We start from the raw sequence: 85,458 nt of genomic DNA on the forward strand, positions 1-85,458 counted from the left end.
GCGAGCCGACGCCGTAGGCACCGATGGTGAAGGCCATGGCGCCCAGGGCACCGATTGGCGCGAGCTTCATGATCATGTTGATGATGTTGAACATGACGTGGGCGAAGCGATCGATGAAGTCCAGGATCGGCTTTCCGTAGGCACCCAGGCGATGCAGGGCGAAACCGAAGATCACCGAGAACATCAGCACTTGCAGGATATCGCCGTTGGCGAACGCGCCGACGATGGTGGTCGGGATGACGTTCAGGAGGAAACCAACGACGCTTTGATCCGCACCGGCAGCGACATAGGCCGCCACCTTGGAGGCATCCAGGGTGCTGACATCGATGTGCATGCCGTTACCTGGCTGCACGATGTTGACCACCACCAGACCCACCAGCAATGCGAGGGTCGAAACGATTTCGAAATACAGCAGCGCGTAGCCACCGGTTTTGCCAACCGACTTCATGTTCTGCATGCCCGCGATACCGCTGACGACGGTGCAGAAAATGATCGGTGCGATGATCATTTTGATCAGTTTGATGAACCCATCACCCAGCGGTTTAAGCGCCACAGCGGTCTGCGGGTAGAAATGACCGATCAGAATGCCGATAGCGATGGCAACGATCACCTGGAGATACAGGGATTTGTACAGTGGCTGACGAGTCGTCATTGCAAAGTTCCTCAAGAGCACCGCGCTGCAATCATCCATCTGACGCAGACGACACCTAAAGTGCGAACCCTCCTGCACTGGAGGGATTTGTTTTGTCGAGCTGCGCGCTGGCAGACCTCTCGCCCTTATCGCAAAGCCCGTGCCACCTTGCCAAAATCGCCCAAAAGCCTTTTGCCATCAGGGCTGCCGGATTTTCTTCACCCCTTGACCAGCCGACCGAAGTGGCGGATTCCCGCCCATCAACCGACTCTCGTCCTGCAATTTGGCGGATATCCGCCTTGTCCCGCCACCAGGCCGTGGCTAAGATCCGCCACTCAATGGACGGACAGACCCCAATGCGCGAACGTACCATCGCCAGTCATTTTGCTCGTGCGGCCCTCGGTGGCGCGCGCCGACGCGGCTATGACTATTCGGGCCTGCTGCAACAGTTGGGGATCAGCGCCGAATGGCTCGACGAGCCCCGCGCAAGGATCGCGCCTGAACAGTTCACCAGCCTGCTGCAAGGGCTCTGGCAAGCACTGGATGATGAATACCTGGGCTTTGCCCGCGGCCCAAGCAAACGCGGCACCTTCGCCATGATGTGCCATGCCTTGATTCACTGCCGCACCCTCGAGAAAGCACTCAGTCGCGGCTTATTATTTTATAGCCTATTCCCCGACGCTCCGCGCCTGACCCTGACCCGCGAGGGCGAAATGGTCCGCTTGAGCCTGGATGATTTACAGCTGTGGGACCCGGATCACTTTTTCAGCGAATGTCAGTTGGTGATCTGGCATCGACTGGGCAGTTGGCTGATCGGTCAGCGCATTCGTTTGGAACAGGCCTGTTTCAGCTACCCGAAACCCGAGCACGCTGCCGAGTACGACTTGTTGTTCCCCTGCCCGATGGTGTTCTCGGCCGAACACAGCAGCCTGCTGTTCCACAGCCGTTACCTGCATATGCCGTTGCTGCAGGACGAACGAACCCTCAAACATTTCCTCGAACGCTCACCCGCCGATCTGCTGTCGCGCCCGGATGACGGCGATAGCCTCAGCAGCCAGCTGCGGCGCCTGCTCAGTCGCGACAGTGCACGCTGGCCAGACCTGGAAGCAGTCGCTGCGCACCTGCACATCAGCCCGCAGACCTTGCGTCGGCACTTGCGTGAAGAGGGTTCGAGTTTTCAGGAATTGAAAGACCAGCTGCGCCGCGACATCGCGATTTATCACCTGAGCCGTGCCGATCTGTCGTTGCAACAGATCGCCGAACAGCTGGGCTTTTCCGAACCGTCGGCGTTTCACCGGGCGTTCAAGAAGTGGACTGGATTGACGCCAGGCGCTTATCGGGCGCAGGAGAATTAGGATCAAAAGATCGCAGCCTTCGGCAGCTCCTACGGGTGAACACAAATCCCGCGTAGGAGCTGCCGAAGGCTGCGATCTTTTCAGCCACACCGTCATTCTCAAGCTGCCGGGAAATGAATCCGGAACGCCGCACCACCCAAGGCTGAATCCCCCAGGGTCAACTGTGCGCCGTAGCTCTCTATGATGTCCTTGACCACCGCCAGGCCGATGCCCTGCCCCGGGTGCTGGCGGTCCAGACGTTCGCCGCGCTGGAGAATCCGCGCACGCTGATCCGGCGGCACGCCCGGGCCGTCATCTTCGACGCACAACTCAACGCCACTCATGGTTTGCCGCAGGCTGATGCGCACTTCACTCAGGCACAGGCGATAGGCGTTTTCCAGCAAGTTGCCGAGCATTTCCAGCAAGGCGCCCTGCTCGATCGGCACGTAACACGGGTCAGGCAGGTCGAAGGAGGTTCGTACCTGCTTGTCGCGATAGACCTTGTCCAGCGTATCGCAAAGGCTTTGCAGCACCGGCCGCAATCGCACCTGGTGGCGTACCAGACCGCTTTTACGCAAGCTCGCGCGCTGCAACTGATAGCTGATCTGCTGACTCATGCGCTCGATCTGTGATTGCAGCACCCACGCCTGCTCACGACTTTCCGGCCGCTGAGCCATGTCTTCACTGACCCCTTGCAAGACCGCCAACGGGGTTTTCAGGCTGTGGGCCAGGTCATCCAGAGAGTCGCGGTAGCGACTGCGCTGTTCACGCTCGCTGCGCAGCAAACGGTTCAGGGAGCCCGTCAGGCGCAACAGTTCGCGGGGGTGTTCCTCGCTGAGGCTTTCAAGGGCGCCGCTCTCGATCTGGTCCAGTTCCTGGCTCAAGCGTTTCAATGCCTGCAAGCCCCAGGTCAGGCCGATCCACAGCAGCGACAGCAGCACCAGCAACGCGGCGCCAAAACCCAGATAAAGTTTTTCCCGCAGGCCGTCGAGTGTCTGCTCGTACTCACGCACCGGCTGCAGCGCGACGATACTGAACGCGGCATTTTTACCGCCGAGCAGTTTGACCTCTACGTCATAGACGAAAAATTCCTGGCCGTTGGCCTCACGTATCCGTGCGAACTGATTGCCGTATCCGTCGTAACGCGGTTTGTAGTTGATGTCCTCTTCCTTAGTCGCCCGCGAGCGCCAGACCAGATGACCTTCGCGGTCATAGATGTAGCCCAGCAAGCGACTGTCGGTGAGATTGAAGCGCTCATCCGGCATCTGCGAGGGCATCACCAAGCGATTGTTTTCAACCCGCGCTGCGGAAATCAGCGTGGTGACATCCGAGGCCAGGCGCTGCTGGATCGAGTCCTGCAACGCCAGGCTGAACGCGCCCTGCATGGCCGGCAACAACGCCAGCATGAACAACACCGCCAACGTCGTAGCCGCGAGCATCAGGCGCAGGCGCAGCGAACGAATCACCGGCAGCGCTCATTGAACAGGTAGCCCAGACCACGCACAGTATCGATCGGTTTGAAACCAGCCTTGCCTTCAAGCTTGCGCCGCAGACGGCCGACCAGCACTTCGATCACGTTCGGATCGCGCTCGTCGTCATCCGGGTAGAGCTGTTCCATCAAACGGTCCTTGGCGACCACCTGTTGGTGATGACGCATCAGGTACTCGAGGATCCGATACTCATAAGCGGTCAACGCCAACGGCTGCTCGTCGAGGGTTGCTTGCTTGCGATTGAGGTCCAGCAACAAGGGGCCGGCAATGATCGTCGACTGGGTAAAACCGCTGGAACGGCGCAGCAAGGCATTCAGGCGCGCGTCCAGCTCTTCGAACTGGAACGGCTTGACCACGTAATCGTCGGCGCCGGCGGCGAGGCCTTCGACCTTGTCCTGCCAGTTGCCGCGCGCAGTCAGAATCAGAATCGGAAAGGTCTTGCCTTGCGCACGCAGCTGGCGAATCAGGTCCAGCCCACCCATGCCCGGCAGACCGAGGTCGATCACCGCCAGGTCATGGTTGAATTGCCCAGTCTGGTACAAGGCCTCTTCGGCGTTCGCCACGGACTCGACCACATGGCCATTGTCGGTCAGGCGGGTTTGCAGGTGATGACGCAGCAGCGCCTCGTCTTCGACGACCAGCAGTTTCATAACGCTCTCCCGGGCAAAATCAACGTCTCCACAGGTACCTCGCACCTCGATTGCTAATACACCAGTAACGGTAACCCGGTTCAACCAAGGTGTTTGGCGAAACCTGTTGCATCATCCTGGCCAACCCTGACGAAGTAACCGATACCACAGTTGTGGCTGTAGGTTAACCACAACCCGCTGAACTCGGACTGAACAGGATCGACTAGGCTGTCTGCACATCTTTTAAAGGAGCATCAACCATGCGCGTATTTATCGCACTCGTTTTACTGGCCTTGAGCGGCCTTAGCCAGGCCGCAATCAAGACTCAGGAGATCCCTTACAAGAGTGCCGACGGGACTGAAATGATCGGCTATTACGCCTACGACGACAGCATTCAGGGAGCTCGTCCGGGCGTGGTGGTGGTGCATGAGTTCTGGGGCCTGAACGACTACGCCAAGCGCCGGGCCCGTGACCTCGCCGGGCTGGGCTACAGCGCGCTGGCCATCGATATGTATGGCGAAGGTAAAAACACCGAGCACCCGAATGACGCCATGGCGTTCATGGAAGCGGCGCTTAAAAACAGCGCGACAGCCAGTGCCCGCTTCAATGCCGGGCTTGATCTGCTCAAAAAACAACCGCAGACCGACCCGAAAAAACTCGCGGCCATCGGCTACTGCTTCGGCGGCAAGATCGTCCTCGATGCGGCCCGCCAAGGGGCACCGCTGGCGGGTGTGGTAAGTTTCCACGGCGCATTGGCGACCAGCACTCCGGCGACACCCGGCAGCGTCAAGGCCAAGCTGCTGGTGGAACACGGCGCCCTGGACAGCATGGTCACTGCGGACCAAGTGGCAGCGTTCAAAGCCGAGATGGACAAGGCCGGCGCCGACTATAAGTTCGTCAGCCTGAAAGGTGCCAAGCATGGTTTCAGCAACCCGGACGCGGATCGCCTGAGCCACGGCGAGCACGGCGGCCCGGACATCAGCTACAACAAAGCCGCCGATCAAAGCTCGTGGGCGGATATGAAAGCATTCTTCAAGAAGATATTTGGCTGATAATTGGCCCAGACCAACGTAGGAGCTGCCGCAGGCTGCGATCTTTTCAGTAGATCAAAAGATCGCAGCCTGCGGCAGCTCCTACGATGTGTAGGGTTAATCGAGGCTATCCAGCTCTTGGTCAACCCGGCAAAATGCCGGGATGAACCCGCGCCCCGCTCTTCCCGCCTGCTGCACGCCGCTCGACGCCCACTGGCCGTTGCCTGATGTGCTGCCCGACACCGTGCTGCTCAGCACCCATTTCGATCCGTCATTGCTGGCGTTCGACGACTTCCAGCGCAGCACGATCGAACCGCCCCCCAGCATCCAGCGCTCGGTCGCCAAACGTCAGGCCGAGTTTCTCGCCGGACGGGTGTGCGCCCGGGCCGCCTTGCAACAACTGGAAGGTCTGGACTGCATTCCGGCGATTGGCGAGGATCGCGCCCCCGTATGGCCGGCGCATATCTGTGGTTCGATCACCCACAGCACCGGCCGGGCCGCCGCCATCGTTGCGCGCAAGACCCATTGGCGCGGCTTGGGCATGGACCTGGAAAACCTGCTTGACACCGAACGTGCCGAGCGTCTGGCCGGGGAGATCCTGACCCCGCCCGAGCTCGAACGCATGGCCGCTGGCCCTCGCGAGCAGCTGGCGCTGTGGGTGACCCTGACGTTCTCGGTCAAGGAAAGCCTGTTCAAGGCGCTCTACCCCATCGTGCAAAAACGCTTCTATTTCGAACATGCCGAGGTGCTGGAATGGACCGACAGCGGGCATGTGCGCCTGCGTTTGTTGACCGACCTCTCCAGCGAATGGCACTACGGCACGGAACTGGACGCGCAGTTCGGGCTGCACGATGAGCATTTGTTGAGCCTGGTCAGCATCAAGGCCTGAAGAGTTTCAGTGCCTGTTCGGCCGTCATCGCGAGCAAGCTCGCTCCCACATTATTGGATATGTGATGTGTCGCAATTGCGTGTACACATCCAGACCCTGTGGGAGCGAGCTTGCTCGCGATGAGGCCCTTACAGACAGCAAGGATCTCAAGGTTTCTCCTGATTCCTGGGCCAGCTCAGACTGAAACACGCGCCACCGAGGTTTTTACTCTTGCTGATCAACGCTCGGCCGCCATGCCAGTGAACGATCCGGCGCACGATAGACAACCCCAGACCGTGCCCGCCGGACGCTCGGGTGCGGCTGTCATCCAGACGCAAAAACGGCGTGAAGATCTTTTCCCAGGCACTTTCCGGTACGCCCGGGCCATCGTCTTCAACGTCGACACGACAACGCTGCTGCCCCACCTGATAACTGATCGACACCTGGGACTGGGCATGACGCATGGCGTTGCTCACCAGATTCTGCAACGCCCGATGCAGGTAACGTGGCTCGGCCTCGACCCAGGCGTCATCGCAATCGGCAGCCGACAGACACTGGCCGCGTTGAACCGTCACATTGGCGCGTAATGGCGCCAGTTCGCTGATCACCTGATTGACCAAGGCATCGAGGTCGACGCGCTGGAAGTTCAGCGCTGGCGAACCCTGTTCCAGCCGCGCGTACGTGAGCATTTCGTCCACCAGGCCATCGAGGTCCTGGATATCGTGATCCATGCCCTCCAGGTATTTATCCCGCGCCTGTGGCGTGCTCGCCGTGCTGATCATCTCCAGGCCAAAACGCAACCGCGCAACGGGCGTGCGCAGTTCATGGGACACCGCGCGCACCAGTTCACGCTGAATCGCCAGCAATTGCTGCAAGTGCTCGGCCATGCCGTTGAACGCCGCCGCCAACCGCCCCACCGAGTCCGCACCACGGGCCGGCACGCGGGTTTCCAGGCTGCCTTTGGCGATCCGCGTGGCGGCTGACTCCAGCCCCCTCAAGCGACGTTCCAACTGGCGCACCAGCAAATAGACGATCAACCCGATCAGGCTCAGGCCCAGCGCCGCAATCAACACCAACCACTCCGGCGGGTACGGGTTCATCTGATACAGCGGGCCGATCTCCAGCACCCAAGGCGTACCGACCATCCCGGCAAACACCCGGATCGAATCGCCGCCCTTGCCGAGCGCCATCACCGTGTCGCCTTCAGAGACCCGACGGCTCTGGTCCTCGTCCATGTCCGCCTGATCGACCGTAATCAGTTGCAGATCGAAACCGAAACCTTTGTCCTTCTTTAGCGCCTCGAGACGCTTGGGTTGCTCGGCCACCGGATAGCGCACCAGCTCATCGGCCAACAGATAAATCGTCGCCCGTGCCAGTTGCTCGCTGATCTGTTGCACTTCCCCCGTCAGAACAAGCTGTTCTTTATCGCTGACCAACCGGTAGACCTTCGCCGCGTGCGGGCCGGTCTGTTCGACCAATGCCTGGCCGTGCAGCACCCGTGTGCGCTGGCTCAGGTCGAGGTCGGTCTGGGCGAAGGTTTGCAAGGTCAAGGGAATGCCGAGCAAACGCTCCCACACCAGCAACGCACGATGACGCTCGGTCTCGTTCATCGGTTGCAGATTGTCGGCCATCAAGGAAAACGTGCCATGGGCCAGGCGTTCGCGGTATTGCTCGCTGCGCACCTGATTGAGCAGGTGCAAGGCCAGCACGCCGAGCACCGCCACCAGAATCAGCGCGGCGCACATACCGCCATAAATGCGCAGGAAGATCGAGTTCACAGGGGCTGATCTACGCAGGCTTCAGGAACGAACAGGTAACCCTTGCTGCGAATGGTCTTGATCAGCCGCGGATGGATCGGGTCATCGCCGATCTTCGGCCGGATCCGCGAAATGCGTACATCGATCGAGCGATCCTGACCGTCGTAGCCGATGCCGCGTAGCGCGGTGAAAATTTCTTCGCGGGACAGAATCCGCCCGGCGTTGGCCACCAGCAGCCAGAGCAGATCGAACTCGGCACTGGTCAACTCGATACCCGTGTCATGCAGCCAAGCCTCACGCAGGGCGTTGTCGACGACCAGCGGACCGAACTGCAAACGACGGAGTTTTTCCGGCGCAGCAGGCTCTGGTGCTTCGCTACGTCGCAGCAAGGCCTGAATTCGCGCCAGCAGCAAGCGCGGGCGCACCGGTTTACACACGTAGTCGTCGGCGCCCATGTCCAGGCCCTGGATCTGGTCCATGTCGTCAGTGCGTGCGGTGAGCATCAGGATCGGCCCGTCGTAGCGATCACGAACCTTGCGGCAAATCGTCAGGCCGTCTTCACCGGGGAGCATCAGGTCAAGGATCACCATGTCCGGTTGCTCGGTGATAATCCGCGCCGCCGCCAGCGCTCCATTACCTTCGATGGTGACCCGTAGACCGTTGCTTTCCAGGTACTCACGAGTCAACTCGGCCAGGCGCTGGTCATCCTCGACAATCAATACTTGCCAGGCTTCTTGCTCCACGGGTGACCTCTTTGCCGAACACTATTAAGGAAGGATCCACTCGTCTTTTTGTAATGATTGAAGTGGATAAGACTGCGTACACAGCAGCCGATTGTAGCAATGCCTCCCCTTGAGAACACAAGCTGGCAAATGCGCTCGGTCACTGCGTTTTTTTGTGATAGGGTTCGCGCCCGCAAAAATCCGCCCCAGGCTATTTTTCAGGGCGAAATTCTATGACAAACGGTCTACCCCAGCAGGGTCGCGGCCTACACGATGACTGGCAGTTTCATACACATTTTACGCACAGCTTTATCCACAGGTAGTACGTTGCAATCACCCCCCAAAACGCATTATCTTGTAGCTCGCGTTCAAAAAAACCCTACATGTAGGGTTTTGCACGAAAAACCAAACACAAATTAGACAAGAAACTCAAGTGCTTTTCTTGCATGTTTTTGGTTGAACCAAACACATTTTCAGAAGCCCAACCCGCACCTGCGGATGGCTACGGTTTTTCAGTCGTCAACGGCGAAAACGGTACGGGTGTTGCAGTCAATCACTGTCGCCCAAATGGAATTCGGTTTTCGGCCCCTGGCCTGAGACCAAAGACTTCGGCATGGAAGCGGCGCCCAACAGCCCCCTTCCTACTGTCCCGAAGTTGTTATGCCCGGCCCTTGCCGGTTGTAGTGCTTCAGGACGGAACGGTGGGCACCTTCAGGGTGCCCAAACAAACATAGAGAACGTGGAGACACCCATGCAAACCGACACAACTCGCGAGAACCCGCAGGGCACCGCGCCGCTGGCCGCTGATTCGATTTCGGATCTGTCCGCCACCGCGCCAGGCCAACTGCGCGTGATCAAGCGTAACGGCACTGTCGTTCCTTACACCGATGACAAAATCACCGTCGCCATCACCAAAGCGTTTCTCGCAGTTGAGGGCGGCACTGCTGCTGCCTCGTCGCGAATCCACGACACCGTTGCCCGCCTGACCGAACAAGTCACCGCGACCTTCAAACGTCGTATGCCATCGGGCGGCACCATCCACATCGAAGAAATCCAGGACCAGGTCGAACTGGCCCTGATGCGTGCCGGCGAGCAGAAAGTGGCTCGCGACTACGTGATCTACCGTGACGGCCGCTCCAAGGAACGCGCCACCCGCGCGCCTGTCGAGGAAGCGGTACAGGCTCACCCGTCGATCCGCATCACCCGCGCCGACGGCACCTTTGCGCCACTGGACATGGGCCGCCTGAACACCATCGTCACCGAGGCCTGCGAAGGTCTGGAAGAAGTCGACGGCGACCTGATCCAGCGCGAAACCCTGAAGAACCTGTACGACGGCGTGGCCCTGACCGACGTCAACACCGCGCTGGTGATGACCGCCCGTACGCTGGTCGAGCGTGAGCCGAACTACTCGTTCGTGACCGCGCGCCTGCTGATGGACACCCTGCGCGCCGAAGGCCTGAGCTTCCTGGAAGTCGCCGAGAGCGCGACTCACCACGAAATGGTCGACCTGTACGCCAAGGCCCTGCCTTCGTACATCGCCAAGGGTATCCAATTCGAATTGCTGAACCCGGTCCTGGCTACCTTTGACCTGGAAAAACTCGGCAAGGCGATCAACCACGAGCGCGACCAGCAGTTCACCTACCTGGGCCTGCAAACCCTGTACGACCGTTACTTCATCCACAAGGATGGCGTGCGTTTCGAACTGCCACAGATCTTCTTCATGCGCGTGGCCATGGGCCTGGCGATCGAGGAGAAGAACAAGGAAGACCGTGCGATCGAGTTCTACAACCTGTTGTCGTCCTTCGACTACATGTCCTCGACCCCGACCCTGTTCAACGCCGGCACCCTGCGTCCACAGCTGTCGAGCTGCTACCTGACCACCGTGCCGGATGACCTGTCGGGCATCTACCACGCGATCCACGACAACGCCATGTTGTCGAAATTCGCGGGCGGTCTGGGCAACGACTGGACTCCGGTTCGCGCATTGGGCTCGTACATCAAGGGCACCAACGGCAAATCCCAGGGCGTCGTACCGTTCCTGAAAGTGGTGAACGACACCGCTGTCGCCGTTAACCAGGGTGGCAAGCGCAAAGGCGCTGTCTGTGCTTACCTGGAAACCTGGCACATGGACATCGAGGAGTTCATCGAGCTGCGCAAGAACACCGGTGATGACCGTCGTCGTACCCACGACATGAACACCGCCAACTGGATTCCTGACCTGTTCATGAAGCGCGTCTTCGATGACGGCAAATGGACCCTGTTCTCGCCGTCCGAAGTTCCAGACCTGCACGACCTGACCGGCAAGGCCTTCGAAGAGCGTTACGAGTACTACGAAGCCCTGACCGAGTACCCAGGCAAGGTCAAGCTGTTCAAGACCATCCAGGCCAAAGACCTGTGGCGCAAAATGCTCTCCATGCTGTTTGAAACCGGCCACCCATGGCTGACCTTCAAAGACCCATGCAACCTGCGTAGCCCACAGCAGCACGTTGGCGTGGTTCACAGCTCGAACCTGTGCACCGAGATCACCTTGAACACCAACAAGGACGAGATCGCCGTTTGCAACCTGGGCTCGATCAACCTGCCGAACCACATCGTCAACGGCAAGCTGGACACCGTGAAGCTGGAGCGCACCGTGAACACCGCCGTTCGCATGCTCGATAACGTGATCGACATCAACTACTACTCGGTGCCACAAGCGAAGAACTCCAACTTCAAGCACCGTCCGGTCGGTCTGGGCATCATGGGTTTCCAGGACGCTTTGTACCTGCAGCACATCCCTTACGGTTCCGACGCTGCGGTCGAGTTCGCCGACAAGTCGATGGAAGCGGTCAGCTACTACGCAATCCAGGCGTCCTGCGACCTGGCTGACGAGCGTGGCGCTTACGAGACGTTCCAGGGTTCGCTGTGGTCCAAAGGCATCCTGCCGCTGGATTCGCAACAGATCCTGATCGAGCAGCGCGGCCAGAAGTACATCGATGTCGACCTGAACGAAACCCTGGACTGGGCTCCAGTGCGCGCCCGCGTGCAGAAAGGTATTCGTAACTCCAACATCATGGCCATCGCACCGACCGCGACCATCGCCAACATCACTGGCGTCTCGCAGTCGATCGAACCGACCTACCAGAACCTCTATGTGAAATCGAACCTGTCGGGCGAATTCACCGTGATCAACCCGTACCTGGTTCGCGACCTCAAGGCTCGCGGTCTGTGGGACTCGGTCATGATTAACGACCTGAAGTACTACGACGGTTCCGTGCAGCAGATCGAACGCATCCCGCAAGAACTCAAAGAGCTCTACGCGACCGCGTTCGAAGTAGACACCAAGTGGATCGTTGACGCGGCCAGCCGTCGTCAGAAGTGGATCGACCAGGCTCAGTCGCTGAACCTGTACATCGCCGGTGCTTCGGGCAAGAAGCTGGACGTGACCTACCGCATGGCCTGGTACCGTGGCCTGAAAACCACTTACTACCTCCGTGCCCTGGCCGCGACCAGCACCGAGAAGTCGACCATCAACACCGGCAAGCTGAACGCTGTATCCAGCGGCGGCAACCACGGCGACGACTCGGTCCTGGCCGCTCCAGCCGGTCCAGCTCCAGTGCCGAAGGCGTGCGCCATCGACGAGCCGGATTGCGAAGCTTGCCAATAAGCTGAGCCGGTAAGCGCTGCAAGGCGCTTACCTGAAACCCCCGATGAATCTTCTGGATTGATCGGGGGTTTTCTTTTGCCTCCAGGAAAGCGGTGACCGTACTGGCCCCATCGCGAGCAAGCTCGCTCCCACAGGTGATCTCTGGTGTCTACAAATAGTGCATTCACAGGAGATCCAATGTGGGAGCGAGCTTGCTCGCGATGGGGCCTACACAGACAACCAGCACCCAGCGCCTGATAAAAATCCCGACCACAAAAAAGCCCCTCTTTCGAGGGGCTCCTTGTGTAGCGCTACCCACCAACCAGCATCAGGTCATCTGAATGATGGTCTGCATGATGGTGCTTTGGGTCGAGATAGTCTTGGCGTTCGCCTGATAGTTGCTTTGCGCCTGAATCAAGCTGACCAGTTCGTTGGTCAGGTTGACGTTGGACCCTTCCAGGGAGTTGGACGAGATGGACCCCAGCGTACCCGTGGTCGGCGCGTCATAACCCGGGATACCCGAGGCGTACGTTTCTTTCCAACTGGTGCCGCCTACGGCTTGCAGACCTTGTTCATTGGTGAAGCTGGCCAACGCAACCTGGCCGATCGCCTTGTTCTGGCTGTTACTGAAGTTGGCGAACAGGGTACCGGTGCTGTCGATGGTCAGGTTAGTGATCTCGCCCGTGGCATAACCGTCCTGAGCCGGGATGGAGCGGGCCGAATCAGCGTTGAACTGTGTGGTGTTAGTCATCGAAATGGTCATGCCGCTAGCGCTTGGTGCCGCGCCGTTGGCCGCCCACACACCGTTGGTGACAGTACCCGGCACCCAGCCGGCCAACGTCAGTGCGTTGGTTGCGTTAGGTGCCGCAGGCGTCGCCGGTGGAGTTGCCACCGAGACCAGTGTGCCGGTCGAATTGAACGTCATGGTCGAAGCGATCGGGGCGGTGACGGTCGGATCACTGCCGGTAGCATCCGGGTTGCGACCGTCCACCAGGGTGTAGGTCTTCCAGGTGTTGGCGGCGGTTTTCACCATGTACTGATCCATGGTGTGCTGGTTGCCCTGGCTGTCATAGATCGGCGTACTGAACGACTTGGTGTAGGTGGCGGTGTTGTTCGGGTCGAATTTGTTGGCAGGAATCGTGTCGTCGATCACCGCAGCGGTGGAGTTCAGGTTGATCGTCGAGGACACGGTCGAGGTTGGCTTTGGTGCCAGGTTCGAGGTGTCGATCTTCAGATCGGTCAACACACCGTTGATGATCTTGCCGTTGGCGTCCGCCGCGTAACCCTGCAAACGAGAGGTGTAGTCAGTGTTGGTAACGTAGCCGCTTTTGTCGACCTTGAACGTACCGGCCCGGGTGTAGGATTCCGAGCCGTTGTTGTTCAGGGTAAAGAAGCCTGAGCCGTTGATGGCCATGTCCAGCACGTTACCGGTGTTGCTGATATCACCTTGGGTAAACTGCTGGGAAACGTTGGCCAGGCGCACGCCGCTGCCGACGACTTTACTGCCGTTACCCAGCTTGGTCGCCGAGTAGACATCCGAGAATTCTGCGCGGGAGGACTTGAAACCGGAGGTCGCGACGTTGGCGATGTTGTTGCCGGTCACGTCCAGTTGTTTGTTGGCAGCATAGAGACCGCTAAGGCCGATATTGAAAGACATATTCCACTCCTTTGTGCCGCGTTAGCCGGCTCTATATACCAATGGTTTGAACTTTGGACAGGGCGATGGAGCCCAGACCTGCAAGGTTGAGCATCAACTCGCCGCCGGTTTGACTGATGGTCACGCTGTTGACGGTTGCTGGCAGGTAGGTGGCCATATCGGTCGCCGTGCCGTTGACCGAAGCATTGGCCTTGAAGGTGTACGTGCCCGCCGGGACCAAAGTGCCGCTACTGTCCTTGCCGTCCCAACTGAAGCTGGCACTGCCCGCGGCCTGGCTGCCCAGATCGAGGGTTCTCACGACAGTTCCGCTTGAGTCGCTAATCTTCACCGTACCGTCGGAGATCGACGATGTCAGGGTTACTGTACCGGTCAGCCCCTTGCTCGCGTCGCTGATCTGGGCGGTGCCGGTTTGCGCAATCACCGAACGCCCCACCAGAGAAGAAGCCTGCAAGGCCTGGGAAGAGCTGAAATTACTGGCCAGGGAACTCACGGTCGTATTGAGGGAGGTGATCCCTTCAAGGCTGCTGAACTGCGCCAGTTGAGCAACGAATGCGCCGTTGTCCTGAGGCGAAAGCGGGTTCTGGTTCTTTAGCTGGGTCACCAGCAATTGCAGGAACGCGTCCTTGCCCAACGCCTTGCCGCCGGTCGCGCTACTGGTTGCTGCGGAAAGGCCATTCGCGGCCGTACCGGTGCTCTTGACCGAGGAGTTCGCCAGCAGATCGGTCATGCTCAGGCCGCCGGTGGAATCGGTAACGCTCATAAAAATCGCCCCTTATCACTGACCGAGGGTCAGGACCTTCTGCATCATGGTTTTGGCGGTGTTCATCATTTCCGCGTTGGTCTGGAACGAACGACTGGCAGAAATCATGTCAGCCATTTCCTCAACCACATTGACGTTGGGGTAATAGACATAACCCTTGGCGTCAGCCGCCGGATGGTTCGGCTCGTAGCGTGCTTCGAGGTTGCTTTGATCTTCGACTACACCGAGTACCTGCACGCCCTGGCCTGCGGCATCCTGGTTCTGGAACAGCGAATCGCTGCCACCGGATTGGCCGCCCTGGAACATGGTGGCAAACACCGGGTGACGGGCACGGTAGGTCTGATCGATGCTCGAAGAGACGGTCTCGGCGTTGGCGATGTTACTGGCGACGGTGTTCAAGCGAGTGGTTTGAGCACTCATGCCGCTACCGGCAATGTTGAAAACACTGGACAGAGACATGGATTACTCCCCGCGCAGGGCTGATACCAGCCCTTTGAATTTACTGTTGAGCAACGTGAAGCTGGCCTGGAAGTTGACCGCGTTTTCCGCGTAGTTCGACTGTTCCAGTTGGGCGTCCACGGTGTTTTGGTCAATCGACGGTTGCATCGGCGTGCGATACAGCAGCGACTCGTCACCACTGCTCAGACCTTGGGCTTCGATATGACGGCTATTGGTCATGTTCAAAGCGAAGGTGCCGTTCTTGTTCTTGTCGTTCTGGGCGGCCAGCACCGACGAGAAGTCCAGATCCCGAGCCTTGTAGTTCGGGGTATCGGCGTTGGCAATGTTGTTGGCCAGGACCTCGGCACGCTGAGCGCGGAAGCCCAGGGCTTGTTCGTGGATACCGAGCGCTTTATCGAAGCTGATGCTCATGTCGGAAACCTTTGGGTGACCTGATTTTTCGTAACAGGGTTATAGCAAGCCTCGTGCCAGCTTATAAAACCCTATAAACCGGGGCTTTGCGGGCGGCGGCAAAGCGGCAATGCCAGAAAAGCGGCAACGGATTTCCGTCGCCTGCCGCTTTTCTGCCGCTTGTCACGACGTGGGAGAACAACACCGGACCCTGTGGGAGCGAGCTTGCTCGCGATAACGGTGTGACAGGTTGCATTGATGTCGACTGATACGACGCTATCGCGAGCAAGCTCGCTCCCACAGTGGACCGGGCAGATCATTGGTGATTGTCGGGCATAAAAAAACGGGAGCCCCCTGAGGGCTCCCGTTTTTTATGCAGCACCGACTACCGGTCAATCACTTCGCCTGGTAGATGATCCCCGGGCTGCACTGGACCATCTGGTAGTGATCCGGCAAACCGTTCAGTGCTTCGGAAGCACCCAGGAACAGATAACCGCCTGGCTTCAGCGTGCTGTGAATGCGCATCAGGATGTCTTTCTTCACTTCGGCAGAGAAGTAGATCAACACGTTGCGACAGAACACGATGTCGAACTTGCCGAGACTGGCGTAGCTGTCCAGCAGATTGAACGAGCGGAACTCTACGCGACTTTTGATCGGCGCCTTGATTGCCCAACGCCCCGGCCCTTTCGGATCGAAATAACGTTGCAGGCGCTCCGGCGAAAGACCGCGACCAATCGCCAGGCTGTCGTACTCGCCGGTCTTGCAGTTGGTCAACATGGTCCCGGACAAGTCGGTCGCAACGATCTGCACCCCCATCTTCAACTGCCCCATATTGACCCGTTCGAACTCGTCGATCGACATCGACAGCGAATACGGTTCCTGCCCGGACGAGCAAGCCGCCGACCAGATCCGCAGACGCTGTCCGGGACTGGCCTTGATGGACTCAGGCAGCACTTTGTTTTTCAGGACTTCAAACGGATAGGTGTCACGAAACCAGAGGGTTTCGTTCGTCGTCATCGCGTCCACCACCATCTCGCGCAAACCACTGCGTGGCTGGGTCTGAATGCGCTGAACCAACTCACCCAAGGACTTGATGCCTTGCTGTTCCATCAGTTTGTTGAGACGGCTCGACACCAGATACTGCTTGTTTTCACCGAGCAAAATACCACAGGCTTTTTCCAGGAAGACCCGGAACTGTTCAAAATCCAAATTACCCGTAGACAATGATGCCGCCTCTTAAATCGTGTTGACCGCCAGGAGCGAAAGCCACTAGCTGTTGTCTGCTGCTTTGATCCGGTCGACTACCCGGGATGCCAGGTCATCAGGACGGAATTTGGCAAGAAAGTCATCAGCACCGACTTTCTTCACCATCGCCTGATTGAACACACCTGACAACGAAGTATGCAGGATGATATGAAGCTTTTGCATGTGAGGGTCGCTGCGGATCTCGCTCGTAAGGGTGTAACCGTCCATTTCAGGCATTTCGATGTCGGAAATCATCATCAAAAATTCTTCTTCCGGCTTCTTGCCCTCGTCGACCAGTTTGCGCAGATAATCCAGCGCTTGCCGACCGTCGTTCAACGAAACGACTTCAACCCCCACCGTCTGCAAGCAACGCGTGATTTGCTTGCGCGCCACCGACGAGTCATCGACCGTCAGCACGCGCAAGGAAATCGCCTTGTGCCGGGTTTCGACATCCACCACACCGAAGGAAATGCTCTCCGAGGTGGGCGCCACTTCCGCCAGGACCTTTTCCACGTCGATGATTTCAACTAACTGATTGTCGACTCGAGTCACAGCGGTCAGGTAATGATCGCGACCCGTGCCCTTGGGCGGCGGATGGATCTCTTCCCAGTTCATGTTGACGATCCGCTCGACCGACCTCACCAGAAAACCCTGAGTCTTGGTGTTGTACTCCGTAATGATGACGAAGGGATTGCTTTGATCCTGCAACCCGCCTGAGCCGGTCGCCATTGCCAGATCCAGAATCGGGATGGTTGCCCCCCGAATATTCGCCACACCGCACACGACAGGACTGGACTTGGGCATCACGGTCAGTTTGGGGCATTGCAGCACCTCCCGAACCTTGAACACGTTGATCCCGTAAAGCTGCTGGCCGTCAAGACGGAACAACAACAGCTCCAGGCGATTCTGCCCTACCAGTTGCGTGCGCTGGTTTACCGAATCCATTACACCAGCCATGCCCAGACTCCTACACCAACGCTAAGTGTGTTGCGACGCACATTCATCACTAAACGGCACGGCGCTTGCTTTTTAACTGTCATGAACGCAAAAACGACATTTTCCCGACGCCTGACATCAATGTGCCGAAAATTCCTGGGTGCTATGTCAGCCGTATGCCTGTTGAACGCTGGCAGCCCTGCCTTTGCTGACCCGGTTACCTTGCCTGATCTACTTATCGGCGTCACTCAGGGCTTTCTTGAATTCACCGTAGAAGACTATCTGGCCACCAGTCAAACCGAAGGGCGCTACGAAATCGAGGTCAACAAACTCGACCCGCGCATGCACATGCCGGCGTGCGACAAGGAATTGACAGCGACACTGGAGAGTCCGGCCAGGCCTATAGGCCGGGTTACCGTGAAGGTCCGTTGTGACGGTATCTCCCCCTGGACGGTCTTCGTACCCGCTCAAGTCCGCCTGTTTCGCGATGTCGTCACCACCACTCGCCCCCTCAATCGGGCCGGGATCATCGAGCCTTCAGACGTGATGCTGCGTGAGCGCGATATCAGCCTGATCAATCAGGGATATCTGACAAACGTCAATGAAGCCATCGGACAAAAACTTGCCCGACCAATGGTCACCGATCAAGTCATTACCCTCGTTCATCTGGAGCAGGCAGAAGTCGTGCGCAAGGGCGATCAGGTGGTCATCACCGCCCGCAGCGGCACGCTCAGCGTGCGGATGCCTGGCGAAGCCCTGTCCAATGGTGGTCTGAACGAGCAGATCCGGGTCAAAAACCTCAACTCCCAACGGGTCATCAAGGCGCAAATCATGGCCCCGGGCCAGGTGGAAGTCTCCATGTAGATAACTGGCGCACAACCGTCCTGTTCCCTAAACTGTGCCTCACGCAGGGCAAATGCTGACGCGCCCGAGCTCATCAATATTGAGCCTAAAGTTTTTCCGGGTATGGCCGAAAACATGGCAAGCGTCCAAATTCCCAGAGGTTTTTTATCATGGTCATCGATTTCAGCCGTATAAACAGCTCCCCCACGCTCGCAAGCAGCACGCGTACCAGCGCCAACAAAGAAACCGGTGATGCCGGCAAATCCGCGCCGCTGAGTACCTCGACCGAACAGGTCAGTGCCACCCAAAGCGGGGAATCGGTACACCTCAGCAATGAGGCTCAACAGTTGCAGAAGATCACTGAAAAGCTGCGCGATCAGCCTGCCGTCGACAATGCCCGCGTGGCCAAGTTGAAAGCAGCGATTGCCGATGGCAGCTATAAAGTCGACAGCAACCGTGTAGCCAGCAAACTGCTCAACTTCGAAGCCCAGCGCTAGCCAAAGGCCTGCGCCAGGCTTTTGGACGCTTAAAACCCAAGGCCAGCCATGCACGACACTAATTTACTGCAACTGATCACCGATGACTTTGCTCCAGCTCAACAGTTGCTGGAGCTGCTGAAGACCGAATCCCTCGCCTTGCACGGCCGTGACATGCCGTTGCTCGAAGACATTCTGGCGCAGAAACAGGCACTGATCATTCTGCTGGAACAGCATGGCCGCAAACGCAGCGAAATTCTCGCGAGCCTGAACCTGCCTGCCAGCCGCGCAGGTCTGGAGCAGTTCGCCGCTCACTCAAGCATTGGCGATCAGTTGCTGACCCAAAGCGACGCTCTGACCCAACTCCTTGCAGATTGCCAAGCCGCCAACGAACTCAATGGCCGCTCGATCCAGGTGCAACAAGCCACCACCGCCAATCAGCTGAAAATCCTCAACGGTGGCGAGCCTCCAGCGCTTTATGACGCCCGTGGATCAACCTCCATGCTTGCGAAGCCCCGCGCGCTCAGTCAGGCTTGAACCCATATATCAGCGCGCTCTATCAAGGCGCGAAACATGCTGGCAGAATGCTGGCTCTTGCGTGTGACCGTATTCTGTCTGGAGATTGATAAACCGTGTTCAACGCCTTAAGCGCGGAAGATGCTCCGCAGCCACCCAAGGTGCTCAGCACCCCGCTGGAAATCGCCGGCAACCTGCGAATGCTGCAAGAGAGCCATGATCCGCTGATCATCACGTTCCATGAACGCAGCCAGCGCTTTCAGAGCTACCTGGTCGACCTTGATCGCGACAGCAACATGATCGCTCTGGACGAAATGATTCCTCGCGATGGCGAACGCTTCCTGCTTGCCGGCGAACCTTTTCGGGTTGAAGGCTTTCATGATGGCGTACGCATTGCCTGGGAAAGCAACGGCACACTGACCATCGACGAGTCCAACGGCGGCCGCTGCTACCGTGGCACGCTGCCTGATGAAGTGGTTTATCACCAGCGTCGCAACGCGTTTCGCGCAGCCTTGAAACTGGCACAACTGGTGAACATCGAACTCGGTGGCGAAAAGCTCAAGACACCCATCAGCGGCAAACTGCTGGACATCTCGGCGACCGGTTGCAAGCTGCGCTTTGCAGGCGACATCACCAACGGGCTTCAGCTCGGTCAGGTCTATGAACGCTTCATCGCCGCACTCCCCTTCGGCAGCATGACGGCACCGGTCGAACTGCGTTATCTGCATCACGAAGAGAAAATCGACACCACCTTTGCCGGCGTACGCTTTCACAACATGAGCGGACTGGTGCAGCGTCAGGTCGAGCGATTCGTCTATCAATTGCAACGCGAAGCACGCCGCTTCGACAAAGACGATTTCTGATCCATACGCGTGAAAAAACGGGCAGTCCCTTTCGGTGACTGCCCGTTTTTTTGCCTCTACGGTCTGACCTCGGTAAAACTTTGCGGGTGCTCCAGCCCAGGATCATCCGGCTTTTCGTCAGAGTCGCCGGCGTCCTCGGCGTCGACCTTTGCGTCCCGCTCCGGATCCGGATCAACGCCCGCGCCATTTTGCATCTGGTCATGCACGACCTGCTCATCGACCCTCGGATCGAGAGCTGCCACCAGTGGTGAGCTCGACATGCTTTCTGGCATCGCCACGTGATGCAGCGGCGCATCATCAACCTGATGCATATTGGTCACAGCTTTCGGCCTGATGCGCCATACCAGCACCAACGCAAAGAAGCTGAAGAACGCATAGAGCATCTGACTGCCGAACAACTTCATCAGCACACCCGCCACCAGCGGCCCGATGCTCGCCCCCACACCGTAAGTCACCAGCAGCATGGCGGTCAGCGATACCCGCCGATCGCCCTCGACGTGGTCGTTGGAAAACGCTACCGCCAACGGGTACAGACAGAACTGCACCAATGAGCAGACGAAGCCCGCGATAAACAGCACTTCAAGCGGCACCTGCGGCATGATCGCCAACGGCAACGCCGCCAACGCCAGGCAAAAGGCAAAGCTGCGAATCAGCAGCGCCCGATCATACCGATCTGACAACCAGCCCAACGGCCACTGCACCACCAACCCGGCAAAAATGCAGCTACCCATGAACAGACCGACCTGTTCAGTGGAAAGCCCTTGCTGGGACGCGTACAACGGCGCCAGACCATAGAACGCACCAAGGATCAGTCCAGCGCCGAGCACCGTACTGAGGGACTGCGGAACTCGCTTCATGAAGAAGCGCGGCTCCATCGGCGCCGGATGCAAGGGGGCAGGGTGAATGCGCCGGGTCAGGGCAACTGGCACCAGACACAGGGCAAAACACAGCGCCACCAGCATCAGTAGCTCCAGCCCCAGGGACGGGTGCATGACCAGAATCAACTGACCCAGCACCAGCCCCAGGTACGAAGCGATCATGTAGCCGCTGAACACCACCCCGCGCTGCTTGGTATCGGCCTGCTCGTTCAGCCAGCTCTCGATAACCATGTACTGGCACATCATCCCCAGGCCTACGATCATCCGCAGCACCAGCCAGGCTGGCAGCCAGTCGATCAGACCGTGCCCCAGCACCGCCGCGCCGACGATCCCGGCACAGGCCGAGTAGGCCCGAATATGACCGACCCTGGCGATCAGTCGATGGCCGATTTTCCCGCCCAGCACCAGACCGAAATAGTTGGCCGCCATCAGCGCACCGACCCACAGACTGTCGACATGGTCCGCTGCCAGGCGCAACCCCAGGTAAGTACTGAGCAGGCCCGAGCCGATCAACATCATCAGGGAGGCGAAATAAAGCGCTCGAAAGGATTTCCAGATTTGGCGCATCGGCGTTCCGAGCGGCTCCTTGCAGTGAGTATCGGGCTACCTCAACGATAGCCCGATGGCGACGGATCGGTTAGGCCTGGGCTGCTAAAACACGCCGCTCCCAGGGAGTGATTTCATCAAGGAAACTGCTCAACTCCATGGTCTTCGAAGCGATGTAGCCTTCGATGAACTCCTTGCCAAACAGTTCCTTCGCCAATTGGCTACGTTTCAGACGCTCAAGAGCGGCATGCAAGGTACAAGGCAACGACAAACTTTCCGGTACTTCAAACTCGCCCTGAATGGCCGGCGTCGGCTCCAGTTCGTTTTCGATGCCATACAGCCCGGCCGCCAGGCTTGCGGCAATCGCCAGGTACGGGTTGGCATCGGCGCCCGGCAGACGGTTCTCGACTCGACGCGCCTCTGGCGAGCTGGCTGGAATCCGCAAACCCGCCGCCCGGTTATCGTGAGACCAGCAGGCGTTATTCGGGGACGCGTAAGGATGGCACAGACGCTGATAAGAGTTCACGTTCGGCGCAAACAACGCAGTGAAATCCGCCATGCCAGCCTGCTGGCCACCAATGAAATAACGGAAGAGCGCGGTCGGCTGTCCAGCGTCATCGCTGAACACATTCCGCCCCGTGCCGATCTCGACGATGCTCTGGTGAATATGCATCGAGCTGCCAGGCGTATGCGCCAGCGGCTTGGCCATGCACACCACGGTCAGGCCGTGCTTGAGTGCGACTTCCTTGAGCAGGTGCTTGAACAGGAATGTCTGGTCGGCCAGCAGCAACGGATCACCGTGCAGTAGATTGATCTCGAACTGACTGATACCCATCTCGTGCATGAAGGTATCGCGCGGCAAGCCCAGGGCCGCCATGCATTCATAGACTTCATTGAAGAACGGGCGCAAACCGTTATTGGAGCTGACGCTGAATGCCGAATGACCTTCCTCGCGACGTCCGTCCATTCCAACCGGCGGCTGGAATGGCCGGGTCGGGTCGGTGTTCGGCGCAAAAACAAAGAACTCCATCTCGGTCGCCACCACCGGCGCCAAACCGCGCGCGGCATAACGGGCGATCACCGCTTTCAACTGACCGCGCGTGGAAAGACGTGAACTTTCCCCGCTCAACTCATCGGCATCGCAAATGGCCAACGCGCGAGGCTGCTTGCTCCAGGGCAGACGGTGGATGTGTTTCGGATCGGCATTGAGCGCCAGGTCGCCGTCGTCACTGCCGTAAAACCGCGCAGGCGGATAACCACCCATGATGCATTGCAGCAGTACGCCACGGGCCATCTGCAAACGCCGCCCCTCGAGAAAACCCGCTGCGGTCATTACCTTGCCGCGTGGCACGCCGTTGAGATCCGGAGTGACACATTCAATCTCATCAATGCCCGTCAATCGCTGCGCGAGTGAACGCTGGCCATCGGTCGTCATGACTCTATCCTTGAAGTTGTGCAAGCCGCGAACGGCGACATGTACAAAATAGGCACCAGCTGTTCGGAATTTCAAGCACCGCCTTACAAAAATGTAGGAGCTGCCGAAGGCTGCGATCCTTTGATTTTTGCGCCATTGATGACGCCGGAAGATCAAAAGATCGCAGCCTTCGGCAGCTCCTACAAAAATTGGCAGATATCAGGGCAGATAAAGACTGAACAGCCCGCCGCCCAGCGGACCGCCATTGCGAATCTCGGTGCGCCCGTGCTCGCCGTTGCGTTGGTGCAGTTGTGCAATGCGTGCGGCGAAGTACAGGCCAAGGCCGGTGCTGCCACTGGCCGGGTTAATGCCCTGCACGTAATCCGCCTGACGCTCGATCATCTGGGCCGGGAACCCCTCACCGTCGTCATTGATCGCCATCACCAACTGCCCGGTTTCTTCACCCACGCTGATCAGCAGCGAATGCCGGGCGTAACGAATGGCATTGTTGATCGCGTTGGCCAGCACCGTTCCAATCAGCTCCCGATCGAAGAACCCGAGCGGGCTCAAGGGATCGACCTCGTAAGTCACCAGAATGCCGCGACTCTTGAACACGTCCTGATGAGCCGCCAGCTGTGCTTCGATGAAATCGTCCAGCTCGTGATAGTCCGGGCGCAACGGCAACTGGTTGACGCCGAGTTTGTAGAGTCCCAGCAACTGCACCAGCATGCCATTGAGATGAGCGAACTCATAGTCGATCACCCCCTGCTCGGCGGTTTGCCGCTGAGTATCAGGCAAGCGTGCAAGCCACTGTCCGTGGGCCTGCATCAGCAAAGCCAGGGAGTTCTTCATGTCGTGTACGGTGGAGGCAATCACCGTGGAAAAGTCGAGCCCCTCGCCTGCATCATTCATTCGCCAAACGCCTTGCTTCGCAGCTTCTGATAACGCGGATAACGCGCGTCGCTCTCGGGCATCATGCCCACCATTTTCAGGCACGTGCGGCACTCGTCCAGCAGCGCTGCGTCGAGGTTGGCGTCGGCCCCGTGCAACAGCGATTGCGCCATGTTGAGGGCAATACTGATGTTCTTCGGCTGCAACAACAGCGCACCGCGGAAAAGCTCCCGCGCCTCAGGCAGCGCGCCCGCCTTGTAACTGCGCACACCCTGGCGGTTGAGATCTGCCGCCGCGTTGCCGGAGTTGAGAATCGCCGGGTCGTCGGTCTGCTTGGCGATCCCCTGCATCACCACCGGGTCGTCACCGTAAATCTCTGCGCAGTTTTTCAACATCGAATTGCCGGCGTCGTTCTGCCCCAGCATCTTCAACTGCTTGGCGACCAGCAGCGCCGCTTCGGCGCTCATGAACTGCTCCATGCCATCCAGACGGGTCAGTGCCTGCTCCGTCAGTTTCTCAGCCGTTTCGGCATCGTTGAGCAACAGGCTGGTGGCTTTCATCAGCCGCGCGCGGATCTGCAGCCCCGGATCGTTGATATTTTCCTTGGCCACTGCGCTCAGGGTCTGGTTGATCTCTAGTCGAGTGCGAGTATCCAGACCTTTTTCACTGCCTTTGCTGATGAGCGCATGAGCCAGACCCAGATTGCTTTCAGGGTCCTTGAAACGTGACTGCGCCCCTTGGGAGACTGCTTGGCGATAGGCTTTCGCCGCACATTCGAAGTCTTCGTTGGTCATCGCCAACTTGCCCAGCAACGATTGGCGACGCACCGCCAATGGCGACAGGCGAACGGCCTCTTCCAGCACGTTCTGCGCAGCCTTGGTGTCGCCTTCAGCGACCAGCACTTCGGCCAGGCCGTCATACAGCGCCGGCATCATCGGGAAAGCCTTCAGCGCCTTTTCGTACACGGCTTTTGCCTGACCGACCTGGCCACGTTTAAACAACAATCGCCCCAGACCTACATAGGCCCAAGGTAAAGGACGATCCGCCAGAATGCTGTTGTACAAGCGCTCCAGCGCCTCATTCTGATTCATGTCGCGCAGCGCATCGGCACGGTAGCGCAGGCACAGTGGCGAATAGCGCGGGTCCTGCTTGCACAGCTCAATGCAGGCATTCAGGACTTCAACAGGCTTGCCGCGATCCAGCGCCTGCAGGATCGGCTTGAGCAATGTCTTGCGCTGCTCCAGTCGCTCCAGCCTCTGGGCCAGGCCAGCACGGTTGAAAGGCTTGGTCAGATAAGCATCCGGCTCGTGCTCCAGAGCACTGAGCACCATCGCCTGACTGCTCTCGGCAGTGACCATCAGAAACACGCTTTCATGGCTGATCAGCTTCTCGACCATCAGGTCCTCGAGCACCTGCTGACCATTCTTCTTGCCATCACCCAGGTGATAATCCTGCAGGATGAAGTCGTAGCGCTTCTGCGCGCACATGCGCAGCGCCACCTCGCCCGTGTCAGCAGTGTCGACATCCTTGACACCCAACTCACGCAACATCGACCTGACCGAACTACGGAAATCCGAGAAATCATCGACGATCAAAAAGCTCTTTTGGTGGTACGCCAGCATCGAAGATTCCAGGCAATTAAGAAGATGAACCCAAAGACAAATGCAGGGACCAGCTCAACTTCGCTGCCCATTGAGGCGTCGCGCAGGACAACGGCCCATCGGGTTATCGGCCGTTTGTGGCGTTCCCTTATAGTCGCGAGCAAACAATCGCCAATTTACGTAGGCAGCCTCGCAAAACGACAAAAAAGCTTAAAAAAAAACCCAAACAAACCGATCGGATGAGGCGGCACGCTCGAGCACGCCCTAGGGTGGCGCCCTATCGTTGTGTGACGCGCTCATCAGGTTCAGATGGCCAGAGGGCCGAGTATCCTGTGCTGTCATAGCCAGATAGCTCTAGCTTCTCCAGGTTCTCCGCAGAGGGCATTTTGTTGAGCTGCTGAAGAAACAGCACCAGATCCATCAAGGCATTGCCGACCAGTCGTAACCGAGTTTGGCAGAAGTTGCTGGGGGCGCCGGACATGGACGAAACAAGCAATGCCTCCAGTTGGGCCAACCCCTCGTTGCTCGAAGAGAGTGTCGGGTAATTAATTCGAAAGTCATGGAAGCTCATGCATTGGGGCTCGCCATTGTGTTCAATGCGGAGATCCTCGCCAATCTCGCATTGCATTAGTTGGAACAATGGCTTGTCGGTGGAAATCTGGGTCTGCGCGAGCTGTTGCAGGGCGGTTTCCGCCAGCATTCGTTCGACGCGTTTAAAGTGATAGTTGATCGCCTTCGTATCTCGGTCATCAGCTAACACCAAGAAGCGTATTTCGACCTTGAGGATTTCCAGCCAGCAAAAATAGCGGGCGAACAGATAGAGGGTACCGATCAAATAGTGCCGCTTGGTCATTGGCCAAGAGCCATACATCGGTGCATCTTCGTCGGCAGCCAACAATACCTTGTTCTTGGATCGTGATTGCCGTTCGCAGAGATGCCAGAGGCGGTCCTGCAGGTCACTCGCTGAGATCAGCATGACCCGCGAATATTTCTTAGCGACTGCTGTAACGGAGGCTTGCGCTTCGAGCTCAAGCTTTTTTTCTACTTCCTGAGTGCGCAGATCAGACTTGTGGACCTCAAGGCTTCTATTGATCTGACCAGCGATCAAGTCCTTCCCAATGGCCCAGGCACTCGCGGCAACGATACTTGCCCCACCGAGCGCGCCTATGAAGGTTTCTATTATTGCCATGGCTTGCTCCATGCTGGCTGCCTTCGTTCCGAGTGAACTATAGACAAGCAATCAGGGGCTGGGCGGAGCGATCATCAGCGCTGCGATCTACGCGAAGGATCAGATGTAGCAGTCACCGTGAGAGGCACGATATGCATTTTGCTCTCGCCTATCTCCTCTCTCACTCATTTCCCGCAAAAAAATACACAGCATTGAAAGCACTCAGCGAGCACTAACGCCAATACGCCGTGGAACGATTCAAACGACTAAAGAGCGGCAGGTGAAATCGGGTCTTTTTGTCCTTCCTGGGTGATATCGAAAATCTTCTGGTTGCATACCGAGAAATTCTGCAAGTCGAACTCAACCAAATATGTCTTATTGGGCTGCGCGAGGAAGGTACGAGACAGAGGACCACATTTTTCTATCCGATAAGTCGTGCCGCGGTCATTACGCCAATTTGCTTCACCTTCAACCTCGGTCAGTTGACCTGCTGGCACCAGAATTTCGCGGGTCGGCCTAGCGCCATAGATTCCCCGAGCGAGCCCCTTATACAGCCCCCTAGCAAACGCCGGCATTTGCTGTTCTTGAGCATCGTTATACACAACACCTACACCGTTCAGATTTCCGGGCTTTCCAATCCTAAAGTTCACCTGTGATTCGGTGCTGACCGCTTTGAAAATGACCTTTGAATTGTGTTCGTCCGCGGTTAGCACAATAGGCTTTTCAACAGGTTCTGCTGGAGGCGCATCCTTATGCGAAGAACAGCCGGCAAAAAAAGCGGTGACCACGATCAAAGAGACGGCCCGAGCTAACAAATTGCACATAGACAAATCTTAATTCTCCACAAAATCCACAATCCCTAGCCACAATATAGCCTAACGCCACTATCTCGAAAGCACCCAGAGTTAAACGGGTTTTTCGAGTATGCCTATCCAGATACAGGACGCCGGTCGCGCCCGCGAATCACTCGAGCAGTTCGCCACCGATTACGATAAGACGATTGCCAGTGTGTACTTGGAGAATGCCTGCGGTGCGACCGCAGACCGGCCTGAGCTGCTGCGTCTGCTCAAAAATGCGCGCATGGGTGACGTGTTGCTGGTTGAGTCGATAGACCGCCTCTCGCGCCTTCCTGTGGAGGATTGGCAGAAGCTCAAGACTGCGATTGACTTCAAGGAGCTGCGCATCGTCGCGCTAGACCTGCCAACCAGCCATCAGGGGATGCAGGACACCAAGGGCGACAAGTTCACCGGGCGGATGTTGGGAGCGATCAACTCGATGCTGGTGGAAATGATGGCTGCCATTGCTCGCAAAGATTACGAACAGCGCCGCAAGTGCCAGGCCCAGAGTATCGAGAAGGCCAAGGACGCCGGTAAGTAGCAGGGGCGCCCGGTTGACGTCGACCTGCACAAGCGCGTATCTGAACTGCTCGCCGTCGGCCTCGGCATCCGCGCAACTGCTCGGCACGCGAACTGCTCGACTACCACAGTGCTGCGCATCAGAGATCAGAGCCTACCAGCCCTAAAGGCTTGAATAGGTCGCATAGGCTACCGTTCGACTAAGAGACTGCCAAAACCCGAGCTCTGCCTGAGTAACCTCATACTCATTCAGGGAGGTGTCGGTGCTGGAATCTTTGCGGGCCCAATAAGTGATACCTGAGAAATCATCCTTGTAGGTCCAGTTTGCATGAGAAATCGCATTCCTAAAGGCCCGTATAGGGTTGTCACTCAAGAATCTCCCGCACTTTCGTGCCACTGATCCTTGAGGGCACACCTTCGCCAAAAGGCGGAAACACGCCTCGGGCAGATAAACAAAGCAGATGTAGTTCTGACACACCACCTGGGCGCGCGTGACGTATGGATCGGGTGAAAGGTGATGCGCAAGGTCCATCCACCCTTGGAATGCCAAAAGCTCATCCAAACGCTTTGCGATGGGCACTGGCGATTCGTTCAGAATGGCGAATCTTTGATCTGCGCTCAGTGCTCTCACTTCAGCAGCAATAGATGAAGCAACCTTTTCTGCTGTCTCCGGTGACAGACGAACCTGGCTGGTTAACAGGGCAGAGTAATGACCCATTTGTGAATCGACAATTTTCCAGTCCATACAGCCTCCTCCTCATTCAAGTCACGCCCGCCCCCGATCGCAGTCAAGCACCTCGATAGGCAGCCGAACATAAGAACTAAGAGTTAGCAGTAAATTGACGTGCAAGTGAAATATGGAAGATAGACGAGTCTGATTGCACCCACCCTGCACCCATGAGGTTTTTTAGGATGGGTACCAATCTGCTGGAAGCCTTGAATTATATGGTGTCCCAGGGCAGGTTCGAACTGCCAACCTTCCCCTTAGGAGGGGGATGCTCTATCCAATTGAGCTACTGAGACACATGCCGGCCGCAAGGACATGCGGCGCGATGGACGGCGTGCATGTTAACGGGCAAGCCCGGTTTTGTCATGTCGTCTGTAGGGCTTATTAAGTGTAGGCAAGCGCCGGCTTCGATGAGCGTGAGCATTGCTCCAGACAGCCAAACCTTTGAGCGCTGGATACATTGCGCCATCCGGCCTCGATCACAGGCTCAAATGCGATCCGGCTTGGCGCTGATACCCTCTCGCATCAATAGAGTCAGCAAGTTGTCGACAGCCGTTGGAAGCTCGTCAGAATTGTCCAACTGAAAAATCCCTTCCGAGTATTCCTGAGCAGCATCCGTTGAAAACAGGACATTGCGCTCGAGTCGGGCGTCGATTTCCTCAGCGCTCTCGCGCCCTCGCCGTTCAAGACGCTTGCGCAGAGCCTCTGTATTGACCGTGAGCAATATGGGTAACAGTGTAGGATAACGCGCCATAGCTTCAGGCAAATGAGCTCTTGAGCCGTTGATCAGTACATGGCGGCCTTCACTCAACCACTGATCGATCTCTGCCGGAATGCCGTAATCAAGCCCATTGGCATGCCAGCACAGTGCAAAACTGCCCTCGCGCCTCATCTGAGCAAATTGCTCCGTAGATACACCCAAAGCGTCTTCGCCGACCGATTCAGCCGACCGGGTAATCACCCTGCGCGCCACAACGCAATTGAGGTGAAGCAGAGAATCGCGGGCGGCATCGATCAGGCTGTCCTTGCCGGAGCCGGACGGCCCCATCACGTAAATAAGTCTGCCGCGCGTCCCGATATCATCTCGCATTGCTTGCTCGCCCTAGTAAATCGGCCATTTGCCACTATTCTGTATCAGGTAAGGAACGAAGATCGTATCCGCATAGCATGCACGTTCAGGGGTGTTCAAGCACCCATCTGACGGCAAAGAGGACGCGGTCAGATGTACGGCCTGGTGACTGTTTTCAAACCAGTCCGCATTTCTGATAATTGGTGCTGGCATAACGCCTGCTTCCAGTTCAATATTTGTCACAGAATTGACGCCAATGATCTGGCAACTTTGAGGCATGATGCGGGCCTCTTATCAATTCAGGTTGAACATTTGGTAACGAAGCTTGTCCTACTGACATCCTGCGGCCAATTCCGAGAACCGCTCCCCTGAACTAACCGGTTAAATATATGCGCCCATTGAAACAGGCAATTTATTCCAGCCGTACGGCTGACAAGTTCGTCGTACGTCTGCCAGACGGGATGCGTGAACGCATTGCCGAGGTGGCTCGCAATCATCACCGCAGCATGAATTCCGAGATCATCGCGCGCCTGGAGCAGAGTCTTATTCAGGAAGGCGCGCTGGGCGAAGAATTGAGCATGCGCCTGGACAGCCCAGAGCTGTCACTGCACGAACGTGAACTGCTTCAACGTTTCCGTCAACTCTCCCACCGCCAGCAAAACGCACTGGTTTCGCTGATTGCCCATGACGCCGAAATGGCCGCAGACGCCTCCTGATTACATCCCGAAAGCTCAAGCCAGCCATGTGCTGGCTTTTTTTTTCTTAACTGACAGGCATTAACCTTCGGGTCGCTTTTTTTCATTTGGCAAAACGCTGGATCTAGTTGACCCAGCCGCCCACTCGCCAGTGCCAGCCATCGTTGCGCTGTTCCCAATGCGGGTGCACATAACGATAGCCCGGGCGTACCGGCTCCCAGTGCCCGCGAACGGCGACATAACGTCCGCCGGCCCAGCGCCAGTAACCGTGCGACCAGACATAACCCGGTCGGCCCGCGGGCTCCACTTCGATCACCTGGACCGGTGGCGGCTGCGGTGCGATGACTTCGACGTACTCGCGCGGCGGCGGGCGTCGCTCATAAACCACTCGCTCTTGTACGCAACCTGACGCCGCTACGACCACCGCTACCCATGCCGCGTAACGTAACAACATGCTGCCTCCCGAGGCTTAGCCGCCTATTGAGTGAACCCGTAAAACCATGCCCCCTTTACCGCCGCGCTCCTGCTTGGCGTAGGAATATTTGTACCAGCTGAAATCTGTCTAATGCCTGAACCCGTCAGCAGATTCAAAGCCTCTGTCGCAGAAGGCGTATTCAAATGCTGTGCAGTTAATCTGATCAGCGTAAGAACTTAGGATTCCTCAATGTAGGAAATTTCATCTAACAATTCCCCCCGAAGACCCTCGCACAGACCTCGGCTATAAACGTGGCGATCGCTTCAAGATGTAACGGAGCACCGTCTACTACAACAAGAGAGTGACTACTCATCAGCTTGGGTCGTACACCGGCGCAAGGCCTGCTCAACACCATCGACGATCAGTTCGCCAGCACCCTGGAAGCGAAGCTGCCGGGATCGGTAATCGTTGCTCAATGGCACACGGTTTAGACGGAAATGGAGACTTTGGAAACGTTCTGGATCGCTGTTTCCTTATCGCCAAATCATCGGAAGCCAGAAGAAAAACGACCGCTCGTCGAACGAAGCGCCCTCTGTTTTGACAGCTTCAGATCGGCATCTATAGTGCAGACGCGGCCTGTTGGAAGGAACCCGGGCCCGTCACTTTTATAGGCAAGGAGCCAGACCAGCTCGTACCCTGTGATCGGTGGGTTCCCCGTAGTAGCGCGCTTACAACAGCCGCAAGGCAATCAAGCGTTGTTGCGTCTGGTAGATGCCAGGCGCTCACTATGAACAAGGAGCTTTACTATGTCTCGAGTCACGGATGTGCTTGTTTCGATCGACACCGAAACCATTCTGAAAAACTACCCGAACATCAGCAAAAACCCTGCCGCACCAACAATGATTGATGTCAATCACGTGTACATGGTCACCAACCGGGACAACGTGATCAATGGCCAGGCCGGTGGCGAACTGAATTTGAAAGCCTCGGTCGGTGACTTGATTCGCTGGCGCGAAACCAGCCTGTCGCAGAGCTTCGAAACCGCGGTGATTTTCTACAAGTTCATCGGCAACGCTGGTAATGAGCTGATCTCGACACCGACACCGCGCAAGGCCACCGCCTGTGTTGCCGTGCCAAACACCAGCAACCCGTCAGTGCCTAGCTGCCAGAAAGTCGATAACCATTACTGGTCTTCGGAAACCCTTTCTACCGGCAGCGTGACCTATCACTTCAACTTCCTGATTGTGAACCGGGACTGCCAGATTGTAGGTTGCTGCTCGTGGGATCCGTTCATCACCATCCATAACTGATCTGGACGGCCCCTTGGCGACAAGGGGCTTTCTCCTCTGTCTCGCGCCCCGACTGGAACTGGATGTCTTGCGTAAGCCGCAGCGGTGCGCCGCGATCCACCCACATCATGAAAGGAAGCCGTGATGTCCACAGATACCAGCGCAAGCCCGTCACCCAGCACTGAGCAGGCAACCAATGTGTTGCTTATTGTCGACGCCGAAACCCTGCTCACTCGCTACCCAAAACCGAGCCTCGATCCCCAGAACCCGACCGTGATCGAAGACGGCTTCATTTTCGCCTTTGGCATAACCCAAGGGACAACGCCAGAGGCCAAGGGCTCCTGCCTTGAGCTCGCCGCAAACTCCGCAAAAGCCTTCCATTTGCGTGGCCGAACCGTCGGCCTGCACGCCGAACACAGCGTGGTGTTTTACGCCCTGTCCGTGGGCAATGCCGGGGTGTTCTCAAAACCGCAACTGGTGGTACATAACGGCCAGACCTTGCCCGCCCCCAACCCGGAAACCCCCACCGAACCGGTCGCAGTGAAAGCCGACGACCACTACTGGCACTGCCAGCAGCTGAGCGCAGGTGTCGAGCAGTGCGAGCTGAGTTTCATGCTGGTGAACAGCAGCTGTGAGGCACTGGGGTATTTCCGTTGGACGGTTGGGGTGAAGCTGTCGGGCTAAACAAAAAACCGGCTTCAATAGCCGGTTTTCAGTTTTTCCTGCTGCAACTAATCGTAATACCCAACTGTCTTTTTCAATCGATCCGAATACTCGTAAATATCATCGACCGAATTGATCGGATGGCGGGTTTCGTTCTTCTCTTCGTCGAAGATACCAATGTACTTCTGTGACCGATTGAAGTGCAGACGGCAGATCGGTTTGCGGTTGTTGTCATCGAGCAAGATACCGAAATAGCTTTGCGTGTCGCGCTGTACGATGCGTTTTGCATCGACTACCGAACGCACCACCGCGCGAACAATGTGATAACCCTCCAGTTCTTCGAGCGTGGTCAACACCTTGTCATCCGACTCATTACGCTCATTCGGTTCAGAGGTACTTGCACCTGTTGCCGGCAATGAAGTCAGGCTAGGCTGGATGGCTCCGCTCATGGCTGATTTGAGACGATCATTGATCTGGTCGTTGAGAAACTGCACGACGGCCTTTCTCGTCAATTCCTGAAGTTGCTCCCGGACTTTTTGTGTGATCACACCGTCGTAAACCCTGGAGGCAAAGACTTTTACGAAATCGTCATCAGGTTTGCTGACTTGGGCTGCAATCACTTTTTTGATCTGGCTGACATATTTCAACTCGCCCGCTGCGCTGATGATCGAGTCGACGTCGAATGCGGACTTGGTCAGCTTCGTCAGTTCCGGAACTGAATACTCGTCAATATCGAGCAGATCGAGTTCCAGAAAAGGCTTTTCGTCCATTTTGTTGGGGGCGTCCAGGTCCGTAAAGAACTTGTAGATCTGACCGTTGGTGAGGATCGAGATTCGGGCGCTGGTGACGTGGAAGTAACGGAACAGCTGGGATGCGTGATTGACGTGCAGTGGTTCGCCAATTTTTTTGCACTCGATCAGGATCTGAACTTCCCCTTCCTTCATGATCGCGTAATCGATTTTCTCTCCCTTCTTGGTTCCAACATCACAAACGAATTCAGGGGTCACCTCTGACGGGTCAAAAACGTCGTAGCCCAGCACCGTGCTGATAAAAGGCATGACAAAAGCATTTTTGGTCGCTTCTTCCGTCTGAATTGCAGCCCCTTGCAAGCGAACTTTTGCAGCGAGACTTGCAAGCTTTTCGATAAATTCCATGAGTGGCCTCTTACCTGTTTCCGATCCGTGTATGTGCATGCTGGCAAATCGACTGCCATTGATACTAGACACAAACCGGCACAAAGAAAGAAACCGAACGAGGATCGAGGTTAGAAGAAGAGAGTTCCTACGAATACGAAAGACAGGGATGGTCATATCGCCGTTTAGGAAGATGAATGACCGCGCTCTACCAAAGAATCGCAAAACGCGACGCGGGGGGTTGGAAACGTTGCGCAGCCAATACCGCAGCATCGGTGACCGCGAAACAATTTCGCAGGAGGGTTCACCTGCTGCTGACAAGCACCAGCAGGAATTGAATCGGTGTTGATCAGCGCCTGCATCAACCATCCACCCGACCCACTTGCCGGCTGGCCTGAAGGGCTTTGGCCATTTGCAGGTGGTTTTCGAGTTTGGGCAGGGTTTCTGCGGCGAAGGCCTTGATCTCCAGCACATCGGTGGTTTGGGCTTCTCGCTGCAGTTGCTCGATGGCCTCTTGGGTAGTCTGTACCTGACTGGCGACGAAGGCTGCGTCGAACGAATCGCCCTCCTTGACCTCAGGAATCAACGCCTTGGCCTTGCTGGCCACCTCATCTCTGGGGGCAACGGGCAGATCGAGTTTTTTGGCGATTTTCGCTAAATGCTGGTTGGCCGTGGTGCGGTCATTGATCACCACAATCGCGTAATCCTTGATCTCTTTGGACTCGGTTTTCTGGTGAGCCAGGCGGCTGGCTTCGATGTCGGCCATGCCTTTGGCCCAAGCTTCGTTGATGAATTCGGCTGGCGATTGAGCAAAAGCGCTGCTGGCGCCCAAGCCCAGCAACACGGCAAAACTGATGGTCGGTAATTGGCTGGCCATACGGTTCATGGTCGCGCCCTCCTCGAACAGGCAAATGATTGCAGCGGGCATCCCCGTTTAACGTCTGAAGTTGAAACGCCACAAAGGTTTAGAAAAGTTGAACCTGCCGCGACGAACGGTGCCCTGCATGGAAGCCAAGTCAAACTCGATCCAGACGTCCGCTCAGACGCTTGGCGGCGTACATGGCCTCATCCGCGTGCTTGAACAATTGCTTTTCTTCGCTGCCATGCTCGGGGTAAAGCGCGATGCCGATACTCGGCAGAATGTTCAGGCTGTGGCTGTCCAGACGCATCGGCTGGCCAAGCACCTGACGGATTTTGATCGCCACCCGCGCCGCGTCTTCGGCGGCCTGAACACTGTCGAGCAGGACGACAAATTCATCCCCCCCAATGCGCGCCACCGTGTCGGACTCACGCACGCAGCCTTGCAGTCGATTGGCCACCGCTTGCAGCAACATGTCGCCGATGCCATGGCCGTAGGTGTCATTGACCTGCTTGAAATGGTCCAGGTCGACGTACAGCAACGCCATGCGTCCGCACTCTTTTCTAGCTTTGCCGAGGGCGGCATTCATGCGTTCACGCAACAGTTCGCGATTCGGCAAACGGGTCAATTGGTCGTGCTGCGCCATGTATTGCAGTCGACTGTGCAATTGTTTGCGTTCAATGGCCGCCGCAACCTGGGCACAAACGTATTGCAGCAGCTCCTTGTCGCGCTCGGTATAGCGTTCGCCACCCGGTACGCTTTTGACGATCAGCGCACCGATGGTGCCTTTCTGTGAGTTCAGCGGCACGCCCAGCCAGCAGGGTGAATCCTGGCCATTGGCGACATCGCAAAATCCGGGCGTCGCGACAGGGTGGTCGGGCGTCACCAGTACCGGCTGCCCTGTGCGAATCACTTCGGCGCAGAGCCGGCCGGTAACGCTGAACACCGGATCGTGCTCGTGATCGTCGACGTGGTACGGGAAATTCAATTGCTCGCAGTGCTCGTCATAGAGCGCCACCGAGAAGTTAAGCGCCGGTAACCATTCGCCGATCAGTTGATGAATGCGCTTGAACAGCGCCAGCAGATCCTCAGCGGCATGGGCGGCTTCGGAGATCGCGTACAACGCGGCCTGCCGGGACTCGGCCTGTTTGCGCTCGGTGATGTCACGGGCCACAGCAATGCGTAATTGGTCGACTTCCGACCAACGCGCCGACCAGAGCACATGCACCACCTGACCATCCTTGCGCAGGTAGCGGTTTTCGAAGTTCGGGTTGGGCTGGCCGCGCATGATTTCCCGGGCGGCGTCCAGGGTCCGCTGGCGATCGGCCGGGTGGACCATCTCGATCATCGGCTGGCCGATCAGCTCGTCCGGGGTGTAACCGAACACTTGCTCGCAGGCGGCGCTGACAAAGACGAAACGTCCCTGGCTATCGACCGCACACACGACGTCGAGCAAAAGATCGATGTAGCTCGCCAGCGGCGCGGAGTTTCTGGTGGTCATCGTGGATAGATACCGTCCAAAAGTGCAGCCGTGAGTATCAATCCCTGGACCCGGCCACCGCTAAAAACGGATGTCCCGATGCAGCTGTCGCAGCCCTGCGTGCAGCCTCAAACCTTGTTCGCCAACAACCCCTGCACCGCGTGAAGCAAGGTGTCGACGGCGAAGCCGATGAACATTACCCCGCCAATCCGGGTAATTGCCAGCTCATGACGCTGATACAGCGTGCGTACCCGACGAGTGCCCACACTGCCGATCAGAATAGCGTACGCGGCGATACCGCCCTGTTACGACGTGAAAAACTTCATCCCGGCATAAGGTTTCCGGCGACACGCCTCCAGTCGCGACGCCAGATCCCCGACATGGGCTTCAAGCTTGTGCCCATCTGGATCCAGAAAATAGAACGACGCGCCTTCGCTGCGATTGTCTCGCCACTCTAGAACTGCAGCTGCTCGCAGTCGTTCAACGAACACCGGGAAGTCGCTGGCGCCGACGCTGAACGCGTAATGCGTGTAATCGACCGCCGCCTCAGGCTCGCGCAGCGGATCGAGAGACAGACACAGCCACAACCCCGGCAACGACAGATAGGCGCCACTGTCCCACGTGGCGTCGAGATGCAGTTGCAACAAGCCCTGATAGAACGCCACGCTGCGGTCGAGGTCGGTGACCGCCAGGGTCAGGTGGTTGAGGCCTGAGAGCATCGGCTTAGAGCCCTTTTAACTCTTTCGGAACAACATACTGTTGACCGTCATAACGCAGCGTCGTCAGTACCGTTTTCCCCACCGTATCCTTGTACTCACATTCGCCGTTTTTCACGCTGTTCAGCGAGCCGGTGGTCACCGATTTGACGATCAGGTCAGCGAAGCCATGGCTGCTGGTTTTGGCTATATCCAGGGTGCGTTTGGTGCGCGAGAACTCGCCGGCGCAGTTGGTATCCCACTCGCCGCTACCGGACTCGATCACCAGTTGTTCCAGCACCGGGCGCAACGAGTTGCCTTCGCGCACATACAGCGACAGCCAGGCCTCATCGAAAGGGTTGGCCCGCGACGAGCCGGTGAAGCCTGCACGCACGCCAAACGCTCGCAGGTCGGAGGTGAGTTTGTAGCGTGCTGTGTCGATACTCAGCCCATCGAACCGGACGGCATCGGAACTGAACACCGAGGCTTTGGAATAGCGGGCCAGCGGCTTGCCGTCGGCGTTGGAAACCACAGCCAGTTTCAAGTCGTACATCCCGGTGCCGTCCGGCGCATCGTTCAGGGTTGGGTCCGGTTCAATCTGCGACAGAGCGGTGATGGTCTGGCCGTCGTAGGCCGGCCAGTCCTTGCACACCGAATAGCCCGGCACCCCCTCGGGCAACGGCGGTGTTTCGCACTCTGCGTACGCCTGGGTCGCGCCCAGCGCACCACTCATTGCCACACATCCCAACCAGCTGTATTTCAAGGTCATTCCCTGTTCCTTGCGAACGTCATCAATCAAAAAAATCAGCCATGCACTATCGCCTGCCCGATCTTCCGATTCAACCTGTTCAACACAGCACTTCAAAACGCGCTGCGAAAGATCTCCTCGATCTGCCGCTGATCCGCCGCCCTTGGGTTGGTCAGGCCGCAGGCGTCTTTCAAGGCGTTGGCGGCGAGAATCGGGATGTCTTGCAGCTTGGCGCCGAGGTCGCGCAAACCGCCGGGGATCTGCACATCCCTGGCCAACGCACGGATCGCCACGATGGCCGCTTGGGCGCCCTCTTCCGGGCTGACGCCGCACGTGTCGGCACCCAGAGCGTGCGCCACCACCGCCAGGCGCTCAGCGCAGACCGCGGCGTTGAAGCTCTGCACGTGCGGCAGCAGTACCGCGTTGCAGACGCCATGGGGCAAGTCATAGAAACCGCCCAACTGGTGAGCCATGGCATGCACGAAACCCAACGAAGCATTGTTGAACGCCATACCGGCGAGGAACTGCGCATACGCCATGTTTTCCCGGGCGATCATGTCGCTGCCGTCGCGCACGGCCAGGCGCAGGTTGCGGCTGATCAGCTCGATGGCTTTCAACGCACACGCGTCGGTGATCGGGTTGGCCGCCGTGGAAACGTAAGCTTCGATGGCGTGGGTCAAGGCATCCATGCCGGTGGCGGCTGTCAGGCCTTTGGGCATGGCGACCATCAGCGCCGGGTCGTTGACCGACAGCAACGGTGTGACGTTGCGATCGACGATGGCCATTTTCACGTGACGCGATTCGTCGGTGATGATGCAGAAACGGGTCATCTCACTGGCGGTACCGGCGGTGGTGTTGATCGCGATCAGCGGCAATTGCGGTTTGGTCGATTGGTCGACACCTTCGTAATCGGCGATCTTGCCGCCGTTGGTGGCGCACAGGGCGATGCCCTTGGCGCAGTCGTGCGGCGAGCCGCCACCCAGGGAAATCACGCAATCACACTGGCTGCGCTGGAGCAGTTCCAGGCCGCTCTCGACGTTGGCGATGGTCGGGTTCGGTTTGGCACCGTCGAAAATCACCGAGTCGATGTCCTGCATCGCCAGCTTTTCTGCAACCAACGCTGCCACGCCAGCCTTGGCCAATCCTGCGTCCGTCACAATCAAGGCCTTGCGAAAGCCATAGTTGCGAATGGCGTTCATGGCTTCGTCGAGACAACCGGTGCCCATGATGTTCACGGCGGGAATGAAAAACGTGCTGCTCATGACCGATCCTCTTCGATAGGGCCGAACCGGCAACCCCCGGTTCAGCGGATGGCCAGAGGATCGACCCATCAGTCGCCGCGCATGTTGATCTGGCTCAACACCCGGTCGTGATAAAGTCTGCGCCCTGCACCCCACCTGCTTGAGATGACCGACGCGATGACCGATTTCCAGGAATTTGATGCCCGACTAGAAGACTGGAACGCGTTGCGCGCAACCACCTCGTTCAGTGGCCTGCTGGTGGGCAACGGCGCCAGCCGTGCGGTGTGGGATGACTTCGGTTACGACTCGCTGTTCGACAACGCCCGCACCGTCGAGGAAAAGCCCTTGAGCCAGTCCGAGTTGAGTGTGTTCGACGCGATGCAAACCCGCAGTTTCGAACAGGTGCTGAGCGCGCTGAAAACCACCAGCAGGGTCAACAAGGCCCTGGCCGTCAGCTCGGCTGCGCCGCGCAATCGCTACTATGCGATCAAGGAAGCGCTGATCAACACCGTGCACGCGCTGCACATCCCGTGGCGCCTGGTGCAGGCCACAAGCCTGGCGGCGATCAATCAGGAATTGAGCACGTATCCGACGGTGTTCACCACCAACTATGACCTGCTCAACTACTGGGCGATCCAGCACAAACCCGACACCATCAGCGACCTGTTTCACGGCACCGAACCGAGCTTCGACCTGAGCGCCAGCGCCGCCGATAAAACCCGCGTGCTTTACCTGCACGGCGGCCTGCATCTGGTGCGCAATCAGGATGGCACCGCACGCAAACTGACCTCCACCGAAGGCACGCTGCTGGGCAGTTTTGCGATCAACAACACGATCAAAACCCTCGACGATGTGCCACTGTTCGTCAGCGAAGGCTCCTCTGAAGACAAGCTCAAGACCATCCGCAGTTCGGATTACCTGTCGTTCTGCTACGACCAGTTGCTCAAGCAAAGCGACGCGCTGTGCATCTTCGGCCACAGCCTCGGCAAGCAGGACACTCACATCATTCATGCGCTGCGCCAGGCGCAACCCAAAACCGTGGCGATCTCGATTTACCCGCGCAGCGCGGCGTTCATCCAGAGCCAGAAGCGGCATTACGCGAAGGTGTTTGAAGGGACTGCGGTGGAACTGCGGTTTTTTGATTCGAAGACACATGCACTCGGCAGTCCGACGTTATCGGTGCCCGTCGAGGTTTAGTGTCGGCCGATCGGCCCCTTCGCGAGCAAGCTCGCTCCCACAGGGAGTTTTCAGGGTCTTCAAAACACCGGCAAGGTCTTGTCCTTGATCACCCTGGTCGGCCCGTTGGCCTTGACGCTGGCGATGCCTTTTTCCCGGGCGGCGTCGGAGGAATAGGCCTCGCTGCTGCCGATGATCTGCTGGTTGGCAGCCTTGAGGTTGAAGTAAGGATGGCCATCCTTGGTGGACTTTTTCTCGTAGCGCTCATCCAGTGGGCTATTGGTCTGAACCGAGGCGATGCCGCTATCAGCGGCGCTGCGTGTGGTGTACAGCTCGCTGGTGAGAATGGTTTCGGCGTTGGCCGCTTTCAGCACAAAGCGGAACTGGCCATTGATGCTTTTGCTCAACTCGTACCATCCGGACATGCTCGTTCTCCTTGGCGATTGAGAGGTTGCGCGCTTCAGAGTAAAGACCAGGCGACCCTACTTCACCACCGCGCGCACCACTGACAACTCGGGAGTCTGCACCCGGCGCTGACTCAGATACCGGGTGCAACTGACCCGCAAGAACGAAGCGAAATTCACCACTTCGCCGCGGTAGTCCATCACCTCTTCATAGAGCTTGGCGATCAACTGGTTGGTGGTCATGCCATCAACTTCGGCGATCTCGCTGAGGATGTCCCAGAACTGGTTTTCCAACCGCAGCGTGGTCACCACCCCGCAGATGCGCAGCGAGCGCGAGCGTGACTCGTACAGAATCGGGTCGGCTTTGACGTACAGCTCGCACATGCGCAGGCCTCCGCTTACAGAGTGATTTTGGTGCCCAGCAGACCGAGGAAACCGGCCAGCCAGCTCGGGTGCGCCGGCCAGGCTGGGGCCGTCGCCAGATTGCCCTGAACGTGACCTTGCGTCACCGGAATATCGATAAACGTGCCACCGGCCAAACGCACTTCGGGTGCACAGGCTGGATAAGCGCTGCATTCGCGACCTTCAAGAATCCCTGCCGCCGCCAGCAATTGCGCGCCATGGCAGACCGCCGCAATCGGTTTACCGGCCTTGTCGAAGGCTTGCACCAGTTGCAGGACTTTTTCGTTCAAGCGCAGGTATTCCGGCGCCCGACCACCCGGCACCAGCAACGCGTCGTAGTCCGCCGCATCGACCTTGGCGAAGTCGAAGTTCAGCGCGAACAGGTGACCGGGTTTCTCGCTGTAGGTCTGGTCACCTTCAAAGTCATGGATCGCCGTGCGCACGGTCTGCCCGGCGGTTTTGTCCGGGCACACCGCGTGCACCGTATGACCGACCATCAGCAGCGCCTGAAACGGCACCATCACTTCGTAGTCTTCGACGTAATCGCCGACCAGCATCAGAATTTTTTTCGCGGCCATGGGGATGACTCCTCTGGTAAAGACTTAGGCAGGAAGGAGTATTCAAGGTAGTCCGAATCCGGAGGGATGGGTAATAACCGCCTACTACGCCTACGCCACGCTTTTGTAGGAGCTGCCGCAGGCTGCGATCTTTTGATCTTTTGATCTGTAGTGCTGCTGGGGGTGCTAAGGGATTGCTAAAAGATCGCAGCCTTCGGCAGCTCCTACGTTGGGGGGATTACCCCCAACTGTACGGATAACTTTGCACGCAGCTGTAAGCGCGTAAATCCGGGGTTTATGGCTAGATGAAAGCTCTCCCGCCACTTTCGAATTCTGGTTACCGTTATGTCCTCGCGCGAAAACACCGGCATGGCTCTTGGCCTGCTCGGCGTCATCATCTTCAGCCTGACCCTGCCCTTCACCCGGATCGTGGTGCAAGAAGTCCATCCGCTGCTCAATGGTCTGGGTCGAGCCTTGTTCGCGGCGATTCCAGCAGCATTGTTGTTGCTCTGGCGGCGGGAGAAATGGCCGACCTGGAAACAGGTCAAAGGCCTGACCCTGGTGATCGCTGGAGTGATTCTTGGTTTCCCGGTGCTCTCGGCCTGGGCCATGCAAACCCTGCCAGCGTCCCATGGAGCACTGGTCAACGGCTTGCAGCCACTGTGCGTGGCGCTGTATGCCGCGTGGTTGTCCCACGAACGACCGTCGAAAGCCTTCTGGGCCTGTGCCGCCTTGGGCAGCGCGTTGGTCTTGGGTTATGCGCTGATCAGCGGTGCCGGCAGCATCCAGGCCGGTGATGTGTTGATGCTCGGGGCGATTGCCATTGGTGGTCTGGGCTACGCCGAAGGTGGCCGATTGGCCAAGGAGATGGGCGGCTGGCAGGTGATCTGCTGGGCGCTGGTGCTGTCGACACCGCTATTGATCGGCCCGGTGACGTATTTGGCGCTACAGCACCAAGGCGAAATTTCGGCGAAAACCTGGTGGGCGTTCGGCTACGTTTCGCTGTTCTCGCAGTTCATCGGTTTCTTCGCCTGGTACGCCGGGCTGGCGATGGGCGGCATTGCTCGGGTCAGTCAGATCCAGCTGCTGCAGATATTCTTCACCATCGCGTTCTCGGCGCTGTTCTTTGGCGAACACATCGAACCGATTACCTGGCTGTTTGCGGTCGGGGTGATCGCCACCGTGATGCTCGGGCGCAAGACCGCCATCAAACCTAATGTGGGAGCGAGCTTGCTCGCGAAGGGGCCATAGCATTCAACATTTATGCTGAATGTAGCGCCGCCATCGCGAGCAAGCTCGCTCCCACAGGGTTAGAGGTAGCCATCAGCCCGCAGCAGGGTTTCCAGGCAATGTTCGCTGATGTGGTAGAACGCCTTGAGCTCCTGGATTTTCACCAACAGCTGGGCCGGGTCCACCGGTTCCGCGCGTTTGACCGCCAGGATCATCTTGTTCTTGTTGGTGTGGTCCAGAGAGATGAATTCGAAGACCTTGGTTTCATAACCGCAGGCTTCGAGGAACAACGCGCGCAGGCTGTCGGTGACCATTTCGGCCTGCTGTCCGAGGTGCAAACCGTATTGCAGCATCGGCTTGAGCAGCGCCGGGCTCTGGATTTGCAGGCGGATCTGCTTATGGCAGCACGGCGAGCACATGATAATCGCCGCACCGGAGCGAATACCGGTGTGGATCGCATAGTCGGTGGCGATGTCACAGGCATGCAGGGCGATCATCACGTCCAGCTCGCTCGGCGCCACACTGCGCACATCACCACATTTGAACACCAGCCCCGGATGCTCCAGGCGCGCGGCAGCGGTGTTGCACAGGGTGACCATGTCTTCACGCAACTCGACGCCGGTGACCATGCCTTCGGCGTGCAAGGTGTTGCGCAGGTAATCGTGAATGGCGAAGGTCAGGTAGCCCTTGCCTGAACCGAAGTCCGCCACCCGTACCGGTTTATCCAGCGCCAGCGGTGAAGACGTCAGCGCATGGCTGAAGACTTCGATGAACTTGTTGATCTGCTTCCACTTGCGCGACATCGCCGGGATCAGCTCGTGCTGCTTGTTGGTCACACCCAGGTCCGCGAGAAACGGCCGGGTCAGGTCCAGAAAGCGGTTCTTCTCACGGTTGTGCTCAGCGGACGGTACTTCGCGCAGTTGCTGAGGTTTGCTCTTGAACAGCGAGCTCTTGCCCTTTTTGCTGTATTCGAGCTGGGCTTCATCGGTCAGCGCCAGCAGGTGAGCGTTTTTGAATGCTTGCGGCAACAACGCAGCAATCGTCGCCACGCCCTCCTCGATCGGCAAATTCTTGGTGATATCGCGCGTCTTGTAGCGATAGACGAAGGACAGGCACGGCTGCTCCTTGACCGTCAGCTGCTTGATGATGATTCGCTGCAAGTCGACTTCAGTGCCGACGTACTTGGCCAGCACCAGTTTGATGAAGGCGTTCTGCGCCAGGCTGGTGCTCAGCAGGTCGATAAATTGTGCGTGATGATCCGGCGTGAGGCTGGCGGGAGCTGCGGTAACGGACATGTAAAAAACGCCTCGGGCGGTGCGGATCAGGGAATGGCGGGTATTTTAGGGGGGATGGCGCGTCGGGACACGCAGTTATTTACCCAACGGCACAACCTTCCCAAAAAATCAGCCCAGCACCACCAACCGATTCGGCAACTCATTGCGCACATGGGTCACGGGCACATGCACCTTGAGCAGCTCGCCACAAGCCTCGATGCAGGTGACAAAGCCTTGCAACGTCTGACCCTGTTTCACCTGTCGGGTGAAGGCTGCGACGATCGGCTCCCAGGTTGTGTTGTCCAGCCGTCTGGAAATCCCTTCGTCCACCAGAATCTCGACATAACGCTCGGCCTCGCAGACGAATATCAGCATGCCGGTGCTGCCGACGGTGTGGTGCAGGTTCTGCTCCAGAAACTGCCGACGCGCCAGGTTCGAGGCGCGCCAGTGGCGCACGGAACGCGGGATCAGGTGCGTGGTGATCGACGGAATCCGAAACACCAGGCACAGCACGATGAAGCTCGCCCACTGCACCAGCAGCAAGGTGTGCATGTTCAGCCAGCCGGAAACGTAGTGCACGATGCCCGGCACGATCAGCGCCAGCAGGCTGGCCCAGAGCAATGGGATATACGCGTAGTCGTCGGCTCGGGCCGCGAGCACGGTGACCAGTTCAGCGTCGGTGTCGCGCTCGACACGGGCAATCGCTTCGGCGACCTGACGCTGTTCGTACTCACTCAGTAATGCCATGGTGTTGAATGCTCATTCATTATTGTTATCACCCGCCGCCTCTAAAACCACTAACCCCGAGTCCTGGGGCATAATCTGCCCCCGCCACTGGATTGCATCGAGCCAATCGGCTAAAAGATGCCCAGCGCGAAAAGAGTTCAGAAGTTTGCTGCATTTATCCGAACAACAATAGACGCTCCCTAATTTTCGGCTGACCGGCGCGTAACCACGGCGTCCGTTTAGGCTTTTGAGATCACTATTCATGAAGAAGCTGTGTTTGCTGGGCCTTGCCATCAGCCTGGCCAGTCACTCGGTATGGGCCGACACCAAGCCTGCACCTATTGAGAACAAGGACGCTTTCGTCAGCAACCTGATGAAGCAGATGACCCTGGACGAAAAGATCGGCCAATTGCGTCTGATCAGCATCGGCCCGGAAATGCCCCGCGAGCAGATCCGCAAGGAAATCGCCGCCGGCAACATCGGCGGTACGTTCAACTCGATCACGCGTCCCGAAAACCGTCCGATGCAGGACGCGGCCATGCACAGCCGGTTGAAGATCCCGATGTTCTTCGCCTATGACGTGATCCACGGCCATCGGACCATTTTCCCGATCCCGCTGGCCCTGGCCTCGAGCTGGGACATGGACGCGATTGGCCGCAGCGGGCGCATCGCCGCCAAGGAAGCCGCGGCTGACGGCCTCGACCTCACCTTCGCGCCGATGGTCGACATTTCCCGCGACCCACGTTGGGGTCGCACCTCCGAAGGCTTCGGTGAAGACACCTACCTGGTCTCGCGCATCGCCAAAGTCATGGTCAAGGCCTACCAGGGCGAGACCCCGAGCGCGGCCGACAGCATCATGGCCAGCGTCAAGCACTTCGCTCTGTACGGCGCGGTCGAAGGTGGTCGTGACTACAACATCGTGGACATGAGCCCGGCGAAAATGTACCAGGACTACCTGCCACCGTACCGCGCCGCCATTGATGCCGGCGCCGGCGGGGTGATGGTTGCGCTGAACTCGATCAACGGCGTGCCGGCCACCGCCAACAAGTGGCTGATGCAGGACCTGCTGCGCAAGGAGTGGGGCTTCAAGGGCTTGGCGGTCAGTGACCATGGGGCGATTTTCGAGCTGATCAATCACGGCGTGGCCCATGACGGTCGTGAAGCGGCGAAGCTGGCGATCAAGGCCGGCATCGACATGAGCATGAACGACAAGCTCTACGGCACGGAACTGCCTGGACTGCTGAAGTCCGGCGAGATCGAACAGAGCGACATCGACAACGCCGTGCGTGAAGTGCTGGGCGCCAAGTACGACATGGGTCTGTTCAAAGACCCGTACCTGCGTATTGGCAAGGCTGAGGATGACCCGGCCGACACCTACGCCGAAAACCGCCTGCACCGCACCGAAGCCCGTGACGTTGCCCGTCGCAGCATGGTGTTGCTGAAGAACCAGGGCGAAACCCTGCCGTTGAAGAAAACCGCGAAAATCGTCCTGGTCGGCCCGCTGGCCAACGCGCCAATCGACATGATGGGCAGTTGGGCTGCCGCCGGCCGACCTGCGCAGTCGGTGACGCTGCTCGACGGCATGACCCGCGCCCTCGGCGATCAGGCCAAACTGACCTACGCCCGTGGCGCCAACATCACGTCGGACAAGAAAGTCCTCGATTACCTGAACTTCCTCAACTTCGATGCTCCGGAAGTGGTAGATGATCCGCGTTCGGCGCAGGTCATGATCGACGAAGCGGTGAAAGCCGCGCAGCAGTCCGATGTGATCGTGGCGGCGGTGGGTGAATCGCGCGGCATGTCTCACGAGTCATCGAGCCGTACCGACCTGAACATCCCGGCCAACCAGCGCGACCTGATCAAGGCCCTGAAAGCCACCGGCAAACCGCTGGTACTGGTGCTGATGAACGGCCGTCCGCTGACGATCCTCGACGAGAAGGAACAGGCTGACGCGATCCTCGAAACCTGGTTCACCGGCACCGAAGGCGGTAACGCAATTGCTGACGTACTGTTCGGTGACTACAACCCGTCCGGCAAACTGCCGATCAGCATCCCGCGTTCGGTGGGGCAAATTCCAACCTACTACAATCACCTGAGCATCGGTCGCCCGTTCACCCCTGGCAAACCGGGCAACTACACCTCGCAGTACTTCGATGACACCACAGGTCCCTTGTATCCGTTCGGCTACGGTCTGAGCTACACCAGCTTCAGCCTGTCGGGCATGGCCCTGTCCTCGACCACGCTGAACAAGACCGGCAAGATCGACGCCAGCGTGACGGTTAAAAACACCGGCAAGCGCGACGGCGAAACCGTGGTACAGCTGTATATCCAGGACGTGGCCGGTTCGATGATCCGCCCGCTCAAAGAACTGAAAAACTTCCAGAAAGTCATGCTCAAGGCCGGCGAACAGAAAGTCATCCACTTCACCATCGTAGAGAACGACCTGAAGTTCTACAACGCCCAGCTCAAATACGCGGCAGAACCTGGCAAGTTCAACGTGCAGATCGGCCTCGACTCCGAGGACGTGACGCAGCAGAGCTTCGAGTTGCTTTAACCTCGCAGGCAACACAAATCAACTGTGGGAGCGAGCTTGCTCGCGATAGCGGAGTAACAGTCAACATCAATGTTGAAGGTGAAATCGTCATCGCGAGCAAGCTCGCTCCCACATTGGCTTTCGGCGTGTAGGGGATTGTGTTCAGCCCCGCCGATCCAGCAGATTCACCACCAACCGATCCACCCATCCCCAAACCCGCTGCTTGATCCGTCGCCACAACGGCCGGCGTTGCCACTCCTCAAGACTGACCCTTTGGCTTAACGCAAAGTCTTTCTCGAAACTCGCCGCCACCGCCAGGGTCAGCGCCGGATCGAGGGCTTCCAGATTGCCTTCCAGGTTGAAACGCAAATTCCAGTGATCGAAATTGCACGAGCCGATGCTCACCCAATCATCGATCAGGACCATTTTCAGGTGCAGGAAACACGGCTGGTATTCGAAGATCTTCACCCCGGCCTTGAGCAGGCGTGGGTAATAGCGATGCCCGGCGTAGCGCACCGACGGGTGATCGGTGCGCGGCCCGGTCAACAACAGGCACACATCGATGCCCCGTGCGGCGGCCTTGCGCAGCGAGCGGCGGACTTTCCAGGTCGGCAAGAAGTAAGGCGTGGCCAGCCAGATCCGCCGCTGGCCGCTGTTCAACGCGCGAAACAGTGATTGCAGGATGTCCCGGTGTTGCCTTGCGTCGGCATACGCCACCCGGCCCATGCCCTCGCCCATCGACGGCACCCGTGGCAAGCGCGACAAACCGAAGTGAGAGGCAGGTTTCCAGGCACGGCGGTGGCGGTTGGCGATCCATTGACGGTCAAACAGCAACTGCCAGTCGAGCACCAGCGGGCCGCTGATTTCCACCATCACTTCATGCCACTCGCTGGTGTCGTGGCCGGGCGTCCAGAACTCGTCGGTGACTCCCGTGCCGCCGACCACCGCCAGCGTCTGATCGACCAACAGCAACTTGCGGTGATCGCGATAAAGATTGCGCACCCAGCGCCGCCAGCTCAAACGATTGTAGAAACGCAGCTCCACATCAGCCTCAATCAGGCGTCGCCGTAGACTCAGGGTGAACGCCAGACTGCCGTAGTCATCGAACAGGCAACGCACGCGCACACCGCGCTCGGCGGCTTGCACCAGCGCCTGAACCATCGCCTCGGCGCAGACGCCCGCCTCCACCAGGTACAGCTCCAGCTCGACCTGTTCCTGCGCCTTGGCAATCGCCGCCAGCATCCGTGGAAAAAACTGCGGCCCATCAATCAACAGCTCATAGAGATTGCCTTCGCGCCAGGGAAACACTGCCCCCTTCATGTCAGCGCGCCGTGAAAATCAGCACCGCACCCACCGGCACCGACAGACGTGAAGACTCACCGTCCCGGTACCAGTCGGCGTGGGCTGACAAGGTAACAAAAGCCAACGGCAGCAAGGCCAGGGCTGTGTAGCAAAACCGCTTGAACATAAACACTCATGGGCCAGTAAACCTGAGCCGAACCTTAGCCTGAGTGAACGCGCTTGCAAACCGCGCACGTCAAAAGACCGCCTCTATGGCGTCAACCGACAACCCTGACGAGTCCCTAGCCACGCGGCGATATGACTGCGCCCCATGCCGCTGACCGTCACGCGCTTGTTTGGAGCGTCATCGAGAAACCCGCTGATGGGCAAATACTGTTTCACATAACCCTGGCAATAGTCCGCCGGGTTGTTCTCGACATAACGGCACGAGCAATATTGCTTGGCGGTGTAAGCGCTGATGATGTCGGGGAACGCCCACAACGCAACCCGCTCCTGCCAGATCCAGCCGAGCAACACGGCGATCAACAGCAGCAGCACGCTGAGCCGTGGTCGACGGCGAATAAAAGCGAGATTCATGGCTGCCCCTTCTGCGCGAATGCCGCCAGTGCCCGTCGGAGCAATTCGTTGTGCTCGTAACTGCCATCGCGATCATCGCCATAGCGCACGATCACCAGGTTCTCGCTGGGCACCACATACAGCGCCTGCCCCCAATGGCCGAGTGCGGCGAAGGTGTCATCAGGTGCGTCCTCCCAGGGTCTCTCCGCGCCGTCGACCGCACGATTGAGCCACCAATGCCCTCCGGGGACGGCTTCATCCGAATTGGTTTTGAAGCGATTGAACGGTTGGCGGTTGAACTCGACCCAATCCTTGGGCAGCAACTGCCGCTCGCGCCAACGACCATCGCGCTGCATCAACAGGCCAATCCGCGCCAGATCGCGTGCCGTCATATAGGTATAGGACGAGGCAACAAAGGTCCCTGCGGCATCGGTTTCCCACACTGCACTGCGAATGCCCAAGGGGTCGAACAACGCGGTCCATGGATAGTCGGCGTAGCGTTGCGCACCGACCATGGCTTTCAGCGTTGCGGCCAATAGATTGCTGTCGCCGCTGGAATAACGAAACGCCTCGCCCGGCGCGCTGAATTCGTCATGGTCGGCGGCGAACGCAGCGATGTCCTGGCGTCCATGGGTGTAGAGCATCGCCACCACCGAAGAATTCAGCGGCGCATATTCATAACTTTCCTGCCAGTCCAGCCCCGAGGCCCAATGCAGCAGATCAGCGATGGAAACATTCGGATGGCTCTGCAAGGGTGGATAAAACTTCGCCGCCGGGTCCTGCATTTTGAACAAGCCTTCGCCATAGGCCACACCCAGCACCGTGGCCATCAGGCTTTTACTGACGGACCAGGTCAGGTGCGGTGTGTCGACAGTCGTGGGGCCGGCGTAGCGTTCGTAGATCAACTGCCCGTCACGAATCACCAGCAAGGCATCGGTGCGAACGCCTTTGCGGTTGACGTCGTCGCGCCGTGCAAAGGCGTAATCCTCCAACGCCTGAAGCGCCGGACCGCTGATTTTCGGACCGGGCGACCATTGCTCGGCAGGCCAGTTTTCTGCCAGAAGCGGAAGGCTGACCAGCAACATGAACAGCAGAGGCAGGCGTTTGAACACGGCAGACACTCAGAGGGATTAACCCTCTGAGCGTAGTCGAGATAAATGACAGTTCGAGAAATGCGCTGTCGGTGAGACCGTCATCGCGAGCAGGCTCGCTCCCACAATGGATCAGTGCTGACTACAAATCCTGTGACCAACCGAAATCCCTGTGGGAGCGAGCCTGCTCGCGATGAGGCCCATCAATACACCGCCAATGCCTTGGCCAACCGCTTGGCCCGCGCCCCTGCCGCCAGATCCAGCACCGTCTGATCGCGCTTCCACAACGCCGCCCACTGCGGTGGTCCGTCGGCAAAGGCTTCATTGAGCGGCGCCTTGAGCCCATCGAACTGCGCAAACAGCCCGCCCAGCAACACGTGTCCGGCGCTGCTATTCGGCGGTTGGCGGCTGGCTTCCGCGCACCCGGCCAACAGCGCCAGCAACTTCAGTTGAAGGCTTTGCGGCCAGTCGTTGTCCCGACCGACACCGAACAACCAGGCACTCATGGCGCTGAGTACATAGATGTCTTCAAGGGTGCGGAACGGTTTGACGTACGCGTCCCAGCCATCTCCGGCGAGCAACTCACACAACGCGTTCTCGAGATGCAGCCGACCGTGGCTGATATCCGGCATCAATGGGATTGCCGGGAGTTTTTCAACCCGTACACCCGGTTCGCCGGGGTACACCACCGCCAGACTCAAACGCGCCGATTCGCCCGCCTCCTCGCTGCGCGCGACAATCAGTAACCAATCCGCCGCATCGCCCGCGGTGACGAAATCCTTGCGACCGCTCAAGCGCAGATCCGCGAGGCGGGTTTGCATGTCCGCCGGGCGCAGGCTGCGCTGTTCGGTCGCACACAGCGCCCCCAGACTGTGCGGTGCGCTGGGCCACAGCATGCGCAACGCCGCCTGGTAACCCACCAGAAAGGCCAGCCCCGGCGTTGCCATCATCCGCCCGCCGCGCACCGCCAGCTCGAACGGCGTCACCGCGCCCAACACCTGCAGCAACGTCGCATAACCCTCCGCCAGATCAGGGTTTTCGGGCTGACGCTGGTCGCAGTTCAACAGGGCTTGCCATGGCATAAACGGATCCTCAAGGGCTGTCACACAAGCATCACCAAAGCTTCATGGCGATGACACCGGGGCTACATAGCCTGACTTTGCACAACAAAGTCGATCGACTGCAACCCAAGACGGGTGAGCAGCCCGTACGGAGATTCGCAATGACTCAGATCGCCCGCATCAGCGACACCGGCAATGAACGCCGCTTGCAAGCCGAACGCCTGATCGGCGCCGAGGCGTTGCAGGAAGCCCAGGCCCTGCGCTTCAACGTTTTCAGCGGCGAGTTCAACGCCAAGCTCAAGGGCGCAGAGTTGGGTCTGGACATGGATGACTATGATGTTCACTGCGCACACATTGGCGTACGTGATTTGAATACCGGACGCCTGGTGGCAACCACGCGCTTGCTCGACCATCAGGCCGCCAGCAGCCTGGGGAGCTTTTACAGCGAAGAAGAATTCAGCCTGCACGGTCTGGTGCATCTGCAAGGCCCAATCCTGGAAATCGGTCGCACCTGCGTCGACCCGGCCTACCGCAACGGCGGCACCATCGCCGTGCTCTGGGGCGAACTGGCCGAAGTGCTGAATCAGGGCGGCTACAGTTACCTGATGGGTTGCGCGAGCATCCCGATGCAGGACGGCGGGATTCAGGCCCAGGCGATCATGCAGCGCCTGCGTGAACGTTATCTGTGCACCGAACACCTGCGCGCCGAACCGAAAAAACCGCTGCCGGCCCTCGATATCCCGTCCAACGTAATTGCCGAAATGCCGCCACTGCTCAAGGCCTACATGCGTCTGGGTGCGAAGATCTGTGGCGAGCCGTGCTGGGACGAAGACTTCCAGGTCGCCGACGTGTTCATCCTGCTCAAGCGCGACGAGCTGTGCCCGCGTTACGCCAAGCATTTCAAGGCGGCAGTCTGATGAGCCGGCTGCGGGTGTACGCGCGGATCGCGCGAGTGCTGCTGGTGGTGGCGTTGGGCTTGAGCATGGCCAGCGTGTTCGGGCTGTTCGAGCGCATGGGTGTGGCCAACTCGATGGTCCGACGCCAACGCTGGTCGCGTTTTTTCATGACCCGGCTGAGCAATGCCCTGCCCTTTCGCGTGACGGTTCACGGCGAACTGCCGCAACAACCGATGCTCTGGGTCAGCAACCATGTGTCGTGGACCGACATCCCGTTGCTGGGCATGCTCACGCCGCTGTCGTTTCTGTCCAAGGCCGAAGTGCGTACCTGGCCGGTCGCCGGCTGGCTCGCGGCCAAGGCTGGCAGCCTGTTCATTCGTCGGGGGTCGGGTGACAGCCAGTTGATCCGCAAACAGATGAGCCGCCATCTGGAGCAACAACACCCGTTGCTGATGTTCCCGGAAGGCACCACCACTGATGGCCGTTCGTTGCGCACCTTTCACGGCCGCTTGCTGTCCGCCGCCATCGATGCAGACGTGGCGCTGCAACCGGTGGCCGTTCGTTATCTGCGCGACGGCCAGGTCGACCCGCTGGCACCGTTCATTGGTGATGACGACCTGCTCTCCCACTTGATGCGCTTGTTCGCCAACGATCAGGGGGACGTCGAAATCCATCTGCTCAAGCCGATTGCCTGCCACGGCCAGGAACGCGCAGCGTTGGCCTTTGCGGCGCAGCAAGCGGTGCAGAAGGCGTTGTTTGGTGATGTGGCAAAACCTGCAGAACCGCGTCGCGCTGGCGAACTGATCGCCGCCTGAAAAAGATCGCAGCCTGCGGCAGCTCCTACATTGGGATGGCGTACACCCTGTAGGAGCTGCCGCAGGCTGCGATCTTTTGACCTGATCTACCGATGCTGCGCCGAAAACTCCTGAAGCTGCGGATAGAACAACCGGAAATCATCTCTCAACGGCTCATACAACCGCTCCAACTCCTCCATCGCCGCGGCCAATTCTTCCGGCCGCGACAGGCGCCGTGAAATCCCCCGCAGCACCTGGTCCAGCACCGCAAACTCCCGATAAGAACCGAGCCAGTCATTCGCCGCCATGTGCGGGGCGATCTGCGCCAGGCGCCCTGGCAACTGCGGTTCGGCGGCCAGCACCCGATACACATCCGAGGTGAACTGCGAAAGCGGCTGGTCGGCGTAAAGCGCCCAATCCCGCGCCAGGCAATGGTCGAAAAACACATCGAGCACGATCCCGGCATAACGCCGGCGGGTGATAGAAAACCGCGACAACGCGACATCCACCAACGGATGACGGTCGGTAAACACGTCGATGCTGCGATGCAACTGAATAGCTGCTTCGATCTCCGGATTGAACTGCCCTTGCAGCCGACCTTTGACGAAGTCGCCATACAAACTGCCGAGCAATTGACCGGGACGCTGGCCACCGAGGTGAAGATGTGCGAGATAGTTCATGGGCGCAGCTTAGCACTGCCCCCTTGTATTTTTACAATCAACATATCGTTATAACTCGATATACCGATTCAGGCTGATCTCAGACCAAAATCATATTGGTATATCGCGAATTGACGATTTAAAGTTCGCCTCATCGCGATATAACGTTTTACCAAACCCGAGCACTGCCATGCCCACCATTGACCTCGACGAAATAATAAAAGCCCTGGCGCACCCAGTACGGCGAGACATCCTGCACTGGCTGAAAGACCCGACCGTCGAATTCCCCGACCAGTCCCACAGCAACGAGCACGGCGTCTGCGCCGGGCAGATCGATCAACGTTGCGGTTTGTCGCAATCCACTGTTTCCGCCCATCTGGCGACCCTGCAACGCGCCGGCCTGATCAGCAGCCGTAAAGTCGGCCAGTGGCATTTTTTCAAACGCAACGAGGAAACCATTCAGGAATTCCTCCGCACCTTCAGCAAAGAGCTCTGACCCTTTACGTCAGTACGCCGATAAGGAATCAACCATGCCCCTCTCGCTACTCATTCTGGCCCTGAGTGCCTTCGCCATCGGCACCACCGAGTTCGTCATCATGGGCTTGCTGCCCGATGTAGCGGCCGACCTTGGTGTGTCGATTCCTGGCGCCGGGTGGCTGGTGACCGGCTACGCCCTGGGCGTGGCCATCGGTGCGCCGTTCATGGCACTGGCCACCGCCAGACTGCCACGCAAGGCTGCGCTGGTCGCATTGATGGGCATTTTCATCGTCGGCAACCTGCTCTGCGCCCTGGCCAGTGATTACCAGGTGCTGATGTTCGCCCGTGTCGTCACCGCCCTGTGCCATGGCGCGTTCTTCGGTATCGGTTCGGTGGTGGCGGCAGGTCTGGTGCCCGCCAACAAGCGTGCTTCGGCCGTCGCACTGATGTTCACCGGCCTGACCCTGGCCAACGTGCTGGGCGTACCGCTGGGCACTGCGTTGGGTCAGGAAGCCGGCTGGCGTTCGACCTTCTGGGCGGTGACCGTGATCGGCGTGATTGCGCTGATCGGCCTGATCCGTTTCCTGCCGGCCAAGCGTGATGAAGAAAAGCTCGATATGCGCGCCGAACTGGCGGCCCTCAAAGGCGCCGGGATCTGGCTGTCGCTGAGCATGACCGCACTGTTCGCCGCGTCGGTCTTCACCTTGTTCACCTATGTCGCACCGCTGTTGGGCGAAGTTACCGGTGTCTCGCCACGCGGCGTGACCTGGACCCTGATGCTCATCGGATTGGGCCTGACAGTCGGCAACATCATCGGCGGCAAACTGGCTGACAAAGGCATGGCGGCGACGCTGATCGGTGTGTTCATCAGCATGGCGCTGGTCTCCACCGTACTGACCTGGACCAGCGTCGCATTGATCCCGAGCGAAATCACCCTGTTCCTTTGGGCCACCGCGTGCTTTGCCGCCGTCCCCGCCCTGCAAGTGAATGTAGTGACCTTCGGCAAGGCTGCACCGAACCTGGTGTCGACCTTGAACATCGGCGCTTTCAATGTCGGCAACGCACTCGGTGCCTGGGTTGGCGGCAGCGTCATCGCCCATGGTTTCGGCCTGACCAGCGTGCCCCTCGCCGCAGCAGCACTGGCGGTACTCGCCCTGCTGGTAACCCTGATTACTTTCCGTCAGAGCGGTAATCCCGAACTGGCCCCTGCTACCAACTGATACCTCACGAGGGTTGTATTAAATGACGACTATTTTCGATCCGATCAAGCTTGGCGACCTGCAACTGGCGAACCGCATCATCATGGCGCCACTGACCCGCTGCCGCGCCGACGAAGGCCGTGTACCCAACGCGCTGATGGCTGAATACTACGTGCAGCGCGCCTCTGCCGGCCTGATCCTCAGCGAGGCCACCTCGGTCACACCGATGGGCGTCGGCTACCCGGACACCCCGGGCATCTGGTCCAACGACCAGGTGCGTGGCTGGAGCAACGTGACCAAAGCGGTCCACGGCGCCGGCGGCAAGATCTTCCTGCAACTGTGGCATGTGGGCCGGGTTTCCCACCCCTCCTACCTGAACGGCGAAGCACCGGTTGCACCGAGCGCCATCCAGCCAAAAGGTCATGTCAGCCTGGTTCGCCCATTGGCCGACTACCCAACGCCACGCGCACTGGAAACTGCTGAAATCACCGACATCATCGACGCTTACCGCGTCGGTGCGGAAAACGCCAAAGCTGCCGGTTTCGACGGCGTGGAAATCCATGGCGCCAACGGCTACCTGCTCGACCAATTCCTGCAAAGCAGCACCAACCAGCGCACCGACAATTACGGGGGTTCCCTGGAAAACCGTGCTCGCCTGTTGCTGGAAGTGACCGACGCCGCAATCGAAGTCTGGGGCGCAGGTCGCGTCGGTGTGCACCTGGCACCCCGCGCCGACTCCCACGACATGGGCGACGACAACCTGTCCGAAACCTTCACCTACGTCGCTCGCGAACTGGGAAAACGCGGTATCGCGTTCATTTGCTCCCGCGAGAAAGAAGCCGGCGACAGCCTCGGCCCACAACTGAAAGCAGCCTTCGGCGGCCCGTACATTGCCAACGAACGCTTCACCAAGGACAGCGCCAACGCCTGGCTCTCCAGCGGCAAGGCCGATGCGGTCGCCTTCGGCGTGCCGTTCATTGCCAACCCGGATTTGCCTGCACGTTTGAAGGCCGATGCACCGCTGAATGAGGCGCGTCCGGAACTGTTCTATGCCAAGGGCCCGGTTGGTTATATCGATTACCCAATGATGTAATTTCAAAGCAAATAAAAAAGGTTCTTCCCGGTAATCCGTGAAGAACCTTTTTTTTGCCTGAAACTCAGAGCAGGAAGATTGTCGCCAGCCCGAGGAAGATGAAAAACCCGCCGCTGTCGGTCATGGCCGTGATCATGACGCTCGCGCCCATTGCAGGGTCGCGTCCAAAGCGCGCCAGGGTCATCGGAATCAAGACCCCCATCAACGCCGCCAGCAACAGGTTCAAGGTCATGGCGGCAGTCATCACCACGCCCAGCGACCAACTGCCGTACAACATGTAGGCCACCACGCCAATGACCCCACCCCAAACCAGACCGTTGATCAAACCAACTGCCAGCTCCTTGCGCATGAGGCGCGAGGTGTTACCGGTGCTGACCTGATCGAGCGCCATGGCACGAACAATCATGGTGATCGTCTGGTTGCCGGAATTACCGCCAATACCGGCAACGATCGGCATCAACGCTGCAAGCGCCACCAGCTTCTCGATAGACCCTTCAAACAGCCCGATCACTCGCGACGCAACAAACGCGGTAATCAGGTTGATCGCCAGCCAGGCCCAGCGGTTGCGCAGGGATTTCCAGACTGACGCGAAAATATCTTCCTCTTCACGCAGACCCGCCATGTTGAGCACTTCGTTTTCGCTCTCTTCACGAATCAGGTCGACCATTTCATCAATGGTCAAACGACCAATGAGCTTGTCGTTCTTGTCGACCACCGGCGCCGAAATCAAGTCATAACGCTCGAAAGCCTGCGCGGCATCGTAGGCATCTTCATCCGGGTGAAAACTCACCGGATCGCTGGCCATGACTTCCGAGACTTGCTTGTCAGGATCGTTGACCAGCAGTCGCTTGATCGGCAGCACACCTTTGAGCACACCGTCGTAGTCAACCACGAACAATTTGTCGGTATGACCCGGCAGCTCTTTGAGGCGACGCAAGTAACGCAGAACCACTTCGAGACTGACATCCTCGCGGATCGTCACCATCTCGAAGTCCATCAATGCACCGACCTGCTCCTCGTCATAGGACAACGCGGAGCGAACGCGCTCACGCTGTTGGCCATCAAGGGTTTCCATCAGCTCGTGGACGACGTCTCGCGGCAGCTCGGGGGCCAGGTCAGCAAGTTCGTCGGCATCCATCTCCTTGGCCGCAGCCAGGAGCTCCTGATCATCCATGTCGGCGATCAGGGTTTCACGAACCGAGTCGGATACTTCGAGCAGAATGTCGCCGTCGCGCTCGGCCTTGACCAACTGCCAGACAGTCAGACGCTCGGCGAGCGGCAAGGCTTCAAGGATGTAAGCAACGTCGGCGGAGTGCAGATCATCGAGTTTGCGTTGCAACTCGACGAGGTTTTGCCGGTGGACCAGGTTTTCGACCCGATTGTGATGAGGACCTTCCTGGCAATGAGTCAGGTCTTCGACCACCCGCTGGCGCTGCAGCAGCTCAACGACTTGAGCGAGGCGGTCTTGCAAGCTTTCTTGCGTTTTCTTTACTTCAACTTCAGTCATAGGCGAACTCCACTCCCAGCAGCGGGGCACGCCGGAAGGATCAATCAGTCAATTCATGATTGGTAAAATGGGGTACTGAGCAACTACTGGGTAAGTCCATGGAGGTATTCCACAAGCCCCGGCGGGGCTGACGGGCGCAATCATACACCGCTTGAGGGCTTTAAACGTTAAAAAATCCGGCCTGAAACAAGCGCTTGCGACGCAAACCTGAGCACTGTCCGCATCCGTGAACCTGCGACGAATCATCCTGAAAAGAAAACACGCCACCGCTGAAAAATGCAGTGACTACCCTTGATCGTGACCGTCATGGAGGACGCCCAATGCCCGGGAATAAACTTGCAATCCTGTTAATCGCCCTGCTCTACCTACCCCAGCAGGCCACTGCAACGACCGTACATCGATGCGAAGACGCCAAGGGCCGCATCACCTACACGACGCTGAGCTGCCCTCCCGGAGAGGCGCTGTCACGGCAGAACATTTACAACCCAAACCTTTTCAAATTCGAGGCAATACTTCCCGGCGCCAACCATCAGGAAACATCAGGTATTAAAAGCACGTCGAGAGATCCGACCGTTGTCGGCCAAATCAATGACAAATGCGGAAATATGCTCAGTGCCAAGGAACGTCGCGAAGCAATCATCAATCAGCGGATCATTCCAGGCATGAGCCAGCAGGAAGTTGAAAGCGCACTCGGTAAACCAGACAAGATCAGTATTCGGAACGCGACGACGAATTATCGCTACGACAGCAAGAAAGGTCGTAGCGCGCAAATCGCGTTCGATGAGAAGGGATGTGTAAAAGGCAAATCCCAGACAGCAAAAAGCCCGCGTTAGACGCAGGCTTTTTGGTGTTTGGTGCACTCGACAGGATTCGAACCTGTGACCGCTCGGTTCGTAGCCGAGTACTCTATCCAGCTGAGCTACGAGTGCATTTTGTGTTTTTAGACCAGATCACAACTGGTTGAAGCCAGGTTACCTGCATGACTGCAAATAACCCTTAAATGGTGCACTCGACAGGATTCGAACCTGTGACCGCTCGGTTCGTAGCCGAGTACTCTATCCAGCTGAGCTACGAGTGCCATTTGTTGCCGCGCATTATAGGCCGTTGAATCTTTTTGTAAAGCGCTTTTTTCTAGTAATTTCAACAACTTACCGAAGAAGCCAGATTACAACGTACTAAACGAATAATGGCGGAGAACGGGGGATTCGAACCCCCGACACCCTTTTGAGGTGTACTCCCTTAGCAGGGGAGCGCCTTCGGCCACTCGGCCAGCTCTCCGCAACACGGGGCGTATCTTAACCAACCTTTTCCCCGTTTGCAAACATAAAAAACGATAAAAATTAATGGCTTGGTTCGTCGTCCTTCTCTTTCTTGATCCGCAGGTAGATTTCCTCACGGTGTACAGCCACCTCTTTAGGCGCGTTAACGCCAATACGCACTTGATTTCCTTTGACGCCGAGCACGGTCACGGTGATTTCGCCATCACCAATAATCAGGCTTTCTGCGCACCGACGAGTCAGAATCAGCATACCTTTCTCCTCACGCATTTCATTTCAGGGACAACAGTCTGCAAAAAAAAGGCGTTCGACCTACAACCAGAACGATCGTAGCCCTACACGCCTAAGTATTGACCAGCACGAGCAAAAGAACAGATTTCAGTCGCGCCGCTCAAAAAAACAAAGGGCGCGGTCAGACCGCGCCCTTAGAGGAGCATCACTCGCCCTGGCGGGCCGGTGCGTCCAGTTCGAAAGCCGTGTGCAGAGCGCGCACAGCCAATTCCAGGTACTTCTCTTCGATCACTACGGAAACCTTGATTTCCGAAGTCGAGATCATCTGGATGTTGATGGTTTCTTTAGCCAGGGCTTCGAACATGCGGCTGGCAACGCCTGCGTGAGAACGCATGCCGACGCCGACGATCGATACCTTGGCAATTTTGGTGTCACCAACGACTTCACGGGCACCGATCTCGCGAGCGGTGTTTTCCAGCACGGTCTGGGCCGACTGGTAGTCGTTGCGGTGCACAGTGAAGGTGAAATCGGTGGTGTTATCGTGCGCAACGTTCTGCACGATCATGTCGACTTCGATGTTCGCGGCGCTGATCGGGCCGAGAATTTTGAAGGCCACGCCCGGGGTGTCTGGCACGCCACGGATGGTCAGCTTGGCTTCATCGCGGTTGAAAGCGATGCCGGAAATGATCGGCTGTTCCATGGATTCCTCTTCATCAATAGTAATGAGGGTGCCCGGACCCTCCTTGAAGCTGTGCAGTACGCGCAGCGGAACGTTGTACTTACCGGCGAACTCGACCGCGCGGATCTGCAACACCTTGGAACCGAGACTGGCCATTTCCAGCATCTCTTCAAAGGTGATCTTGTCCAGGCGCTGAGCCACGGACACCACGCGCGGGTCAGTGGTGTAGACACCGTCGACATCGGTGTAGATCTGGCATTCATCAGCCTTCAGGGCCGCTGCCAGCGCCACGCCGGTGGTGTCGGAACCGCCACGACCAAGGGTGGTGATGTTGCCGTGCTCGTCGACGCCCTGGAAACCGGCGACAACCACCACGCGACCGGCCTTCAGGTCACCGCGAATCTTCTGGTCATCAATCTGCAAGATACGCGCTTTATTGTGCGCGCTATCCGTCAGAATCCGTACCTGGTTGCCGGTGTACGACACCGCTGGTACGCCGCGCTTGATCAGCGCCATGGCCAGCAGTGCAATCGTCACCTGCTCACCGGTGGACACGATGACATCCAGCTCACGCGGAACCGGTTGATCGCCGCCACTGATTTGCTTGGCCAGATCGATCAGACGGTTGGTCTCGCCGCTCATTGCAGACAGCACAACCACCAGGTCATCGCCGGCTTCGCGGAATTTCTTAACCTTGTCGGCGACCTGCTCGATTCTCTCGACAGTGCCGACTGAGGTGCCTCCAAATTTCTGTACGATCAAAGCCATTTCAAAGCCGCCTCTGCCCATGAAGGGCGCCCATTAATCACTCAAACAGCTGCGAAGCCCGCCACTAGACGACGGGCTCGGCACGCAGCCTTAAATACCCTGCTCTACAAACGGCATGGTCAGGGCCAATGCAGCATCCAGTGCGCCAGCGTCGGTACCGCCGCCTTGCGCCATGTCCGGACGACCACCGCCCTTCCCGCCCACTGCTGCAGCGGCTTGCTTCATCAAATCACCGGCTTTGAATTGGCCAGTCAGGTCCTTGGTTACACCCGCAACCAACACGACCTTTTCCTCATGGACACTGCCGAGCAGGATCACTGCGCGGCCGAGTTTGTTCTTCAGTTGATCGACCAGCGCCAGCAGCGCCTTGCCGTCCTGACCGTCGAGACGCACGGCCAGTACTTTCACGCCTTTGACGTCCTGGGCAGAAGCCGACAGGTCGTCGCCCGCCGCACTGGCGGCCTTGGCTTGCAACTGCTCGAGTTGCTTTTCCAGCAGACGGTTGCGCTCAAGCACAGCCGACAGCTTGTCGATCAGGTTGTCGCGGCTGCCCTTGACCAGGTTGGCCGCTTCCTTGAGTTGCTCTTCCGCAGCGTTCAGGTAAGCCAGTGCCGCAGCGCCTGTGACTGCTTCAATACGACGTACGCCGGAAGCCACACCGCCTTCGCTGATGATTTTCAGCAGGCCGATGTCGCCAGTGCGATTGGCATGGATACCACCGCACAGCTCGACGGAAAAGTCGCCCATGCTCAGCACACGCACGCTGTCGCCGTACTTCTCGCCGAACAGCGCCATGGCGCCTTTTTGCTTGGCGGTATCGATGTCGGTTTCTTCGGTTTCAACGTCGGAGTTCTTGCGAATCTCGGCGTTGACGATTTCTTCCAGCGCTTTGAGCTGTTCAGGCTTGATCGCTTCAAAGTGACTGAAGTCAAAGCGTAGACGCTGACTGTCGACCAACGAACCTTTCTGCTGAACGTGCCCGCCCAGCACCTGGCGCAATGCCGCGTGCAGCAAGTGAGTGGCGGAGTGGTTCAGCGAAGTGGCGTGACGTACGTCGGCATCCACCTGGGCCTGAACCGGCGAGCCAACGATCAGGCTGCCCGAATCCAGCACACCGTGGTGCAGGAACGCGCCGCCGGTCTTGGTGGTGTCGCGCACGTCGAAACGCGCAGTGCCAGCCTGGAGGAAGCCGCAATCACCGATCTGACCACCCGATTCCGCATAGAACGGCGTCTGATTGAGAACGACCACGCCCTCTTCGCCTTCGCTCAGTACGTCGACCGATTGCCCGTCTTTATACAGAGCAACGATTTTTGCCGAACCGCTGTGAGCGGTGTAACCGGTGAACTCGGTGGCCACATCAACCTTGACCAGGCTGTTGTAGTCCATGCCGAAGGAGCTGGCCGAACGAGCACGGACGCGCTGGGCTTCCATTTCGCGCTCGAAGCCCGCTTCGTCGATGGTCAGGCTGCGCTCGCGAGCGATGTCGCCGGTCAGGTCCATCGGGAAGCCGTAGGTGTCGTACAACTTGAACACTACGTCGCCTGGCACCACATCGCCTTTGAGTTCGGCCAGATCCTGCTCGAGGATCTTCAGGCCTTGCTCCAGAGTCTTGGCGAACTGCTCTTCTTCGGCTTTCAGCACGCGCTCGATGTGCGCCTGCTGGGATTTCAGCTCAGGGAAGGCTTCGCCCATCTCGGCAACCAGTGCGCCAACGATCTGATAGAAGAAACTGCCCTTGGCGCCCAGCTTGTTACCGTGACGGCAAGCGCGGCGAATGATCCGACGCAACACGTAGCCGCGACCTTCGTTGGACGGCAGCACGCCATCGGCGATCAGGAAACCGCAGGAACGAATGTGGTCAGCCACGACTTTCAGCGAAGCCTGGTTGTCGTTGGTGCAACCGATGGCCTTGGCCGAAGCGCTCAGCAGGCTCTGGAACAGGTCGATTTCATAGTTCGAGTGAACGTGCTGCAGCACGGCACTGATCCGTTCCAGGCCCATGCCGGTATCCACCGATGGCGCTGGCAACGGGTGCAACACGCCATCGGCGGTGCGGTTGAACTGCATGAACACGTTGTTCCAGATTTCGATGTAACGGTCGCCGTCTTCTTCCGGCGAACCCGGTGGGCCACCCCAGATGTCGGCGCCGTGATCGTAGAAAATCTCGGTGCAAGGACCGCACGGGCCGGTATCACCCATGGTCCAGAAGTTGTCGGACGCGTACGGCGCGCCTTTGTTGTCGCCGATACGCACCATACGCTCGGCCGGAACCCCGACTTCCTTGGTCCAGATGTCGTACGCCTCGTCATCGCTGGCGTAGACCGTGACCCAGAGCTTTTCCTTCGGCAGGTTCAGCCACTTGTCGGAGGTCAGGAAATTCCAGGCGTAGGTGATCGCATCACGCTTGAAGTAGTCACCGAAGCTGAAGTTACCCAGCATTTCGAAGAAGGTGTGGTGACGAGCGGTATAACCGACGTTTTCCAGGTCGTTGTGCTTGCCACCGGCGCGAACGCACTTCTGGCTGCTGACGGCGCGGGTATAGGCGCGTTTTTCCTGGCCCAGAAAGCAGTCCTTGAACTGGTTCATCCCCGCGTTAGTGAACAGCAGGGTTGGGTCGTTGCCCGGAATCAAAGAGCTGGAGGCTACACGGGTGTGGCCTTGCTCTTCGAAGAAGCGAAGGAAGGCTTCACGGATTTCTGCGCTTTTCATTAGGTTCTTCCACGGAGGCTGCGGCCAAAGGCCTGTGCGAATCGTCAACGGACGAAGCGACGGCAAAGGGCCGCATTATATCGGCGTTAGTGACCAGGTACAGTGTGTTTGTACGATACAAACAGTCAATTGGACGGCTAACACCTTCAGTTTTGCGAAAACTCGACGAAAGACGCGATCACCTGCTCGATCTGCGCCCGGCTGACGTCCATGTGAGTGACCATGCGCAAGCGCGGGGCGGCGCTGAGCTTGATCCCGCGCTCACCGGCAAATACCTTGATCGCATCGCACTTGTCGCCCATCTGTACGTAAACCATGTTGGTCTGTACAGGTTCGACTGTATACCCCGCCGCGCGCAGGCCTTCAGCCAAAAACTGCGCGTTGTCGTGGTCATCCGCCAGGCGTTGCACGTTGTGATCCAGCGCATACAAGCCGGCCGCCGCGAGAATGCCGGCCTGGCGCATGCCGCCACCGACCATCTTGCGCAAACGTCGGGCCTTGCCGATCAACTCGACCGAACCGCAGAGTACCGAACCGATCGGCGCGCCAAGTCCTTTGGACAGGCACACCGACACCGAATCGAAGTGCTGAGTGATTTCCCGGGCATCAACACCCAGCTTGACCGCTGCGTTGTACAACCGCGCGCCGTCCAGGTGCAGCGACAAACCGTGTTCATGGGTAAAGCGGCGCGCCCGCGCCAGGTACTCCAGCGGCAACACCTTGCCTTGCATGGTGTTTTCCAGCGCCAGCAAACGGGTGCGGGCGAAGTGGAAGTCGTCCGGCTTGATCGCCGCCGCGACCTGAGCCAGGTCCAGCGAACCGTCGGCTTGAACTTCCAGCGGCTGCGGCTGGATCGAACCCAGCACCGCTGCCCCGCCACCTTCGTACTTATAGGTGTGCGCCTGCTGACCAACGATGTACTCGTCACCGCGCTCGCAGTGGGCCATCAGCCCCAGCAAGTTGCTCATGGTGCCCGTCGGCACGAACAGCGCCGCGGCGAACCCCAGACGCCTGGCCAGTTCCGCCTCAAGCTGATTGACGGTCGGATCTTCGCCGTAAACGTCATCCCCGGTGGCCGCCGTGGCCATCGCGTCGAGCATCCCTGCGGTTGGTTGGGTGACGGTGTCGCTACGAAGATCGATAACGCTCATGAATCAGGCCTCGGAATAGGACGCTAACGTCGCTGCTGATAAAGGAAATCTGTTTCGAAGAGGATTACTGCGGCCAAAGCCACGATTAATCAAGGCCGGGCCAGGAAAAGGCGAGTCAAGCCAACGGAAAAACCGATATATATCATCAGAAAGCAGCGATGCGCAGCCCACCAATATGTGTTAAAAACGCTCCGCCGCCAGAAAATCTGGCAGCAAAACGTTCTCAGGGCGGGGTGCAACTCCCCACCGGCGGTAATTGCGCGCAATGCGCATAGCCCGCGAGCGCTTGGTGTCACTGATGCTTCGGCAGCAGGTGACGGCAAGGTCAGCAGACCCGGTGTGATCCCGGGGCCGACGGTCATAGTCCGGATGAAGAGAGAACGGGATTGGCACCAAAGGGCCGTCCGTGGGCAACGCGCATGCACTGCACGTTTGACCTGCACGGACCCTTAAATCCCATTCGATTCATAACGCCCTGTTTTTCACACAAACAGGAGTCAGAACAGATGCAACCCACCGCAATCGATAGCAAAAGCAAAAACCATCAGGGCGAACGCGTAGCGTTTATCCAGGCGTGCTGGCACAAGGAAATCGTTGATCAAAGCCGTAAGGGCTTCGTCAGCGAGATGGTCGCTCAGGGCTATCAGGAATCGGATATCGACTTTTTTGAAGTCGGTGGCGCCTTTGAAATTCCACTGCACGCCAAGCTGCTGGCCAAGTCCGGCCGTTACGCGGGCATCGTCGCTGCAGGTTTAGTGGTTGACGGCGGCATCTACCGTCACGAGTTCGTCGCCCAGTCGGTGATCAGCGGCCTGATGCAGGTTCAGCTGGAAACTGAAGTGCCGGTGTTCTCGGTCGTGCTGACCCCGCATCACTTCCATGCCGGTGAAGAGCACCAGAAGTTCTTCTTCGAACACTTCGTGCACAAGGGTCAGGAAGCGGCGAAGACCTGCGCCGATACGTTGCACAAGATGCGCGCCTTGCGCCGTAGCGAGCCGCGTGCGGTAGCCATCTAAACACCGAACCCGTAGGAGCTGCCGAAGGCTGCGATCTTTTGAGGGCCTGATGGCCGCTGAAGATCAAAAGATCGCAGCCTTCGGCAGCTCCTACGTGGGATACGTCATTCGGCGTAGCGGGCTTGCCCGCCCCCGCATTAGATCGGTGCCTGAATCAGATCAGGTTTTCTGCTGTCGTCGGCACTATCAAAATCCCGGCGCGCAGGCCGTTCTTGACCTTCGGGTTCGGGAAGATGATTCGCGCCCCCTCCTCCTCGACGATCCAGCGGGTCTGGGCGATGTCCTCGGCAAGCAGATAGCCCTTTTTCAGCTCCGAGAAATTCTCGATGTCTGCCGGCAGGTTCAAGTGGAAGCTGTCGCTGTGCTTGATGATTTCCCGCGCCACGCTGAACAGCTGCAAACCCTCCAGGCTATCTTCTGCCAACTCCGGCTCGGTGCCTTCGATGATCTGCTTCAACAGGGTTTCGAGACGCGAGACGTTAACCCCTTCGTTCTGCCCGAACGGCCGGGCCTTGCCCAGTTCAAGGGTGAAAGACTCGGCATCGAGCTTGTCGTAGGTGTACGAGCTGAAAACGATGGACGGCTTGTTCTGCAACAGCACCGCCTCCATGCCGGCAGCGCGCAGGCGGGCCAGTTCATGACGGGAATGCTGGCGACCTTCTTTCCAGGGATACAGCGCGAACTGCTCGATCTTCGAGCCACGGATCGCGGTGTGCAGGTCGTAGTGCAAACGGGCGCGGTCGGGCAGGTTGAAGAAACTCGCCGCCAGACGCTCCAGCTCACAGGCTCGCAGCGCTTCGGAACCACTGCTGAGTTCGTGACGGCCGTTGAACAGCCGATTGACATCCTGCTCGATAAAACGCTCGCCGCGGCGCATGGCCTCGGGGTTGCCGAACAGGAACAGAATACGTGCACGCGGCTTCAATTCACCGCGGGCGATGTCATGCAACAGGCGATCGAGCAACTCGATCGGCGCTGTTTCATTACCGTGGATGCCAGCCGACAACAGCAAGTCCAGGCCATTGTCGCGAGCTTCCGGTGGCCGTACTTCCAGCGCACCTTCGCTCAGCCAGCGCATCCGCACGCCTTCGACAGTCAGTTGAGTCTTCTCCGCCGGTTCACGGCCGGCGAGGGTCAGTTCAAGCAGTTTGCCGAGGGCGAGCATAGAGCGAATTCCTTAGTGATCGTGCTTGCAATCCGGGCCGTGCACGTGGTCTTCGTCACCGATTTCAGCCGGTTCCATTTCCAGTTGCAGACTTACCAGATTAGTCGCCAATGGGCGCAGCAGCAGGTTGGCGTATTCAGCATCACCTTCTTCGACATCAACGCCGATCAGCAGCTGGCCACGGCCGTCGTGCTGAATCCACAACTCTTTGCCTTGCCACATGACCGCAACGCGGGTGCAGGTGGTTTCCAGTTGAGTGCCGTCGGTGTCTTCAAGAATCAGCTGCAGGGTATCGCTCATTATTACGTTCTCATCTGGAGATAAAGCAACGCGTCCGACTCTTCATGAGCAGGACGCGGGCTTTCAATTGATCTGGAATGGATAAACCGCGCCCAGTTTAAGGATTTGCGTCAGTTCATCCAGTGCCGTCCGGCACTCAAGCAACAATTGTGGGTCCGCCAGATCGTTTTCGGTCATGCGGTCACGGTAGTGCTTGTCGACCCATTGGGTCAGCGTGCCATACAACGGCGCGGTCATGATAACCCCTGGGTTGACGGCCGCCAGCTCGGTTTCATTCAGTGCGACACGCAACCGCAGGCAAGCCGGGCCACCGCCGTTCTGCATGCTTTGCTTGAGATCGAAGACTTTCACTTCGCGAATCAGGCCGCCCGAGCTGATCAGCTCTTGCAGGTACTGCCAGACGCGCGGGTTGTTCTGGCACTCTTGCGGCACGATCAGCAGCATCGAACCGTCGGCGCGCGACAGCAACTGGCTGTTGAACAGGTAAGAACGCACGGCGTCTTCGACCGACACCTGCGCGCTCGGTACGCAGATCGCCTTGAACTGGCCGCCACGCTTGGCAAGCTTGGCCGACAGTTCGGCAAGCATCTGCTCGGTGTCGAGGAACGCATCCTCGTGATAGAACAGCGCTTCGCCGTTACCGACTGCGATCACGTCGTTGTGGAACACACCCTGGTCAATCACCGAAGGATTCTGCTGGGCGTACACCACGCCGTCATCGCTCAAGCCGTGCAGACGAGCGACCGCTTGCGAAGCTTCGAGGGTCTGACGCGCCGGGTACTTCTGCGGTGCCGGGTAGCGGGTATCGAACGCGCTGCGACCGAACACGAAGAACTCGACACCGGCTTCGCCGTATTCACGGCAGAAACGCGTGTGGTTGGCTGCACCTTCGTCACCGAACTGCGCCACGGCAGGCAATGCTGCGTGGTGGGCGAAGTGTTTCTGGTCAGCGAACATCGCCCCCAGCACGCGGCTGGTGGTCGGGTGTTCGATGCTGCGGTGATATTTGCAGTTGAGGTTGGCGGCGGTGAAATGCACGCGACCGTCAGCGGTATCGGCACTCGGGCTGACCGTGGCGGCGTTGGCCACCCACATGCTCGACGCCGAGCAGTTGGCAACCAGCAACGGCATCGCCTGCCTGGCGGCTTGCTCGATCACTTGTGCGTCGGTGCCGCTGAAACCCAGGTTACGCAGGGCGGCCACATCCGGGCGCTCTTGCGGCGCCAGTACGCCTTGCTGAAAGCCCATTTCCATCAGCGCTTTCATTTTCGCCAGGCCTTGCAGCGCCGCTTCCTTTGGATTGGAAGATTGCTGGCTGTTGCTCTGGGACGCGACGTTGCCGTAGGACAGACCGCCGTAGTTATGGGTCGGCCCCACTAGACCGTCAAAATTGACTTCATAGGATTTCATCAGCGAGGCTCCACGAGAATCTGTTGTTATAGGCTTCAGTAACTGTTCAGTAAGACCGAGTCGCGGCTATCGTCGGATCGCCGCCCGGAGCAAGCTCGCTCCCACAGGATTTATATCGTCCTTGTGGGAGCGGGCGTGCCCGCAAAAAGGCTTTACGACATCCGCACGCCTGGGGTCAGGGCGGCCGGCATGGTCAGGCTCGGGGTTTCCAGCGAGGCCACCGGGTACGCGCAGTAATCCGCCGCGTAATAGGCGCTGGCGCGATGGTTGCCCGAGGCACCCACACCGCCGAATGGCGCGCTGCTCGCGGCGCCGGTCAGCTGCTTGTTCCAGTTGACGATACCGGCGCGGCTTTCCAGCCAGAACTGCTGATAACGCGCTTCGGAATCCGACAGCAAACCGGCGGCCAGACCGTATTGGGTGTCGTTGGCTTCAGCGATCGCCGCCTCGAAATCAGCGTAGCGGATCACTTGCAGCAACGGGCCGAACAGCTCTTCATCAGGACGATTGGCGACCGCGCTGACGTCAAGAATGCCTGGGGTCAGCAACGCGGCGTTAGCCTGAGGCTGGGTCATTTCCAGCAGCGACACGGCGCCGTTGGCCAGCAAGTGTTCTTGCGCGTCCATCAGTGCTTTTGCGGCGGCCAGAGAAACCACCGAACCCATGAACGGTGCGGGTTGCTGATCGAACGCACCGACTTCGATGGTCGCGCTGACCGCCACCAGACGCGCCAGCAGCGTGTCGCCCCAAGCGCCTTGCGGTACCAGCAAGCGACGGGCGCAGGTGCAACGCTGACCGGCGGAAATGAACGCCGACTGAATAATGGTGTACACCGCAGCGTCGAGGTCTGCGACCTGATCGACCACCAGCGGGTTGTTGCCGCCCATCTCCAGCGCGAGGATCTTGTCCGGACGCCCGGAGAACTGCGCATGCAGGTGGTTGCCGGTACGGCTGGAACCGGTGAAGAACAGACCGTCGATGCCTGAATTGGCCGCCAGGGCGATCCCGGTTTCACGCGCGCCTTGCAGCAGGTTCAGCACACCGGCCGGCAGGCCGGCTTCGATCCAGCACTTGACCGTCAGCTCGGCGACTTTCGGGGTCAGTTCGCTGGGCTTGAACAGCACGCTGTTACCGGCCAGCAACGCAGGAACGATATGACCGTTCGGCAAATGCCCAGGAAAGTTGTAAGGACCAAACACCGCGACCACACCGTGAGGTTTGTGGCGCAGCACAGCGGTGGCGTCGCCCAATGGGCCGCTCTTCTCACCAGTGCGTTCGCGGTAGCTCTGTACGGAAATGGCGATCTTGTTGACCATGCTGGTCACTTCAGTCGCGGCTTCCCACAGTGGTTTACCGGTTTCTTCACCGATGCAGTGAGCCAGCTCGTCAGCGTGTTTTTTCAGGCTGGCGGCAAACGCTTCCAGCACACCGACACGATCTTCCAGGGAGCGTTTGGCCCAGGCCGGGAACGCCTGACGCGCAGCTTGCACCGCGCTTTCGACCTGAGCAGCACTGGCGCCCTGCCCCGACCACAGCACTTGCTGGGTCACCGGATTCAACGATTCGAAGGCGTCACCCTGGCCAGCCAGCCATTCACCTGCGATGTATAGCGAATTCATTATTTCGACTCCCGAGCAGCAGACAACGGCACGGCACGTACTTGATCGCCGGCATTGAGTTGAAGACGTTTGGCGGTCAACGAGTCGACTACCAGCGTACCGGCAGCAAAGCGTGCTGGAGCGGCAGTGATCCGGCAGTCTTCGCGTTTGCGGTTGTGAATCAGAAAAGGTGTGGCGTCGTCACCTGGGGTGCCGATGGCCAACACCAGCGCCTGGCTATCGCGGACCGCACGGATCTTGCCGGTTTCGCATTCCACGGCCGGACCGGCGTCGAAGATGTCGACGTAACCCTGGTAGCTGAAACCTTCGCTCTTGAGCATCGCCAGCGCCGGCTCGGTGTCAGGGTGAACCTTACCGATCACATTGCGCGCGTCTTCAGAGAGGAAGCAGGTGTACAGCGGGAACTTCGGCATCAGCTCGGCGATGAACGCCTTGTTGCCCACGCCCGTCAGGTAATCAGCCTGGCTGAATTCCATTTTGAAGAAGTGTCGACCCAGGCTTTCCCAGAACGGCGAACGACCGGCTTCGTCGGACACACCGCGCATCTCGGCGATGATCTTGTTGCCGAACAGCTCCGGGAATTCGGCGATGAACAGCATCCGCGCCTTGGCCAGCATGCGGCCATTGAGGCCTGAACGGTAATCGGCGTGCAGGAACAACGAGCACAGCTCGGAATTGCCGGTCAGGTCGTTGGCCAGGAACAGCGTCGGGATTTCGCGGTAGATATTCAGCTCTTGCGAAGCGCTGACGGTCAGACCGACCCGGAAGTTGTACCAAGGCTCACGCAGGCCGACAGCGCCGGCAATGGCGGAAATACCCACCACCCGACCGTTATCGTCTTCGAGCACGAACAGGTAGTCCGCGTCGCCGCGCCCCGCTTCGCCGCGAAAGGTCTTTTCAGCCCAGCCAACCCGATGAGACAGACGCTCTTCGTTGGCCGGCAAGGTGGTCAGGCCGGTGCCGGTGCTGCGGGCCAGGTCGATCAGAGCGGGTAAATCGCTGCTGCGTACGGGACGAACGATCATGCTATCTCCTCAAACGGGCCGCTTGCGCCACCCGTGAAACTCGCTGCTTTCTAAGCATTCTTTCCAGCGTTAAACCGCCACCAGGCGCACGCTGGCACCTTCACCGACGCCCAGGGCCTCGGCGGCTTCAAGATCCAGCGTCACCGGTTTGCCCGGCGCATAGTCCAGTTCGAGCAGTACGGCGCGGTAATCCTGCAACTGGGCGTTGGCCACCAGGTACTGACGACCGGCACCTTTGACCGGCTCACCGATTTTCACCGGCACCACACGGCTCTGGGCGATCGAACGGATGCCCGAGACACGTGCATGCAGGGTCGGGCCACCGTCGAAAATGTCGATGTAGTGATCGGTCTCGAAGCCTTCGCGCATCAGGATGTCGAAGGTGATCTGCGCCCGTGGGTGCACCTGCCCCATCGCCTCTTGGGCGGCGTCCGGCAACAGCGGTACGTAGATCGGGTAATGCGGCATCAACTCAGCGAGGAAGGTCCGGCTCTTGAGCCCGCACAGACGTTCGGCAGCGGAGTAGTTGAGGTCGAAGAAGTTGCGACCGATGGCGTCCCAGAACGGCGAGTCGCCATTTTCATCGCTGTAACCGACGATCTCGGTGACCACCGAATCGGCGAAGCGCTCCGGATGGCTGGCGACGAACAGCAGGCGACCGCGGGAGTTGAGTTCCGACCAGGCCGAACCTACCAGCTCCGGCAGCACGTAGAAGCTGGTCAGCAGACTGTTGCCGGTCAGGTCGTGGCACTGGGAGAGCACGTGAATCTTGTTATGAATCTTCAGCTCGCGAGAGGCGTGCACGAAGGTTTCATTACGGAAACTGTAGAACGGCTCGGAATAACCGGCCGACGCGACGATGGCCGAGCAGCCGGCCAGTTTGCCGGTGGCGGTGTCTTCGAGGACGAAGAAATAACTCTCTTCACCGTTGAAGCTGACTTCGGCAGCGAACGAGGCTTCACTTGCTGCGATCTTGTCGCTCAAGCGTTCGACATCATCCGGCAAGGAGGTGACACCAATCGGGCTGTCCGCAGCCAGACGCTGTACCTCGCCCAGATCAGCCATTTGCGCGGGGCGCATCACCAGCATGGTGTCACTCCTTTCTCGAAAAACTCTTTGAGGAAAATAAGCCGGGCCGGCCTTTGAGACACCTGTGGGAGCGAGCTTGCTCGCGATTGCGTCCTGTCAGGCAACAAAGATGTTGGCTATAAGGCCCTCATCGCGAGCAAGCTCGCTCCCACATAAAGCGGGCCCGGCATAAAAATTGGGTTCGACGCCTGAATGATCAGGCGTCGAAGGGTCGATCAGGCTTGAGTCAGTTTGGCCACGGCGCGCTCGAAACGCTCCAGACCTTGCTCGATGTCTGCGTCTTCCACCACCAGGCTAGGCGCAAAACGAATCACGTCCGGGCCGGCTTGCAGAATCATCAGGCCTTCTTTTTCAGCGGCGTTGAAGATGTCCTTGGCCTTGCCTTTCCAGGCGTCGCTCAACACGCAACCGAGCAGCAGGCCCAGGCCACGCACCTGAGTGAACAGACCGTACTTGGCGCCGATCTGCTCCAGACGAGTCTTGAACAGGTCGTGCTTGGCTTTGACGCCGTTCAGCACTTCGGGCGTGTTGACCACGTCGATGACCGCTTCAGCCACGGCGCACGCCAGCGGGTTGCCGCCGTAGGTGGTGCCGTGGGTGCCGACCACCAGATGTTTGGCCAGGGCTTCGCTGGTCAGCATCGCCGCGATCGGGAAACCACCGCCCAGGCTCTTGGCGCTGGTCAGAATGTCCGGCGTCACGCCGTAATGCTGGTAAGCGAACAGCTCACCGCTGCGGCCCATGCCGGTTTGTACTTCGTCGAAAATCAGCAGCGCGTTGTGTGCGGTGCACAGCTCACGAGCGCCTTGCAGGTACGAAAGTTCAGCCGGCAATACGCCGCCTTCGCCCTGGATCGGCTCCAGCACTACCGCGCAGGTCTTGTCGGAAATGGCCGCTTTGAGCGCTTCCAGATCGTTGAACTTGACGTGAGTGATACCGGTGATCTTCGGACCGAAACCATCGGAGTACTTCGACTGGCCACCGACGTTCACGGTGAACAAGGTACGGCCGTGGAAGCTGTTCAGCGCGGCAATGATTTCGTACTTCTCTGGACCGAAACGATCGTGAGCCACACGACGGGCCAGCTTGAAAGCGGCCTCGTTGGCTTCGGCGCCAGAGTTGCAGAAGAACACGCGCTCGGCGAAGGTCGCGTCGATCAGCTTATGGGCCAGGCGCAGGGCCGGCTCATTGGTGAACACGTTGGACACGTGCCACAGCTTGTTCGCTTGCTCGGTCAAGGCACCGACCAGTGCCGGGTGCGCATGGCCCAATACGTTAACCGCAATCCCGCCGGCGAAGTCGATCAACTCGCGGCCAGACTGGTCCCAAACGCGGGAACCGGCGCCACGTACCGGAATGAAAGCGGCAGGTGCGTAGTTGGGAACCATTACCTGGTCGAAATCGGCGCGTTGTACCGCAGCGTGCTCAACGGACATCGGAGTCTCCTGATGAGAAACACCCGCCTGAAACTGGCGAGCGATGAGGGGATTGTAAGGACAGTTTTCAGCCCGGCCTTGCCGCCAAGCGACAACTTCTTATAGCGCAAACACAGGTTTGACCCGGGTTTACGGCAATGCGACAAATAGCGTCGCAAAGGCGCAGTTTAAACTGCCGGGCCAGGTAATAGGCAGGCCTGTCGAGAACTAACTCATCCCGGTTTGACGATGGCGGTAATCATGTAACGCCTGGCGCGTGCGCTCATGAGTTTTCCTAGGGCTTCTTAAATGCTAACGGCCCCACCCATGAGCCTCACACACGAATCCCCAGCCGCGTGGACTCCCTGACAATAAATGGCCATAGCGGCACGAGCGGCGTGCACCAGTTCCTGCGGAGCTTTTCAGGCTTGCGTCGCCTGGCCTTGCGCAGCTTCAGCCTGGGCCATCTCCCGGACACCATCAGCCAATCGCCGCAGATCAACGAATGATCCTCAGCGATTGCGCTATCACCCTCACCCCCGAGAGCCTGGCGACGCTGTCTGCGCAGAGCCAACTGATGACACTGGACCTGTACAAAAACCCGCTGGGACTTCTCCCCAATGTCGAAAACATGCCGAACCTGAATTACATCGACGTGGCAAACACCGGTATATCTGATTTTCCGACAGGCTTGCTGACCCGCCTACGCCTTCGAACCGCTCTGCCCAATGACAACGGGATCCAGGAGCTGCCCGCCGCTCTCTTCAAGCTGCCCGGCAACACCCAAGAGGGCTTCGACCTTGGGGACAATCCGATTTGCGCCGATGACCGCGAACGGATAAAAATCCATTTCGTCCGAACCCGTCATGACTTCGGGGTCTTTGCCGAGCAAGCCGATATTCGCCGAGCGCAAGCGCTTTACCCGCGAATGGATCAAGAGCAAGCCAGTGAGTTTGTTTACCTTTTGCCCGGCACTCTGACCGACGGCAGGACAGAACTGACACGCCTGGAGACCGAGTTCGAAACACTGAGAAACGACCTGTCAGCCTGGACAGCGGACATCCCGGCCCTGCATCCGGTCAGCGGGACCCCCTTCACCGCCCAGCAGTTGCTGGAAGAACATTGGATTCGGGATGAGTTCAAACGGATCGTGGAACGGGGCTGGCGCCGAGAAACCAATCTGGACGACTTCAATCAGCACCTTCAGCCCAGCTATGAACTGACCTTGCCGACCATCATCACCGGTGACCTGCCGGTGCTGCGCGCAGACTTCAGTCACGTCTCGCTGCTGTATCTGCACAGTAACGAAGGGCTGACCTCCGGAGCCGGAGGGTTTCTGCAAAGCTTCCCCCGTCTCAAGGGCCTGACCATTCGTAACTATCGACTGGGCAACGTACCCGAGGAGGTTTTCAGGATGGGCGATTTGACGGCATTGTCCCTGACCGAATACCAACTCACCCTGACCGCACAAACAGCGCTCGAACTGGCACAAATGGAACGCCTCGACTATCTGGATCTGAGCTACAACCCGCTGGGGTTAGCGCCAGACGTTAGCCAGATGCCCCACCTCAAGACCCTGCTGCTGAACGACACCGGCATCACCGAACTACCGGCGGGCCTGCTGCAATTCAAGGACATGGAAACCGTGGATCTGAGTGCAAACGCGATCACTCACATACCCGCCGATATTCTGGAATTGCCGCTGGATGTCGGCGAGAGCATCAATCTGAGGGGGAACCCGCTGTCTGAAGAAAGCGTACAAAAACTGATCAGTTACTTCAGAGAGACAGGCGTCGACTTCGGCGTCGATGCGGTCATTGATCAAGCGGAAATGGAGGTGTCATCGTCCGGGGACTCTGACGTCGATGAATAATCGGCGCCAGACTCTACAACGTGTCAGAGCGAATCAACCGCGCTCCGACGGCGCCGACGACAATTCGAACGGACTGCTGCTGCGCCGCTGGTTGCGATCTTCCCGCGGCGTGGCGCCGAAGAAGTTGCGGTAGGCGCTGGAGAAGTGCGGCCCCGAGGAGAAGCCACAGGACAAACCGATCTGGATGATCGACTTGCTGGTTTGCATCAACATCTGCCGGGCCTTGTTCAGGCGCAGTTCCAGGTAATACTGGCTCGGCACACGGTTGAGGTACTGCTTGAAAATCCGCTCCAACTGCCGACGGGACACGCACACGTGCTGGGCGATTTCGTCGGTGGTCAGCGGCTCTTCGATGTTGGCTTCCATCAGCAACACGGCTTGCGTGAGCTTTGGATGGCTGGAGCCGAGGCGATTCTGCAAGGGGATGCGCTGACGCTCACCGCCCTCGCGAATGCGTTCGACCACCAGTTCTTCGGACACCGCACCGGCCAGTTCAGCGCCGTGATCGCGGGCCAGCACCGCCAGCAACAGATCGAGCACCGACAACCCGCCGCACGCGGTCAGGCGATCACGATCCCAATCGAACAGATGACTGGTAGCGATGACCTTGGGGAAGCGCTCGGCGAAATCGTCCTGCCAGCGCCAGTGCACCGCTGCGCGGTAACCGTCGAGCAATCCCAATTGTGCCAGCGGATAAACGCCGGCCGACAGACCGCCAATCACACAACCGGCACGCACCAGTTGCTTGAGCGCGCTGCTGAGCGCTGGCGCCAACGTCGTCGGCGGCTCATCGGCCAGCAGAAACAGTTTCTGGAAATTTTCCAGCTTGCCGGTCCAGGGCTCACCCGGCAATTGCCAGGCCCCTTCGGCAGGCGTTTCGGCCTGCAGGAACGAGAGTTCGTAAACAACCTCCGGATGCACGCGCTGAGCAACACGCAAGGCCTCCTCGGCCAGCGTCAGCGTCAAGGCTTTAGTGCTGGGCCAAATCAAGAAACCAATTCGATGGGCAGTCATGGCGGCAATCCGAAACGAAAACAGTGTTAAAGCCGAAGGCGGCTGCAACCAAATTAGACCATCTGGCGCGCGGTGCGCAGCATGACCTAATTTGGTGCGTAACGGGAGCGATTACTTCAGGCTGCCCGAGAGGAATTGTTGCAGACGTTCGGACTGTGGATTGACCAGCACTTCACGCGGGTTGCCGCTTTCTTCAACCACGCCTTTGTGCAGGAACACCAACTGGTTCGACACTTCACGGGCAAAGCCCATTTCGTGCGTCACCACGACCATGGTCCGGCCTTCCTGGGCCAGCGCCTGCATCACTTTCAGCACGTCGCCGACCAGTTCCGGGTCGAGCGCCGAAGTTGGTTCGTCGAACAGCATCACCTCAGGTTCCATCGCCAACGCACGGGCAATCGCCACGCGTTGTTGTTCGCCGCCGGACATATGGCCTGGGTAAGCATCCTTGCGATGGGACACGCCCACCTTGGCCAGATACAGCTCAGCCTTTTCACGGGCTTCGGCCTTGGACATGCCGAGCACGTGGACCGGCGCTTCCATGATGTTTTCCATCGCGGTCATGTGCGACCACAGATTGAAATGCTGGAACACCATCGACAACCGCGAACGCATGCGTTGCAGTTGTTTCGGGTCGGCGGCTTTCAGCGCGCCGTCCTTGTTCGCCACCAGTTTCAGCTCTTCGTTGTTGAGCAGAATCTTGCCGGCGTGCGGTTGCTCAAGCAGGTTGATGCAACGCAGGAAGGTACTTTTGCCGGAGCCACTGGAGCCGATGATGCTGATCACATCGCCGGCTGCCGCTTTCAGGGACACGCCCTTGAGCACTTCGTGACTGCCGTAGCGTTTATGCAGGTCTTGGACTTCAAGTTTGTACATGCTGTCGGTTCTCACAAAAACAGTCAGTCAGTGGTTTTCAGTGCTTGCGCGGGGCGAGGTAGCCCAGCCAGCGGTGCTCGGCCATCTTGAACAGACGCACCAGAATGAACGTCATACACAGGTAGAACACGCCTGCGGTGATGTAGGCCTCGAACGGCAAGTAGTACTGAGCGTTCACGGTACGCGCGGCACCGGTGATGTCGATCAGGGTCACGATGGACGCCAGACTGGTGGTCTGCAGCATCATGATCACTTCGTTGCTGTACTGCGGCAGCGCCCGGCGCAGGGCCGACGGCAACAAAATGCGCTTGTACATCTTGAAGCGCGACATGCCCATAGCCTTGGCCGCTTCGATCTCACCGTTCGGCGTGGCCCGCAGGCTGCCGGCGATGATTTCAGCGGTGTAGGCGCTGGTGTTGATCGCGAAGGCCAGGCACGCACAGAACGTCGCGCTGGACAGCCACGGCCAGAGGAAGCTTTCACGCACCGCTTCGAACTGCGCCAGACCGTAGTAGATCAAAAACAGCTGCACCAGCATCGGCGTGCCGCGGATCACGTAAGTGAAGAGCCAGGCACTCATGTTGACGATCAGCTGCTTGGAAACACGCATCAGCCCCAGCGGCAACGCGGCCAGCAAACCGAACAGCAACGACAGCGCGAGCAGTTTCAGGGTGGTCACCAGGCCGCCGAGGTACAGCGGCAAGGCCTCCCAAATGACGTTGTAGTCGAAGATCATAGATCAGCCGCCCTTACGCCTACCGAGTAGCGCTTCTCAAGGTGACGCAATGCCAGCAACGAGACACTGGTGATCACCAGGTACATCGCGGCCACTGCGAGGAAGAAGGTGAAAGGCTCGCGGGTGGCATCTGCCGCCTGCTTGGCCTTGAACATCATGTCTTGCAGACCGACCACCGAAATCAGCGCAGTCGCCTTGGTCAATACCAGCCAGTTATTGGTAAAGCCCGGAATCGCCAGGCGAATCATCTGCGGCACCAATACCCGGAAAAACACCTGAAAACTGCTCATGCCATATGCCGCACCCGCTTCTGCCTGGCCTTTCGGGATCGCCATGAAGGCCCCACGGAAGGTTTCCGACAGGTACGCACCGAAGATGAAACCCAGGGTGCCGATACCGGCGATCAACGGGTTCAGGTCGATGTAGTCGTCATAGCCGAGCAACGGTGCAACACGGTTGAGCAAGTCCTGACCGCCGTAGAAAATCAGCAGGATCAGTACCAGATCGGGAATCCCGCGGATCACCGTGGAATACAGATCGCCCAGCCAGGCCAGCCAGCGTACTGGCGACAGGCGCAACGCGACCCCGATCAGACCCAGAACGATGGCCAGGGCCATGGACGACAAGGCGAGCTGAAGCGTCAACCATGCGCCATCGAGGATGACAGCCCCGTAGCCTTTCAACATGATTCAGGTCCTCGAAAATTGGGATGAAAAAATGGCGCAAACCTCAGAGATCCTGTTGCTTGCGCCATTTCGGACTTACCGCTGCGAGCTATTTACTTGCCGTAAATATCGAACGCGAAGTACTTGTCCTGGATTTGCTTGTACTTGCCATTCTCACGAATGGTTGCGATGGCGGCGTTGATCTTGTCCAGCTCGGCCTTGTCGCCTTTACGCACGGCGATACCAATGCCGTCGCCGAAGTATTTCTCGTCGGTGAAGGCCGGGCCGACAAACGCGAAGCCCTTGCCCGAGTCGGTTTTCAGGAAGCCGTCATCCAGCAGGGTAGCGTCTGCCACGGTGCCATCGAGACGACCGGCAGCCACGTCCAGGTAGATTTCGTTCTGCGAGCCGTACGGCTTGATTTCAGCACCCAGCGGTTTCAGGACTTCTTCGGCGAAACGGTTGTGGATCGAACCACGTTGCACGCCGATTTTCTTGCCCTTGAGCTCGGTCAGGTTGTCGCTGACCTGCGTACCGGCCTTCATCACCAGACGTGCCGGGGTGTTGTAGTACTTGTTGGTGAAGTCCACGGACTTCTTGCGATCGTCAGTGATCGACATGGACGACAGGATCGCGTCGATCTTGCGCACTTTGAGTGCCGGGATCAGACCGTCGAACTCTTGCTCGACCCAGACGCACTTGACCTTCATCTCTTCGCACAGGGCGTTGCCGATGTCGTAGTCGAAACCAACGATGCTGCCGTCCGCAGCCTTGGACGCGAACGGAGGGTAAGCCGCCTCGATACCAATTTTCAGAGGCTTTTCATCGGCGAACGTCGGCAGGGACAGCACGGACAGTGCCAGGGCGCCAAGAAGCACGAGTTTCTTCATCTTAGGACTCCATCGGTATAGGGCGAAAACGGCAAAGTGAGCGACAGCCCAATATGCGTATGGGTGGAAATGGAAAGCGGCGCTGCGTCGTAGGATTGTTGCGTTGAGTTCAGCTCTGATTTCAACGCAGGCAACGACGAGCGAGTGATCGGCATTCTAACGACAGGCCCGAAGTCGATATTTCTTCAATGCGACAACAAATTACAGAAGCACCGAGAAACCCGACCAAGCACATTGACAGCCCTGCAAATTCATGCAAGAGCAAAAGACAGTGAACCGATCTATGTTGCAAATAGCGGGCCTATTATTCGTAAACCCTTATAATCCGGCAAGCACAGCGTTGTGCCTTATTTTTCAGGTGCTCTGAACAGGCCCTGAGACGGGGCTTTGCGTTTCCCAATGCCTCGTTATTGGGTGGGCGGTTACACATTTAGTTACTTGAAGGGCGGCAGGTAACAGTGGGAAGCATCCTACAGATGAAGCCGATAAATATTGGTCGGTGACCACAGCGTTGTTGATGTGGCGTCTGATAGATCGCCATCGCGAGCAAGCTCGCTCCCACAGTGGATCTGCGGGGTAACTCGATCAAATGTGGGAGCGAGCTTGCTCGCGATTTGGCCCGACCAAACAGCAGAGACCCCAGACCTGATCACCACAAAAAAGCCCCACCAGGCTCAACACCGGGCGGGGCTTTCGATGACTCAAGAACTGCTATTAAGCGACGTTCATGGTCTTGTGCGTATCGATCAGGTGCTGCACCACACTCGGGTCCGCCAAGGTGGAGATATCCCCCAACCCGTCGTATTCAGCCGTGGCAATCTTGCGCAGGATACGGCGCATGATTTTCCCCGAACGGGTTTTCGGCAGCCCTGGCGCCCACTGGATGACATCCGGCGAGGCAATCGGGCCGATCTCTTTACGCACCCAGTTTTTCAATTCCAGGCGCAGCGCTTCGCTCGGCTCTTCGCCACCGTTGAGGGTAACGTAGACATAAATGCCCTGCCCTTTGATGTCATGCGGTACACCGACCACCGCCGCTTCGGCGACTTTCGGGTGAGCGACCATCGCGCTTTCGATTTCGGCGGTGCCCATGCGGTGACCGGAAACGTTGAGCACATCATCCACGCGACCAGTGATCCACCAGTAGCCGTCGGCATCGCGACGCGCGCCGTCACCGGTGAAGTACATGCCACGGAAGGTCTTGAAGTAGGTATCGACAAAACGATCATGGTCGCCATACAGCGTGCGCGCCTGGCCTGGCCACGAATCGAGAATCACCAGATTACCCTCGGCAACGCCCTCGATGATGTTGCCCAGGTTGTCCACCAATGCTGGCACCACCCCGAAGAACGGCCGCGCCGCAGAACCCGGCTTGAGCGCGTGCGCGCCCGGCAATGGACTCATCAAGGTCGCGCCGGTTTCGGTTTGCCACCAGGTATCGACGATCGGGCAACGGGATTGGCCGACGTTCTTGTAGTACCAGTCCCACGCTTCCGGGTTAATCGGCTCACCGACTGAACCCAACAGACGCAGGCTGCTGCCATCCGCACCTTCAACAGCCGCCGTGCCCGAGGCCATCATGGCGCGGATCGCGGTCGGTGCGGTGTAGAGGATGTTGACCTTGTGCTTGTCGACAACCTTCGCCAGCCGGGTGATGTCCGGGTAATTCGGCACGCCTTCAAACAGTAAGGTGGTCGCGCCGTTGGCCAACGGGCCATAGACGATATAGGTGTGGCCGGTGACCCAGCCGACGTCGGCGGTGCACCAGTAGATTTCGCCTGGACGGTAGTCGAACACGCGCTCGTGGGTCAGCGCGGCGTACAACAGATAGCCGCCAGTGGTGTGCTGCACGCCCTTCGGCTTGCCGGTGGAGCCGGAGGTATAAAGGATGAACAGCGCTTCTTCGGCGCCCATCTCTTTCGGCGCGCACACAGTGCCCGCGACTTTCATCAGGTCTTCGTACCAGATGTCGCGGTGCGGGTTCCACTTGATGTTGCCACCAGTGCGCTTGCACACGATGACCTTCTGAATGCTGCTGGTTTCCGGGTTGGTCAGCGCGTCATCGACGTTGGCCTTGAGCGAGATTTTTTTGCCGGCACGCAGACCTTCGTCAGCCGTGATCACCACTTTCGATTTGCAGTCGATGATCCGACCGGCCAGGGCTTCCGGCGAGAAGCCGCCGAACACCACCGAGTGAATCGCGCCGATCCGGGTACACGCCAACATGGCGACCACGGCTTCGGGGATCATCGGCATATAGATCGTCACCACGTCGCCGCGATGCACATCCTGGCCGCGCAAGGCGTTGGCGAACTTGCAGACTTGTTCGTGCAGCTCGCGGTAGGTGATGTTGCGGCTCTCTGCCGGGTCATCGCCCTCCCAGATGATCGCGATCTGATCGCCGCGTTCGGCGAGATGGCGGTCCAGGCAATTGTAGGAAACGTTCAGGGTGCCGTCGGCGAACCATTTGATGTCGACATGGTGATCGTCGAAGGACGTCTGCTTCACCGTGGTGAAAGGCTTGATCCAGTCGAGGCGCTTGGCTTGCTCGCGCCAGAAGCCATCCGGGTTGACGACCGACTGCTGGTACATGGCCTTGTAGGTCGCCTCGTCAGTCAGCGTGTTGGCCGCAACCTCGGGACGAACGGGATACAGAGAAGCCGCACTCATCTTTCTTACCTCGGTGGAATAGTTGTTTTTGTATGGCCCCGTTGTAGCCTGAGGCGGGCCTATAGAACCATTCGACGATGGTAGTAACAAGCCCCTACAAAACGTCGTAATTACCGACCAAACCGCTCAGACCCGCCGGTTTCAGCGGGCTTCAGCCGTTTTTCGAAAGGCGACTCTGCAGTGTACGAGGTCGTTTTTACGAGATTGTTACAGGATATGCCAATAGTCTTTATCAAAAGCACACCTATATGCGTGCAACCCACACGCCTAAAATCAGCCTCGCCAACCAGGCAGCGTGATTAACCCAGTTGCAGCCCCCACGAAGGCAGTTAATCCAACACTCAGTAATCAAGTTCCACACGCAACCCCAAAAAGGTTGCGTGACCCCACTCGACCTTAAAAAGGTAAAATTGAAATGAAAGCTTTATTGGTTCTGGCCCTCAGCAGTCTGTGCGCAACCGCCATGGCAGACGAGATTCCGACTGATGTCGCCAACAACACCGTACCGGTAGAGGAATACACTTACTCCACTCACCTGGACATCGCCAAAGTCATCTCCATGAGCGAAGTTCCCAGTGTTTGCGAAGTTGTCCCGGCGCGCATGGAATATGAAGACTCGAACGGTCAACGGCATATTCTGCGTTACAGCGTGATGGGTAACGGCTGCTAACGGCTGATCATCAACGCTGAGGTCTTGCTCATTGCCGGACCCGACATCACCGCCCGACCTTCATCGGGCGTCGTTGTGTCTGGAGACACAGAAACCCGAACCAAAACACTACATGTAGTGTAAAAAGCCATTTTTGGTTGTTTTTTGAACAGAAAATCCGATGAACAATTGCCACCCGAAACTGGACACAATCCAGTCCATCAAAACACCCTATCTCTCCTGTAAGTCCCATCCCATCGGGCTTGTGGCGCTTTAACAGCAAACACCGACGCCTACACCGCTCTCACGTCGCCAAAAATCGCCAAAAAAAATCTTGATCGGCCAAAGCCCTGTAAACCCTTGCTCCACCTTGATTACGCGCCCTGCCGAGGGTTCTCTGAGCCACTTCGTCGCACCACAACCGTGAAAAAACACCTATAATGCGCCCGTAAATCGGGCCTGCAACATCCCCTTACAGGAGGATGCAGGACGCTGAGACCACCGCAGGAGCTGACGACGTCATCTCCGCCCTTAGCGACTTCAGGACACCCGTACACATTTCTGTTTTTTGCCTGCGTATTGCTGCAACAAACGATTCCTTTTAGAGACAACGCGGCCACCGAGCCGTGTGAAAAACCGACCATCAGTGTTTTCACACGGGCGACTGGCCCTCACGCAGGAGACGACACGTCATGCTGAGCTGGGACGAATTCGACAAAGAAGACGGCGAAGTTGTCGCCAAAGGCGCCAATGCTGGCCACGCTACTGAAGCCAACATGGACCGCCTCGACACCGCCGGTGGTGCTGCAGCACTGGAAGCCCGTGCCGTAACCGCCACCGACTCGGCTGCGATCATCCGCGCCAAGGCCGCCCTCGACAAACTCGACGTCGCCGAAGGCCTGGCCGAACTCGAAGGCGCTTCCGCCCGCGTTGCGGTCGACGAAAAGCGCATGATCAACTGCCGCGCCGACCTCAACCAACTCGTCCCGTTCAAATACGACTGGGCCTGGCAGAAGTACCTGGACGGCTGCGCAAACCACTGGATGCCGCAAGAAGTCAACATGACCGCCGACATCGCCCTCTGGAAAGACCCGGAAGGCCTGACCGACGACGAACGCCGCATCGTGATGCGCAACCTCGGCTTCTTCTCCACCGCCGACTCCCTGGTTGCCAACAACCTGGTGCTGGCCGTGTACCGCCTGATCACCAACCCGGAATGCCGCCAGTACATCCTGCGCCAGGCGTTCGAAGAGGCGATCCACACCCACGCCTACCAGTACTGCATCGAATCGCTGGCCATGGATGAAGGCGAGATCTTCAACATGTACCACGAGATCCCATCGGTCGCGAAAAAAGCCACCTGGGGCCTGAAGTACACCCGTTCGATCTCCGATCCGAAGTTCGAAACCGGCACCGTCGACACCGACAAAGAACTGCTGCGCAACCTGATCGCCTACTACTGCGTACTGGAAGGCATCTTCTTCTACTGCGGCTTCACCCAGATCCTCTCCATGGGCCGCCGCAACAAAATGACCGGCGTCGCCGAGCAGTTCCAGTACATCCTGCGCGACGAATCCATGCACCTGAACTTCGGCATCGACGTGATCAACCAGATCAAAATCGAAAACCCGCATTTGTGGGATGCTGAAATGAAGGAAGAAGCTTCGCAGATGATTCTGCAAGGGACTCAGCTGGAGATTGAATACGCTCGTGACACCATGCCTCGCGGGGTTTTGGGCATGAACGCGGCGATGATGGAGGATTATCTGAAGTTCATCGCTAACCGTCGTTTGAGCCAGATTGGTCTGAAGGAAGAGTATCCGGGAACGACTAACCCGTTCCCTTGGATGAGCGAGATCATGGACTTGAAGAAAGAGAAGAATTTCTTTGAGACGCGGGTTATTGAGTATCAGACGGGTGGGGCTTTGAGCTGGGATTGATTCCTGGAGCTAGCCGCGATCTGCCGGTCGTGATTTGAATCGGCGGATTGGAAAAATCAAAAAGCCCTGACTTGTTCAGGGCTTTTTAGTTTGGGAGAAGAACGCACGCCCCTCGTAGCAGTTGCCGAAGGTTATGTCCGAGCCGGGGTCGCGTCCGACCGAAGCCCTCGCAAAACCGGGACTGTCATAAATTTTGTGTTCGGGCATAACATGTTGCAGAGGTGCATGTATGCCGACCAAGAAAAAACCGGCC

78 protein-coding genes, 4 tRNA genes, 3 pseudogenes and 1 riboswitch (1 of these 86 running past the window's edge) are annotated in these 85,458 nt (G+C 58.4%); of the genes and pseudogenes, 25 read left to right on the forward strand and 60 right to left on the reverse strand.

Annotated elements, in window-relative coordinates; translation table 11 throughout:
• Window positions 1-652 carry the 5' end (the start) of a dicarboxylate/amino acid:cation symporter gene (locus AC1RPZ_RS21475; RefSeq protein ID WP_493139214.1) on the reverse strand. Its footprint begins 683 nt before the window's first position, so the window shows 652 of its 1,335 coding nt (coding positions 1-652); its start codon is at window positions 650-652; its stop codon lies off the left edge, out of view.
• Window positions 653-987: 335 nt separating this feature from the next.
• On the opposite strand from AC1RPZ_RS21475, the gene AC1RPZ_RS21480 reads away from it, so the two are divergent.
• A complete protein-coding gene (locus AC1RPZ_RS21480; protein WP_493139216.1) occupies window positions 988-1,986 on the forward strand; it encodes an AraC family transcriptional regulator in 999 nt (332 codons plus the stop codon).
• A gap of 98 nt (window positions 1,987-2,084) precedes the next feature.
• Here AC1RPZ_RS21480 and AC1RPZ_RS21485 read toward each other — a convergent pair whose 3' ends face one another.
• Window positions 2,085-3,431 carry an ATP-binding protein gene (locus AC1RPZ_RS21485; RefSeq protein ID WP_493139218.1) on the reverse strand — a complete coding sequence of 449 codons (1,347 nt, stop codon included), beginning with the start codon at window positions 3,429-3,431 and terminating at the stop codon, window positions 2,085-2,087.
• A complete protein-coding gene (locus AC1RPZ_RS21490; RefSeq protein WP_493139220.1) occupies window positions 3,428-4,105 on the reverse strand; it encodes a response regulator in 678 nt (225 codons plus the stop codon). The genes AC1RPZ_RS21485 and AC1RPZ_RS21490 overlap by 4 nt, the downstream gene beginning before the upstream one ends.
• Before the next feature lie 239 nt (window positions 4,106-4,344).
• On the opposite strand from AC1RPZ_RS21490, the gene AC1RPZ_RS21495 reads away from it, so the two are divergent.
• Together AC1RPZ_RS21495 and AC1RPZ_RS21500 are read left to right on the forward strand one after the other, a co-directional pair.
• On the forward strand, window positions 4,345-5,136 hold the full coding sequence (locus AC1RPZ_RS21495; protein WP_493139222.1) for a dienelactone hydrolase family protein: 792 nt from the start codon (window positions 4,345-4,347) through the stop codon (window positions 5,134-5,136).
• Window positions 5,137-5,278: 142 nt separating this feature from the next.
• A complete protein-coding gene (locus AC1RPZ_RS21500; RefSeq protein ID WP_493139225.1) occupies window positions 5,279-6,004 on the forward strand; it encodes a 4'-phosphopantetheinyl transferase family protein in 726 nt (241 codons plus the stop codon).
• A gap of 146 nt (window positions 6,005-6,150) precedes the next feature.
• On the opposite strand, the gene AC1RPZ_RS21505 is transcribed toward AC1RPZ_RS21500, so the two are convergent.
• On the reverse strand, window positions 6,151-7,761 hold the full coding sequence (locus AC1RPZ_RS21505; RefSeq protein WP_493139227.1) for an ATP-binding protein: 1,611 nt from the start codon (window positions 7,759-7,761) through the stop codon (window positions 6,151-6,153).
• The gene (locus AC1RPZ_RS21510; protein ID WP_493139228.1) at window positions 7,758-8,483 is read right to left on the reverse strand and encodes a response regulator; all 726 of its coding nucleotides are present in this window, start codon (window positions 8,481-8,483) and stop codon (window positions 7,758-7,760) included. Before AC1RPZ_RS21510 ends, AC1RPZ_RS21505 begins: the two co-directional genes overlap by 4 nt.
• A 730-nt stretch (window positions 8,484-9,213) precedes the next feature.
• Between AC1RPZ_RS21510 and AC1RPZ_RS21515 the strand changes: the two genes are divergently transcribed.
• Window positions 9,214-12,108, forward strand: a complete 2,895-nt coding sequence (locus tag AC1RPZ_RS21515) for a ribonucleoside-diphosphate reductase subunit alpha (RefSeq protein ID WP_493139229.1) — start codon at window positions 9,214-9,216, stop codon at window positions 12,106-12,108.
• Between the two features lie 307 nt (window positions 12,109-12,415).
• On the opposite strand, the gene flgE is transcribed toward AC1RPZ_RS21515, so the two are convergent.
• The 6 genes from flgE to AC1RPZ_RS21545 form a co-directional block, all read right to left on the reverse strand.
• On the reverse strand, window positions 12,416-13,744 hold the full coding sequence (flgE, locus tag AC1RPZ_RS21520; RefSeq protein ID WP_493139231.1) for a flagellar hook protein FlgE: 1,329 nt from the start codon (window positions 13,742-13,744) through the stop codon (window positions 12,416-12,418).
• A 31-nt stretch (window positions 13,745-13,775) separates the two neighbouring features.
• Window positions 13,776-14,504: a flagellar hook assembly protein FlgD gene (flgD, locus tag AC1RPZ_RS21525; RefSeq protein ID WP_493139233.1), complete on the reverse strand. Its 729-nt coding sequence runs from the start codon at window positions 14,502-14,504 to the stop codon at window positions 13,776-13,778.
• Window positions 14,505-14,519: 15 nt separating this feature from the next.
• Window positions 14,520-14,963, reverse strand: a complete 444-nt coding sequence (gene flgC / locus AC1RPZ_RS21530; protein WP_007937507.1) for a flagellar basal body rod protein FlgC — start codon at window positions 14,961-14,963, stop codon at window positions 14,520-14,522.
• A 3-nt stretch (window positions 14,964-14,966) separates the two neighbouring features.
• Window positions 14,967-15,374 carry a flagellar basal body rod protein FlgB gene (gene flgB, locus AC1RPZ_RS21535; RefSeq protein ID WP_123426802.1) on the reverse strand — a complete coding sequence of 136 codons (408 nt, stop codon included), beginning with the start codon at window positions 15,372-15,374 and terminating at the stop codon, window positions 14,967-14,969.
• Window positions 15,375-15,749: 375 nt separating this feature from the next.
• A complete protein-coding gene (gene cheR, locus AC1RPZ_RS21540; RefSeq protein WP_123426801.1) occupies window positions 15,750-16,577 on the reverse strand; it encodes a protein-glutamate O-methyltransferase CheR in 828 nt (275 codons plus the stop codon).
• Between the two features lie 45 nt (window positions 16,578-16,622).
• Entirely contained in the window at window positions 16,623-17,555 is a 933-nt protein-coding gene (locus AC1RPZ_RS21545) for a chemotaxis protein CheV (protein ID WP_493139235.1), read from the reverse strand.
• An 81-nt stretch (window positions 17,556-17,636) separates the two neighbouring features.
• Here AC1RPZ_RS21545 and flgA point away from each other — a divergent pair, with 81 nt between their 5' ends.
• From flgA to AC1RPZ_RS21565, 4 genes are all read left to right on the forward strand, one after another.
• Window positions 17,637-18,398 (forward strand): flagellar basal body P-ring formation chaperone FlgA, encoded by a 762-nt coding sequence (flgA, locus tag AC1RPZ_RS21550; protein WP_493139236.1) that lies wholly within the window; start codon window positions 17,637-17,639, stop codon window positions 18,396-18,398.
• A gap of 149 nt (window positions 18,399-18,547) precedes the next feature.
• Complete coding sequence (gene flgM, locus AC1RPZ_RS21555; RefSeq protein WP_493139237.1) at window positions 18,548-18,874, forward strand: flagellar biosynthesis anti-sigma factor FlgM; 327 nt, start codon at window positions 18,548-18,550, stop codon at window positions 18,872-18,874.
• Between the two features lie 48 nt (window positions 18,875-18,922).
• Complete coding sequence (locus tag AC1RPZ_RS21560; protein ID WP_493139238.1) at window positions 18,923-19,390, forward strand: flagella synthesis protein FlgN; 468 nt, start codon at window positions 18,923-18,925, stop codon at window positions 19,388-19,390.
• Window positions 19,391-19,485: 95 nt separating this feature from the next.
• The gene (locus tag AC1RPZ_RS21565; protein WP_493139239.1) at window positions 19,486-20,232 is read left to right on the forward strand and encodes a flagellar brake protein; all 747 of its coding nucleotides are present in this window, start codon (window positions 19,486-19,488) and stop codon (window positions 20,230-20,232) included.
• Between the two features lie 56 nt (window positions 20,233-20,288).
• On the opposite strand, the gene AC1RPZ_RS21570 is transcribed toward AC1RPZ_RS21565, so the two are convergent.
• The 6 genes from AC1RPZ_RS21570 to AC1RPZ_RS21595 all read right to left on the reverse strand — a co-directional run bounded on the left by AC1RPZ_RS21570 (window position 20,289) and on the right by AC1RPZ_RS21595 (window position 27,554).
• Window positions 20,289-21,677 carry an MFS transporter gene (locus AC1RPZ_RS21570; protein ID WP_493139241.1) on the reverse strand — a complete coding sequence of 463 codons (1,389 nt, stop codon included), beginning with the start codon at window positions 21,675-21,677 and terminating at the stop codon, window positions 20,289-20,291.
• A 70-nt stretch (window positions 21,678-21,747) separates the two neighbouring features.
• Entirely contained in the window at window positions 21,748-22,989 is a 1,242-nt protein-coding gene (locus AC1RPZ_RS21575) for a glutamine synthetase family protein (protein WP_493139334.1), read from the reverse strand.
• A gap of 300 nt (window positions 22,990-23,289) precedes the next feature.
• The gene (locus AC1RPZ_RS21580; protein WP_493139243.1) at window positions 23,290-23,982 is read right to left on the reverse strand and encodes a sensor histidine kinase; all 693 of its coding nucleotides are present in this window, start codon (window positions 23,980-23,982) and stop codon (window positions 23,290-23,292) included.
• Complete coding sequence (locus AC1RPZ_RS21585) at window positions 23,979-25,583, reverse strand: response regulator (RefSeq protein WP_493139245.1); 1,605 nt, start codon at window positions 25,581-25,583, stop codon at window positions 23,979-23,981. Before AC1RPZ_RS21585 ends, AC1RPZ_RS21580 begins: the two co-directional genes overlap by 4 nt.
• A 256-nt stretch (window positions 25,584-25,839) precedes the next feature.
• Window positions 25,840-26,751 (reverse strand): hypothetical protein, encoded by a 912-nt coding sequence (locus tag AC1RPZ_RS21590; protein ID WP_493139247.1) that lies wholly within the window; start codon window positions 26,749-26,751, stop codon window positions 25,840-25,842.
• 245 nt (window positions 26,752-26,996) lie between these two features.
• Entirely contained in the window at window positions 26,997-27,554 is a 558-nt protein-coding gene (locus AC1RPZ_RS21595; RefSeq protein ID WP_493139249.1) for a hypothetical protein, read from the reverse strand.
• A gap of 100 nt (window positions 27,555-27,654) precedes the next feature.
• Here AC1RPZ_RS21595 and AC1RPZ_RS21600 point away from each other — a divergent pair.
• Window positions 27,655-28,260 (forward strand): annotated as a pseudogene (locus tag AC1RPZ_RS21600) (recombinase family protein).
• On the opposite strand, the gene AC1RPZ_RS21605 reads toward AC1RPZ_RS21600, so the two are convergent.
• The 3 genes from AC1RPZ_RS21605 to phnN form a co-directional block, all read right to left on the reverse strand.
• Window positions 28,249-28,830, reverse strand: a complete 582-nt coding sequence (locus AC1RPZ_RS21605; protein ID WP_493139251.1) for a hypothetical protein — start codon at window positions 28,828-28,830, stop codon at window positions 28,249-28,251. The pseudogene AC1RPZ_RS21600 and the gene AC1RPZ_RS21605 sit on opposite strands and share 12 nt — an antisense overlap.
• Before the next feature lie 201 nt (window positions 28,831-29,031).
• Window positions 29,032-29,108 (reverse strand) — tRNA-Arg (locus AC1RPZ_RS21610).
• A gap of 191 nt (window positions 29,109-29,299) precedes the next feature.
• On the reverse strand, window positions 29,300-29,902 hold the full coding sequence (phnN, locus tag AC1RPZ_RS21615) for a phosphonate metabolism protein/1,5-bisphosphokinase (PRPP-forming) PhnN (RefSeq protein ID WP_493139253.1): 603 nt from the start codon (window positions 29,900-29,902) through the stop codon (window positions 29,300-29,302).
• Window positions 29,903-30,270: 368 nt separating this feature from the next.
• Here phnN and AC1RPZ_RS21620 point away from each other — a divergent pair, with 368 nt between their 5' ends.
• The gene (locus AC1RPZ_RS21620; protein WP_003178899.1) at window positions 30,271-30,597 is read left to right on the forward strand and encodes an Arc family DNA-binding protein; all 327 of its coding nucleotides are present in this window, start codon (window positions 30,271-30,273) and stop codon (window positions 30,595-30,597) included.
• Window positions 30,598-30,700: 103 nt separating this feature from the next.
• Here the strand turns inward: AC1RPZ_RS21620 and AC1RPZ_RS21625 are convergent, their stop codons facing one another.
• Window positions 30,701-31,030 (reverse strand): YXWGXW repeat-containing protein, encoded by a 330-nt coding sequence (locus tag AC1RPZ_RS21625; RefSeq protein WP_493139255.1) that lies wholly within the window; start codon window positions 31,028-31,030, stop codon window positions 30,701-30,703.
• A gap of 767 nt (window positions 31,031-31,797) precedes the next feature.
• On the opposite strand from AC1RPZ_RS21625, the gene AC1RPZ_RS21630 reads away from it, so the two are divergent.
• Entirely contained in the window at window positions 31,798-32,301 is a 504-nt protein-coding gene (locus AC1RPZ_RS21630; protein ID WP_493139256.1) for an inclusion body family protein, read from the forward strand.
• A 123-nt stretch (window positions 32,302-32,424) separates the two neighbouring features.
• The gene (locus AC1RPZ_RS21635) at window positions 32,425-32,964 is read left to right on the forward strand and encodes an AidA/PixA family protein (RefSeq protein WP_493139258.1); all 540 of its coding nucleotides are present in this window, start codon (window positions 32,425-32,427) and stop codon (window positions 32,962-32,964) included.
• 47 nt (window positions 32,965-33,011) lie between these two features.
• On the opposite strand, the gene AC1RPZ_RS21640 is transcribed toward AC1RPZ_RS21635, so the two are convergent.
• From AC1RPZ_RS21640 to yiaY, 7 genes and pseudogenes are all read right to left on the reverse strand, one after another.
• Complete coding sequence (locus AC1RPZ_RS21640) at window positions 33,012-34,097, reverse strand: type I restriction endonuclease (RefSeq protein WP_493139260.1); 1,086 nt, start codon at window positions 34,095-34,097, stop codon at window positions 33,012-33,014.
• Window positions 34,098-34,437: 340 nt separating this feature from the next.
• Window positions 34,438-34,962: a DUF4142 domain-containing protein gene (locus AC1RPZ_RS21645; RefSeq protein WP_493139262.1), complete on the reverse strand. Its 525-nt coding sequence runs from the start codon at window positions 34,960-34,962 to the stop codon at window positions 34,438-34,440.
• Window positions 34,963-35,092: 130 nt separating this feature from the next.
• The gene (locus AC1RPZ_RS21650) at window positions 35,093-36,436 is read right to left on the reverse strand and encodes a sensor domain-containing protein (RefSeq protein ID WP_493139264.1); all 1,344 of its coding nucleotides are present in this window, start codon (window positions 36,434-36,436) and stop codon (window positions 35,093-35,095) included.
• 107 nt (window positions 36,437-36,543) lie between these two features.
• Window positions 36,544-36,717: pseudogene (locus tag AC1RPZ_RS21655) on the reverse strand (LysE family translocator); the annotation flags it as partial.
• Between the two features lie 3 nt (window positions 36,718-36,720).
• Window positions 36,721-37,134, reverse strand: coding sequence for a fosfomycin resistance glutathione transferase (fos, locus tag AC1RPZ_RS21660; protein ID WP_493139266.1), 414 nt, complete (start codon window positions 37,132-37,134; stop codon window positions 36,721-36,723).
• Window positions 37,135-37,138: 4 nt separating this feature from the next.
• Window positions 37,139-37,879, reverse strand: a complete 741-nt coding sequence (locus AC1RPZ_RS21665) for a PA3715 family protein (RefSeq protein WP_493139268.1) — start codon at window positions 37,877-37,879, stop codon at window positions 37,139-37,141.
• Window positions 37,880-37,971: 92 nt separating this feature from the next.
• Entirely contained in the window at window positions 37,972-39,120 is a 1,149-nt protein-coding gene (yiaY, locus tag AC1RPZ_RS21670; RefSeq protein ID WP_493139270.1) for an L-threonine dehydrogenase, read from the reverse strand.
• 156 nt (window positions 39,121-39,276) lie between these two features.
• On the opposite strand from yiaY, the gene AC1RPZ_RS21675 reads away from it, so the two are divergent.
• Window positions 39,277-40,296, forward strand: coding sequence for a DUF4917 family protein (locus AC1RPZ_RS21675; RefSeq protein ID WP_493139272.1), 1,020 nt, complete (start codon window positions 39,277-39,279; stop codon window positions 40,294-40,296).
• A 59-nt stretch (window positions 40,297-40,355) separates the two neighbouring features.
• On the opposite strand, the gene AC1RPZ_RS21680 is transcribed toward AC1RPZ_RS21675, so the two are convergent.
• The 3 genes from AC1RPZ_RS21680 to AC1RPZ_RS21690 are packed head-to-tail and all read right to left on the reverse strand — an operon-like array spanning window position 40,356 to window position 41,659.
• Window positions 40,356-40,700, reverse strand: a complete 345-nt coding sequence (locus tag AC1RPZ_RS21680; RefSeq protein ID WP_493139273.1) for a YegP family protein — start codon at window positions 40,698-40,700, stop codon at window positions 40,356-40,358.
• A gap of 57 nt (window positions 40,701-40,757) precedes the next feature.
• On the reverse strand, window positions 40,758-41,063 hold the full coding sequence (locus tag AC1RPZ_RS21685) for a ribbon-helix-helix domain-containing protein (protein WP_223449613.1): 306 nt from the start codon (window positions 41,061-41,063) through the stop codon (window positions 40,758-40,760).
• Between the two features lie 14 nt (window positions 41,064-41,077).
• Window positions 41,078-41,659, reverse strand: a complete 582-nt coding sequence (locus tag AC1RPZ_RS21690) for a DJ-1/PfpI family protein (protein WP_054596072.1) — start codon at window positions 41,657-41,659, stop codon at window positions 41,078-41,080.
• A 324-nt stretch (window positions 41,660-41,983) separates the two neighbouring features.
• Between AC1RPZ_RS21690 and AC1RPZ_RS21695 the strand changes: the two genes are divergently transcribed.
• The gene (locus AC1RPZ_RS21695; protein ID WP_493139275.1) at window positions 41,984-42,889 is read left to right on the forward strand and encodes a DMT family transporter; all 906 of its coding nucleotides are present in this window, start codon (window positions 41,984-41,986) and stop codon (window positions 42,887-42,889) included.
• Between the two features lie 59 nt (window positions 42,890-42,948).
• On the opposite strand, the gene AC1RPZ_RS21700 is transcribed toward AC1RPZ_RS21695, so the two are convergent.
• Window positions 42,949-44,163, reverse strand: coding sequence for a class I SAM-dependent methyltransferase (locus AC1RPZ_RS21700; RefSeq protein ID WP_493139277.1), 1,215 nt, complete (start codon window positions 44,161-44,163; stop codon window positions 42,949-42,951).
• Between the two features lie 108 nt (window positions 44,164-44,271).
• Window positions 44,272-44,889, reverse strand: coding sequence for a TPM domain-containing protein (locus tag AC1RPZ_RS21705; protein WP_493139278.1), 618 nt, complete (start codon window positions 44,887-44,889; stop codon window positions 44,272-44,274).
• Between the two features lie 241 nt (window positions 44,890-45,130).
• Between AC1RPZ_RS21705 and bglX the strand changes: the two genes are divergently transcribed.
• A complete protein-coding gene (gene bglX, locus AC1RPZ_RS21710; protein WP_493139279.1) occupies window positions 45,131-47,422 on the forward strand; it encodes a beta-glucosidase BglX in 2,292 nt (763 codons plus the stop codon).
• 141 nt (window positions 47,423-47,563) lie between these two features.
• Here the strand turns inward: bglX and AC1RPZ_RS21715 are convergent, their stop codons facing one another.
• The 5 genes and pseudogenes from AC1RPZ_RS21715 to AC1RPZ_RS21735 form a co-directional block, all read right to left on the reverse strand.
• The gene (locus AC1RPZ_RS21715) at window positions 47,564-48,721 is read right to left on the reverse strand and encodes a phospholipase D-like domain-containing protein (RefSeq protein ID WP_493139281.1); all 1,158 of its coding nucleotides are present in this window, start codon (window positions 48,719-48,721) and stop codon (window positions 47,564-47,566) included.
• A 40-nt stretch (window positions 48,722-48,761) separates the two neighbouring features.
• Window positions 48,762-48,869 (reverse strand): annotated as a pseudogene (locus tag AC1RPZ_RS21720) (YceI family protein); the annotation flags it as partial.
• An 83-nt stretch (window positions 48,870-48,952) separates the two neighbouring features.
• Window positions 48,953-49,279: an amidase gene (locus AC1RPZ_RS21725; protein ID WP_493139283.1), complete on the reverse strand. Its 327-nt coding sequence runs from the start codon at window positions 49,277-49,279 to the stop codon at window positions 48,953-48,955.
• Window positions 49,276-50,370 carry a serine hydrolase domain-containing protein gene (locus AC1RPZ_RS21730; protein ID WP_493139284.1) on the reverse strand — a complete coding sequence of 365 codons (1,095 nt, stop codon included), beginning with the start codon at window positions 50,368-50,370 and terminating at the stop codon, window positions 49,276-49,278. The genes AC1RPZ_RS21725 and AC1RPZ_RS21730 overlap by 4 nt, the downstream gene beginning before the upstream one ends.
• Before the next feature lie 182 nt (window positions 50,371-50,552).
• The gene (locus tag AC1RPZ_RS21735) at window positions 50,553-51,431 is read right to left on the reverse strand and encodes an acyl-CoA dehydrogenase middle domain-containing protein (RefSeq protein ID WP_493139285.1); all 879 of its coding nucleotides are present in this window, start codon (window positions 51,429-51,431) and stop codon (window positions 50,553-50,555) included.
• Between the two features lie 140 nt (window positions 51,432-51,571).
• On the opposite strand from AC1RPZ_RS21735, the gene olsB reads away from it, so the two are divergent.
• Both olsB and AC1RPZ_RS21745 read left to right on the forward strand, forming a co-directional pair.
• The gene (gene olsB, locus AC1RPZ_RS21740; protein WP_493139287.1) at window positions 51,572-52,327 is read left to right on the forward strand and encodes an L-ornithine N(alpha)-acyltransferase; all 756 of its coding nucleotides are present in this window, start codon (window positions 51,572-51,574) and stop codon (window positions 52,325-52,327) included.
• Window positions 52,327-53,121: a lysophospholipid acyltransferase family protein gene (locus AC1RPZ_RS21745; RefSeq protein ID WP_493139288.1), complete on the forward strand. Its 795-nt coding sequence runs from the start codon at window positions 52,327-52,329 to the stop codon at window positions 53,119-53,121. Before olsB ends, AC1RPZ_RS21745 begins: the two co-directional genes overlap by 1 nt.
• A gap of 86 nt (window positions 53,122-53,207) precedes the next feature.
• Here the strand turns inward: AC1RPZ_RS21745 and AC1RPZ_RS21750 are convergent, their stop codons facing one another.
• Window positions 53,208-53,780 (reverse strand): acyl carrier protein phosphodiesterase, encoded by a 573-nt coding sequence (locus tag AC1RPZ_RS21750; protein ID WP_493139289.1) that lies wholly within the window; start codon window positions 53,778-53,780, stop codon window positions 53,208-53,210.
• A gap of 169 nt (window positions 53,781-53,949) precedes the next feature.
• Between AC1RPZ_RS21750 and AC1RPZ_RS21755 the strand changes: the two genes are divergently transcribed.
• Genes AC1RPZ_RS21755 through AC1RPZ_RS21765 form a run of 3 tightly spaced genes read left to right on the forward strand, consistent with a single transcriptional unit; the run spans window position 53,950 to window position 56,528 of the window.
• A complete protein-coding gene (locus AC1RPZ_RS21755) occupies window positions 53,950-54,255 on the forward strand; it encodes an ArsR/SmtB family transcription factor (RefSeq protein ID WP_493139291.1) in 306 nt (101 codons plus the stop codon).
• 34 nt (window positions 54,256-54,289) lie between these two features.
• Window positions 54,290-55,456, forward strand: a complete 1,167-nt coding sequence (locus tag AC1RPZ_RS21760) for an MFS transporter (RefSeq protein ID WP_493139293.1) — start codon at window positions 54,290-54,292, stop codon at window positions 55,454-55,456.
• A 22-nt stretch (window positions 55,457-55,478) separates the two neighbouring features.
• On the forward strand, window positions 55,479-56,528 hold the full coding sequence (locus AC1RPZ_RS21765) for an alkene reductase (RefSeq protein ID WP_493139294.1): 1,050 nt from the start codon (window positions 55,479-55,481) through the stop codon (window positions 56,526-56,528).
• A gap of 64 nt (window positions 56,529-56,592) precedes the next feature.
• Here AC1RPZ_RS21765 and mgtE read toward each other — a convergent pair whose 3' ends face one another.
• Window positions 56,593-58,035, reverse strand: coding sequence for a magnesium transporter (mgtE, locus tag AC1RPZ_RS21770; protein ID WP_493139296.1), 1,443 nt, complete (start codon window positions 58,033-58,035; stop codon window positions 56,593-56,595).
• A gap of 320 nt (window positions 58,036-58,355) precedes the next feature.
• Between mgtE and AC1RPZ_RS21775 the strand changes: the two genes are divergently transcribed.
• Window positions 58,356-58,868 (forward strand): DUF4124 domain-containing protein, encoded by a 513-nt coding sequence (locus AC1RPZ_RS21775; RefSeq protein WP_493139298.1) that lies wholly within the window; start codon window positions 58,356-58,358, stop codon window positions 58,866-58,868.
• Window positions 58,869-58,887: 19 nt separating this feature from the next.
• Here the strand turns inward: AC1RPZ_RS21775 and AC1RPZ_RS21780 are convergent.
• From AC1RPZ_RS21780 to ltaE, 7 genes are all read right to left on the reverse strand, one after another.
• A tRNA-Arg gene (locus AC1RPZ_RS21780) sits at window positions 58,888-58,964 on the reverse strand.
• 72 nt (window positions 58,965-59,036) lie between these two features.
• Window positions 59,037-59,113: transfer RNA gene (locus tag AC1RPZ_RS21785), tRNA-Arg, on the reverse strand.
• Window positions 59,114-59,222: 109 nt separating this feature from the next.
• Window positions 59,223-59,313 (reverse strand) — tRNA-Ser (locus tag AC1RPZ_RS21790).
• Between the two features lie 62 nt (window positions 59,314-59,375).
• Window positions 59,376-59,564, reverse strand: coding sequence for a carbon storage regulator CsrA (gene csrA / locus AC1RPZ_RS21795; RefSeq protein WP_003178872.1), 189 nt, complete (start codon window positions 59,562-59,564; stop codon window positions 59,376-59,378).
• A gap of 184 nt (window positions 59,565-59,748) precedes the next feature.
• Complete coding sequence (locus AC1RPZ_RS21800; RefSeq protein WP_493139300.1) at window positions 59,749-60,990, reverse strand: aspartate kinase; 1,242 nt, start codon at window positions 60,988-60,990, stop codon at window positions 59,749-59,751.
• A 90-nt stretch (window positions 60,991-61,080) separates the two neighbouring features.
• Window positions 61,081-63,702: an alanine--tRNA ligase gene (gene alaS, locus AC1RPZ_RS21805; RefSeq protein WP_493139301.1), complete on the reverse strand. Its 2,622-nt coding sequence runs from the start codon at window positions 63,700-63,702 to the stop codon at window positions 61,081-61,083.
• Between the two features lie 146 nt (window positions 63,703-63,848).
• Entirely contained in the window at window positions 63,849-64,853 is a 1,005-nt protein-coding gene (ltaE, locus tag AC1RPZ_RS21810) for a low-specificity L-threonine aldolase (protein ID WP_493139303.1), read from the reverse strand.
• Between the two features lie 215 nt (window positions 64,854-65,068).
• Window positions 65,069-65,239: riboswitch (FMN riboswitch) on the forward strand.
• A gap of 120 nt (window positions 65,240-65,359) precedes the next feature.
• Here ltaE and AC1RPZ_RS21815 point away from each other — a divergent pair.
• A complete protein-coding gene (locus AC1RPZ_RS21815; protein WP_493139304.1) occupies window positions 65,360-65,869 on the forward strand; it encodes a 6,7-dimethyl-8-ribityllumazine synthase in 510 nt (169 codons plus the stop codon).
• Between the two features lie 154 nt (window positions 65,870-66,023).
• On the opposite strand, the gene astE is transcribed toward AC1RPZ_RS21815, so the two are convergent.
• The 7 genes from astE to AC1RPZ_RS21850 all read right to left on the reverse strand — a co-directional run bounded on the left by astE (window position 66,024) and on the right by AC1RPZ_RS21850 (window position 73,913).
• Entirely contained in the window at window positions 66,024-67,034 is a 1,011-nt protein-coding gene (astE, locus tag AC1RPZ_RS21820; RefSeq protein WP_493139306.1) for a succinylglutamate desuccinylase, read from the reverse strand.
• Between the two features lie 12 nt (window positions 67,035-67,046).
• A complete protein-coding gene (locus tag AC1RPZ_RS21825; RefSeq protein ID WP_493139308.1) occupies window positions 67,047-67,334 on the reverse strand; it encodes a topoisomerase II in 288 nt (95 codons plus the stop codon).
• A 63-nt stretch (window positions 67,335-67,397) separates the two neighbouring features.
• Window positions 67,398-68,744 (reverse strand): N-succinylarginine dihydrolase, encoded by a 1,347-nt coding sequence (gene astB / locus AC1RPZ_RS21830; protein ID WP_493139310.1) that lies wholly within the window; start codon window positions 68,742-68,744, stop codon window positions 67,398-67,400.
• A 152-nt stretch (window positions 68,745-68,896) separates the two neighbouring features.
• Window positions 68,897-70,366 carry a succinylglutamate-semialdehyde dehydrogenase gene (gene astD / locus AC1RPZ_RS21835; protein WP_493139335.1) on the reverse strand — a complete coding sequence of 490 codons (1,470 nt, stop codon included), beginning with the start codon at window positions 70,364-70,366 and terminating at the stop codon, window positions 68,897-68,899.
• Window positions 70,363-71,388, reverse strand: a complete 1,026-nt coding sequence (gene astA, locus AC1RPZ_RS21840; protein ID WP_493139312.1) for an arginine N-succinyltransferase — start codon at window positions 71,386-71,388, stop codon at window positions 70,363-70,365. Before astA ends, astD begins: the two co-directional genes overlap by 4 nt.
• A 69-nt stretch (window positions 71,389-71,457) precedes the next feature.
• Window positions 71,458-72,477 carry an arginine/ornithine succinyltransferase subunit alpha gene (aruF, locus tag AC1RPZ_RS21845; protein WP_493139314.1) on the reverse strand — a complete coding sequence of 340 codons (1,020 nt, stop codon included), beginning with the start codon at window positions 72,475-72,477 and terminating at the stop codon, window positions 71,458-71,460.
• A 215-nt stretch (window positions 72,478-72,692) separates the two neighbouring features.
• Window positions 72,693-73,913, reverse strand: coding sequence for an aspartate aminotransferase family protein (locus tag AC1RPZ_RS21850; protein ID WP_493139316.1), 1,221 nt, complete (start codon window positions 73,911-73,913; stop codon window positions 72,693-72,695).
• A gap of 484 nt (window positions 73,914-74,397) precedes the next feature.
• Between AC1RPZ_RS21850 and AC1RPZ_RS21855 the strand changes: the two genes are divergently transcribed.
• Window positions 74,398-75,765: a leucine-rich repeat domain-containing protein gene (locus tag AC1RPZ_RS21855; protein ID WP_493139318.1), complete on the forward strand. Its 1,368-nt coding sequence runs from the start codon at window positions 74,398-74,400 to the stop codon at window positions 75,763-75,765.
• A 33-nt stretch (window positions 75,766-75,798) separates the two neighbouring features.
• Here AC1RPZ_RS21855 and argR read toward each other — a convergent pair whose 3' ends face one another.
• The 6 genes from argR to acs form a co-directional block, all read right to left on the reverse strand.
• Window positions 75,799-76,779, reverse strand: a complete 981-nt coding sequence (gene argR / locus AC1RPZ_RS21860) for a transcriptional regulator ArgR (RefSeq protein ID WP_493139320.1) — start codon at window positions 76,777-76,779, stop codon at window positions 75,799-75,801.
• A 111-nt stretch (window positions 76,780-76,890) separates the two neighbouring features.
• Window positions 76,891-77,655 (reverse strand): ABC transporter ATP-binding protein, encoded by a 765-nt coding sequence (locus AC1RPZ_RS21865; RefSeq protein ID WP_019693166.1) that lies wholly within the window; start codon window positions 77,653-77,655, stop codon window positions 76,891-76,893.
• A 37-nt stretch (window positions 77,656-77,692) separates the two neighbouring features.
• Window positions 77,693-78,391 (reverse strand): ABC transporter permease, encoded by a 699-nt coding sequence (locus AC1RPZ_RS21870; protein ID WP_493139322.1) that lies wholly within the window; start codon window positions 78,389-78,391, stop codon window positions 77,693-77,695.
• A complete protein-coding gene (locus AC1RPZ_RS21875) occupies window positions 78,388-79,077 on the reverse strand; it encodes an ABC transporter permease (RefSeq protein WP_123426773.1) in 690 nt (229 codons plus the stop codon). The genes AC1RPZ_RS21870 and AC1RPZ_RS21875 overlap by 4 nt, the downstream gene beginning before the upstream one ends.
• 92 nt (window positions 79,078-79,169) lie before the next feature.
• Window positions 79,170-79,946, reverse strand: a complete 777-nt coding sequence (locus AC1RPZ_RS21880; protein WP_493139324.1) for an ABC transporter substrate-binding protein — start codon at window positions 79,944-79,946, stop codon at window positions 79,170-79,172.
• Window positions 79,947-80,660: 714 nt separating this feature from the next.
• Complete coding sequence (gene acs, locus AC1RPZ_RS21885; protein ID WP_493139325.1) at window positions 80,661-82,616, reverse strand: acetate--CoA ligase; 1,956 nt, start codon at window positions 82,614-82,616, stop codon at window positions 80,661-80,663.
• Window positions 82,617-83,031: 415 nt separating this feature from the next.
• Here acs and AC1RPZ_RS21890 point away from each other — a divergent pair, with 415 nt between their 5' ends.
• Window positions 83,032-83,286: a DUF2790 domain-containing protein gene (locus AC1RPZ_RS21890; RefSeq protein WP_493139327.1), complete on the forward strand. Its 255-nt coding sequence runs from the start codon at window positions 83,032-83,034 to the stop codon at window positions 83,284-83,286.
• 671 nt (window positions 83,287-83,957) lie between these two features.
• Window positions 83,958-85,205, forward strand: coding sequence for a ribonucleotide-diphosphate reductase subunit beta (locus AC1RPZ_RS21895; RefSeq protein WP_493139329.1), 1,248 nt, complete (start codon window positions 83,958-83,960; stop codon window positions 85,203-85,205).
• The last annotated feature ends 253 nt before the right edge of the window (window positions 85,206-85,458 follow it).

Source organism: Pseudomonas sp. GW822-FHT02D10 (assembly GCF_058802345.1).

Bases quoted from the DNA above. Each gene is read 5' to 3' on its own strand.
- AC1RPZ_RS21685 (WP_223449613.1), bottom strand. From the start codon at position 41,063: ATGTGCGAGCTGTACGTCAAAGCCGACCCGATTCTGTACGAGTCACGC.
- AC1RPZ_RS21515 (WP_493139229.1), top strand. From the start codon at position 9,214: ATGCAAACCGACACAACTCGCGAGAACCCGCAGGGCACCGCGCCGCTG.
- csrA (WP_003178872.1), bottom strand. From the start codon at position 59,564: ATGCTGATTCTGACTCGTCGGTGCGCAGAAAGCCTGATTATTGGTGAT.
- AC1RPZ_RS21605 (WP_493139251.1), bottom strand. From the start codon at position 28,830: ATGGACTGGAAAATTGTCGATTCACAAATGGGTCATTACTCTGCCCTG.
- AC1RPZ_RS21745 (WP_493139288.1), top strand. From the start codon at position 52,327: ATGAGCCGGCTGCGGGTGTACGCGCGGATCGCGCGAGTGCTGCTGGTG.
- AC1RPZ_RS21850 (WP_493139316.1), bottom strand. From the start codon at position 73,913: ATGTCCGTTGAGCACGCTGCGGTACAACGCGCCGATTTCGACCAGGTA.
- AC1RPZ_RS21580 (WP_493139243.1), bottom strand. From the start codon at position 23,982: ATGAATGATGCAGGCGAGGGGCTCGACTTTTCCACGGTGATTGCCTCC.
- flgD (WP_493139233.1), bottom strand. From the start codon at position 14,504: ATGAGCGTTACCGATTCCACCGGCGGCCTGAGCATGACCGATCTGCTG.
- AC1RPZ_RS21650 (WP_493139264.1), bottom strand. From the start codon at position 36,436: ATGACCACCAGAAACTCCGCGCCGCTGGCGAGCTACATCGATCTTTTG.
- yiaY (WP_493139270.1), bottom strand. From the start codon at position 39,120: ATGAGCAGCACGTTTTTCATTCCCGCCGTGAACATCATGGGCACCGGT.
- AC1RPZ_RS21560 (WP_493139238.1), top strand. From the start codon at position 18,923: ATGCACGACACTAATTTACTGCAACTGATCACCGATGACTTTGCTCCA.
- AC1RPZ_RS21880 (WP_493139324.1), bottom strand. From the start codon at position 79,946: ATGAAGAAACTCGTGCTTCTTGGCGCCCTGGCACTGTCCGTGCTGTCC.
- AC1RPZ_RS21480 (WP_493139216.1), top strand. From the start codon at position 988: ATGCGCGAACGTACCATCGCCAGTCATTTTGCTCGTGCGGCCCTCGGT.
- AC1RPZ_RS21775 (WP_493139298.1), top strand. From the start codon at position 58,356: ATGCCCGGGAATAAACTTGCAATCCTGTTAATCGCCCTGCTCTACCTA.
- flgE (WP_493139231.1), bottom strand. From the start codon at position 13,744: ATGTCTTTCAATATCGGCCTTAGCGGTCTCTATGCTGCCAACAAACAA.
- fos (WP_493139266.1), bottom strand. From the start codon at position 37,134: ATGCTCTCAGGCCTCAACCACCTGACCCTGGCGGTCACCGACCTCGAC.
- AC1RPZ_RS21695 (WP_493139275.1), top strand. From the start codon at position 41,984: ATGTCCTCGCGCGAAAACACCGGCATGGCTCTTGGCCTGCTCGGCGTC.
- bglX (WP_493139279.1), top strand. From the start codon at position 45,131: ATGAAGAAGCTGTGTTTGCTGGGCCTTGCCATCAGCCTGGCCAGTCAC.
- mgtE (WP_493139296.1), bottom strand. From the start codon at position 58,035: ATGACTGAAGTTGAAGTAAAGAAAACGCAAGAAAGCTTGCAAGACCGC.
- AC1RPZ_RS21865 (WP_019693166.1), bottom strand. From the start codon at position 77,655: ATGTACAAACTTGAAGTCCAAGACCTGCATAAACGCTACGGCAGTCAC.
- AC1RPZ_RS21680 (WP_493139273.1), bottom strand. From the start codon at position 40,700: ATGTCCGGATGGTACGAGTTGAGCAAAAGCATCAATGGCCAGTTCCGC.
- AC1RPZ_RS21590 (WP_493139247.1), bottom strand. From the start codon at position 26,751: ATGGCAATAATAGAAACCTTCATAGGCGCGCTCGGTGGGGCAAGTATC.
- flgC (WP_007937507.1), bottom strand. From the start codon at position 14,963: ATGTCTCTGTCCAGTGTTTTCAACATTGCCGGTAGCGGCATGAGTGCT.
- argR (WP_493139320.1), bottom strand. From the start codon at position 76,779: ATGACTGCCCATCGAATTGGTTTCTTGATTTGGCCCAGCACTAAAGCC.
- AC1RPZ_RS21735 (WP_493139285.1), bottom strand. From the start codon at position 51,431: ATGCCATGGCAAGCCCTGTTGAACTGCGACCAGCGTCAGCCCGAAAAC.
- ltaE (WP_493139303.1), bottom strand. From the start codon at position 64,853: ATGAGCGTTATCGATCTTCGTAGCGACACCGTCACCCAACCAACCGCA.
- AC1RPZ_RS21825 (WP_493139308.1), bottom strand. From the start codon at position 67,334: ATGAGCGATACCCTGCAGCTGATTCTTGAAGACACCGACGGCACTCAA.
- AC1RPZ_RS21675 (WP_493139272.1), top strand. From the start codon at position 39,277: ATGACCGATTTCCAGGAATTTGATGCCCGACTAGAAGACTGGAACGCG.
- AC1RPZ_RS21640 (WP_493139260.1), bottom strand. From the start codon at position 34,097: ATGGAATTTATCGAAAAGCTTGCAAGTCTCGCTGCAAAAGTTCGCTTG.
- AC1RPZ_RS21570 (WP_493139241.1), bottom strand. From the start codon at position 21,677: ATGCGCCAAATCTGGAAATCCTTTCGAGCGCTTTATTTCGCCTCCCTG.
- AC1RPZ_RS21890 (WP_493139327.1), top strand. From the start codon at position 83,032: ATGAAAGCTTTATTGGTTCTGGCCCTCAGCAGTCTGTGCGCAACCGCC.
- AC1RPZ_RS21700 (WP_493139277.1), bottom strand. From the start codon at position 44,163: ATGTCCGTTACCGCAGCTCCCGCCAGCCTCACGCCGGATCATCACGCA.
- flgM (WP_493139237.1), top strand. From the start codon at position 18,548: ATGGTCATCGATTTCAGCCGTATAAACAGCTCCCCCACGCTCGCAAGC.
- AC1RPZ_RS21490 (WP_493139220.1), bottom strand. From the start codon at position 4,105: ATGAAACTGCTGGTCGTCGAAGACGAGGCGCTGCTGCGTCATCACCTG.
- AC1RPZ_RS21875 (WP_123426773.1), bottom strand. From the start codon at position 79,077: ATGTTGAAAGGCTACGGGGCTGTCATCCTCGATGGCGCATGGTTGACG.
- AC1RPZ_RS21545 (WP_493139235.1), bottom strand. From the start codon at position 17,555: ATGGCTGGTGTAATGGATTCGGTAAACCAGCGCACGCAACTGGTAGGG.
- AC1RPZ_RS21705 (WP_493139278.1), bottom strand. From the start codon at position 44,889: ATGGCATTACTGAGTGAGTACGAACAGCGTCAGGTCGCCGAAGCGATT.
- aruF (WP_493139314.1), bottom strand. From the start codon at position 72,477: ATGCTGGTGATGCGCCCCGCGCAAATGGCTGATCTGGGCGAGGTACAG.
- AC1RPZ_RS21800 (WP_493139300.1), bottom strand. From the start codon at position 60,990: ATGGCTTTGATCGTACAGAAATTTGGAGGCACCTCAGTCGGCACTGTC.
- AC1RPZ_RS21765 (WP_493139294.1), top strand. From the start codon at position 55,479: ATGACGACTATTTTCGATCCGATCAAGCTTGGCGACCTGCAACTGGCG.
- phnN (WP_493139253.1), bottom strand. From the start codon at position 29,902: ATGCGAGATGATATCGGGACGCGCGGCAGACTTATTTACGTGATGGGG.
- AC1RPZ_RS21575 (WP_493139334.1), bottom strand. From the start codon at position 22,989: ATGACCGCAGCGGGTTTTCTCGAGGGGCGGCGTTTGCAGATGGCCCGT.
- astE (WP_493139306.1), bottom strand. From the start codon at position 67,034: ATGCTCGCCCTCGGCAAACTGCTTGAACTGACCCTCGCCGGCCGTGAA.
- AC1RPZ_RS21495 (WP_493139222.1), top strand. From the start codon at position 4,345: ATGCGCGTATTTATCGCACTCGTTTTACTGGCCTTGAGCGGCCTTAGC.
- AC1RPZ_RS21750 (WP_493139289.1), bottom strand. From the start codon at position 53,780: ATGAACTATCTCGCACATCTTCACCTCGGTGGCCAGCGTCCCGGTCAA.
- AC1RPZ_RS21725 (WP_493139283.1), bottom strand. From the start codon at position 49,279: ATGAATCTCGCTTTTATTCGCCGTCGACCACGGCTCAGCGTGCTGCTG.
- AC1RPZ_RS21665 (WP_493139268.1), bottom strand. From the start codon at position 37,879: ATGACCTTGAAATACAGCTGGTTGGGATGTGTGGCAATGAGTGGTGCG.
- AC1RPZ_RS21585 (WP_493139245.1), bottom strand. From the start codon at position 25,583: ATGCTGGCGTACCACCAAAAGAGCTTTTTGATCGTCGATGATTTCTCG.
- astA (WP_493139312.1), bottom strand. From the start codon at position 71,388: ATGATCGTTCGTCCCGTACGCAGCAGCGATTTACCCGCTCTGATCGAC.
- AC1RPZ_RS21635 (WP_493139258.1), top strand. From the start codon at position 32,425: ATGTCCACAGATACCAGCGCAAGCCCGTCACCCAGCACTGAGCAGGCA.
- AC1RPZ_RS21855 (WP_493139318.1), top strand. From the start codon at position 74,398: ATGATCCTCAGCGATTGCGCTATCACCCTCACCCCCGAGAGCCTGGCG.
- AC1RPZ_RS21760 (WP_493139293.1), top strand. From the start codon at position 54,290: ATGCCCCTCTCGCTACTCATTCTGGCCCTGAGTGCCTTCGCCATCGGC.
- AC1RPZ_RS21715 (WP_493139281.1), bottom strand. From the start codon at position 48,721: ATGAAGGGGGCAGTGTTTCCCTGGCGCGAAGGCAATCTCTATGAGCTG.
- flgA (WP_493139236.1), top strand. From the start codon at position 17,637: ATGAACGCAAAAACGACATTTTCCCGACGCCTGACATCAATGTGCCGA.
- AC1RPZ_RS21500 (WP_493139225.1), top strand. From the start codon at position 5,279: ATGAACCCGCGCCCCGCTCTTCCCGCCTGCTGCACGCCGCTCGACGCC.
- AC1RPZ_RS21870 (WP_493139322.1), bottom strand. From the start codon at position 78,391: ATGATCTTCGACTACAACGTCATTTGGGAGGCCTTGCCGCTGTACCTC.
- AC1RPZ_RS21895 (WP_493139329.1), top strand. From the start codon at position 83,958: ATGCTGAGCTGGGACGAATTCGACAAAGAAGACGGCGAAGTTGTCGCC.
- AC1RPZ_RS21630 (WP_493139256.1), top strand. From the start codon at position 31,798: ATGTCTCGAGTCACGGATGTGCTTGTTTCGATCGACACCGAAACCATT.
- AC1RPZ_RS21620 (WP_003178899.1), top strand. From the start codon at position 30,271: ATGCGCCCATTGAAACAGGCAATTTATTCCAGCCGTACGGCTGACAAG.
- AC1RPZ_RS21625 (WP_493139255.1), bottom strand. From the start codon at position 31,030: ATGTTGTTACGTTACGCGGCATGGGTAGCGGTGGTCGTAGCGGCGTCA.
- AC1RPZ_RS21645 (WP_493139262.1), bottom strand. From the start codon at position 34,962: ATGAACCGTATGGCCAGCCAATTACCGACCATCAGTTTTGCCGTGTTG.
- acs (WP_493139325.1), bottom strand. From the start codon at position 82,616: ATGAGTGCGGCTTCTCTGTATCCCGTTCGTCCCGAGGTTGCGGCCAAC.
- astB (WP_493139310.1), bottom strand. From the start codon at position 68,744: ATGAAATCCTATGAAGTCAATTTTGACGGTCTAGTGGGGCCGACCCAT.
- AC1RPZ_RS21815 (WP_493139304.1), top strand. From the start codon at position 65,360: ATGCAACCCACCGCAATCGATAGCAAAAGCAAAAACCATCAGGGCGAA.
- olsB (WP_493139287.1), top strand. From the start codon at position 51,572: ATGACTCAGATCGCCCGCATCAGCGACACCGGCAATGAACGCCGCTTG.
- alaS (WP_493139301.1), bottom strand. From the start codon at position 63,702: ATGAAAAGCGCAGAAATCCGTGAAGCCTTCCTTCGCTTCTTCGAAGAG.
- flgB (WP_123426802.1), bottom strand. From the start codon at position 15,374: ATGAGCATCAGCTTCGATAAAGCGCTCGGTATCCACGAACAAGCCCTG.
- AC1RPZ_RS21755 (WP_493139291.1), top strand. From the start codon at position 53,950: ATGCCCACCATTGACCTCGACGAAATAATAAAAGCCCTGGCGCACCCA.
- AC1RPZ_RS21595 (WP_493139249.1), bottom strand. From the start codon at position 27,554: ATGTGCAATTTGTTAGCTCGGGCCGTCTCTTTGATCGTGGTCACCGCT.
- AC1RPZ_RS21690 (WP_054596072.1), bottom strand. From the start codon at position 41,659: ATGGCCGCGAAAAAAATTCTGATGCTGGTCGGCGATTACGTCGAAGAC.